Genomic DNA, 88,958 nt, shown 5'->3' with positions numbered 1-88,958 from the left:
ACATGAGCCAGTTCGGCGGCGGCGGACAGGGCGGCTTCGACATGAGCCAGTTCGGAGGCGGCGGACAGGGCGGCTTCGACATGAGCCAGTTCGGCGGCGGCGGTCAGGGCGGCTTCGACATGAGCCAGTTCGGAGGCGGCGGCCAGGGCGGCTTCGATATGAGCGGCTTCGCAGGCGGCTTCACCGGCGGCGGCGGAAATATCGGCAGCGATCCCGGCACCGGCGGAAACGCTACAAAGGGCCTCAACGCAAAGATAAAGGGCGATATGCCCACAACTGTTCCCGCAGGCGTTGAAAAGAGCGGTGCCTGCAAGGTAGAGCACAAGACATATAACTGTAAATTCACAGGCGGCACAAAGGGATGCAACGTAGTTCTTCCTCCCAATTACGATTCGAGCAAGAAGTACCCCGTAATGTATGTTCTCCACGGCATAGGCGGCGATGAGGAGAGCATGAAATCGGGCATGGGCGTTCAGGAGCTTATGGCAGGTCTTATTTCCAGCGGTCAGGCCGAGGAAATGATAATCGTTCTTCCCAGCCAGTACACAAGCAAAAACGCTCAGGGCGGCGGCTTCGCTATCAATCAGGAGGTTTGTGCAGCTTACGACAACTTCCTCTATGATATCGCCGACAGCCTTATCCCCTTCATTGAATCCAACTATCCCGTAAAGACGGGCAGAGAGAACAGAGCTATCACAGGTTTCTCAATGGGAGGCCGAGAAGCTATCTATATCGGTCTTATGCGTCCCGACCTCTTCGGTTATGTGGGCGGTGCCTGCCCTGCTCCCGGAATCACTCCCGGCAAGGATATGTTCATGGAGCACCCCGGCTGTATGCAGCCCAGCGAGATGAAGTTCAGGGACGTTGGTCCCGAGCCTGAGGTATTCATGATCACAGGCGGTACAAACGATCAGGTCGTTGGTACATTCCCCAAGGAGTACAGCGATATTCTCACAAATAACGGTGTTGAGCACGTTTATCAGTCAATCCCCGGCGGCGGTCACGGCGCAGAGTCCGTAAAGCCTCATCTCTATACATTCATGAGATACGCTTTCAAGTCAAATGAGGGCGGCACAACAACCAATCCCGGCACAACAACCAATCCCGGCACAACAACCAATCCCGGAACGACAACCAATCCCGGAACAACAACCAATCCCGGAACAACAACCAATCCCGGTACAACAACAGATCCCGGCTTCGGTACAATGGATCCCGGTCAGTTCAGCGGACAGGGCGGACAGGCAGGCGGTACTGTTGATCCCGGCACCGTAACACCCGGCAAGCTCACAAAGGCTGCCATAAACGCAAAGGTCTCCAAGTGGGGCGACTCCAACGGCGACAATGTTGTTGAGCTGGCTGACGCTATATTTGTAATGCAGTCACTTGCCAACCCCGATAAGTATAAGCTCACACAGCAGGGCAAGGACAATGCCGACGTAGTTGACGCAGGCGCAGGCATCACTTCCAGTGACGCACTTGCTATCCAGAAGTACCTCCTGGGAACATTATCTGCACTTCCCGAGAGCTACATGGACGGTATTTCGTGATCTGACCCTTCATAATTGTATATAACAGGAAACGCACCGGAACTCTGAGCTCGGTGCGTTTTCTTTTTTTGTGCCGAAAAGCAACACAGCCGCTCAACATATACTTCCTGTTTTTGTTGAAAACAAACATTAAAATCTTGATGTTTTAATGCGGTTTTTTGTAAAATGAAGACTGAAAATTAAGCACGATCCATTCCGGTCTGCTCTGTGCGTTGACATAAAGTACGCTCCTGTGCTAAAATTGTATCACAGATATAAATAAAGCTGTGGATATGACGCAGCTTAAATAATGTGTTGATACACATTCAGGGAGTTGGTAAGGAATGAAATCCGGACGAACCAGAAAGTTCATTTCGCTTTTTATCTCCGCCTGCATGGTGGTGCCCGCTGTAAACGGCGGCGTTCCGTTCAGGGGAATGAAAAGCACAGGCCTGACCGCAGAGGCTGCATATGCTCACGATGACGACCTCGTGCTGCGCTATGACAGTATGGCAGGCTACACAAGCACAGACAACGCATTCAACAATGACGAGTCCTTCTACCGCGCACTGCCCATAGGCAACGGCCGTATAGGCGCAATGGCCTACGGCAACTACCCCGACGAGATATTCGATATCAACGAATGTACCGTCTGGAGCTCGGGCCCAGGCAACAACAACAGGGACGGCGCTTCAAAGCGCCTCGGCGAGGTGCAGGAGCTGCTGAGGCAGGGCAAGTACACCGACGCGGATTATATCGTGGGTCACGAAATGATCGCGGGCGGTGAGGCAAAATACCAGAAGGTGGGTGCTCTAAAGCTCAGCTTCGGCCATGAGAAGGTGTCGGATTACTCGAGGGAGCTGGACATGAACGACGCAGTCGCAAGAAGCTCCTATACCTTCGGAGGAAAGCGGTATACCCGCGAGTCCTTCGTAAGTCACCCCGATCAGGTCATGGTAACAAGGATAACCTGCGACAGCCCTTCGTCAGTTTCACTTACGGCGGGCTATGACGGAGTCCTCAACGGTACGGTGACCACCGACGGCAGTGATACCCTCGTTGCAAACGGTCACGGTGACGAGGATCTCTGGATAAGAGGCGCGGTGTATTTCTCAACGCGGAGCAGGTTCGTGCCCGAGGGCGGTACTGTCAGCGCAGGAAACGGCAAGGTGACGGTATCGGGAGCGGATTCTCTGCTGATAATCACCTCCGTGCGCACAAATTATGTGGACTACAGGACCTGCAACGGCGACGAAAAGGGCGACGCAAAGGCTGATATAGAGCGCACTGAGGGTATGTCCTACGATCAGCTTTACGAAAACCACAAAAAGGACTATCAGGAGCTCTTCAAGCGCGTGGATATAGATATGGGCGGAGACAGCGAGGCTGCACGCACCATGACGGCGCCGCAGAGGATAGCCTCCTTCGGTTCCAGCGACGACCCGAAGATGGTAAAGACCCTTTTCCAGTACGGAAGATATCTTATGATAAGCGCCTCCCGTGACGCTCAGCCCATGAACCTTCAGGGCATATGGAACAAGTATTCGGCTCCTGCATGGGGCAGCAAGGCCACTACCAACATCAACTACGAGATGAACTACTGGCCTGCTTTCACCACAAATCTGGCAGAGTGCTTCACTCCCTTCGTGGAAAAGTCAAAGGGACTTGCTCAGGCAGGCAATGAGACCGCAAAAGTCCATTACGGCATTTCCGAGGGCTGGGTGCTCCACCACAATACCGACCTGTGGAACAGGACGGGGCCTATCGACGGCACCTGGGGACAGTGGCCCGTAGGCGGCGCGTGGGTGTCGAATATGCTCTATGACGCCTACCGCTTCAATCAGGACGAGGAGTACCTTGCGGACATATACCCCGTTATAAAGGGCAGCGCACAGTTCCTCAACCAGCTTATGACCACCGCCGATATAAACGGTCAGGAGTATATGGTCATAAGTCCCAGTACGTCCCCCGAGCTTAATCTGCCGCCGTACCGCGATACCTATGTGGCTCACAGCGTCACCATGGACAACGGCATAGCAAGAGAGCTCTTCAAGGACGTAAGCGAGGCCTCGGAGATACTGGGGCAGGACAGCTCCCTGAGGAAGGAGCTCAACGAAAAGCTCACACTCATACGTCCCGAGACTATTGGCAAATGGGGACAGATACAGGAATGGGCGGAGGACTGGGACAACTCCAATGAGAAGCACCGCCATATCTCCCATATGTACGCCCTTTATCCCGGTTTTGAGATCACTCCCGAGGACAATCCTACCACCGCAAAGGCGGCGGCCACTTCACTGAATGCCCGCGGCGACGACGGCACGGGCTGGTCGGAGGCGTGGAAGCTCAACTGCTGGGCAAGACTTGAGGACGGCGAACACGCATACAAGCTCATCAAGCTCCTCATCACTCCCGTGAGCAGGAGCGGACGGCTTTACGATAACCTGTGGGACGCTCATCCCCCCTTCCAGATAGACGGCAATTTCGGATTTACCTCCGGTGTGGCGGAAATGCTGCTCCAGAGCCAGAATGACGTTATAACTCTTCTTCCCGCTATACCGAAGCAGTGGTCCGAGGGCCACGCCAACGGTCTCTGCGCAAGAGGCAATTTTGAGGTAAAGGAAATGAGCTGGAAGAACGGCAGGCTGGAAAAGGCAACTATCCTTTCAAAATCAGGCGGCACCTGCACTGTCAGATATGGCGGTGCGGAGGTGAGCTTCGATACCGAAAAGGGCGGGGAGTATACTCTCGGCGCGGAGCTTCAGCTTGAGGGTACTGCCTCTGAGCTGAAAAACCTTGCGCTGGGCTGTGAAGTAACGGCCTCCGGCGGAAACAGCGGCGAGGACGCTTCCATGGCGGTGGACGGCGACAAGGGCACCAAATGGTGCCACGACGACGGTCTCGGCGGCGAATGGATACAGGCGGATCTGGGGCAGGTGTGCGATATACAGCGCTGGAGCGCGGATTTCGCAGGCGTAAAGGAGAATATCAGATTCAATCCCCGTGACTTCGTACTGAAGGCCAGCACCGACGGCGAGAGCTGGACGGTGATATCCGAGGTACATGGCAATACCAAGAGCTCCTGCGGACGTAATGTCAGCGGAGTTTCCGCAAGATATGTCCGTCTGGAGCTCCTGACCGCCACTCAGGACAACAGCGGCGGAGCAAGAGTTTACGAGCTGGAGATCTGGGGCGGCGACGGAAAGCCGCCTGCTGCCCGCACTGCGTATAAGAAGTACAGCGGAGGCGGCTACAGCTTCATGTACGGCGGCATACGCAAAGACGAGGAGGGCGGCCCCGAGATAGGCTATATCACCGACGGCTCCTATGTGGTGTTCCGCGGACTGGACTTTGAGAGCGGTGCTGAAAGCTTCCGCGTAAGTGCGGCAAGCGCCACCGACGGCGGAAAAATCGAGATACGCACGGGCTCCGCGGAGGGTACGCTCCTCGGCACCTGTGATATCGCCGGCACCGACGGCTGGGGAGAATACATTGAAAAGACCTGCGCTGTCAAGCAATGCGAGGGCGTGAACGACGTATACCTCGTGTTCCGCGGCGGTGACGGCTATCTGTTTAACGTCAGGGACTTCGGCTTCTACGGCATTGCAGGCGATGTGAACTGCGACAGACAGGTGGACGTATTTGACATGATACTCATGCGAAAGGCTCTCATAAATAATGCGGAGCTCAGCGGTCTGGGACTGTCCAATCTGGATATGAACCGCGACAGCGAAACGGGAGTTGCCGACGCTGTAATGCTCCAGAGGTACCTGCTGGGCAGGAGCTGACAGAAATACTTTAAAGCCACAGTATCCGATGAAATTGTCGGTATACTGTGGCTTTTCTATTGACAATCGCCCGGGTCAGGCATATAATGATTACCGGGATAAATGTGATGGACAGAGAAAAACGGTTCGGGACTCACTCAAAAAAATCGTAACAGGTGAGAGAAATGATATTTTGCTTCGTCTAATATACAGATAGACAAACGGGAAAGCGACAGAAAGCTGTTCCCGTTAAGGAGATGGTCTGAGGATGAGAAAGCATATGGATAAGATAATGCAGAGAATGCTGGCGCTGCTGTTTGCGGTGATGACAGCTGCCGCCGCAGCTGTTCCGCGGTATTCCTTCGCGGACAGCGAAAAGAAAGAGGACGAGGAGAACAAGCTTGTATACGAGAAGATACCCGTATCCGATCTTGAGGTCAGCGAGCTCTCCCCCGATACTGATGTGGCCTTTGACTATACCGACTGGTGGTACAGCGAGTGGGAGGACTGCCGCTATATCTTCCTGCCCTCAACTGCGGACAGGAGCAGTCTCAGGATAACCTATGAGGCAAAGGGTGAGCTTACTCTCAACGACGTTCCCGTAATATCAGGGGAGATGACCTCTGTGCTCAGTGAAGCGGACGAGTTTCAGGTAAAAGTCGGGAAGAAGGACTGCGGCACACTGAAGATCATGCAGTCTCAGCTGGGCTGCATATTCCTGACCACATCACATCTGGGACTTGGTGCGCTGGACAAGAACGGCCGCCTCACCGAAACAGGCGCGGCGGCAATGGTCAATGCCGAGGGCGGCACAGAATACATCGGCGATATCGAGAAGATCACCTCACACGGCAATTCCTCATGGGATTACAGCAAGAAGAAGTCATATAACCTGAAGCTGCCTCAGAAGGAGGACCTTTTCGGTATGGGCAGCGCCAAGAAGTGGGTGCTGCTGTCCAATTATCTGGATCATTCCATGCTCAGGAACAAGACCGCCGAGGAAATGGCAAAAGCTATAGGTATGGACTATGTTCTGGATTCGGTCTTCGTTGATCTCTATGCGGACGGCTCCTATCGCGGCACCTATCAGCTCAGCGAGAGGATGCAGATACAGAAGAACCGCGTGGATATACGGGATCTTGAGGAAAAGACAGAGAAGCTCAACGACAAGGCGCTGAAGGAATACCCTCATAAGGCCGAGGGAGCGGCAAAAGTCAGCGAGTACATTGAGAACAGCTATAAATACTATGATATTCCCAACGATCCCGATGATATCACGGGCGGATATCTTTTGCAGCTTCAGCAGTGGAACAGGTACGGCATCAAGTCAGACAGCGGCTTTGTCACCTCACGCGGACAGGCTGTTGAGATAGACGGCCCCGAGTACGCTTCAAAGGCGCAGGTGGAGTATATCCGCGCCTTCGTTCAGGATATGGAGGACGCTATATACTCCGAGGACGGTTATAACTCCAAGGGAAAGCACTACAGCGACTATATGGACGTGGATTCCCTTATAGACGCCTATCTTTTACAGGAGTTCAGCGAGAATATCGACGCTACCAATACCAGCTTCTATATGTGGAAGGAGTCCGACAAAAAGGGCGACGGCAGGATACATTTCGGCCCCGTATGGGATATGGATCTGACCTACGGCAATTTCAGGGCTGTGAAGTCCAATTCCGACGGCCTTTCGGCGTATTCCATGAATACCGATAACCTGTTCGTCATATGCTTCCCCATACACGGCTATAAGGAGAGCGGACGGGATACCCTCGGCGTAAGCTGGGTGGGACAGCTCTACAAGAACAAGAATTTTGCAAGACGTGCCGCAAGCGCCTATTTCGGGCGGCTCATGCCCTTCCTTGAAAGGCTCACCGATAAGGAAGACCCGTATATAAAGGAGCTTGCCGAGAGCATACAGTCCTCCGCGGAGATGAACAACGCACGCTGGCATACCTATGGAGGCCCCGATTACAGCGTTTTCGGCAATTCCAGCGGAAAGGACTTCATGGATTCAGTGGAGCTGGTAAGAGATTTTGCGGAGAGGCGCATGAACGGCCTTGTCAATCAGTGGAAGAAAAAGAGCTTCGTCCGCGGCGATGTGAATTCCGACGGAAAGTTCGACACAGCTGATCTGGTATCCATGCAGAAATGGCTGACAAAGGGCGGCGAGCCTCTCGACGACTGGCTGGCAGGCGACCTTTACCCCGATGACTGCATTGACGTATTCGACCTTTGCATAATGAGAAAAGAGCTGCCGGGCGGTTAAGCACGGCAGTTTTTTTCGTAAGGGTGAAATATGCGGCTTCGTATCTCGACTATATAGGCAAGAGGACCTCATGCCTCGTGAAAGGAGGCTTATTATATGGACGACGCGTCTATTATGGACTTGCTCCTGAAAAGAGATGAGAGCGCCATCGCGGAGCTCAGACGCAGCTACGAAAGACTGTGCTTCAGTATCGCAGGGAACCTGCTCTCCCCAGAGGACGCCGAGGAGTGCGTGAATACGGCGTTTTTCGATGTGTGGCGCAATATACCGCCCGAACGTCCCGACGACCTGAAGACATATCTGTGCCGTATAGTGAAAAACAAGGCCATAGACAGGCTGAAATACAACTCGGCGGAGAAAAGAAACCCGCAGCTCACAGTGTCGCTGGACGAGCTGGCGGAATGTGTGCCCGACAGGAACGGGGGCGATATCTCAGCGGAGAAGCTGGCGGGGCTCATAAGCAGCTTCCTCAGAACTCAGGACGAAAAGCACAGAAAGGTTTTCGTAAGGCGTTACTGGTACGGCGATTCGCTTGCAGCTGTTGCGGAGCTCTACGGCATGAACGAGAGGACTGTGGCTACATATCTTTTCAGGACAAGGAAAAAGCTGAAGGAATTCTTAACGAAAGAGGGGTATTATCATGGATAAGCTGGATATTTTTGAAGCCGTAAATATGATAGACGAAGATATCGTAAAGGAAGCGGCTGCTGATAATGCAAAGCCCGAAAACACATACCATAAGGATATCACCGTTTCGGGCGTGGAGAAGTACGGCGGTATCACATGGCAGAGGATAGCCGCCATAGCCTCTGCGGTGCTGCTTATTGCAGGCATAGGCGCAGGAGGTGCGCTGATGCTGAAAAGGCGTCCGCCTGTCCTTGTGGAGTCCGTTGATACCACGGCGGAGGACACCACGGATAATGACGGGCTGAAAGCAGGCGGCGGAAAAGAGAAAAGCAGCTCCGAAAATGCTGAGGCGACTACAGTCAGGACATCGGAGTCTGTAGAGAAAGTAACAAAGGAAAGAAATAATACAGAAGGGGAGAAGGACAGTAACGGGGATAACGCAGCCGTGGAAAACACCGAGGCTCCCCGCGAGGAGGACGATGCGGCGGTGACAACGGCCGTGCAGACCTCATTGCAGTGGAAGACCTCTCCGACTGCTGCGGAGACAAAACCTAAGCCGACCACCGTTACTACGGCAGAGGTGCATTATCCCAATGAAAAGATCACCCTGCCTTCAATGGATCCTTCAAAAAATCCCTACATTGAATGGCAGATAAGAAGTGATATTTACGCATTGACCTGTTCCCCGGAGGATACAGCATGGCTGAACGCTCTTCTCAGCAGCCTCAGCTATCAGCCCTGTACCTGCGACGGATTGCCGCAGGGAATTTTCAACGGCAGCGACGGTAATGTATATCAGCTGAATTTCTCAGAGGGATGGATATGGCGGAATGGCCGTGAGGAAGCTTCCATGCCTGATGAGATACGCCAGTATTTTATAGGTATCATGGAGTAAAAACAATATGAAGTATTGCACGGCGACTATATAAGCCGCCTGTACATGAAAAAATCTCCGCAGACCCTGTGCTGTCTGCGGAGATAGTTTTATTTATGCCATTTGCTGTTGAGGAAGTCTATCCTCTTGTTGAGCCAGTCGATAAGGAAGGCGCCTGCGTCAAGCTGGCTGCGGCATTCCTTTGCGGGCTCAGAGAGCTCGTCAATAAAAGGCCTGTTCTCGGTGAGATTCTTCCACTTGGAGTAGTTCTTGTCGAATTCATCTGCAAGCTGCTGGCTGTCATCGGCCACAAGCTGGCAGGTACGGGTGAACAGACCGCTGTCGTAGGCCTTTGTCCACTTTTCCTTTACGATGTCCTGATACCAGTCCTCATAGGCGAGGACAGCCAGCCACGGGTTTATGGTATCATAGCCGCCTACAGCCGATCCGCCGTTTACGTCGGGGACAATATTTGCCGCGTAGAAGCCCTTTCCGTCAAGGCAGCGATCCTTGTTGCCCATGGCGGAATCGAAGTCCCAGGGAGCTTCAAAGGTGAGCCTGCCGTCGCCCTCGGGGCCGAAATCAGCGTCCATGTAGAAGCTTGACCAGTAGATATCCGCATCACAGGTGAGCTCGCTTATGATGTAGGTATCCGCAAGGGAGTTTACGTTTACTACCTTTTCGACTGCCTGACGGGGAGTCATATCATCGGCGGGAGCAATGGAGGAATAGTCCGCGCTGAATGCGTAGGCCTTGTCATTGTAGGCTGCCTCATACATTATCCTGTAGACGTTGTTGACGTAGCTCTCTATGAAATCGTGCTGCTCCTTTGAGTTTATGGTGCTCTTTATAGTCATGCCGACTTCGTTCCTATGGGGCGTGGGGGACATGGTCCTGCCGCCGCCGTCCTTGCTGCCGTCATAGGGCGTCAGGGGAGCGTTGTCCGCAAAATCAAGGGAGAAGCCGTGAAGCTCGTCCTCATAGCTGTAATAGCCGTCATATTCCATGAAATAGCCGATATCCGTGCCTGTGTAATCCTTTTCGGGCTCGGTGATATCAACTCTGTGGGAGCTGACCTGCTGCATCTCGGAGAGCAGGTACACGCCGAAGTATTCGCCGTTTATCTTCACGGTTACCAGCTCGGAGTCGGCGGCGTAGAGACCGTCCTCCTCCATGAGTCCGCGTGCGGCGTAGAGGGCGGCCTTGTTGCGCAGCATGGAGCCGTCCTTGTATTCCGCAAGGAGCAGCCAGTTCTTCATGGCTTCGCCGTTATTGAGCCCCAGAAGGCTCTGCTTCTCGGTGAATTTTATCCTAAGCGGCTTTTTGTCGTAGGTGGTGGTCCAGTTTCCGCGGACCTTCACCTGTGCTTCGGCAGAGGCGAGCAGGGAAGTGCCGTCACTGCCGGTGAGAGTGACGGTGCAGTCCTCGTAGTAGGGCTCGGGAGGCATTTCGTAATTGGGAGTCCACGAGGCGATCTGCTCGGAAACGTGCTTTGCCACGGGTTTTCTTACGAATTCCATTACCTTTCTGTCGTCGCTGACTGTCTGGATCGACAGAACGGGGAGAGTTCTCTGTTCCTCGGCGGCCTTCAGTTCGGTGGAAACTTTGAACTGAGTTTTCTTTGAGGCAGAACAGCCTATAAACAGCACAGCCGAAAGGGCTGCGGCTATAAATGCAGATGATCTTTTCATTTGTTGCTGTACCTTTCATGTAAAATGTAAGTAAAGTATATCACAAACAGGAAAAAAATGCAACAGAAATCGTATATATCTCTTTGGCTGTTGCTTTTTTATGGGCTTTATGATATAATCAATATGTATATTCTGTAATGGATACAATGACAGCTGACGTCTCTGCGGGCTGCGGGGACAGCAAAACTGGAGGTCATAGGTTTGATAATCACCAAAACACCCTTCCGTATGTCGTTTTTCGGCGGCGGAACAGATATGGAGAGCTTTTTCAGAGAGCACGGCGGTGCGGTACTCTCCACCACCTTTGATAAATACTGCTATGTCAACGTCAGGCATCTGCCCAGGTTTTTCGACTACAGGTCGGAGTTTTCCTACTCAAAGACCGAGCGTGTCACAGATGTTGACTCCATAGCTCATCCTGCTATCAGGAATGCCATGAAAATGCTGGATATGCACGAGATAAGGCTCACCTATGAGGCTGATCTCCCTGCAAGATCGGGTCTTGGCACAAGTTCATCATTCGCTGTGGGTATGCTCAATGCCTTCTACGCCCTCAAGGGCAGATACGCCGACAAGAAAAAGCTGGCGGACGAGGCTATCCACCTTGAGAGAGTCCTCTGCGACGAGGCAGGCGGCTGGCAGGATCAGATCGCCGCTTCCTTCGGCGGCTTCAACAGGATAAACTTCAGCGCCGACGGCTATGAGGTGCTTCCCGTGATAATCAGTCCCGAGAGAAAGAAGCAGCTCAACGACAATCTTATGATGTTCTTCACGGGCTTTACCCGTTTCTCGGCAGCTGTACAGCAGGCGAACAATCTGGGCTCTGCCGACAAGACCGCTCAGCTCATGGAGATGTACAGCCTTGTGGACGACGCGGAAAGGATACTAACTGACAGGAATGCAGACCTTGACGACTTCGGCAGGCTCCTTGACCATACCTGGAGACTGAAAAGACAGACGGGCTCCGCAGTAAGCACCGACAGCATAGACGCTCTCTACGAGAGAGGCATAGCCGCAGGCGCTGTGGGCGGAAAGCTTCTTGGCGCAGGCGGAGGCGGCTTCCTGGTATTCTATGTGCGCCCCGACGACCGCAAAAGGGTAAGAGAGGCCATGAAGGATCTTATGTATATCCCCTTTGAGTTCGAGAACAGCGGCACACAGGTGATATACTATACTCCCGAGACCTACGAACCAAGGGAAGATGAATGATATGAAAACAGTTATCATGGCAGGAGGCAGGGGCACCAGAATAAGCTCCGTGGCCTCTGATATACCGAAACCGATGATAAGGATAGAGGGCAAGCCCGTTCTGGAGCACGAGATAGCGTGTCTCAGGGAGCAGGGCTTCACCGATATCATAATAACCGTTTCACACCTTGCGGAGCATATCATGAACTATTTTGGTGACGGAAGCTCCTTCGGCGTGAACATAGAATACTTCGTGGAGGAGCAGCCCCTTGGCAATGCGGGAGCTCTGCTGAAGCTCCGTCCGCAGCTCACCGAGGATTTCCTGCTGCTGAATGCAGACGCGGTATTCGATATAGACTTCAACCGCTTTGTGGCCTATCACAGGGAAAAAGGCGGCCTTGTCACCCTTTTCACCCACCCCAACAGCCACCCCTACGACAGCGGCCTTCTTATAGCCGATGACAGCGGTGCTGCGGAGAAATGGCTGACCAAGGAGGAATCGCGTCCGCAGTGGTACAGGAACAGAGTCAATGCGGGACTTCACGTTATATCGCCCCTTGCTCTTGATATGTGCGGCATCAGCGCCGACGAGGTTGGTACGGAAAGAGACGGAAAGACCGTAAAGGTGGACCTTGACAGGCAGATACTGAAGCCCCTCTGCGGCAGCGGAAAGATGTTCTGCTATGACAGTCCCGAGTATGTCAAGGATATGGGCACTCCCGACCGCTATGAGGCGGTGTGTGCGGATTTTGCCGCAGGCAGGGTAAGTGCGCGTAACCTGAAGCATAAGCAGAGGGCGGTTTTCCTCGACCGTGACGGCACAATAAACAAATATGTGGGCTTTCTGCGTGATATAGAGCAGTTTGAGCTTCTTGACGGAGCAGCAGAGGCAGTGCGCAGGATAAACACATCGGGCTTTCTTGCGGTGGTGGTCACCAATCAGCCGGTTATCGCAAGGGGAGAGGTCACCTTCGGGGAGCTCTCGGAGATACACAACAAAATGGAGACCCTTCTCGGACAGGAGGGGGCTTACCTTGACGGTATATACTACTGTCCCCACCACCCTCACAAGGGCTATGAGGGAGAGGTGCCCGAGCTGAAGACGGATTGCAGCTGCCGCAAGCCAAAGGCAGGTATGCTGCTCAAAGCGGCAGAGGAGCTGAATATAGACCTGTCCCGTTCATGGATGGCAGGCGACGGTGAAAACGATATCCTTGCAGGAAAGAATGCAGGGTGCAGGACGGCTCTTATCGGCAGTGAGGACTTAGGACAGGATATCACCGCAGACAGTCTGCTGGCAGCTGTTGAAAGGATACTGTCAGAGGAGCAGGAGGAGAATAAATGAACGAAAAGCTTATGAAACATATTGAGCTTCTTATTGAGAGATATCCCGTTCTTGAAGCGGCGAAGGATGACATCATAAACGCATATATTCTCATGGAGGAGAGCTACAGCAAGGGCGGAAAGCTGCTCATCTGCGGCAACGGAGGCTCAGCAGCAGACGCGGAACATATCGCGGGGGAGCTTATGAAGGGATTCAAGCTGCCGAGAAAGGTCATCGGTGACTTTGCGGAGAAGCTGACTGCCGTTGACGGAGAGCTGGGAAAGGTGCTGGCGGATAATCTTCAGGGAGCTCTCCCTGCAATAGCTCTGGACGGTCACCCTGCGCTGACGACTGCCTATATGAACGACTGCGAGCCTCTGCTCTGCTTTGCACAGCAGGTAAACGGCTACGGCAGGGAGGAAGATGTGCTGCTGGGCATATCCACCTCGGGAAACAGCAAAAACGTGCTCTATGCAGCGGTGGCTGCAAAGGCTAAGGGCATGAAGGTCATTGGCCTTACAGGCGCAAAGGACAGCCGCCTCTCAGATCTGGCGGACGTGTGCATAAAGGTTCCCCAGATCGAGACCTATATGATACAGGAACTGCATCTGCCCGTGTACCACTGCCTCTGCCTTATGCTGGAGGAGCGTTTTTTCGGATGATATTCTGATTATACAAGTACCCGTAAGCGGCACAGCGCCGTTTGCGGGTATTATTTTGTTTTGTCACTACTGTGGGGAGCAAAAACGCATTTCTCAACTAACGGTTGTAAAAAGTCAATAATAATTCGCTTGTATTCTACTTTAGGTTGTGATACAATATAAATGTAAAGTAAACGGAGAATAGGAGGTGTACCATGGACAGAAAAAGCGTTTTCAGAACAAATCTAGTAAAACGGAGAAAGGCTCTTGGTCTCACTCAGGAGCAGCTGGCGGTACGTCTCAATGTGTCGCCCCAGGCTGTTTCAAAGTGGGAGAATACCAGCTATCCCGACTGCGAGCTGCTGCCGCGTCTGGCAAAGGAGTTGAATACCTCCCTTGATTCGCTTTTTGGCGTTGATATAGTTGACAGCGAGAGGGATATAGAGCAGCTGGTCAACGATGAGATACGCTCAACGTCTCCCGAGCAGCTCTCTGAGAAGCTCATGCGCATAATGTATACTGCGCTGTGTGCCTGCAATCCCGGCAGCGATACGGTGGGAAGGCTCCATGACAGCTATGAGCATGAGACCTTCGCAGGACTGAAAACCGACCGCGAACTTGCAGTAGCCCGTATAAATCCCGATCTCAGGTACTTCTGCTTCCTTGAGATACCGGAAAACGGAGTCAACAGCTACTTCGGGGATACTACAAATATGATAAGGCTCTTCAATACCCTTGCGGACGCGGACGCTATAAGCATTATCAGCTACCTCGGCGCAAGCGTGCGCAACAAGATGTTCTCGGTGGAGATGATATCCGAAAAGCTTGGCATTGAACTTGAAAGGGTGCAGCACATAATCGACAGGCTGGACAGGTTCGGGCTTGTATGGAGGGTATCCGCGGATATAGCGGACAAGCCCGTGATACTCTACGGCTACACACATCAGATACCTCTTACTCTGATACTTGTGCTGGCAAAGAGCATAACCAATTATCTTCAGTACATGGATCCCAATGTGGAGCTGTGGATGCGCGGTGAATTCAGGCGTGAGGACGGCGTGCAGGACGAGGTGGTCCCCCAGGTCCCGTGGTGGGGAGAGGGTGAACTATAGGAAACAGCAGCTAAGGCTGTTGAGAATATCCGCCGACGGCATTACGGCGGAGCAGAAAACGGAGGAAAAAAACATGAAAAAAACAGCAGCATTCATTGCAGCCTGCGTAGTTTCGGGCTGCACCGTGACATCGCCCGTGAGCGGTATCCCTCATAATACCGCAAGTGCGGCAGGAGGCTATGACATGAACGTGACAGTTGACCTCAAGGGCACAAAAAAGGAGATATCTCCTCTTATCTACGGCGTGAATCAGTATACCGCCGACCTGAAGGACGTTAAGGCTACGGCTGTACGTCAGGGCGGCAACCGTATGACTGCCTACAACTGGGAGACCAACGCTTCCAATGCGGGCTCGGACTGGAAGCACAGCTCTGACAACAATCTTTCGGATTCCGACTCTCCTGCGGACTGCGTACAGGTACTCTCAAAGCAGGCGGCAAAGTACGGTGTCAACTACAAGCTGACTACTCTCCAGCTGGCGGGATATGTTTCCGCAGACAAGAACGGTCCCGTTTCCGAGGAGGAAAAGGCTCCCTCAGACCGCTGGAACAAGGTGGTCCTCACAAAGAACGCTCCCTTTGCGGATACTCCCGACCTGACGGACGGAGTTGTCTACATGGACGAGTATGTGAACTATATCATCAATAAGCTGGGCGATTCCCAGTCTCCCACAGGCATACAGGGCTACAGCCTGGATAACGAGCCCGTGCTCTGGAACGACACTCACAGCAGGATGCACCCCGAGCCCGTAACTATCGAGGAGCTGGGCAGCAAGTCCGTCGAAATGGCAAAGGCTGTTAAGAAGCTGGATCCCAAGGCTGAGGTGTTCGGACCAGCACTGTACGGTTATACCGCATTCGATCATCTGGACGATGACGACGCTCATACCGAGTGGGAGGAAATAAAGAAGGCCAACAATTACCACTGGTATCTGGACTGCTATCTGGATCAGATGCGCAAGGCCTCCGAGGAGAGCGGAACAAGACTTCTTGACGTTCTGGATATACACTATTATTCTGAGTCAGCAAGAAACGGTATCGACGACAGACTTCAGTCCGTCCGTACTCTTTATGAGCCGGGCTTCGTTGAGAATAGCTGGATAGGACAGTGGTGCATGGAGAACGTGCCTATTCTTCCGACTATAAAGAACTCCATAGACAAGTATTATCCCGGTACAAAGCTGGGTATCTCGGAGTATAATTTCGGAGGCGGCGACAATGCCTCCGGCACTATCGCTCAGGCAGAGGCTCTGGGCTGCTATGCGGATCAGGGCGTATACTTCGCAACATTATGGGGCGGCGAGCCCTTCATTCTGGCAGGTATCGACCTCTACACCAACTACGACGGCAAGGGCGGCTGCTTCGGCGATACCCTTATACCTGCGTCTACCGAGGACGTGTCAAAGTCCAGCACATATGCGGCTGTAAACGCTGATGACGACTCGAAGGTAACTGTAATGATCACCAATAAGGATCAGAAGTCTGCCGAAAATGCAGTCATCGACCTTAAAAATGCGGACAAGGAGTACAAGTCTGCTGCTGTATATGCCGTATTCGGCGACAGCGAGGAGATAAAGCTAATCAACATCATCAAGGACGTCAAGGATAACAAGGTCAATGCAGAGCTCCCTGCATTCTCCGCAGCTATGGTCGTAGTATCCGACAAGGCCGACGCCTTTGACGGACTCAAGACCTACGAGGAGACAAAGACCGAGGTCAGGACAGTGGAGTTCACGGATATAGAGTCCATGACAAACGACAAGGGCTTCGTGGTAGTTCCCATCGAGGACGCAGAGCACCTTTCAAAGATAGTGATGAACGGCTCCGTAACATCTCCCGAAGGCTCCGGCTGGGGTACGGCAGGCTGTGCGGTATGTATGAACGTAAAGGCCAAGGACGGCACAGGCTTCTGGACATACAAGAGCTACAGCATGGGACTGGGCAGCAAGTCCACCGCAACAGTGAAGTTTGACGGCATATTCACCAGAGAGACAGGCGAGGGCGAAGAAAAGGTCAAGGAGGACCTTGAGGCCACGATCATCGAGGGTAAGGTAGAGCTCCAGCAGTGGTGGGAAGCCTCGGAAAAGGAAGATCACCTTGATCTCAGATATACAAGCATACAGGTGGTATATGAGTACCCGCAGGGAGAGGCTCCCGCAGTTACCACCACCACTTCAACTACCACCACATCTTCCGCAACTACCACTACTACAACAGTACCTCCGGTAAAAATCGGCGGCAACGGCGATACCAACTGCGACGGCACAGTTGAGCTGGCAGACGCCATACTCATCATGCAGGCTCTGGCTAATCCCAATAAGTACGGTCTTAACGGCTCCTTCGACAAGCACCTTACGGAGCAGGGCAAGCTCAACGGCGATGTTGATCCCGAGACTGAGGGACTTACCTCAAATGACGCCCTCCGCATACAGGAGTACCTGCTGAAAAAGATAAGCAGCCTTCCCTATACGGGAAAATAATAATACCCTCTCAGGAAAGGGCTCCCGCAGGAGCCCTTTTCTCCTATGCAAACAGAAAAGCTCCCCTCGGGGAGCTTTTTTCAGTCTGTGTATTCCGTGTGGTTCTTGCCGTTGTTCTTGCCCTTGTACAGCCTTTTGTCGGCGTGGGTGATAACGGTGTCGATCTTGTCTGTTGGTATGCCCTCGCTTACGCCGAAGGTCATGGTGACGCCGAAGAGACAGTCGTCGATCTCAAAGGTATGGGCTCTGAGGGACTTGTGTAACTGATCGGTGAAGTCGAGCCCGTCCACTATCTGTGATTCGGGCAGCACGAAAAGGAATTCCTCTCCGCCCCAGCGTGCGGCATATCCGCCGTCGGGGATAAGGCTTATGAAAAGGTTTGCGACGTATACAAGCACCTTGTCGCCTGTATCGTGGCCGTAGGTATCGTTTATGCTCTTGAAGTTGTCGATATCGCCTATACCGATGACGTATCTGCTTCGGGGGGTAACGCTGTTCCTGCGTATTTCCCTTATCTTCTCGTTCATTGCGCGGCGGTTGAAGAGCTGGGTCAGCGGGTCTATGGAGGCCGCCTTCTTGAACTCTTCGCTCTGCGCTGTAAGCTTGTATTCCATATTCACACGCTTGAGCATATACACTGTAAGAATATATACCATAGCGAGTACGCCGACAACGGCGTTGAAAATATAAAGCGAACCGATTATCTTATTGCTCGTGAAATTGTACTTCAGCTCTGCGTTGCTGATCTTTCTGACTCTCAGCCAGATAAACATCCCCATTGAAAGTGCCGAGAATATGTACGGCACAAGAAGCCGTCCCTTCATCACAAGGAAGAGAACAGGTATGATTATGAGCAGGAGTATGCCGAAATCGGGCTCCCAGCCCATAAGGTATGTAGCGAGGGAGGCGTGGACTATGACTTCCGTCGCGGCAGAATAAACCAGTATATTCTGGCCTTTCCTCAGAATGAGAATGAGGATAGTGAGACTCAGGTAGAATACTACGCTGAATATATTGAAATACATCATTTCTCTTACGCGGAGAATGATGAACATTATAAGATACGTTGTGTGAGCAAGAAGGCAGAGAGCAAAACCGATAGCATAAATGAACCTCTCATTTGTCTCCTCAAACAGCTTCTGGTTATTGGCGACAAAATCACGGATCATCTCCGAGCTTCTGCTTGTACTCATAAAGGCTATCACTTCCCTTCGGGTGACGCATTTGTTTCAGGATAGGTGCTGATATTATTATATAGCATTTTAGTGAGAATTGCAATAAACAAAATGTAAAAATACGGTGCAGCGGTCATTTCTCCGCTGTGACAGGATGCTCCTCTATGTATCTGTCGAGTATCTCGGCAGCTGTCCGCACGAACTTCACGCAGGGGCGTACCTTATAATACTGCTCTGTGCGTCTTTCGGGCTCGGGAGTGCTTGTGACCTTCAGTCCCTTCAGCAGCTCGCTGCATATGATGGTATCGTGCTTTTCTCTGAAAAGAGCAGCCAGCTCCTGTATGCGGCGGTAGTGTTCTGCCTTTTCCTCGTGGGTGTAGCTGCCGCCAAGCCCGTACAGCACGCCTGCCACCATGAACATGGCGGAGCAGGTGCCGCAGACCTCTCTCATACGTCCCATACCGCCTCCGAATGAGGAGGAGAGACGCAGTGCGAGCTCCTCGTCCATACCTGTCACATCTGAGAATGCGGCAAATACAGACTGGGCACAGTTCAGCCCTCCCGCGAACAGAGCGCAGGCCTTTTCTGCATGATCTGATGCCATTGAGATCACTCCTTTATAAACAGTCAACGGAAATATTATATAACAAATCAGGCGAAAAATCAACAATAAATGCTTAAAAGATGACCGATTAAGTTAGAAAATGCTAACAAGTATAGTTCTTATTTTTACTGTTTTTTCTTGATTAACATTATGAAATGATGTATAATAAAAAAGTATGCAGGGCAGTGAATCCGCTGCCTAAAAACCGAAAGGAGTATTTATATGATTTATTCGCACGAAGTTGAAACAATGTGCCCTATCGCACAGGGCGTTGCTCACGGCGCTGCTCCGATCCCTGAGGAAGCTAAGTGGGTCAAGGCTAAGGAAATAAAGGACATTTCAGGCTTTACACACGGCATCGGCTGGTGTGCTCCTCAGCAGGGTACCTGCAAGCTCACACTCAATGTCAAGGAAGGCGTTATCCAGGAGGCACTTGTTGAGACTATCGGCTGCTCCGGTATGACTCATTCAGCTGCTATGGCTGCTGAGATCCTCCCCGGCAGAACTATACTTGAGGCTCTTAACACAGACCTGGTTTGTGACGCTATCAATACAGCTATGAGAGAGCTCTTCCTCCAGATCGTTTACGGACGTTCACAGTCTGCATTCTCCGAGGGCGGTCTTGTTATAGGTGCAGGTCTTGAGGACCTCGGTAAGGGCCTCCGTTCACAGATCGGTACTACATACGGTACACTGAAGAAGGGTCCCCGTTATCTGGAGCTCACAGACGGCTATATCACAGGTCTCGCTCTTAATGAGGACGACGAGATCATCGGCTATAAGTTCATCAACTTCGGTAAGATGATGGACTTCATCAAGGCAGGCGATGATGCTAATACTGCATTCGAGAAGGCTCAGGGCCAGTACGGCAGAGTTGCTGACGCAGTAAAGATCGTTGATCCCAGAAAAGAATAAGGAGGACTTGTAAAATGGCTTTATTTGAATCATATGAGAGACGTGAGAAGCAGATCCTCGACGTTCTCAAGAACTACGGCATCAGCTCTATCGAGGAGTGTGCTGATGTATGCAAGGCAAAGGGCCTCGACATCTACAAGCTCGTTGAGGGTATCCAGCCTATCTGTTTTGAAAATGCAAAGTGGGCTTACACAGTAGGCTGCGCTATCGCTATAAAGAAGGGCTGCACAAGAGCTGCTGACGCTGCTGCAGCTATCGGCGAAGGCCTCCAGGCTTTCTGCATCCCCGGTTCTGTTGCTGATCAGCGTAAGGTTGGTCTCGGCCACGGCAACCTGGGCAAGATGCTCCTTGAAGAGGACACAGAGTGCTTCGCATTCCTGGCAGGTCACGAGTCATTCGCTGCTGCTGAGGGTGCTATCGGTATCGCTGAGAAGGCAAACAAGGTTCGTCAGAAGCCCCTCCGCGTTATCCTCAACGGTCTCGGCAAGGACGCTGCTCAGATCATTGCTCGTATCAATGGCTTTACATACATTGAGACAGAGATGGACTACGCTACAGGCGAGGTTAAGGAAGTATTCCGCAAGGCATACTCCGACGGTCTCCGTGCAAAGGTTAACTGCTACGGCGCTAACGACGTAAGAGAAGGCGTTGCTATCATGTGGAAGGAGAACGTAGACGTTTCCATCACAGGTAACTCCACTAACCCCACACGTTTCCAGCACCCCGTTGCAGGTACTTACAAGAAGGAGCGCGTTGACGCTGGCAAGAAGTACTTCTCAGTAGCTTCAGGCGGCGGTACAGGACGTACACTCCACCCCGATAACATGGCTGCAGGTCCTGCTTCCTACGGTATGACAGATACTCTCGGCCGTATGCACTCTGACGCTCAGTTCGCAGGTTCATCTTCAGTTCCTGCTCACGTTGAGATGATGGGTCTTATCGGTATGGGCAACAACCCCATGGTTGGTGCAACAGTTGCCTGCGCAGTTGCTGTTGAAGAGGCTATGAAGTAATTTATTACTGAATATAACGAAAGAGCAGTCCGTATGGACTGCTCTTTTTTGATATCTATTCTTTATAGATGTTTTTTTATCTGATCGGGGTTATCGCCGAAATCTGTCTCGCGTTATAGCATTTCGGTGATCGGCTGTCTATTGACAAAAACCCATGATTTATGGTATAATCAGCCTATGGGAATGATCTCCGTCTGCGGAGAGAGATATACGAAAGCTGATCTGAAACGAGGAATATGAATGAAAACTGCGGTAATGACTGACACTAACAGCGGTATTACGATCACGGAGGGCAGCAGCAGCGGCATTTATGTGCTGCCGATGCCCGTTGTTATAGACGGAAAAGACTACATGGAGGAGCTCACCCTCACAAATGCGGAGCTTTACAAAGCTCTCGGTGAGGACAAGGACATCGTATCATCACAGCCCTCACCAGGGGCGCTTACGGAGATGTGGGAAAAGATATTTGCCGACGGCTACGACGAGCTGGTGTATATCCCCATGTCAAGCGGCCTCAGCGGTTCATGCAACACCGCAAAGGCGCTGTCGGCGGACTACGACGGCAGGGTCTGCGTAATAGATAACCACCGTATCTCCATAACGCTGCTTGATTCGGTATACGACGCAAAATATATGGCGGACAGCGGCTGCTCGGCGGAGGAGATAAGGGCTGCCCTTGAAAAGAGCGCCTACGATAACGATATATACATCACGCTTCACAGTCTGAAGCGCATAACCAGAACAGGACGCATAACCTCGGCAGGCGCAGCTATCGCGACTGTGCTGAATCTGAAGCCCATACTGAAGATACAGGGCGGAAAGCTGGACGCCTACGCAAAGGCAAGAGGCATGGCGGCAGCGGAGCAGAAGATGTTCGAGGCCGTCCATAAGGACCTTGAGGGCAAATATGCAGGCGTTGCAAAGGAGCATATCAGCATAGGCGCTGCAGGTACCATGGAGTCAGAGGAGACTGCAAGGCAGTGGGTGGAGAAGGTAAAGGCGGAGTTCCCGCAGTTCAGGGTGACATACCGTCCGCTTTCATGCTCCATAGCGAGCCATATCGGAACAGGCACTCAGGGAGTTGCCGTAGGTATAACGGCAAGGCCTCTCACAAAGGAATAATACAGGACTGAATGAGCGGATCTACCGCTCATTTTTTGTAATTCATTTTAAAATGTTAGCACTCTAAAACAGGTTTTTGCCCATATACAGCGGATCGTGGACATCTGTCAGGTTTCCTGTGTGCAACAAAGCAATATCCGTGTTGATTTTACAGAAATAACGTGGTATAATTGATAATGTGATAACAATGTCAAAGTCAAGGAATGAAAAGGGGGCTCCCATAATGCTCGAATTAAAGAATATATCATTCAGTGCGGACGACGGCGAGGTCGAGATAATCCGCGATATAAGCATGACCGTTGAGGACGATAAATTCGTTGTCATAACAGGTCCCAACGGCGGAGGCAAGTCCACACTTGCAAAGCTCATTGCTGGTATCGAGAAGAATACCGCAGGTCAGCTCATATTTGACGGTGTGGATATAACCGACAAGAACATAACCGAACGCGCCCGTATGGGTATAGGCTTTGCCTTTCAGCAGCCTGTGCGCTTCAAGGGCATGACTGTAGTTGACCTTCTCAGGATAGCCGCAGGAAAGAATCTGTCAGTTTCAGAGGCCTGCGAGTACCTCTCGGAGGTAGGACTCTGCGCAAAGGACTATATAGACCGTGAGATAAATGCTTCTCTTTCAGGCGGAGAGCTCAAGCGTATCGAGATAGCTACAGTGCTTGCCAGAAACGTGAAGCTTGCTCTTTTCGACGAGCCCGAGGCAGGTATAGACCTCTGGAGCTTCAATAACCTTATTCGCATATTTGAAAAGATGCGCAGCGAGTGCTGCGGAAGGTCCATCATCGTTATCTCTCACCAGGAGCGTATCCTCAATATCGCCGACGAGATCATCGTCATCGCCGACGGCAGGATCGCAAAGAGAGGCAGCAGGGATGAGGTTCTTCCCGAGATCACAGGCACGGAAAGCGCAATAAATATCTGTAGCAGGATAAAGTAAGGAGGCGGCATAATGGCTCAGATGGATGCAGTTCAGAAAAGACTTTTTCAGGAGGTCGCCGATCTCCATAATATCCCCGAGGGTGCTTACAATCTCCGCGCCAACGGTGAATCAATAGGCAGGAATACCACCGCAAACATCGACATACAGTCCAAGACGGACGTAAGCGGTATAGATATACGCATAAAGGACGGCACCAGAAACGAGAGCGTGCATATTCCCGTTGTGCTCAGTCAGAGCGGACTCAAGGAGGACGTATACAATGATTTCTTCGTGGGTCAGGACTGCGACGTGCTCATTGTTGCAGGCTGCGGAATAGATAACTGCGGCTCTCAGGATTCCGAGCATGACGGCATACATCGTTTCTATATAGGTAAGAATTCGAGAGTACGCTATGTGGAGAAGCATTACGGCTCAGGCGACGGCAGCGGCAAGCGCATACTCAATCCCGTTACCGAGGTCTATATGGAAGAGGGCAGCGTCATGGAGATGGAGATGGTCCAGATCAAAGGCGTTGACTCCACAAAGAGGACCACAGTCGCTGAGCTTGCAGCAGACGCAAAGCTGGTGGTACACGAAAGGCTCATGACGCACGGTCAGCAGGAGGCCGACAGTATATACAAGGTCTCCCTCAACGGCGACGGTTCAAGCGCCGACGTGGTATCCCGTTCCGTAGCCCGTGACAATTCCTATCAGAAGCTCGATCTCTGTATCGTGGGAAGCGCGGCCTGCAGCGGTCATACCGAGTGCGACTCTATCATTATGGACAATGGCCGTATCCTTGCGGTACCCTCACTGGAGGCGAACAATATCGACGCAGCCCTGGTTCACGAGGCTGCTATCGGAAAGATCGCAGGAGAGCAGCTCATCAAGCTCATGACTCTCGGACTTACAGAGGCCGAGGCAGAGGAGCAGATAATCAACGGCTTTCTTAAATAACAGCAAGTCCCGAAGCATTGCTTCGGGACTTGGTTTTTATCTGTGGTGCTGTATGGCCTTTTCCTGAAATAAGAAAGACCCCTCGGTCATAAGGGGGCCTTTCTTATCTATTATTCAGAGAGGTGGGGGTCAAGCAAAACTCAATAAGAAAGCACGGTGATGGTATATGTCCGGTGAAGCGGAGCCTCCTGCGCCTGACAGAGCTCCGTCTCGGTACGGACAATGGCTGTCTGAGGGTATTTTATGTCCTGTAACATAAGCGGAAAACAGACGGCCTCATGCTTTCTGAATACATTATATAATAATTCGCTGAGGTATACAAGACATTTATTGCCGATAAATCCATTTCTTTAGTCGTTTATTGCTCTTTATCGTGCGAAAGCGGCAGCGGATTTGACATTTTTGCCCGCCCCATATATAATAAAGGGTGATCGGTTACATAAAAGATACCTGTAGGATATAAAAAGGACACACCGGCGGTTTATAATACAGTTAAAGTAATAAGGAGCGCGTGACTTATGAAAAAAATACTGCTTATAGAGGACGATACCGAGATATGCGAGATAATCGCCGATTATTTCGGCAGTCTGGGCACTGATGTATTCTCCGTGAACAACGGGGGAGAGGCTCTGGATATCATAAAAGAGGGCACAGATGACTATGATCTGGTGCTCCTTGATGTGATGCTCCCAGGTGCCGACGGCTTTACACTGTGCAGGAAGCTGCGCATGAAAAGCGATATCCCCGTGATATTCATTACCGCCCGCGGACGGGAGGAGGATATCCTGGACGGCTACGAGCTGGGCTGCGACGACTATATCGTGAAGCCTTTCCTGCTGTCTGTGCTTTACAGCAAATGCGAGGCGCTTATGCGCCGTGCAAAGAGCTCCGATATGAAGCAGGTACTCACCTGCGGCAAGATAAGCCTTGATACAAGGACTCTCCGATGTTTTACGGCAGGTGCGGAGATAGAGTTGCCGCCGAAGGAATTTGCTATCCTGCGCTACCTTCTTGAGCATGAGAACTGGGTGGTCACAAGGGAGACTATCCTTAACAGCGTGTGGGGCTATGACTACTTCGGCAGCGACCGCGTGGTGGACAATCACATCAAGAAACTGAGAAAAGCCCTCGGCAGCGCAGGTACGCAGATAAAAACTCTTGTGGGACGGGGGTATAAGCTGACTAAGGAGTGAGCGGAATGAAAAGGAAGTCCTTCAGGAAGAAACCGAAACGCACCACATTTTTAAGAATATTCGCTAAAGCCATGATAATTCCCGTTGTACTGACGATCATGCTGGGAACAGCGGTATACAGCTTCGGAAGAGGATATATAAGGAGTCAGTCAGAAAAACAGAATGAAAGTGACTTCAATGGCTTCGTGCGAACAATAGAGCATGAATCAGAGCTCGAAAATATATGGAATAAGCCCATTGAATTCGGACTTTGTGTAAATGCGTCACGGGTCATATCTACGGAGGATATGATACACAATGATAACACAGGTTTTCTGATTGGCACTACCTACGATGATCCCTACGGTGCAAATGCAATGTGGAGCTTTGACGACAGCGGAAATATCATATTCTCAAACAGAGCCCGTATGTGGATAATAATAAGGTTCAGCGCCGATCCCGATGACAGATGTTATTGCAGTTTTGATCCTCTGGTCTTTGATATCCCTGAGATGAATAAGCTTTTTAAGCAGTATTTCGAGGACGTTGAGGAGAACGATCTGAATTACAGCTTTGAGCTGAGAAGTCTGTATCTCAACAGGGACAAAAATCAGATGATACCACATGAACTGGTAGTAAACAAGTACAAATGCAGCGCTTTTTTGCCAGATTCTTTTGATATGGATGATGACAGAGCTGTTGATACTGAAACGATCACCATAAACGCCGATGAGGAGGGCTTTGAGCTGGTGGAGTTTACTTATCCTCCGAAGCCCAATGCTTATCCGAAGGGCAGCTTCAACGCGATATGGGGCGTAAATCCCGTTAAATTCGATGAGATATACGATAAATACAAGCAGACGACTCTGTGTGAAATGTACAGAAAAGGAAAGAACTCCCTGAGTGCAGATGTAGAAGAATATTATGTAAAAAATGATCTTAACGAAAACAGATACGGTGCAAGTGGAGTTATAAGCGTAATGCGGATAGATACTATGAATAAACACGCTGTGGCTAAATACCGGCTGATAATCATAGCTTTTTTCGTGGTATCGACTCTTATTGCCCTTATGCTCTCACTTATCAGAAATGCAAGGAACAAGGCTCAGTACGCCTTTGAGGACTATCAGAGGGCGCTTACCAATAATCTTGCACATGATATAAAAACTCCTCTTGCGGTCATCGGCGGCTATGCGGAGAACCTTATGGAGCTCCGCAGGGACAGCGGCAGCGAAAAGGAGCTGAAATATCTCAGCTCCATAATGAACAATGTTGCCTATACCGACGAGATGATACGCAAGACGCTGAAGCTCAGCGAGACTGAGCAGATAAAGAAGCTGAACAGAACGAAAGTGGATATAAAGGCTCTTGCGGAGAGGTCTGCGGAAAAGTACCGCACCGCTCTGGAAGGAAGGGATATAGATATAAGGATCAGCGGCAGCTGCGAGGTAAGCGCCGACGAGGACACTATTATGACCGCTGTGGAGAATCTCGTCTCCAATGCGGTGAAATACGCCCGTGACGGGGGAGATATAAGCATTACCGCCGATAAGAAGCGCCTCTGCGTAGTCAACGACGTGGCCGAGGACGTGGACACGAAGGATCTGCTCATGCCATTTGTCAAGGGCGACAAGGCTCGCAGCGACAAGAGCAGCAGCGGTCTCGGACTTGCGATAGCAGAGGCGGCTGCGGCACAGAACTGCTTTGGTCTGAAGATAGACTGCAAAAACAGGAAATTCACTGCCATGATATTATTCTGAAATACATAAAGGCTGCAAGAGTTAAACCTTGCAGCCTTTTTTTCAGCTTACGGGGAGCTTGTCGATAGTTCCCATTATAAATCTTCTTACTGTGATCGCGTCGTTTGTGGTGAGGCCGTTGCCCTGCTCGAATACATCGGAGTTTATGAAGCCCTGACGGGTCAGGTGTCCCTCTGCCTTGCCGTTGACGCCGTATTCCGCAGGCATTACAATGGCATTGACAAGCAGATCAAAGTCGTCCATGTCTATTACGCCGTCGCAGTTTACGTCGCCGTAGAGGGTGTCCTCCTCGTGCTCGTTTTCGTCGGCGGTGTAGTAGTAGACAGGCTCGTCCGCCTCCTTGAAATATACGCGGAAGTAGTCCATTGAGCCGTTGAGGTAGTTGCCATCATCGCCCCTGCCTATGTAATAGGTGCTGCCGAGGCCGATGGTGTCTTCGGGGAGGGTATAGATGAGGTCCTCTCCAGCAAACTGTCCGTTTATATAGAGCTTGGCGTTATTTCCGTGTATAACAACGCGGAATACAGTCCATTCGTTCACATTCACGGGGATATCCGAGATTATGGTGGTTAGTCCTATGGTGAACTCCGCCTGTCCCTCGAAGTTTGAGGGAGTGAGGTACATCTTTTCGCTGCCGCCGAATTCAAAGATACGCTGATCCCTGTCTCCGCCGCGCCACAGCACTGCCGTGGATATCTCCATGTTCTTGTAGTCCGCAAGGGAGCGGTCGCAGATGATGTACTGATCCTCGCCGTTGAAGGTGACAACGCCGCCTGCACTGGTGCGCTCCTCCTCCCATAGAGGCTGATTGCGCATTATGCCGTTTGTGGCGCCGAAGGTATCGTAAGCGAATACATTGCTTTCACGGTCGAATTCATAGCCTGCGAAAAGTCCGTCTGTGTAGGGGAGGCTTGACGTATATTCGTCCGAGTCCTTCCATCCGAAGGCTGCGCCCTGTGATACGGAGCAGTTGTTGTAGAATTCGCCGTCAAGTATGGCCTGTCCCGAGGCCACGCCGTCGCCGTAGCAGTAGGCTGTGCCCTTTACCGTGGCGTCATCGGTGACGGAGTAGTTGTCCAGTATATAAGCATTGCCGAGGACGCGGGCGTTGCCTGAAACTGAGGCACCCGCCGTAACAACGGCTCTTTCGCCCACCTTTGCGTTGCCGCTGATAGTGGGAGAAGCCCACCAGAAGCCGTAAACGCAGGCAGCGTCGGTGATTCTTGCGCTGTCTGAAACGATCGCGTTGTTGACAACGGCCTTGCCTGTAATGACCGCATGGCCTGTTACCTCTGAGTTGCCCAGCACCATTGCATCCTTGCCAACATATACCGAATCCTCAACATAGGCTGTATCGGCAACGAAGCCGCCGCCGTAGGAATGTGCATGGCCTTCAACGTTCTCGGTGATGTTCCTGCACATGGGCGAAGCACCGTAAACTGAGAATTCGTAGGGATAGCGGCGCTTGTAGTCGGCGTTGGTATATGAGTACTCCTCGCCGTTCTCTGCCTTGAGGTACGCGTTGTTGGGGATTATCCTGTCGGGAGTAGCGGCAACTGTCAGATACAGAGCCGTCTCTGTGCCGTCCAGGTACATGGTCATTGTCTCCTGTCCGAAGAGGGGAGAATAACGCGTAACTCCGTCAGCGCCCTCCGCAACTATGCAGGCACGCCAGTCGGCGCCCTCTGCGTCGGAAATACCGTTGAGAGTGACCGTTACGGCGCTGCCCTCGATGTTAAGGGGGATAACATTGAGACCTGTCTGCATGGGAGCCTTTTCGGCAGGAACCATATAGTAGCCCCAGTGATCGGGTGAGGGCTGAGGCTGGGTGTATATCAGCTGCCACACGAAGGGATCGCTGAGAGCTGTGTCAAGATTCTGGAGGTAGAGGTCCTTGTGCTCGAAATCGAGAGTGGCCATTCTCTTTGCGAAGCTGCCTATGACAGCCTTCATATCGCAGCCTGTGATCCTCTCGATAGTATCGAAGGGGTACTCGTTGGGCTCTGACTCGGTCTGGAGCCTTGAGATGAAGTCCTGTCCGAAGCCGTCGAAGCCGTCGGGATTTTCGGAGAGGTACTGAAGGAGTATCCATGACTCGTAATACATTCTGCCGTGGGGGATAGTGAGGTTCATATTTCTGAGATAGGGCAGAAAGAAGTGAGTCGTGGGAGTTTCAAGGGTGCTGAGGTACTGCTCCTTGAACCAGTTGGCAACGCTCTCCCACCATGGGCCTGCGATCTCGTTGTCGTTCCAGCCGTCCTGATGATAGGTGAGTACGTGACCGTACTCATGGGCGAGAGAACCGGGGTTCGTACCGTCAAGCTGCACCATAGCGGCGGGATCGATAAAGATGTATGCGAAGCCCGTAAGAGGTTCATAGCTTGTATACGCCCAGCCGCTTTCAAAGTCGGGGAGGCCTGTGTTGGTCATGTAGATGTTGGTCTTGTAGTGCTGTCCGTCGGGTTCAAAAATGGATTGTGACGAGTCTCTCATTCCGAGTTCTGTGGTATAAAGAGTTCTGTATTGTTCAAGAGATTCCAGATTCAGCTGTACGAATTCGTCGTTGACGAGACCTGTCTGATCGTCGTTTCCCCAGAAGATCTGGAAGTGTTCTGATGTTGCAGTGTTGTAGTTGTCGATATAGTGCTGGTCGCCTGAAAAATCGCAGTAATCGCGGCAGAGGTATTCCTCCTCGCCTTCTGCTGCGGCGGTGTAGCCGGTCAGTGTCAGCGCTGAGAAAGAGAGTACAGCAGCTGAAACAGCAGCCAGCATTCGTTTGAAAAGCATATGAATTCCTCCTTTTTTGTAAAAACTGACGTAAATTCTCCGCTCGGTATATTTGATGATATGATTATAACATATATTTCTGAGAAATTCAAGACTTTTTGGATATTTTGTTTCGCTTTTTTTGCGAAAGTGTTAATTATCGCAATATTTGGTCAATTGCCAGAAAGCAACAGCGCTTGCCGCGGCTACATTCAGCGAGTCCACACCATGAGCCATGGGTATTTTGATTGTATAATCACAGGCGTCGATGGTGGAGTCCCTGAGACCGTCGCCCTCTGTGCCGAGTATCACCGCCAGCTTTTTTTCCGAGGTCAGCTGCGGATCGCGTATACTCACTGTGTTTTTTCTCAGTGCCATGGCAGCAGAGGCAAAGCCCAGCTCCCTGAGCTCTGAAATATAATCGGGGGAGCCTGAGCGAAGATATGTCCAGGGGATCTGAAAGACGGTACCCATACTTACGCGGACGGAGCGGCGGAAGAGGGGATCGCTGCATGAGGGGGTAAGAGCTATAGCATCAAGACCGAGAGCTGCTGCGGAGCGGAATATAGCGCCTATATTGGTCTGGTTGGTGATATCTTCAAGTACTGCGATACGTTCAGCGCTGGCCAGGACTTCCTCCGGGGCAGGGACAGGTCTGCGGCGCATAGCGCACAGTGCGCCCTGAGTAAGCCTGAAGCCTGTCAGTTCGGTGAGCAGCTGCGTATCGGCGGTATATACGGGGATATCTCCGCAGCGGTCGAGCAATTCCGTCTGTTTACTTATATATTTACGCTCCATCAGCAGAGAAATCGGGGTATACCCCGAAATTAAGGCAGTTGTGATGACCTTGGGACTCTCGGCTACGAAGATGCCGTCACCGCGGCCGAAGTAGCTGAGGAGTTTTTTCTCCGAGGTGTTGGTGTAAGGGATAAGCTCCTCAGCGGTGAGATCTGTGATTTCAATTATATGTGGCATATTTGCTCCTTTCGTAACTCATGGGCGGCCGTTTGCCTTTATAGGCGGGCTGTTGCAGGCATCAGCCGCTGCAAAATAACTGTAAACGGCGTCCCCAACAAATCATGATTTGTCGGTGATGATATCAAGGCATAGCTTCAGTGCGGGGGCAAGGGAGGCTTCGCCGAAGTCGCGCCTGTCGTAATTATCCGTGTCCGCAAGTGTATCTGCCGTAAATAGCAGCATACCGAAGTCAGTCCCGCGGAATTTTGCACAGGCTGCAAGAGCCGCACATTCCATCTCAACCGTGTCGCAGCCCTCATCGCGGCGGTATGCGACTATATCCGGCGTTTCGCGGAAAAGACCGTCTGTTGTCCATGTGGTGCATTTCTCATAGCTCATGCCCTTGCTGCCGAGACATCGGCATATCTGCTCCGTCATGGGCATATCCAGCTCCACGAAGCGCTGAGGCGGCAGATAATGATAAGAGCAGCCCTCGTCACGCAGCGCTCTTACAGGCACGAGGAAGCGGTTCTCGGGCATATCCCTGAGAACTCCGCAGGAGCCTGCCGCTATGATATGCTTCACGCCGTTATGGAGAAGTATCTCCATATTCTGCACCGCCGCAGGAGCTCCCATAGGAGCCTGAAGCAGGCATATCTCCTCGCCGTTGTGTCGGGTCACATATATAGGATAGTCGCGGGTGATTGTCTGTATGGTCTCGGCTACCCTTGCGCCGCAGGCCTGTGCGTATTCATCAATGCAGCTGCCGAGCAGGGCGTATACAGCCTTCTGCGGCAGCTGAGTCTCGACCTTGTGTGCGAAGACCGATCTCTCCGCAGGATCGTATTCAAGTATGGGAAAATCATTCTTTTTCATATTCCGTGAAATTCCTTTCATTCCGTTATATGTACGGTTATTAATGCTATTATTATAAACTATTTGTGTGAAAAAAACAATAATTTCACAAAATTTGGATTGAAATTGAAAAAAATATGTGATATAATGGTAATAATAACTTACGAGGAGCAATAATATCACAAGCTGTCCGACCTTTTAACAGTCGGACATAAGGTATGAACATAATTATTCGGGAGGTGCGACATGAAGGAGCTGCTGGAGACACTGTGCGATAAATATCTGCTGAATCTCGGGCTGTTCACCGACCTTTACCCCCTTGAAAGAGATATACTCTATCCTGTGTGCGCCAATGTTTTCTGCGCCGCGGACGCTGAGTTTGAGCTGGGTAAATTCAAGAACAGCATGGAGCTTATAAAGGATAACCCCAAAATGCTTTCCAGCTTCCGCAGCACGGTACGTCCTCTGATAGCCTCGTGGCTGTCGGTCAGCGACGACCCCAGAGGCGAGATGGAGAGGTACATGACCTGCTATGAGCAGCTGAGGAAGTATTTCACCAACTCCGAGCACCTTGCGCTTCTGTCCATACTCCTTGCAAGGCTTTCTCCTGCGGACAGGGCGGAGGAGCATATCAGAAGGGGAAGGCAGATATACGACAGGATGAAGAAGGAACACAGGATACTCACCACCAAGGAGGACGTTGCCTTTGCGGTGATGCTGGCCTTTTCGGAAAAGTCCGATGATGAGCTCATAGCCGACATGGAGGAGAGCTACAGGCTGCTGAAGCACAGCGCCGACAATAACAGCATACAGACAGTTTCCCATGTGCTGGCCATGGCCAAGGGAGCTCCTGCGGAAAAGTGCGGTAAGTTCAGCGAGCTGTACGACGCCATGCTGAAAAAGGGAAAAAAGTACGGCAAGCACTATGAGCTGGCAATGCTGGCGGCACTGTCCATAACAGGCTACAGCAATGCGGAGATAACAGGAGATATCAGCGATGTGGAGGCGTTCCTCACTCAGCATAAGGCTGTGTGGGATCTGTCGGAGTTCGGCAGCGGAGAGCCAGTCAGCCATGCGTTCATGCTGCTGACCACTGCCTATGCAAGCGATGAGAATATGAGCGGAGCCGCAGAAAAGGCTGCGCTTCTGGCGGCGCGTCAGACAGCACTGTATTCCGTGATGGTATACAGTATGATGACGGTGGCGCCTGTATTAGCGGAATAAACATATCAACAGCCATAAAATGAAACGGAGGTCAATCACATGAAAGCAGACAAGTACCTGATACGCGAGGGTAAAAAGACGGATATCAGGAAGCTCCCCACCAACAGCAGGGAGGACGGAGTTGACAAGGAAGAGATACTGAAGAAATATGAGGAGAACAAGCAGGAGCTCATAGCTTTGCAGGACAAGTTCTATGCCGACGCAAGGGAGGGCCTCATTGTTGTGATACAGGCTCTTGACGCTTCCGGCAAGGACTCTATCATAAAGTATGTATTCAGCGGCGTGAACCCCCAGGGAGTAAAGGTGCACTATTATAAGGCGCCCACTGCCGACGAGCTGGCTCACGACTATCTGTGGAGGATACATCAGAACGTTCCCCGCAGAGGCGAGATAGCTGTATTCAACAGGAGCCACTATGAGGATCTTGTCACTGTTCAGGCGGAGGATATCTGGAAGGGCTATCATATGTCCGACAGAGTGCTTGAGGACTCAAGGAAGAAGTTCTTCGACAAGCGCTACGATCAGGTGAACAACTTCGAGGAATACCTCTATGAGAACAGCTACCGCATGGTGAAGATCTTCCTCCATGTATCCAAGGAGGAGCAGACAGGCCAGCTTCTGGAGCGTATAGAGCTCCCCGAGAAGAACTGGAAGTTCCGTGCGGACGACCTGAAGGTGCGCGACAAGTACGACGCATACCTCAAATGCTTCAATGATGTGATAAACAGGACCTCCACAAAAAACAGCCCATGGTACGTTCTCCCGGGCGATCAGAGATGGTACACAAGATACCTTCTGACGGAGATACTCCTTGACGCCCTGAAGGCCTGCAAGCCCGATTATCCCGAGCTCCCTGCCGAGGAGAAGGAAAAGCTTCCCGAGTGCAGGAAGATACTCACCGAGGCTATGGCGGGATATGAGGCGGAAAAGAACGAAAAGAAGCCTGAAAAGAAGTCTGACGACTCAAAGAAGAAAGCAAAGAAAAAGAGCAAGAAGTAATGCTTTTGCCCCTGCTGTGAAACGGCAGGGGTTTTCTGCAAGGACGGTGAAAATTTCACTGAACTTTCATTGACTTGCGGAGAGATAAATGATATAATTTTAGTAAAATACTGACAGGAGGAAGCTATGGGTAACAGTGAATATCGCAAGACAATAGATTATATACTTGATCTTATCAGGGGCGGTATGCTCAAGGTGGGCGATAAGCTTCCTACAGAGCGGAGCATCTCGGAAAAGCTGGGCATAAGCCGCAATACCGTCCGCGAGGCTCTCAGGGGACTTGAGATACTGGGAATAGTCAACGGAAAGCAGGGCTCGGGAAATTACCTTACGGACAATATCTCGGAGTCTATCGCAAAAGCCATGGATATCATGCTGCTGATGAACAGGACCTCAAAGGAGGAGATATGCTCATTCAGAAGAAGCATGGAAAAGACGGTGTGCAGCTATCTTATCGCAAGGGGCTGCAGTCCCGACAACAAGCTGAAAATAGTAGCGGCTCTCAACAGGCTGAAGGAGTCCGAGGGCACCGATGACCGCACAGCAGCGGACAGGGATTTCCACTATTCTCTTATATACGCCACCGAAAACAGCTTCTGGATGACCTTCATGGACGCAGTTTCGGAGGTCTATATGCGCTGGATAGATGATTTTCTGATGACTGCCGATCAGGATGTAAGACTGAAGCTTCAGGACGCTCATGAGAAGATGGTGCAGGGCATACTGACAGGCGATGTTGATTTCTGCTTCAAGGCTATCGACGCACATTACGATCTTATAGACAACAGCTTTGAGAACTGAGAGGATATATATGTACAGTAAACGTATCATTGCCGTTCTTGCGGCGGTATCCTGCGCAGTCTGCGCCGTTTCATGCACCGGAAGGAGCGGAGGCGGCAAGGTCGGCAGCACTGATCCCGCTGCCGTGGAGACTTCTGTTCAGCAGGAGACGGAAACTGCGGCCGCTACAGAGGCTGCTTCAGCAGCAGAAAACGATATAAACGCATATGCCACCGTCAAGGAGGCCACTCCCGCAATGTGGAAGGTCACCGACGAAAATACGGGGCATGAACTGTATATGCTGGGAACTATGCACATGGTCACAGATGATACCTTTCCTCTGCCCGACTATATCATGGACGTATATGAGAACTGCGACGGCATAGCCGTCGAGTATGACGTAAACAGCGTTATGTCGGATTTCGAGCAGATGAAGGACTTCTATGCCAAGCTGATATATTCCGACGGCACCACCGTGAAGGATCATATCTCCAATGAGACCTACGAGAAGGCAAAGGCCTTTATGGCGGAAAATATGTTCTACAACAATATGATGGACAGCTACAATGCAGGCTTCTGGGAAACGGAGATAGAAGTGGCCGCCATGATGAAGATGAAGAATATCAACGAGAAGGGCGTTGACGCGGCGTTCCTGTCCCTTGCGGAAAAGGACGGCAAGAAGATCGTGAACGTGGAATCCCTTGATATACAGGCAAAGGCGCTGAATGCCGCCACCGACGATCTGGCGGATTATATGATAAAACAGGTCATCGACAGCACCGAGGATATGTCGGTATACACCGAGAGCTTCGCACGGCAGTACGACCTGTGGGCTTCGGGCGATATAGACGCTCTGGATCAGTCGAATGTTGAAAACGAGATCCCCAAGGAGCTTAATGACGATTATGCGGCTTATCTCGATGTGGTGCTCTACGGCCGCAACGAGAGAATGGCAGACAAGGCCGAGGAGTTCCTGAAAAACGGCGACAACTACTTCTTTATGGTGGGAGCCGCTCATTTTGCAGGCAGCAGGGGCGTTGACGACCTGCTTCAGCAGAGGGGCTACAAGGTGGAGAGAGTGGCCTGACGATAATAAAGAACAAAGTCTGCGGAGAACGATGTGTGTTCTTCGCAGACTTTTTTGCGCAAATACAAAAATATACAAAAAAAACACCCATTTTTTTCAAAATCAGGTGCTTTTGATAAATCTTTCCAAAGTCCCTTGACATGGGACGGAATCTGTATTATAATGTTATAATGTATCAATATGGAATAGTATCGCTATTTTGCAAGATATTATAGCATACATTGCACGGACTTGTCAATAGTTTCTGCAAAAATTTTTTCAGATGATACGATAACATAAAACAGCTCTGCCGCTTCCGTTACTGTGTGCGAAGGGCGGCAGCAATAAAATACAAGGAGGTTCCGCCTATGGTGAATGTTACACCTAAGCAGCTGGGAAAGAATGTCAGGATGAGCTTCGGTAAGATTACCGAGCCTCTCGAGATGCCGAACCTTATCGAGGTACAGAAGAACTCGTATAAGTGGTTCAAGGAGGAAGGTCTTCGTGAGGTATTCCGCGAGATGACCGCCATCACCGACTACAACGGCAATCTTGTCCTCAACTTCAAGGACTACAGATTTGACGACACTCCCAAGTATTCTCTCGCAGAATGTAAATCCAGAGGAGCTACCTATCAGGTCGCCATGAGAGCTACCGCTACCCTTGCAAACAAGGAGACCGGCGCTGTCAGTGAGAGCGAGATCTATATGGGTGACTTCCCCCTCATGACCGACAGCGGTACCTTCGTTATAAACGGTGCCGAGCGTGTTATCGTATCACAGCTCGTCCGTTCCCCCGGTGTTTACTACTCCTTCACCAAGGATAAGACGGGTAAGGACCTTTTCAGCTCACAGATCATCCCTAACCGCGGTGCGTGGCTGGAATACGAACAGGATTCAAACGACGTTGTTTACGTCCGTATAGATAAGAACAGAAAGATCCCGCTGACCACCTTCATCAGAGCTCTCGGCGAGGAGGGCACGGATGAGGAGATCTTCGAGATCTACGGCGAGGACGAGCGCCTCAGACAGACTATCCTCCAGAAGGATCAGACAAAGAACCGCTCCGACGCCCTCATCGACGTATACAAGAAGCTCCGCCCCGGCGAGCCTCCCACGGTGGAGAGCGCGGTCAGCCACCTCAACAACCTCTTCTTCGAGGCAAAGAGATATGACCTGTGCCGTTTCGGACGCTATAAGTACAACAAGAAGCTGGGCATAGCTTCACGTCTGGCAGGAAGGACTCTTGCACAGCCTATCATCAGCGAGATGACGGGAGAGATCCTTGCAGACGCAGGCGAGACCCTCACATACGAAAAGGCCTGTGAGATCGAGCAGGCAGGCGTTTACAGCGCATTCGTCACCGTTGAGGCAAAGGAATACTACACCGACGAGCGCGGCGAGACCAATATCCGCATGGTAGAAAAGACCGTAAAGGTCATCGGTAACGGCATGGTGGATATCAAGGGCTACGTTGACTTCGACGCCGAGAAGTACGGCATCAACGAGAAGGTGTCCTTCAACGTGCTCAAGGACATCCTCGACAATGCAGCAGACGCTGACGAGCTTGAGGAGACTGTAAAGAAGAAGGCAGACGAGCTCTCACCCAAGTACATCACTCTTGACGATATCAGAGCTTCAGTCAGCTACTTCCTCAACCTCTGCGAGGGCGTGGGTACGGTTGACGATATCGACCACCTGGGCAACAGACGTATCCGCAGCGTGGGCGAGCTCCTCCAGAACCAGTTCCGTATCGGTTATACCAGAATGGAGCGCGGTATCCGCGAGAGAATGAACCTCCAGACTCAGGACGTGAATACCCTTACTCCCCAGACTCTTATCAACATAAGACCTATTTCTTCGGCTATGAAGGAGTTCTTCTGCTCCTCACCTCTGTCACAGTTCATGGATCAGAACAACCCTCTTGCCGAGCTTACTCATAAGAGACGTCTTTCAGCTCTCGGACCCGGAGGTCTTTCAAGAGACCGTGCGGGATTCGAGGTCCGCGACGTTCACTACAGCCACTACGGAAGAATGTGTCCTATCGAGACACCTGAAGGTCCTAACATCGGACTTATCTCCTATCTGGCTACTTTCGCAAGGATCAACGAGTACGGCTTCATCGAGGCTCCCTACAGAAAGGTAGACAAGACTACAGGCGTCGTTACAGGCGAGGTAGTTTACATGACTGCCGATATGGAGGATAACTTCGTTGTTGCTCAGGCCAACGAGCCCCTCACAGAGGACGGAAAGCTGGCAAGACCCCGTGTAAACGCACGTCACCGCGATCAGATCCTTGAGATCGACCGCGATAAGGTTGACTACATGGACGTATCTCCTAAGATGGTCGTTTCTGTAGCTACTTCAATGATCCCCTTCCTCGAAAACGATGACGCTAACCGTGCTCTCATGGGCTCTAACATGCAGCGTCAGGCTGTACCGCTCCTCAAGACAGAGCGTCCCTTCGTCGGAACAGGTATGGAGTACAAAGCTGCCGTTGACTCGGGCGTATGCGTTGTTTCCGACTATGACGGAAAGATCACCTATGTTGACGCCGACAAGATCACACTTGTGGATACTGACGGTATCGAGCACAAGTATGAGCTCATCAAGTTCAAGCGCTCCAACCAGGGTACCTGCGTGAACCAGAGACCTATCGTCAAGGCAGGCGAGGAGATCAAAAAGGGTCAGGTACTGGCCGACGGTCCCGCTACCGCTGACGGAGAGATCTCACTTGGTAAGAATGCTCTCATCGGCTTCATGACATGGGAGGGCTACAACTACGAGGACGCCGTTCTCCTTAACGAGCGCCTTGTAAGAGAAGATGTATTCACATCAGTTCATATAGAAGAATACGAGATCGAGTGCCGCGACACCAAGCTGGGACCCGAGGAGATCACAAGAGATATCCCCAATGTGGGTGACGACGCTCTGGCAAACCTGGACGAGAACGGTATCATCCGTATCGGTTCCGAGGTAAATTCAGGCGATATCCTTGTCGGCAAGGTAACTCCCAAGGGAGAGACAGAGCTTACCGCCGAGGAGAGACTCCTCCGTGCTATCTTCGGTGAGAAGGCAAGAGAGGTCCGCGACAACTCACTGAAGGTTCCTCACGGCGAATCTGGCGTTATCGTTGACGTCAAGGTATTCACACGCGAGAACTGCGACGAGCTCTCGGCAGGCGTAAATATGCGCGTTGTCTGCTACATCGCACAGAAGCGTAAGATCACAGTCGGCGATAAGATGGCCGGCCGTCACGGTAACAAGGGCGTTGTATCGCGTATACTTCCCGAGGAGGATATGCCATTCCTTCCCGACGGAACTCCTCTCGATATCGTGCTGAACCCTCTGGGCGTTCCTTCACGAATGAATATCGGACAGGTACTTGAAGTCCACCTGGGTATGGCTTGTAAGGCTCTGGGCTGGCACATCATGACTCCCGTATTCGACGGCGCACACGAGGACGATATCCGTGAGTGCTTCAAGATGGCAAACGACCATGCAAACGAGCATAAGGACGATATGTTCGAGCTCAAGGCAATGGATAAGGTAATAAATCCCAATGCTCTGGAATTCACAGAGGATTGTAAGTTCACACTCTATGACGGACGTACAGGCGAGAAGTTCGATAACCGCGTAACGGTGGGCTATATGTACTACCTCAAGCTCCACCACCTCGTTGACGATAAGATCCATGCACGTTCCGTAGGTCCCTACGCTCTCGTTACACAGCAGCCTCTGGGCGGTAAGGCTCAGTTCGGCGGACAGCGTTTCGGTGAGATGGAAGTATGGGCTCTCGAGGCTTACGGCGCAGCTTATACCCTCCAGGAGATACTGACCGTCAAGTCCGATGATACCATAGGCCGTGTAAACACCTATGAGGCTATCGTAAAGGGTCAGAACGTTCCTACTCCGGGTATCCCCGAGTCCTTCAAGGTACTCATCAAGGAGATGCAGTCGCTCTGTCTCGACGTCAAGGTGCTTGACGAGAATCAGGAGGAGATCGACCTCACCCAGAACTTCGACGACGACGATCCCATGCCTTCGCGCGACTCATTCGCTGACGAGGAAACAGGCGATAACACCAGTTATTCCGACAGCGATCTGGGCGACAGCGGCTTCGGCTTTGAAGGTGAAGACGAGGACGGCGGAGACGACTTCGACAGCGTCGACAAGGACGACGAGTTCAGTTTCGACGAGGGCGAGGACGAAGATGACTTCGGCTTCGGCGACGATGATGAAGAGGAAGATATCTTCGACAGCTTCGACATCGACGATCCCTCTGACGAGGACTAATATATTCGGATATTAAATACGCGGGTCGCAGCCCTGTGGGCTGCGCACCGCTCTCAAATGTAAATTTGCAGGAGGTAGCATGGAATTTACAACTTTTGAATCGATAAAGATCGGTCTTGCTTCGCCTGAGCAGATCAGAAGCTGGTCTCACGGCGCAGTTGAAAGACCCGAGACTATAAACTACAGAACTCAGAAGCCCGAGCGCGACGGTCTTTTCTGTGAAAGGATCTTCGGACCTACAAAGGACTGGGAGTGTCACTGCGGAAAGTTCAAGAAGATACGCTTCAAGGGCAAGATCTGTGACCGCTGCGGCGTTGAGGTCACAAGGGCAAGAGTAAGAAGAGAGAGAATGGGTCACATCGAGCTGGCCGCTCCCGTATCTCATATCTGGTACTTCAAGGGCACACCTTCCAGAATAGGTCAGGTGCTTGAGGTATCCCAGAAGAGACTGGAGGAGGTCCTCTACTTCACAAAGTATATCGTAACAGACCCCGGCAACACCGAGCTCCTCAAGAAGCAGCTCCTCTCCGAGAAGGAGTATCTCTCGTACCTTGAAAAGTACGGCGACGACTTCAAGGCCGAGATGGGTGCTGAGGCTATAAGAAAGCTCCTCAACGAGTACGACCCCGAGAGATACGACACCCACAAGCAGAGACTCATCGAAATGGGCAAGATCTCACTGGGCGGCAAGAAGCTTGAGTGCTTCAACAAGCCCACAGACTGCGAGTGCGAGGAGTGCCAGAAGTTCAGGGAGCTGGAGGATATCGACTGGAGAAACAACCTCGAGATCGTTGCTGACGACCTGAAGGCAGAGCTGGTGGGACTCCCCAGCGGCCAGAAGAAGGTAAAGCTCCTGAAGAGACTCCAGATAATCGAGGCATTCCGCCTTTCCGGAAACAAGCCCGAGTGGATGATACTCAGCGTTGTTCCCGTTATACCGCCCGATATCCGTCCTATGATCATGCTGGACGGCGGACGCTATGCAACATCTGATCTTAACGATCTCTACAGAAGAGTTATCAACAGAAACAACCGTCTCAAGAGAATGCTGGAGCTGGACGCTCCCGACATCATCGTGAGAAACGAGAAGCGTATGCTTCAGGAAGCTGTTGACGCTCTCATAGACAACGGCAGACACGGCAGACCTGTTACAGGTCCCAGCAACCGTGCCCTCAAGTCACTTTCCGATATGCTCAAGGGTAAGCAGGGACGCTTCCGTCAGAACCTTCTCGGTAAGCGTGTTGACTACTCGGGACGTTCGGTTATCGTCGTAGGACCTGAGCTGAAGATGTACCAGTGCGGTCTCCCCAAGGAGATGGCTCTGGAGCTGTTCAAGCCCTTCGTACTCAAGAGACTTGTTGACAAGAAGGCTATCGCCAATATAAAGAGCGCAAGAAAGCTCATCGACCGCGCAGACAATAAGGTATGGGACGCTCTCGAGGATGTTATCAAGGATCATCCCGTTATGCTGAACCGTGCTCCTACGCTCCACCGTCTGGGTATCCAGGCATTCGAGCCTATCCTCGTTGAGGGTCGTGCTATCAAGCTTCACCCCCTGGTATGCTCTGCGTTCAACGCTGACTTCGACGGCGACCAGATGGCCGTTCACCTTCCTCTTTCCGCAGAGGCACAGGCTGAGGCACGTTTCCTCATGCTGGCAGCCAACAACCTGCTGAAGCCCTCTGACGGTAAGCCTGTTGCCGTTCCTTCACAGGATATGGTACTGGGTTCATACTACCTTACCATGGATAAGCCCGGCGAGCCCGGCGAGGGCAAGGTGTTCCGCGATGTGAACGAGGCTCTCATGGCATACAACGAGCACGATGTATCACTTCACGCTAATATCAAGGTAAAGATCACCAAGGATATCGGCGACAAGAAGGTATCAAAGATCATCGACGCTACAGTGGGCAGACTTATCTTCAACGAGAATATCCCCCAGAATCTGGGATATGTTGACAGAACAAACTCCGACAAGCAGTTCGACCTTGAGGTAGCATTCCTCGTAGGCAAGAAGCAGCTCTCCGATATCATCGAGCGCTGCATAAAGATACACGGTACAACAACTACCTCCGAGGTACTTGACCGTATCAAGGCTCTCGGATACAAATACTCCACAAGAGCAGCTCTTACCGTTGCTGTCTGCGACGCTACCATACCTCCTCAGAAGAAGACTATTCTTGCCGAGGCTGACAAGGAAGTTGCCGAGATCACAGCAGAGTACGAGTACGGCTATATCTCCGAGCAGGAGAAGTCCAAGAAGATCATCGCTCTCTGGACAGATACCAACGATCAGGTTACAGCTGCACTGAAGGCAAACTTCGACCGCTACAATCCAATCTGGATGATGGCTGACTCGGGCGCCCGTGGTTCGATATCACAGATCCGTCAGCTTGCAGGTATGCGTGGACTTATCGCCAATACCTCAGGTGCGGTAATCGAGATCCCGATCAGAGCTAACTACCGTGAAGGTCTTAACATCCTGGAATACTTCATCGCTTCCCGTGGTGCGAGAAAGGGACTTGCCGATACAGCTCTCCGTACCGCCGACTCAGGTTACCTTACACGTCGTCTCGTTGACGTTTCTCAGGACGTTATCATCCGTGAGGACGACTGCGGAACTACAGACGGTATCGAAGTATTCGAGATCAGGAACGGCAACGAGATCGTTGAGCCCTTCGACGAGCGTCTTGTGGGCAGATTCCTTGCAGAGGATCTCCGCGACGAATCAGGCGAGCTCATCGTATCACGCAATAAGCTCATAAATGACGCAGACGCAAAGAAGATCATCGACGCAGGCGTTGAGAGGATCAAGATCCGCTCAGTACTCACCTGTAAGTCAAGAACAGGCGTATGCGCTAAGTGCTACGGCGCTAACCTTGCATTCAACAATATCGTTTCAGTCGGTGAAGCTGTCGGCGTAATCGCTGCACAGTCCATCGGTGAGCCCGGTACACAGCTCACCATGAGAACCTTCCATACCGGAGGCGTTGCTTCCGCCGACGCTGAGGATATCACACAGGGTCTTCCCCGTGTTGAGGAGCTTTTCGAGAGCAGACGTCCCAAGGGCGCAGCTATCCTTTCAAGGATATCGGGCAAGATCCACATCGAGGAAGTCAAGACTACAAGAAATATCATTGTTACCAACGACGAGACAGGCGAGTCCGAGAACTACATGATTCCCTACAACCTGAAGATAAGAGTTCAGGAGGGCGAGGAGATCGAAAAGGGAACACGTCTTACAGAGGGTAACATCTATCCTGCCGATATTCTCAATATCCTTGGTATACAGGCCGTTCAGAACTACATCATCAATGAAGTCCAGAAGGTTTACCGTTTACAGGGTGTTGATATCAACGATAAGCACATCGAGGTAATCGTTCGTCAGATGCTCCGCAAGGTCAAGGTAGAGGAGTCAGGCAGCAGCTATCTGCTTCCCGGTACTCTTGTTGACAGCAAGAAGATCGACGAGATCAACGAGGATCTCCAGAAGCGTATCGACGCAGGCGAGTACGATGTACAGCTTGTACAGATCAGCCCTGTTCTCCAGGGTATCACAAAGGCTTCGTCCAATTCCGACAGCTTCATGTCGGCTGCTTCCTTCCAGGAGACCACAAAGGCACTTACTGACGCTGCTATCAGCGGCAAGAAGGACAGCCTCCTCGGTCTGAAGGAGAACGTTATCATCGGTAAGCTCATACCCGCAGGTACAGGTATGGAGTGCTACAGAAACGTTGAGGTAGTCAAGAACGAGGGCTACGGCGAGCATAACACAACTGCTCCCATTGCAAACCAGATATAAGCACAAAGCTCCCGGGGATCATTCTTCGGGAGCTCTTTTATTAGTTTGGAGTAGGGGGCGGATATTATCCGCCGGATAATCATTTGTTTTTGGGATGCCGAGGACGTCGTCCCCTACAGAAATAATCTTACAGGAGCAGATACTATGAGTATTACGCTGAAACGTATTGATATGAAGGACTGCGAAAAGCTCTGGAAAATGCAGGTAGAGGCCTTTTCGGAACTCCTTGAAAAGTATCGGGATTACGATATAAGTCCCGCAAACGAGCCTGTGAGCCGCGTGGAGGAGAGATTGAAGCAGCCCTTTACTTATTACTACTTCATTATGGACGGCGATACCGCCGTGGGAGCTGTCCGTGTAGTTGATATGAAGGACGGCAGCCGTAAGAGGATATCTCCCATATTTATCATGAGTGAGTTCCGCGGCAGGGGCTTCGCACAGGCTGCGATAAAAGCAGCTGAAGAACTGCACGGTACTCATAACTGGGGACTTGATACGATCATGCAGGAGGAGGGCAACTGTCACCTCTACGAAAAGCTGGGCTACCGCAGAACAGGGGAGTCCCATATCATAAACGACAGAATGACTATCATAATGTATGAAAAAAACTGAGCATATCATGTCCTTTCGCTGCATATAATGCAGTGAGGTGAGATGTATGAAAAAGATCATGGCAGCCGCCTGTGCGGCTGCTTTATTTGTATGCGCAGGCTGCTCGGCAGAGACAGGGGAGCGGTACAGCTCCGTATATATGACGGAGTCGGCAGCTGCGGATAAGGAGCAGGAATATGTTCCCCTGAATTACACCGAGCAGGTGGGGCTGTGGCTTCCCTATGTGGGATTTCCGGAGTATATGCAGAGCCGCAGCGAGGAGCAGTTCCGTACAGGAATACAGCATATACTGGAGGACGCGGCTGCCGACGGTGTAAACACGGTGTACTTCCATGTACACCCGAACGGCGACGCATATTACCGCTCGGATATCTACCCGCGGGGCATTTATCTGGACGGGGACTACGATCCCCTGGCAATAGTCATTGACGAGGCTCATAAGCGGGGCATATCCGTTCACGGCTGGATAAATCCGCTGAGAATGCAGACAGATGAGGAAATGAGGGCTCTGCCAGGGGACTTCATAGTGAAGAAATGGATAGCCTCGGGAAGTCCGTGTGTGAAAAACGTAAACGGGCGCTGGTACCTTGCTCCGTACTGCCGCGAGACTGTGGAGCTGCTGAAGGAGACCGTCTCTGAGATAATCGGTCGGTATGATGTGGACGGCATACATATAGACGATTATTTCTATCCCACCACAGATGAGGAGTTCGACCGCGAGGCCTTCGAGGAAAGCGGCAGCAGCGACCTTTCACAGTGGCGTATGGATAACGTCAGCAGGTTCGTTAAGGCCATTTATGATACGGTTAAGGCAGCCGACAGGAGACTGATTTTCGGTATAAGTCCCCAGGGAAATATAGATGCCGACTATGGCTCACAGTACGCCGACGTCCGTCTCTGGGGAGGTCAGCATGGCTACTGCGATTATATAGTTCCGCAGATATACTTCGGCTTTGAGAATGAGACCAGTCCTTTTCTTCCCACACTTGCGCAGTGGGAGGACCTGACAGAAGGCAGCGGAGTCTCCCTTATAATAGGTCTTGCCGCTTATAAGCTTGGCAGGGAGGACAAGTGGGCAGGCAGCTCCGCTGAGCTTGAATGGATCAACGATACCGATATCATAAATAAGCAGATAGAGGCGGTGAAGGAGTCCTCGGCAGACGGATATGCCCTCTATAGATGAAGCTTCGGCCGATCTCTGAAAAAAACGTCATCTGTACAAAAAAATTGTCAAAACCCTTGACAACCCGACAATAATGTGGTAAAATATTATCTGTTCGGGGCATTAGCGCAGCTGGGAGCGCATCACACTGGCAGTGTGGGGGTCAGGGGTTCGAATCCCCTATGCTCCACCAACGAAAAAAGGCCTATGTTTAGCCAAAAACATAGGCTTTATTTTTTGTTGTTATGCTTTGAGACAGTAGAAAACGGTAGATTTCCGTTATGATTTCCGTTATGGTGAACAAGGAAGCGTGCATCATAATCGAAAATGATGAACTGGCTGTATGACAAAAAATAAGGCTCTCTGTAAAGAGAGCCCCTTTTTATATGCTTTCATCTTCCTTGTGCTTATCAAGCTTTAGTTTATCCTCAAGAGCGTTTGATGCGATCTCGTCTGCGGACTGAATAGCGTGGATATAGATCTTACTTGTGGTAGCGATACTGGAGTGCCCCAGCCTTCGTGATACAGTAGGAATGCTTACTCCTTCAGCAATCAGAAGAGTTGCATGGGTATGTCTGAGGGAATGCGGCGTAAAGTATGGAAGATTGTTGCGCTTTACGAATTTTCGTACCCAATCGCTGACGCTGTATGGGTTCATAGGCGTTGAGTCGACCTTTGTGAACAAGCGGTCGTTGGGGACTGTTTGGGTACTGCCGTCTGCAAGAATGATCTGTATATTGTCCTGCCAGTAATCATCAAGCTCGGTTCTACGCTTCTGCCAGTACTGTTGGTATTCGCGAAGAAGATCCAACACTGTGTCAGACAGCTTGATAGTGCGGTATGAAGTATCATTTTTCGGAGACTTTGTAATTATTCCCATACGCTCTACTGCCTGGCTTGTCCGTCGGATAGATATGACCTTCTTCTCAAAACTTATATCTTTCCATTCAAGTCCGAGCAGTTCACCTCTGCGGATACCGCTGTAGATAAGCAGATACATAATAGTCTTCCATTTGATAGGCTCATTTTCAAGCAGCTCCAGAACGTGCCTTACCTGTTCATCGTCAAGAAACGCAGCTTCCTTGCGCTCCAGCTTCGGAGCTTTCATATGGTTCCTGTCGGCTATGTTGAAGGGGATAAGCCTGTCACGGGTCGCCTGTGCCAGTATTGTGCTTATGAACTTGTGATAGTGGAGTATGGTTTTGTCTGATAAGCCTCCCGTATCCTGATGTAGCTTAAACAGTTGCTGAACAGGGAGATTGAGCCCTTTTGCTATTTTCTCGGCTGATTTGATGCTGATATGTCCGTCAGGTTTGCAGACTGCGCAGATTGTTTTGGAGGATACTCCGCATATGGCGGCAAACTTATTCTTGGAGAGCTGCATTTGTTTTATTAGGTCATCTATCTTATCTGAGACAGCATAGGCTCCTGTTCGCTTGACGCCGTTTTCACGCAGATTACTGTAAAACATTTGCAAATGCCGGGATTGAAGTTTTACGAGCTTGATATCGCCCAGCGCTTCTTTTATATCCCGGAACATGCCTCGATAACACTCATATGTCTTGGGAGCAAGCTGTGGTGGACGGTTCATTTCAAGCCAGTCTTCGCCGTAGTCACCGAAACGTATGTTACTGTCGTAATATTGCCCTTCTTTAACGGCATCCTCAAACTTAACGACCTGCCTTTGCAGCTCTTTCTCAATCTGCTTATCGCTCATGCCGTCTGACGGTTTCCATGTCATAGACTTTTCGATTTGTTTACCATTGCAGTCGTATCCGTTATAGGTGCGTATGTAATAGGTGATTTGACCGCTTTTGGATATGTGCTTTTTAATGGTTGCCATATATTTTACCTCTTTCTATGAACATGGGGCGTTCCGTGAAACGCCCCATGTTTACTTTAAGCTGTTATTTTTCTGATCCTTGATACAGGCTCATCCTGAGTAAGCGTGTGGGTATCGAGATACGTCATCAGTCCATCCCAGTTTATGAGGACTGAGCGCCCTGCTCTAACACACGGAATAGCTCCGTCGTTGACGAGCGTAAGCAGTAATCTTCTGCTTATGCCGATATTGTGCTCCTTACAGAGCTTAAAGGTTTCGTTCAGACTGTTCATTTTTTTCATTTAGGTTCCTCCTCTTCTTTTCTGAGCCAGATACTTGCTTGGCTCTAACTTATGTGGTATAATGTTTATATATGAAGCGCCCCGAAGGGCGCAACCGCTACTCTATTTGAATTTGAACCTCTTAATCCTGAAAGACGGCTCATCAGTCATTATAGCCCTCGGTATTGGATGCTTATAAGTCCATCCAACAAGTGTAGTCTGCTTATTCTTTCCAGCTTCCTTGTTGTAAAGAAGACCATAGATAGCGCACTGCCCCTGCTGTAGACCTGCAAGAGTCTCTGCATCAATGCCTATGAGCTTAACGATGCTCGCAAGATCAACGTATTCCGGACGAAAGAATACTAGCGTTCTACAATTTCCGAACGTTTTACCAAGTTTTTCCTTAAGAGCTGAAAAATGCTGCGTAGCTATCAGCATACGGATACCATGCTTTGCACCCTTTCGCAGCAATACGTCAATTGCGCTACCAGTACTTGTATCCAGATCTTGCGCTTCATCAAGGATTATTGTGTTACGAGACTCAGGAAAATGCTGCTTGTATGAATAAAAGCTCGAAAGGATCATATCTGTCACATATGAACCTTTATCTACGCTATCCACATCAGTGGAAATTATAACTACCTTCTTCTGTATAGCGAAAAATTCTCTCCACGAAGCCTTTGGAGTTGGAAGTCCTTCAAAATCTTCAAGGATACCTTCAATTTTATCGCGTAATGCCTTCTGAACCTCATCTTTTTCATCAAGATAAGAAAGTATATCGCTTATATTTATATCGTCCTTCTTATCCTTTAGCATTGCACCTATGCGTTTGTATAGTACTTTCCCCTGTCTCTCACCAAGGCTTCTTGCCGTAGATGATAGCACACTAAATATGCGCTGTTTTTTCTCGGTAAGACTATCACAGTCGCTGACGTCAGCAAGATTAACTGGCAGTCCCTGTTTGGGGATGTTCCAGAAGGAAAAATACTTATCAACTATTCCCTCTGAAAGATGCTTCCTTACCTCACGCTCTGACCATGATTTATCATTATCCACGATCAAAACTTGCTCATCGTTTATAGCAGCTTCAGCAGCCTGCTCGCTTTCATACTTGGTTTTGCCGCTACGAGAATCTCCTGAAATCAACTGATGATAATTCAGATCCTGTTCCATATCCTGCCCGTATAAGCAAGTTCCTGCTCGATTAGTTATCAAAGGTCTAAGTTTTAAATTCGCTGCTTCAATCTTTGTGAATTGATAGCTCGAATACTTTAACTCTCTGACTTTTTCTAAATTGGACGGATATAGAATTATACTCGGTATACTAAAGACACTTATTGATCTTTGAATATTAGGAGCTATATCTACATTTATATTCCGCTTGTACTCTTTCTGTCTATGATTTTTTTCCATACATTTTTCGAGTGCTTTAAGAATCTTGTATTTTTTCTTACAGGTTCGCATGCTCATCAAAATATAATCCCAGAGTTCAGGCTCAAAATTCAGCCACAAACCGTCGTAAACGATTGTTTTACTCTGTAATTTATAATACGGGAAACCTTTCTGAGTAGTAATCTTAAAGATGCCAGTTGTTATAAGCTCATTCAATACTGCAATAAAATCGTTAACGATAGCCGTAACGGAGTCGTCGCGATTATCACTAGCCGATTTCATCCATGTAAGAATGCTCTTGGTTTCTTCTGTTGATATCAGACCATAAGCAAACATTATTGAAATCGCTACTCGTATCATCTTTTTCGAGTTGATGTTTTCAGAATTCTGAACAGTCGGAGTTTCAAGCTCAGCTGTCTTTAGAGCATTTTTGATGAATGCCAGCATATTTGTAGGATCGTTTACGATAGCCTGTATCAATGCGGAATCGAACTCACCTGATAGTCTCTGAAGCTTATCCGGATCTCCGATATTTAATTTTTCGCAGAGTTTTATATACATCGCCGGCGTATCTTCAGGGATTACGCACAGATTCTCGCATATAATCGCTGTCAAGTGTCTCGTTGGATCCTCAACACCATTTGTACTGTGCAGATCATCCACGACTACTCGAAGCAGCTCTTCGTGTCTTTTACCATTCTCAACACGGGCATCATCGTACAAAATGATCATACCATCGTTTGCATTACGAATTACCTCATTGAGTTGGCTTTTGGTTGACATCAGTGATGTTACAACTTGAGACTCGTAATTTTGAGTTTTTAATAACGCAATTGATATCCTCGCTGAAGAAGGACTTGCAGGCTCGACAATAAAAAGTTGATCTGGCCTGATTCCTTCCTTTGCAATGAAATATAGCAGTAAGCTTGCAATTCTAAGGGCAACAAGGAGCTTGAATTTCCAGCCGCTCGGCAAAGCCTTCGCGTACTCGCGCGCAATCTCCATAAGAGCCCGCTGTGTCTGCAACAGCTTTCGTTCTTGCACATCTGCTGGATAGCAAGACTGATACCGAGGATTCACTATTTCAGCCGAAGCGAAAAGCAAGTGACCCTCAATATCTTTGCTCCACCCAGAACGCTTAGGAGTAAACAGAAATTTTCGCTCTGTTATTTCCTGAACGGCAAGGTAGAATGCAATTTCAAGGTATTTTTCAGGACAATCCGGATTACGCCGAATAAACGAAAGATATGGTAGAACCTCTCTTTTCATGTATTGCCGCATAGTCAGTGTAATCGAATACACTTTCCCCTCATATTCAAGCTCGATGCAGATGCACTCATACTCACTGGGAGCTCTTGGATTTACTACAATTGCTTGCAAAATACGAAATTTTGCAATATTTCCTTCGTATCCGTTTCTTTCTTTAAATATCCACAGATAGCTGAGCTTATCCTGAAAAATCCGTCGAGGAGTTAATCCTCGCTTAGAGTAATTATCAAGATACGCCTTCGGCTCCAGCCAAGCGTTACCCGAAAAGATCTTATCCATAACTCCTATCGGAGTACCGTTCTTTCCAGCGGCAAAGCATTGCCTTGTAGGCCATGATGCCTGCTGTGATGGAATTGTCACAGACGGAACATCCGAACTTTGATTGTTTACTTCTTTCGCCTTATAATTTGCGAAAGCCCCAAAAGCGAAGCCCATAATCAAGCCCTCCTTATATAATATCTTTGAAGCTTTTTGGCCTCATTTATATTATATGACTTTGAAAAACCATTTTAAATTTATAACACGGGTAAAATATGGATTAAACTCAAGATAAATTACGTCAAAAATAACCTTTTTTTCAAAAGCGTTACCTTTTCAGGGTAGGAGTGATACGATGAAAAGAAAAGACATTTTAAATGAACTTTTATTTACTATATTTGAAAGAACTACTATTAAGCCAAGTGACGGTAAAATATACTGTAGCGGGAATTTATTCAGTTCTTGTCAGTTCAATAATGACGAGTATGAGAAATACGTAAAACTACTTAAAATAGCATTTGTTGATAATAGCCCTCAGATTCAAATGCCTTCATATGATCCAGAAAGTTTTGACCGAATTAATAGTCTTACACGATTTGAGTCTTATCTCAGATCATATGATGTAGATATAACTTTTGCTATTACAGAAAACAATGTCTCTTACACAAAGGCATATGATGCTGCGCTTGCATTACTTAAGGCTATCTTTTCACCAACTACTGCTTTTGATAAATTCATTATTGAGAATGAAGATATCAGTAAGGAGTTCAAAAGCGCACTTAATAAAATAAGAAATATGCAGATTGGCAGTAATATCAGCGGCTTTCTTGATTCTATTGATACCCTCTCCCAGCCCTGTTGCGTATATGATGCAGATTATACCTATGATAAGGCTCTCTATAACCGTAGTTTGCTTATCAATACAACAGAGGAAATGTTTTTGGATATTCCAATAATAAGGGAAATATCACTGAATATCTGGATAGATGGAAGCGGAAAGTATGATAGCAATAGTGAGTCCCTTTATAATAGTATAGCTTCAGCCTTCATGTGCTATAATGAAGGACAAGGCGTTACAATTAATAATAGTGGTAATAATAGTGAATATTTTATCAAGAAGCCATTGTCCTTAGTAAGCATAAAGAATAATTTCCCCGATATGTTTTATTTTGTGACTCATCTTGATCAGGAGACTGTTTTCAATAAATATCAGTGCACAAGTGAAGCAGACTTGTTAAGAATTATCACCAATAAAGGGCGAGAACAGTATTTTGAAGGCTTACAGGATACTCTAAGTCAGTATGAGATTTCTCTTGTAGACTACACCGACGATCTGATAAAAAGGGTATTAAGCCTTGATCTTCTATGGCTTTATGATAATAAACAGAGGCAAGTTGAAAAATGTAAAGAAGAGGTCAGAAAGATACTTATCGGATATGCTCATGTTTTCAGCTTGATTGATGTGTGTTCTGAAGAAATAGTAATTAAACAACTAATTGCTATTCTTCATCACGCCGTAACAGAGACCACTAAATTTATTGAAGGGAACGGAAGATTTATTGCCAAATGCGCTGTCAAGCATAACTGTGAAGGTCATATACAATACGTCAAAAACAAGCACTATGGGAAGAAATATAAGCAATACACTGCTTTATATGAAAAGCTGAAGCAATTACCTGATAATGAACCCCAAAGTCTATACGAAAGCTATTTCTATACATCAAGTAATGAACTTGATAGATTATTAAATGCAATAAGGGAATACAAAAATCACTTCAAAAAAGCCAAAAAATCTTCGTAATTACGTTTTTGAAATTAAAGCCATCCGAAAAAGATGCAAAAAGGGCCCTTTTTCATTCTTTTTTTGCAAGGCTTTTTCTGAAAAACGTAAATTCAAAAATTTTTTCAGTTTTTTATAATGATAATACAGTAGCTTCCATTAAGGAGGCTGCTTATATTATCACTTTATTTTGTACAGTATGTAATAGCAGATATGTAAGATTTCAAGCTTCTGTCTGCTCCTCGCCGAACCGATAAAACTATTTCAGATATTTTTGCCGTAATATTTATCGTAAAACTTGACATCGTATTTTGGGTGTTGTATAATATAAGTAGTAAAACTGAAGGGAGATGTTTTTATGCCGAATATAGTTCCGATTTCAGATCTCAGAAACTATTCCTCTGTGTTACAGGACGTTGCAGTTGGTTCTCCTGTTTACCTCACCAAAAACGGCAGAGGCTGCTATGCTATTGTCGATATAGCTGAACAGGAGGAATATGAGCGTACCAAAGCAGCGCTCAAGTTAATGTGCAAGCTTGACGAAGGTAGAAAATCCGGTGAACAGGAAGGCTGGATATCTTCTGACGATGTAAGAAAACATTTTGAGGCTAAGCGCACATGAATCAAGTAGTTTATTCACCGAAAGCTTTAGCTGACCTTGACGAGATATTTGCTTATATCTCAGACAAGCTTGCTAATCCTATTGCTGCAGAAAGCACTGTTAATGGCATACTTGATACTGCGGATATGCTTAAAGATCACTCCGAGATAGGCAAGCCACTCTACTTCTCTGATGATATTTTCAGTGGTTATCGTTATCTTGTCTATAAGAATTATCTTGTATTCTATCGCAGCAGTAAAGATACTGCTTATATTGATCGCGTCCTATACGGGAAGCGCGATTATATCAGCTTGTTCATCAAGGCCTTGACAGATGATAATTAACATTATTTCTAATGATGAGCCTCCGTTAGGAGGCTCATTCTTATTTATGATTATTCCATAATCTGTAATAACATGACCGAGAAATCCCAAGCTCTCGCATAGCCTCCGCAGGCTTTTTGTTTCCGCAACGAACATCCGCCAATACCTGCTCCCAGTTATCAGGGAGAGGCTTTGACGGACGTCCGAAGCGGACATTTTTCTTTTTAGCAGCTTCGATGCCTTCACGCTGACGGGCTCGTATCTTACGTCTTTCATTTTCAGCAATGCTACCGAGAACTTCTATAAGTATGCTGTTAATCATTTCAAGAATCCACGCCTGCTCCGGCGGAAAGTCTGTCAGCGTAGTTGGTATATCCAGTATCTTGACTCTGACGCCCATATCTTTGAACTCTTCCAATTCTCGCTTGATATCTGATTTGTTTCGGCTGAGCCTGTCCAGTTCTTTGATAATCAGTGTATCACCCTTGCGTAGTATCTGTCGTTTGAGGTATTGATAGCCCTCACGCTCGGTATCCTTGCCGGAAGCCTTATCAATGATAATGTTCTGCTCAGGAACTCCAAACTTGGTGAGGGCTTCGAGCTGTCGGTCTTCGTTCTGCTCACGGGTAGATACTCTTGCGTATCCATAGATCCTGTTGTCCATAATGCTCCTTTCCGTCCCAAAAAGTGGTGGCGATTTTCGGTACGTCTCAAAAGTCAAAACACCACTTTTTGGAACGCTTTTTTGGCTGTTTTTCATGTGTGTCAAAACCTATACTTTTGGGTACTCAGAAGACACCCCCATAGCAGCTCTCATAGATGTCTTCGCCATAGATGTATTTTACGTCTTTGAGGGCTTCACGGAGCAGGCTCTGGTCTGCGAGCATATCTTCTATCTCATCGCAAGTATAACCGTAATCAAGCAACAGTTCCACATCAGAGCTGTCCACGCCGTAGCAGCCGCAATATGATAATAGCAATTCTTCGTGAACGCCGTAATACGGAGATACATCGTAATCGAACCAGCTACTGTACCTGGAACGGTATATCTTAGGCTCGAAGTGTGATCTTGTGATCTTACCGTTCCTGTCAATGCACAGTATATCGCCGTCTTCAGTATCTACACGTTTACTCTCAAACTTATGAAGTCCCAGCTGTTTCAATGCCTTTTTCATGATAGTTTCTGTACTTGCATATACATACAGTCCTATGCTTTCAAAGTGCAACAGATACATCGGGTTGCTTCCTTTTATAATGTATAAGGAGTTGTACTGGTCAAGGACAGTGAAGGTGAAGTTACCCTCCACAGTCTCAGCCATATACTGTAAGCTGTCAAAATTGAGCTTGCCCTGTTTCTCAATCAGCTGAACACCGATATAGCTGTCTGTCTCGATGTGGGTATCAGGAATAAGCTTTTCCTTCCTCAGTTCCTTATCATTCCACAGGATTCCGTTATGAGCAAATGCAAAGCTTGTATCGCCGGCTATACCGGGGAAGGGATGATTATTGTAGTTATGCTTGCCGTCTCCCTGAGTAGTCATACGGGTATGTCCCATAACAGCCTTTGTACCGTCTGGAGTATTGAAGTGGAGTTTGTGAGCAGGCTTGGGCCTTTTGAACACTGTAACTTTGCCGTCTTTAATGTAACTGATACCAGCTGCATCAGTACCACGCTCTTCGGCAGCGTTAGCCAGCACTTGCGTAAGTTTTTTGAGTACTCTGTAAGGCACGATTCCCTTATAATCGAGCCAACCAAATAAAGCACACATATGTATTCCTCCCGTTATTTAAGATACTTGAGAACCTCGTCTGGATTCTCAAGTTTTTGAATACGCTTTAATACACGATTGATTTTTCCGCTCAAATGGCATGCAGCAAGTATAGTCACAAGTCTCAAAACTACCTGCGCATCAGAGTATTTGAACTCCGTAATCGGAAGCTTTGGTAATTTCTCTAAAATCTCGATCTTTTTCATTTTACATTTCCTCCTGATTATTTTCTATTAGTTCATTTACATATAGCTGTCTTTCCTTTAAATAATTAACAAGTTCTGGCTCAGTGATTTTGCTAACGAACTCACTCCAGCTCATATTTGATATCTCATCCTCTGTCATATCCTGTGCCACATCACAGATAGCGTCAACAAGTTCCAGTGCTGCAATAAGTGTATTATACTTCAAAGTGCCTCTGAACAGGCGGAACTCCACAGTGCTGTAATTCATCAGGTTTACGGCCGCATACCTTCCAAGATTGCCTTTCTTAGCCTTTTCGAGTATGTCCCTGCCAGTACGTTCGTACCCGTACCGCGCTGCCCATCTGTTTATGGAGTATTCGCTTCTGCGGCTGAACTTCAGCAGTTCCGCCCAATGTTTCTCGACAAAGAATAAAATGTGCGATATCACAAGTTCCTGCTCATCCTGCGTCTCGCCGAGACATGAGCGATTTACGTGAATATGGAGCCCACACGTCGAGGTTTGATGTGAGCGATATCCCATGCTGATTGCTTTGTTCATAATCTCCTGCCAACAGAATTGCTTATGGTATTCTAATGACATTGGGTGTGTCACAATCTCCAGACCATCGTCAAGAGAGCCGTCGCCCTTGATGTAGATATGCTCATTATCCTTGTTAGCAACAGCAAGTATCTCGTCGGCATTATCAGAGTCTTTACCTGCTCCGTCTATCTCCAGCTCTACGCCGAAATATCGAACAGAATCGTCTCCGTAAAATATGGGCTCCGGCTTCCACCCATATTCGTGGATACTGCGGCATTTGTCCACCTCGTCATGGTAACAGTCACTGCAATAATCGTAGCCGTCAAGGTGATAGGAATCATCTTAATGGAGCAGGGCATCACAGCAGCAGCACCTAACGTAGTGGTTATGGTAACATGATGAACAAAGCGCGGTATATTCGTCGCCGTAGCTATCGCTGGTCCAGATTATAGCGCCACATCTGTCACAAGTATTGGTATGGTTCTCAATGCAGTCCATACAGACAATCTCCCCGTTGACTGCCTCACAGTCTTCGTCGTCGCTTATAACTGCTCCGCAGTGGGAGCAGTACAATGTTTCTGTTTTGTTTTCTTCCATTGTTTAAAACCTCCGAAAATAGAAATAACCAGCCCCGAAGGGCTGGCATTTGTTTTAATATTCACTCGCAAGCAACATAGTGCTGTGGTCGCCGTCATCGATGACGTAAAGCTTCTGGGTAATCGGTGCAGCTGACGGTATCATGTACACCTTACGATATTCAGGCTCTTCAGAACTGTGAACAATGGACTGCATAGAGCCTGATGGGCTAAGCTCAAACACCTGTAAGTAGTCTTTAGGCTCAGGCAACTGGTAGACACACTCCCACAAGAACAGCTGAAGTTCCAAGGGGATTGAACTGTCTACACCGCAGGTAAGGTATCGTTCGTTATTAAACATAATTCTTCTCCTTTCATAATATTTGATTACCGAGTATATGGCATCAAAAAAATAATATATATTCAGTATTTCCGAAAAATAGGAAAATGAAATGTATATTATTAATATGAAAGAAGTTAACACGTTTTCAACCATACCTTGCAGTATTGAGGCATATATGATATAATTCGTTTATAAAGATTTAATATCGACCATAACAGATGGCGATGATAAGCATTATATCGATTCCAGTTGTTTTACGATGGTAGAAATTAGATAAGATCTATTATTCTGAATATGTAAAGATCCTCTCGATTATTCGGGAGGATTTTTTATTTTGAAATTTGTACTAATATGTAAATTCCGTATTACGGTTGTTCTATACTATATTCCTGTAATTAATATATTTAATATTAAGATGTATTCTTATTTGGTATAGTCCGAGAGTATAGAAACAACATCTACGGGATTAATACTATGTTAGGAGTAATCTAAATGAAAGAACAGAAACAAATCAAGAGAGAACCAAAAGATCCAATGGTGCCTTTACCACTGAAAGTACCGCAGTCTCTGTATAATGAGCTTAATGAGGAAGCTAAGGATAAAGGCATAACAATTTCAGAAGAAGCAAGAAATAGGCTCAAGCATTATCCGATTCCGCTTACTCCTGCTTTGATGTACCAGCTTGAAAACAACAAGAACCAAAAGTACGGCGATCTTAAACCCAATATGCCTCAGGAGGCATTAGACGTGTACGAGGAGGTCAGAAAACTATGGAATATATTAAAGTGATAAAGCACACTAATGGCGACGATAAGTGCTTGGAAAATGTCGTGAATTACCCCATTGGAAAGGATCAAGTCCTTAAAGAGGGATTTGGTGTAAATCCTGACGACTCTAAAGAAGCTTTGCAACAGTTTCAGTCAGTGGCTAAGTTCTGGGACAACCAAGACAAAACGCCTGTGTTTCACTACATGACAGCGTTCACAGGCGAAGCAGCTCCAACTGCTGAGAAAGCTATGGAACTCACGAAAGAAATATTCAAGGATATAATCGATTCTCACCTTGCTGCCACTGGTACCCACTTCAAAGACAGAGATTGGAATTGGTATCATAACCATACAGCAGTGAGTCCTACAAACATAAACGATGGATCGCTGTTGTACGCAGATAATAGCACCAATTTTGCATTAGCTCAGCGTATGGCTGATGTGACAGGTCAACCTACCAAACTTATCATTCGAAAAGAAGACGGAACCGAAGTCGAAATTGACAAGGTATTCGTTCCTAACGACTATGAGGATTGATTCTTAAACTGAAATTGCTATGCCTATTATAATCGCCCCGCACTATAGAACAGCTTGTATTATATACTTAACTTCCGGCCTTGTGCCGGGAGAGCTGTTCTGCTTTTTGATATACTTAGAAATAATAAAGATTTGGCTAAAAAAAGCAGGTGGATTGACTGCTTTTTCCACCTGCTTTTTATGTAGTATTATATTATCATGCTTTCAGACCATGCTCATTTAGTTTTCATGGTATCTGTTGGATCCTTTTTCAATTGTATTCTTTCGGGTAATTCTGAGCCGTTTTTCACAGAAATCACGTTATATCGATCTTTGTAGGAACAAGAATGCGATTGTCTTCACTTTCTATTCCAACACCACCGAGACTGTTATTGCCCCACATATATAATTCACCGTCTTTGGTCAATGCTCCGCTGTGCCCGTTTCCGAGACTTACGGCTTCAACGTTATCCATTATTTTTATGGGGACGCTTGAAAGAATTTTGTATCCGCTCTCTCCGTTTCCGAGCTGACCATCGCTGTTATTTCCCCACATATACAGGCTTCCGTCTTTGGTTATTGCTGCGCTGTGTTCTGCACCAAGACTGACATACTGAACGTTGTCCATGATCTTTACGGGTTCGGTTTGTATTTCATTCTCGCCGCTTTTTCCGTTTCCTACCTGCCCGGAATCATTACGTCCCCACATATAAAGACTTCCGTCTTCTGTGATAGCTGCGCTGTGTTCATCGCCAACACTGACATATTGAACGTTTTCCATGATCTTTACAGGTTCAGCTTCTATTTCAGACTCACCGCTTTTTCCGTTGCCAAGCTGCCCGTTTCTGTTACAGCCCCATGTATAAAGACTTCCGTCAGTTGTCACTGCTGCACTATGAAGAAAACCAAGACTTACACATATGACATTATCCATTATCTTTACGGGAGTATCTGAATATTCATACTTTCCGCTTTTCCCGTTGCCGAGCTCCCCCAGATAGTTATCGCCCCACATATACAGAGTGTTGTCATTTTTTATTACAGCTGTATGGTTTGATCCGAGACTGACTGAACTTACATTATCCATGATCTTTGTAGGAGAGCTTGGATTCATGAACAGTTCTTTTGCTTCGGCAGGATTAGGCTTGTGTTTTCCCCATATGTACAGACTCCCGTCTTTGGTTATAGCAGCACTGTTCTCAAAGCCGAAGTTTATTTTCTCCACATCATCCATTATTTTTATCGGATTATCAGCTATGGTATGCTCGCCGTTTCCAAGCTGGTATTCAAAGCCGCATCCCCACACATAAAGGCTGCTGTCTTCTTTCACAAATCCGGTATGGCAGCCGCCAAGGCTTAATCTGTCAATGCTATGGGGATCGAACTCAGCTACAGAAACTGTTGTCGATACGGTCTCATTTTCTGTCGGAGCAGGTTCGGAAGTTGTCTGTGTTGTGGTATTTATAGTAGTTTGTTCTATTGTATTTGTAGTAACAGCAGCTGTCGTTCTGGAGCCTTCAGCTGTCTGGGCTTTACTATCTGAACAGCTTGTCAAAGCAGCAGTGATAATGCAAAGTAGTGTGTTTATAATAAGCAGCTTTTTCATTGTATATATTCTCCTTTTTACGGCTCAGCGGAGCTTCTTTTTATCATTCTGACCCGGTCCGTCTCCCGAAAGGCGTGTCGGCAAAAGAGCCTGGAATCTGTACCTCTGCCTCATAGGGAGGTTCCATCATAGTTGAACTGCTGATGATCTGCTTGCTTGTATGTGTGCGCGTGATCTGCACGCCTGGCGGAAGAGAGACATTTGTCAGAGAAGTGCAGGACTTGAATGCACCGCTGTCGATCCGTTTCACGCTGGTCGGTATTTCGATCTGACGAAGCTGCCTGCATCCCTTGAAAGCGTCATACCGTATATAGATAAGCGATCTTGAGAGAGTGACATTTTTCAGTTCTGTGCAGAATTCAAATGCACTGCTTTCAATCTCGGTCACATTATCCGGCAGAACGATGCCTGTAAGTGAACGACAGTGGGAAAAAGCACTCTCCGGGATCACGGTTATACGGTCAGACAGAATCACGCTTTCTAATGCAGAACAGCCGTCAAATGCCTGTTTGCCGATTTCTGTTACAGTATCAGGTATGATGATCCTTTTCACAGTTGTGTTCCAGGCAAACGCTTTATCTGCGATCCGTGTCACGATAGAGGGGATAGTAACCTGCTCCTTTTCTCCTTTATATCGGGAGAGTTGCAGCTTTTTTCTGCAAAGCTGTATAATAAATCCTTCTTCACGCAGATCGTCTATCTGACGTTTTATTTCCTCTGATATCTGATCCTTAGGTGGAGGTGGCGCAGTAAATTCAATTTGCCCGCACCCATCAAAGGCATTTTCGCTGATTTCTGTTACACTGTGAGGGATTGTAAGCCGACTCAGGGATATGCAGTTGCGGAAGGCATTTTTTTCAATTTTAACCACTCCTCCGGGAATTCTGCAATCAGTCAGACATCGGCATTCGGCAAATGTCATCTCCTGAATGCAAAGCAAACCGCCGGCAAGTGAAACCTGACGCAGTTTATCACAGCCGAGAAACGCTGCTGAGCGTATCTCCTTTACGCTACCCGGCGTTTTGACGCTTCTTAGATTTGTACAGTATGCAAAAGCCCCTTTTCCGATGGAGCTTACAGTGTCAGGAATAACAACACTTATCATCGTTTCACAATGTGAAAAAGCCCGGTCTCCGATCTTTGTTACGCCTCTTGGGATCTGAACATTTGCTTCACTTCCATTGTAGGACTCCAGAATATGGTCTCTTATGATGAAATCCTCAAGCATTATTTCACACCCTTTGTTTCCGAATTTATACTTATTATACAGCAGAAATCCTGAAAAATCAATAGATTATCCGCGTATACGCCCTCCTATGTAGGAAGATACTGCTTCCATAAGAGGTGACAGTTGATCAGTTCCATGTAAATGAATTCAAAAATGGATTGTCGCCTTAGTGGCGACATTTCTATTATTTCCTTATTGATGAAACAATGTTGCCATACTATTTTGGTTGTAGGAAACAGCAGCTTCGTCATATAAAAAAGGAGTTCAGCTTCAAGTGTATTACTGCACAGGAAGCTAAATCTCATATTAACGATATAAAAGGAACTATAAAGGGAACAGATGATGATGACTTTATTTCTGCTGAAGACTTATATGACTGGGGAGATTCAATTCAAGGATATGAAGATTTCGGCGATGATGAAGACGATTTTGTTTTCAGTGATCCTGATGAAGAAGAATAAACTGAGGGGCGGTAAGCCCACTCAGACAGAAAGAAAGGGGGGATATATGATCATCAAGACCTGTATAATTTGCAAGGCCGCTTGTGATCGTTACATAGAATTATCGCTTTCTGCATACAGGAGGGCATGGAGCACCTTGAAAACTTAACAATTGCATGGTATAATGAATGAAAACACGATGGTTATTCTGCAGAAGGGAGATTGTACATGGAACTGACAACTGACGAACAGATCACAATGATAAACGGGCAGTCTTTTTTTGGCATGGGCGAACTGCCGCAGAAGGAAGTTCCGCATATTCAGATGCTTGACGGAGGAACGGGTCTTAACTTTGAGCAGCTGTTCGGTGATATAATGGAAAAAGCAGATCATCCCGAAAAAGGTACTGCTGTATTCAGAAAAGTACTTGAGAATTTCTATAAGCCTGATCTGCTTGATTCTCGGGAAGAAATCGACCTATACAACTGGCTGTGTGCACAGCTTCGGGCGATTATACCTGAAATGACAGCTCCGGGCTGTTATCCGCCGGGTATGCTGCTTGGAGCAACATGGGATCCTGAAACAGTATATCAGGTCGGTCTGGCACTTGGACATGAGGCTCGGGCCTACGGTGTTCATGTACTGCTTGGAACACCGAACATAAATCTTCATCGTGACCTCAGAGCAGGGCGGCTATTTGAGGGTTACTCCGAGGATCCTTTCCTTATTACGAAGCTTGCTCCCGAGCTTGTAAAAGGCGTACAGTCTCAGGGGGGTGCGGCAAATGTTAAGCATTTTGCTGCAAATAATCAGGAAACCAACCGTCAGGGAATAAATGAGATAATATCGGAACGTGCTCTTTACGAGCTTTATCTTCCGGGCTTTGAGGCCTGCGTTAAAGCAGGCTGTGCAACCGTAATGGCTGCATATAATCAGATAAACGGTGTACCGTGTACTGAAAACAAATGGCTGCTGACGGAGCTTCTCCGTGAAGACTGGGGCTTCGGGGGCCTTGTTATGAGCGATTGGGGAGCAGTGTATCACCCTGCCGCAGCAGTTAATGCAGGGTGCGATGTGAATATGCCTGGGCCTGTTTCGCCTGAACCTCTCAGAAAAGCACTGGCAGACGGAACACTTGACCCTGAAAAGCTAGCAGTATCAGCAGAACGTGCCATTGCTCTTGCCCGGAAATATGTATTGCCGCCAACGGGGCATATCAATATAGAAATGACCGACCATACCGCATATAAAGCTGCTGCAGAGGGGATCGTCATGCTGAAAAACTCTTTCTGCGCCACTGCCCCTGAACAAAAATGCTGTCCGCTGCCTGTTTCTTCCAAAATTGCACTTATGGGAACAATGGGCGGAGAACTGCTAACTTGCGGAGAGGGGAGCGCCTGCGTTCGCACTGATCGGAATACAGACTTATGTTCAGAATTACACAGGCATTTTGAGTGTGTTCGGACTGGTTTGTACGATGAAGCTGATACGGTAGTCTATGTGCTTAATGTTGCCGGACAGGAGGGCAACGACCGCAAAACGTTATCCGTTGATAATAATGAAATGGAACGTATAAGAGAGCTTTGCGGATATGCTAAGCGTAATAATATGCGCTCTGTTTTGATACTGAATATATCAGGTCCTGTTACAGGTGCAGTATTTGATTTGTTTGATGCTGTATTTTGGGTCTCACTGCCGGGAATGCAGGGAGCTGCTGCGATTGCTGATATTCTCTGCGGAAATGTAAATCCGTCAGGACGTCTGCCGCTGACCTTTCCGTACAGTGAGGATCATATGCCGACATACCTTAACTTTCCCGGTGATAGTATGACTGTTAACTACGGAGAAGGTATTTTTGTCGGCTACCGTTATTATGCGACACGCCGTCACCGTAATCCCGAAGCAGATTATGCCAGGTACTATTTGGGTTACGGACTTTCATATTCTACGTTTGAAGTTCGCAATCTTCGCGTTGAAAGCGGTAGTATCGAAAACGGAATTGAACTGACAGCAGATGTAGGAAACACAGGTGAAGCCGCGGGAAAGACGGTAGTACAGGTTTATGTGCATGATCCTGAATCAATGCTGACCAAGCCTGTCTGTGAACTCTGTGCATTTAAAAAGGTATACATAGAACCTCATCAGACAGTGACAGTACATCTTCACGTTGAAAGGCGTTCTTTTGAAAGTTGGGATCCTGATCTTCATGGATGGACACTTGAGGACGGTGAGTATGTGCTGAATGCGACAGTCGGGGATTCAAACACCATCGACTGGAGTGATCCTTCCGGTATAATTCTGAGATATAACGGTGAATCGCCATACAGCTGGGGCGAACATACAAGCATTAAGGAAATATATGAAAACCCAGAGCTGAAAGCTGCACTTTACAGTTTTTTTCAAACTCACGAGCTTTCATGGGAGAATGTACTCTCAACATATCAATACACAGCAAAAGACAGTATTGAGAAGGTTCTTAATAACTCGGGGTGTTCTGATGAAGCGTATGCTGAGTTTATCAATATCTTACGGCAGATGCGTTATTTGAAACGATGACCGTATTGCATTCTTATGATACATAGCTTCCTGTTGGAGTTACATTCAAATCAATTCGTAATAAACCAAAGCTCCCCGTTGAGGGTAATGTCATTAAGTTATCGACTTGCTCCGATCAATCAGACTGTTGTCGTAAATACTTTAACGCAAGTAAATCTTCCTAATATAATTATAATAGAGGCGGTACACATTGTACCGCCTTTATTTATCAATGCTGAAAGCGTAGAGTTTGCTGGATACAATAAGCCTTCAAATGACACAGAAGATGAAGCTGACAGAGACTTCCCAACAGAATTTGATGAGATTATATCTGAGAGGTCGCCATCATAAAGTTTATTTCTTTACTTCACAGTGGCGATATGATATAATTTGTCTAAAATATTTATTCTCTCAAGGAGAAATTAGATTATGCAAAAAGTAATCGCAGGAATTATTGCATTGACAGCCGTGATATGCACATTTATAGGCTGTGAAAAGAAAGTTGCCGATGATGTGGAGGATAAAGCAATTAGCGAAGTTTCTGCTATTTCCGAAGAAGAAGCGACCACACAAGAGGGGACAACTGAGAATGGAGAGTACATCACATGGCTTATGCAGGGACTATCCATAAAACAACCGAAACATCATGAAATAAATAAAAGAAAGAAGACCTAAAGCACTTTTTGTGATTTGTGGTTTTTTAAAGTAATCGCCTGTATTACGTCGCTTTTAGAGCAATTCATTTAAGTTCATTTTTACTGATTTTTGGTGTCTTTTTGCCACGCTAAGTAACAAATAATGGACAAATATTCTAATGTAGCGTACCTTTCCATACATATAAGCATATTCATTTTAGGCATGCTTTTTCACTCATTATGTTGACGGATATTCAGCGCGTATAATATTCACTGTACCACTGAGCGAACTTTCTCAGTCCCTCACGGATACCGATAGTCGGTCTGAAGCCGTAATCATCTTCAAGGCCCTTGCTGTCAGCATAGGTCACAGGCACATCTCCGGGCTGCATTCCTACAAGCTCTCTGTGTGCCTCGAAGTCATAGTCAGCAGGAAGAACGCCAGCAGTCACAAGCTCTTCTTGTAAAGTGCTGATATAATCGAGCAGGTTCTCAGGAGTACCGCCGCCGATATTGTATAATGCGTAAGGTGGTACAGGCAGACCGTCCTCACCGTTCTGCTTCTTAGGCGCACCCTGCATTACTCTGTACACGCCTTCAACAATATCATCAATGTACGTAAAATCTCGCTTACAGTTACCATAGTTGAATATCTTTATAGTACCATTATTGGCAAGTGTATTTGTTGCCGAGTAGTAGAACATATCAGGTCTGCCTGCTGGGCCGTAGACTGTGAAGAAACGTAAGCCTGTAGACGGTATATTGTAAAGCTTAGAATAAGAATGAGCAATAAGTTCGTCCGACTTCTTGGTTGCTGCATATAGCGATACAGGATTGTCAACCTTATCGTCTACGCTGAATGGCACCTTCTTGTTTCCACCATATACAGAGGAGCTGGATGCATATACCAGATGCTCAACAGGGTTATGACGGCAGGCTTCAAGGATATTATAGAAGCCGATAATGTTTGACTCTATGTATACATCAGGATGGTCAATTGAATAGCGAACTCCTGCCTGTGCTGCTAAATTGACCACTATATCAAAGTGATATTCCGCAAACAGCTTATCTATCAGCGCCTTGTCTCCAATCGAGCCTTTAACGAATATGTGATTGACAGGCGAAGTTATAGCAGCGTCTTTTATAATTGAAAGGCGATATTCTTTCAGTGACGGATCATAGTAGTCGTTCATGTTATCGAGGCTCACAACTGTGCCCGAAGACATTTCTTTCAGCAGTCTCAGCACAAGGTTTGCACCGATAAATCCAGGAGAGCCTGTCACAAGGATAGTCTTTTCGTTTAAATCAATTCGTGTTTTGTTCATATCTTAATCTCTTCGGAACAGATCTCTTGTATATACCTTTTCTTCAACATCATCGAGAACACTGTCATATCTGTTAGCCACGATACAACCGCACTTTTTCTTGAACTTCTTCAAATCATTCACAACGAGAGAACCGAAGAATGTGCTGCCGTTTTCAAGCGTCGGCTCATAGATGATAACTGTTGCACCCTTTGCTTTGATTCGCTTCATAACGCCCTGTATTGAGGACTGACGGAAGTTGTCTGAATTTGACTTCATTGTAAGTCTGTACACTCCTACAACAACTTCCTTCTGCTTGCTTTCCTGTTCAGCGGAATAATCAGCACTGTTGCCGTAAGTGCCTGCGATCTCCATGATACGGTCTGCGATGAAGTCCTTACGAGTACGATTGCTTTCAACGATTGCAGACATCATGTTCTGAGGAACATTCTGATAGTTTGCAAGAAGCTGCTTTGTGTCCTTCGGCAGGCAGTAGCCGCCATATCCGAAGGAAGGATTGTTGTAGTAGTCGCCCACACGGGGATCAAGGCAGATACCTTTGATAATATTGGCAGTTTTAAGCCCCTTTACCTCTGCATAGGTATCAAGTTCATTGAAGTAGCTTACACGAAGCGCAAGGTATGTATTTGCAAACAGTTTCACCGCCTCAGCCTCGGTTGTAGCCATAAAGAGAATGTCAATATTCGGCTTGATGGCGCCATGCTGTAAAAGGGCAGCGAACTCCTCAGCAGCCTTCCTGTTCTTTTCATCAGAGCCGACAATGATACGCGAGGGGTAAAGGTTATCATAGAGAGCTTTTGATTCTCTGAGAAACTCAGGGCTGAATATGATATTGTCCATGCCTAGCTTTTCACGAACCTGGGCTGTATATCCAACAGGAATAGTGGATTTGATTACTATAGTAGGCTTATTCTTCTTTTTGTTCGTAACCTTCTTGATAAGCTCAAGAACAGCCTCAACAGCTGAGCAGTCAAAGAAATTGGTCTTGGGATCATAGTTTGTAGGCGCAGCAACGATAATGAAATCAGCATCCTTATATGCAGATTCGCCGTCTGTTGTAGCTTTAAGAGACAATTTACGTTCCTCATGTTCTGCAAGATACTTTTCGATATAATCATCCTGAATAGGACTTGTCCAGTTGTTTAGCATCTTTACTTTCTCAGGTATGATATCCACAGCCGTTACATCGTTATGCTGTGAAAGCAGAACTGCAAGGGACAGTCCGACATAACCGGTACCCGCTACAGCAATCTTCTTGCGTTCAATCGGTGCTGCCTCTACTGCGTCATCTTCCAGAACATCAGCATTGTCAAAACCAAGGACCGTGCTGAGTGCAAGGAGCTGATCTACAGACGGTGTATAGTCTTCACTTTCCAGCCTGGAGATGATTGACCGGTTGATGCCTGTTTTTTCAGACAGGACGACCTGTGACATCTTGATTGCCTTTCTTCTGCTTACAACAGTCTCAGCAAGCAGTTTCAAAGATAAATGCTTCATAAGTACCTCCTATGCAAAGTGTTACTACCAGCAACACTAATAATTTCTTATACAATGATACTATTATAGCAGATGTTATGACAAAAGTCAATATGAATGTTGCCAAACATAAACTCATAAAAGCTGAATTGTTTATAGATTGTGACGCTTGTGTTACTGGTAGTAACACAGATAAAAGCGCCCTCTAAGCTGCTACCGATTTTTCGGCAGTTGCTCAGTGGGCAAGATGGTGGATAAGCCTACTTGATTATGATTCATTTAGAAAGGCTATGGCTTTTACTTTGCTGATTATCACTGCAACTATGGTAGTTTTTTCTTTTATGGAGATTTATCCCTTGTCGCTTCATGTGCAACACAGTTGCATATATCCTTTTGAATCACTTTTGACAGTTGTTACTCATAAAAAGGTTGTTATTTTGTTATTTTGAATTAAAAAAAGGATTCGCAATTAATGGGGAGTATCTATAATTAGGGCTGTATAACTAAAAGGAAAAATATGATTTTACTATGGCATTTTTAACTGTGATAGTATTGTGAAAGCGTTTTGTGAAATTTGAACAACAAATCCATTTTTGTAGTCGATTTCATACGTGAAAGTGTAAGTTTTGTCTAAAAATTAATTGTTAAAAAGAATTTATGATTTACACAATGTAATAATTAAATGTTGTAATACAGAGCGAAAACTGTTCTGAAAAAATAATATATAAAACTAGAATAAAAATGAGCTTTCATTTGTAAATAGCAAACAATGTTGATTTCCATATATTGACATGAAGTATTAAAATATGATATAATTTTACATATTAAAAAACATTATCTGTTAAGTGCAAGCAGCTGCATTTCATACGGAAAGCTATGTGCAATAAATGCCTTACTTCCCGTTTACAGAAAAATCATGAAAGTGGTTGCTGTAGTAAATCAGAAGGCCATAAAACAATCAGCTTTCAACGAACTAATTTATGGAGTGCCGATCCGTGGTTATGGGGCTACCAACGGAGGCGAATCGGTATCTTGCATTCGTAAACAGGTTCGATCAATGTTTTTTAAGGGGTGTTTATATGAGTACTATGCTTATTTCAGGAGCAGGACTGTATGTAGTGGCTTTATCTGAAAATATAGTAAAAGGCTTTAGATATGGGGAGAGTTGCGCTTATACGGGCAAGTTCTATTCTAAAGCCGGAATAGGGATAATATGCAGGCTTTTTGTGCCTGCTTTTGCTTTTTTCTGAGAATGGTATGGTTTAGGACTCATTTTTAGGTGAATACAAAGTTAGAGACATTATTCAGTTATTGGGTTTATTATGAAGAAGATGTTTTGAAAGAAGGAAGAAAAATGAAAATACCGTTTTCACCACCGGATATTTCTGAGGCAGAGATCAATGAGGTTGTTGAGGCATTAAAGTCAGGCTGGATTACAACAGGTCCGAGGGTTAAGCTTTTGGAGCGCCGTCTTGCGGCATACATAGAAACCGGAAAGAATGATATTGATTGTACTATAGAGGAGAATAAGAAAGCATACAGCAATCGTGTTGTATGTCTTAATTCAGCAACCGCTGCAGAAGAGATGAATCTTCGCATCTTTGGTATACAGCCGGGAGATGAAGTGATTGTTCCTGCGTATACATATACTGCATCTGCATCAGCTGCTGTTCACTGCGGTGCTAAGATAGTTTTTGTAGATATACAGAAGGATGGCGACAGGTATAGCCATGCTCCGGAGATGGATTATGATAAACTTGAAGCAGCTATAACCGAAAAGACTAAGGCTATAATCCCTGTTGATCTTGGTGGAATAGTAGTTGATTATGACAGGATCTTTGAGATAGTTGAGCGCAAGAAGGAGTTGTTCAAGCCTCTGGAGTCTGACGACTCTCCACTCGGCGATCTTTCCTCACGTATTCAACACGCTATAGGTAGAGTTACTGTTGTTGCTGACTGTGCTCACAGTCTCGGAGCAAGCCGTGTTGTTGGCGGAAAGGAACTGTACTGCGGTGCTATTGCTGATTTTTCTTCTTTTTCATTCCATGCAGTAAAGAACTTTACTACCGCAGAGGGCGGAGCTGCTACATGGAGACCAATTGAAGGCGTGGATAATGCGGAAATATACAAGTTCTATCAACTTCTGTCACTTCATGGTCAGAATAAGGACGCTCTGTCAAAGTCAAAGTGCGGTTGTTGGGAGTATGATATCATAGGTGCATGGTATAAGTGCAACATGACTGATATTATGGCTGCTATCGGTTTGAAGCAGTTAGATCGTTATGTTGGCCTGTTGGAGCGTAGAGCTGAGATAATAAACAGATATGATGCGCTTTGTGATGAACTCGGAGTAAGTCATCTTAATCATCATATTGATGGCATGGATAGTTCAAATCATCTCTATCTCATGCGTATTCCTAGTATCTCTGAAGAACAGCGTAATCAGCTGATCAAAGATATCGCAGAGCTGGGAGTATGCACTAATGTTCATTATAAGCCACTTCCAATGATGACGGCTTATGGTAAAGATTGCAGTGCATGTCCGAACAGCTATGATTATTATCACAATCTTATCTCGCTTCCTCTTCATACAAAGCTTACAGATGAAGAAGTGGCATATGTGTGTGAAGTGATGAAAGATGTTTTGAAGGAAATATGCGGAAGAGGGTAAGTTCAAGTAGTATTCGTATTATTGCTGCTGTTCTTTATATCTGTTTTATTTTTCGCATGACGTTATGGGATCGGTCAGTTTATCCATATCATATTTTTTATGGTTTGTTCTGGGAACTAAAGAATCAAATGTGGGGGGATATCCTCAAAAACATTGTTTTTTTCGTTCCGCTTGGTTTCATTATTGGCGGTCGAAAAGGAGTTGTTGTTGGCTTTCTTCTTTCGTGTGGAATTGAAACAGCGCAGTATTTCATTCGACTTGGGTACTGTGAAGTTGATGATGTTTTAAATAATACAATTGGCACGGCGATAGGCGTTTATATTAGAAATAAACTAAGGGTAGGTAATGGAGTGTTAAGACGTTGGGAAGAGTTGCCGGAGTTTATGAGAACACCGGAGGTAAGGCCTTATTGGGATAAATTGAATAAAAAACGTTTTCAGCTTGGGCTGAAAAGAGCGTTTGATTTGTGTGTTGCTATTATGGCTTTGATTGCTACTGTGATTCCTATGGCGATTATTGCTATATTAATAAAGATGGATTCTAAAGGACCTGTGTTTTATAAACAAGAACGAGTGACTACTTATGGAAAAAAGTTTAAGATTCATAAGTTCAGAACTATGGTGTCAAATGCTGATAAGATTGGTACATCAGTTACTGTAAGCAATGATAGTAGAGTGACAAAGGTAGGTGCTAAACTTCGGAATCTTCGCTTGGATGAGCTCCCACAGGTGTTTGATGTTATAAATGGTGACATGAGTTTTGTTGGGACAAGACCAGAAGTTACTAAATATGTAAAGAAGTACAAACCTGAATTCTATGCTACATTACTGATGCCGGCTGGAATAACGTCGGAGGCAAGTATTAGATATAAGGATGAATATTCGCTATTATCCGCCGCTGACGATGTAGATAAGGTTTATATAGAACAGGTACTACCAGCTAAGATGGTATGGAATTTAGAATCAGTAAGAAGGTTCAGATTTCTACGTGAGATTTTGACGATGTTTCGTACGGTAGCTGCGGTTTTAGGAAAGGATTATAACTGATGATTGATGGATTAGTTTCAATTATTATGCCATCGTGGAATACAGCAAATTTCATTGCAGAATCGATACAGTGTGTAATTGATCAAACCTATAAGAACTGGGAATTGCTCATTGTTGATGATTGCTCTACAGATAATACGGACGATGTGGTCAAGCCGTTTTTAGCTGATAAACGTATCAAGTATTTCAAAAACGAGAAGAACAGCGGAGCTGCATTAACACGAAATCGGGCAATGCGTGAGGCGCAAGGCGAATGGATTGCTTTCCTTGATTCAGATGATTTGTGGACACTGGACAAACTGATGACTCAGATTAAGTTCATGAAAAAGCGTGGCTTGGTGTTCTCTTATCATGAATATGAGAAGATAGATGAAGAAGACAAACCGCTGAACATATATGTTTCCGGTCCTAAAGTGGTCGATAAAAGAAGAATGTACAACTATGATTACATCGGTCAGTTGACTATGATGTATAGCGCAAAGCATTTCGGTTTGATTCAGATCAGGGATATTAAGAAGAATAATGACTATGCTATTCGACTGCAACTGTTTCATAAAGATCCTGATGCCAAGTGTTATCTTGTTAAGAAGAATCTTGCAAAGTACAGAGTGCGTAAGAAGAGCATAAGCCATGATAAACTGAGTAAGAAGCTTCGTAGCCATTATGATTTGTTTCATATGTGTGATGAGAAGCCGGGAGCGATTGCTCTTTGGTTCGCCTGCCGAAATATGTGGTATGGTTTACAGAAGAAGCGAAATTATGAGAAGACTATTTAAGAGGTGACTGTATTGAAACTTCAGCCATTTCAAAAAAGAACATGGGCAAATATAGATTTAGATGCGGCAGAACATAATTACAACATTATCCGTGAACAGTTAAAGCCAGAAACAAAGATTTGTTGTGTTGTGAAGGCAAATGGATATGGCCATGGATCAGTTCAGCTTTCTAGGTTTTATGAAAGCATGAAAGCGGATTATCTTGCTGTTTCAAATATCGAAGAAGCTATCCAATTGAGAAATGCAGACGTGACCATACCTATATTGATTCTCGGGTATACCGACCCACGCTGTGCAGCTCAACTTGCATATCAGAGAATCACTCAGTGTGGTTTTTCTTACGATTATGGTAAAACTCTTTCTGACAATGCAGTTGAGCAAGGTGTTGATGTTGTTATTCATCTAAAGATCGATTCTGGTATGGGGCGCATCGGTTTCCAATACGTCGATAGTGAACTGGATAAAGCAGCTGAGATATGTTATTTGTCTGGGTTGAAAGTAGAGGGAATCTTTACTCACTTTGCATCAGCTGACGAGGGAGAGGGAGGAAAAGAATATACTCTTTGCCAGTTTAACAGGTTTATGCATTCAATTAGCTATTTAGAAGCCAAAGGTATCAGCTTCACCATCCGACATTGCTCAAACAATGCTGGGATTTTCGATTACCCAGAGATGCATTTGAATATGGTGAGGGCAGGAATAGTTCTATATGGGCTACAACCATCCAATGCACTTCATAATCCAGGCAATCTTCGGCCCGTTTTAACGTTTAAAACCATTATAGACCATATAAAAACTGTCCACGCTGGAGACTGCATCAGTTATGGAAGAGAGTTTAAGGCGGATCGTGAAATGAAGGTGGCAACCATCCCCGTTGGGTATGCTGACGGATTGTGGAGATCTAATTATCGAAACCATATGGTTGTAGAAGTTGAAGGAAAGTTGGCTCCAATCATTGGCCGTGTATGCATGGATCAGTGTATGATTGACGTAACTGATATATATGATGTTGCAGTTAATAGTAAAGTTACCGTGTATGGAACAGAAGGTCAAACGTCTGTAGATCACATAGCATCTTCCAATCAAACAATCAATTACGAAATAGTTTGTGCGCTCGGTGAACGCGTACCAAGGGTCTACAAGCGTGATGGACAGACTGTTGCAATTACGGACAATATAGTTAGGAGAAATTAATAAGATGGAGAGAAACTCGATTATATATAAAATCCGTAGAAAAGGACAGATTTTTGCTCATTATATTCTTCCTGATGAAACAATGGCAAAATTATATTCCTATGTGATACTGAAGAAAAAGGTTGACCTCAAAACCCCTAAAACTTTTAACGAGAAAATTCAGTGGTTGAAGATACATGATTATCCAAATAATCCTTTGGTTATTCAAGGGGCAGACAAGTATGCCGTAAGGAAATATGTACAGAAAAAAGGATTAGGAAATACACTTGTACCGTTAATTGGGAAATGGAAAAAAGCAGAAGATATTGAATGGGAAAAGCTTCCTGACAAGTTTGTGCTGAAGTGCAATCATGGTTGCGCATATAACATTCTTTGTGCGGATAAAAGTAAATTTGATAAGGTTGCAGCCATAAAGCAACTCAACAAGTGGATGAAGGAAGATTTTGGTGCTTACAATATTGAACTTCATTACTCAAAAATAAAACCTCATATTATAACTTGTGAGGAATATCTTGGTGAAAAGATTATTGATTATAAATTTTTTTGCTTTAATGGTGAACCTAAATATATGTATGTTTCAAGTGACCTTGTTCATGATCGCCAAGCACAAATCGGTTTCTTCTACCTTAATGGAAAAAAGATGCCATTAATAAGAAATGATTATGCTCCAATGGATTTGAATGAACTGCCACCTTTTTTTGACGACATGAAGAAAGATGCAAGAATTCTTTGTAAGGATTTTCCTTTTGTACGAGTAGATTTTTTCTTGGCAAACAATACATATTACTTTGCTGAACTTACTTTCACCCCAAGTGGCGGAATGATGCCATTCAATCCAGATAAATATGACCTATTGTGGGGAAAGCAATTAGATATAAGTTGTCTTATTTCACAAAAAAAATAGAGGTATTACTATGATAAGCATTATCTTTTGCGGAGATATAAGATACTGCCCTTATCTTTCCAGATACACGGATAGATTGGATTTTTCACAATCGGAATATGAAGTTCTTTTTTGGAATCGAGCAGGACTTAAGTTAAATGTAAAATCAGAATATAAATATTATGACAGCCCGTCAGCAGAAGATTTGGGAAAGACAAAGAAACTGTTTGATTTCTTAGGCTTTCGCAATTGGGTAAAGAAACAACTATCGGTTTCAAAACCGGATGGAATAATTTTCTTATCTACGCTTAGCGGTGTCCTCCTGTGGGATGTGGCAAAGAAGCATAAAAAGAAATATATTTTTGATATACGAGATTATAGTTATGAAAATATAGGCTTCTTTAAAAAAGTGGAAACTAAAATTATTGGAGACAGCTTTTTCACTGCAGTATCATCGAAAGGATTTAAGACTTTCCTTCCTGAACACGAGTATGTGATTGCTCACAATTTCAATCGGAACGATATGGTAGAACCATATCGTTTTACAAAAAAGAGCGAACCGTATCAGATTGTTTGGAATGGAACAGTAAGATTTTTTGACTATCAAAAGGATTTCCTTAACATATTCAAAAATGATCCTCGGTTTGTTCTAGTCTATCATGGAGCAGGTACAGATTTAGAACTATATAAGAAATACTGTAGAGAAAACGGCATTACCAATGTGACTTTCACAGGAGCATATGATAACCGAGATAAGGCAAAGCTTATTCAGAACGCAGCTATCTTGAATAATTGCTATGGTGGTAGAAACGGAGACGAATTGAGATTTGCTATTTCAAATCGCTTCTATGATGGGCTCGTTTATCATATTCCTCAAATTGTTGAAGATGGTGGGTATAAAGCTGATGAGACACAGCGATTAAAAGTTGGATTAAGCGTTGAGCCAACATCAGATTTGCCAGATAGGTTATATCAATATTATACATCATTAAATCCAGAATTATTTAATCTGAGTTGCGAAACAGCTTTAACTGAAATCATTTCTGAAGACGATAATTACATTCAGAGAATTGATGAGTTTGTTAATAGATTTGGAAGGTGAAAAATGAAAACTATCAGTGCTCTTTTTGTCGGTATGTATCCAAATGCTGTGAATCCTTATAGGAATGTTTTTTTTCAGAATTTAATTTTTGCAATGGCAGATATGGGCGTTGACTGTACTGTCATTTCCCCTATTCCTTTAACCAAATATAGGAGCAGTGTTAAGAATATAAAATATAAAACAATTCACAAGACGGCAAATGGATCTAAAATAATCGTTTACTATCCTCGGTATATCTCTGCTTCTTCAAAGCAAATAGGAAGTTTTAATACGGAGAAACTGTCGGAAAAATGGTTTGAATATAGCGTAATGAAGACAGTCAAGAAAATCAATAAGAAGTTTGATTTTGTATATGGTCACTTCTTCCTATATGGTGGATTGGCCGCAGTTCGTGTGGGTAAGTATTTGGGGATTCCTTCCTTCATAGCCTATGGGGAATGTGATTTCGAGACACAGGTAAGGCAAACGTACGGATACCCCAAAGAAGAGCAGCTTAAATGGCTGACTGGTATTATCTCTGTGTCCAGCAAGAATACTAAGGAACTTCGTGATCTTGGGATTGCAAAGGGTGTGCCAATTATCACGGCACCAAACTCAACGGATTTGAAGCTGTTCTATAAAAAGAATATGTCTGAATGCAGGAAGATACTTGGATTGCCACAAGACAAGTTTATTGTTGGATTTGTTGGAGGATTTATCGAACGTAAAGGCGACAAGAGACTCCTTGAAGCAGTAAACCAAATAGATGGAGCATATGTTGCTTTTGCCGGTAGAGGCAATAATCCACCTGCAGGCGAAAAAGTCTTGTTCTGTAAAGCGCTAAATCATGAAGTTGTAAGTGATTTTTTGAATGCAATAGATGTATTTTGTCTCCCAACATTAAGCGAAGGATCTTGTAATGCAATTGTTGAAGCTATGGCTTGTGGTTGCCCTATTATTTCATCAGACCTTCCATTTAATGATGATGCTTTAGATGATACTAATTCAATACGGATTGATCCAAATTCTGTAGAAGATATCAAACATGCAATTGAGAAGCTGAAGGAACACTCAGAAATAAGAGAAGAATTAAGTAAGCAATCTTTAGAAAAAGCAAAAGAATTTGAGATTGGCCAGAGAGCTGATAGAATACTTAACTTCATAAAGGATTATGGAAAAATATGATACAGACAAAGCAAGATTTGAATTACTATCTTGAATGCGATCGAATAGCTATGAGCAAAAAAGGAAAAGCAAAACCATGGGATATCACATACTGGTTTCTCCATTGCTTGAGACATTATGAATTTTGGTATAATCAAACCGGAATCATGAAAAGAATAATGAGTCCATTATGGCACATCCGTTTCAAAAGAATTTCTGAGAAATGCGGGTTTACCATTCCAATTAATAAAATAGGACCGGGTCTCTGCCTTCCTCATTACGGCACATTAATTATTTCGAGTAATGCTATTATCGGAGAGAACTGCAAGATTCATGCCGGAGTCAATATCGGAGCAAGTAGCGGAAACCCAGATGCTAAACAAATAGGAAACAATGTTTACATTGGCCCCGGTGCTAAAATTATCGGTGGCGGTTATATTGCAAATAACGTTGTTGTTGGAGCTAATGCTGTTGTTATAGGTAATGTTGAAGAATCAGGAATTACAGTCGGTGGTATACCAGCCAAAAAAATAAGTGATAAGGATTCCAGTTTACATCTGATTAGAGCCACAGAAATCTATGCAAAGGATCATAATTCAAGGAGTAACTAATCAATGACAAATGAAAGTAATAGAAATAAGGTCGGCATTAGTCATTTAAAACTCCCATCATTATGGGAAATTTCAATAGTTCTCTTGCTGATGTACGCCTTTTTTTTTCAATATAGTGTAATAACTATAAATAGCGCAATGCTGGTATTAAATACCATTTGTATTTTATTTGGTATTGTACACTTGATTTCCGGTGTTATAAAAGGGAAAAAGACATTCTATTCTTGGATAATAGCTTTTGTATTTATCTCAGTTTTATTCAGTATATCGTTTGGCGTTTCTATTAGTACAAGCATTGATATCGGAATTAGAATGATCGAATACTGTTTGACAGGATTATCTATTCTCTTGTTTTGCATCTCAAGAGACAACAGATTTAAAAAGGTTCTATTCATCACTTGGCTTTCTATTGTTCTTTTGGCAATTAATGTTCTTCTACACGGAACAGTTGTAGATTACCTTGGCGCAATCGGTTTAGGATCATTAAACACAAATGAAATGTCAAGTTTCTTTATATTAGTTGTCTTCTGCGCGTTTTACATATATGGGAACACAGACAATAGGATTCAAAAACTAATTATCTGGATATCATTGCTTCTTGTATTTATCATACAAATACAATCTGCATCACGTCGTGGATTTATCGTTATGGTTTTTATGATTGTAATGAATATCATTTATGGGGTAATACCATATAGCAATCAAAAAAACACAAGGAGAAGGCTTGTTGCTTATTCGATTATCATAATTGCTGGGGCTGCCGCATTCGTTGAACTTAGAATCTACATCTTGAATAATACAATACTTGGTGAAAGATTGGTTGGCACTATGACAGGCGGAGACGCTGCAAGAGCACGTTATCATGCATTTGCACTAGAACAGTTCAAAAAAAATCCAGTTTTTGGCGTAGGTATTGGCGGAATCACTTATTTGCAAGGTGTATACTCTCATTCCCTTTTTTATGAAACAATTTCATGTACTGGCATCATTGGTGCTTTGATAATGATTATTGGATTGGTTAAAGCAACAAAGGAGTTAATAGTAAGACTAATAAATAATCGTTCCGAAGTGCAGTTGAATAATCGCGAACTGTACTTGGATAAAGTGGTACTGATTTATCTTCTAGGTTTGTTTGTTTCTGGATTTGCTGTTGTAATGATTTACGATTTCTACTTCTATCTAAGCCTTTCTTTTATTGCAACAGCTATTTTACTAAATAGAACCAAATTGCAAAATGAGTTGATGCGAGAGGATGCAATATGAAAATAATAAAAAAATATATAGGCATTATTCTGTTCTATGGAATTGGAAGATACCTTCCTTCGCATGTTTGCCCTATTAGATTTCTGGGAAAAATCTCTACAAAGTTTAGGTATATGTGCGGTAAACTAATTCTTACAGAATGCGGATCAAACGTAAATATCTGCAAAGGAAGCAAGTTTTCCTCGAAAGTTTGTATCGGCAATAATTCCGGGATTGGAATAAGAGCTGAGATTTCTGGTGAATGTCATATTGGTGACTATGTCATAATGGGGCCAGATTGCCAGATTTGGACAGTAAATCATAATTATTCAGATCTAACAAAACCTATAAAATATCAAGGGAACACTGATGAGAAACCAGTTTATATCGGAAACGATGTTTGGATAGGCAGTCGAGTAATGATCCTTCCAGGTGTGCATATTGGTAATGGTGTTGTTATTGGTGGAAGTACAGTAGTATCCAAAGACGTCCCAGACTATGCGATTGTAGTAGGAAACCCAGGAAGAGTAGTAAAATTTAGAAATGGTAAAGAGGTATAATTTGATGGAACAAAAGAAACTTGGCCTAATTCTCGCTTATCGTGGTGTCAATTATGGAATGCTTTTACAAGCTTATGCCACTCAGAAATTTATCGAAAGGCAAGGCTTTAAGACAGAGATTCTTGAGTACACAAGGACGAGTTATAAACACATTCGATTTACCCCATGGCTCCCTGTTTATGCAGCGGATGAGATCTTGAAGAGAATAAAGAAGAAAAAGCAGAATAAGGCTGAAATCTTAGACGAAGTGCACAAAAATAATATTTCAGATCGAAAAAAAGTTTCTAATAAGTTTATAGAATCCAGTCTTACTAACCGTAGAGTTATAAATGGGATTGCGGCTCTTGAAGAAGCCGGGAAAGAATATGATGGTGTGCTAATTGGAAGCGACCAAATCTGGCCCCCTGATGCTGCATTTGGCAATTTCACTACATTAAGATTCGTTCCAGATTCAACTAATAAGATTTCATATGCAACTAGTTTGGGAGTCTCATCGTATCCTTTCTATTGCAGAAGTAGCGCAGCACAGTTCTGGAAAAGAATCAATTATCTAAGTGTGAGAGAAGAACAGGGAAAAAGAATAATTCAGGACATCTGCAATATTCCGGTTGAAGTTGTAGTTGATCCGACTTATTTGTTTACAGGGGATGAATGGAAAGAATTTATTCCAGAGCAGCAAATTGTAGCTGGTGATTACATCCTATGTTATTTTCTTGGAGCAACAAAAAGGCATAAAGAGTTGGCTAGAGATTTTGCAAATAAACAAGGGCTGAAACTAGTATCTATTCTTAGTACAGAAAGTGTATCGGATATTGACCTCAGTTATGCAGATGAAATAATAACTGGTAAAGGGCCTAATGACTTTATTAATCTTATCCGAAACGCCAAATATATACTTACTGACTCTTTCCATGGAGTGGCTTTTTCAGTAATAAACAATAAACAGTTCTACGTTTTTTACAGAACAAAGATTGGAAGCAAAAATTCTAGGAATTCTCGGATAGATAATATACTCAATATGTGGGAACTTCAAGATCGGCTTGTTCGAAACGATGCTACTGTGGATGAGTTCTCTTTGTCAGACATCAATTACGAACACGTTAACAAATTGGTTGCCAGCAAAAGGGATCATTCCATTTCATTTTTGATTAATGCTTTAGGTGAATGCTAATGATATTGCAAGAGGTTTTATTTCAAGATAGATCTGAATGCTGTGGATGCAGTGCATGTGTTGATATTTGTCCAAAGTCGGTTTTGATCATGCAAGAAGATGCATCCGGATTTCTGTATCCTCGAATTAAGGAACATGCTGAATGCATTGATTGCAAAAGGTGCTTAAAAGTTTGTCCTGAGAAGAATCTGCTTCAGATTGACTCTGAATTCAAGTCCTTTTACGCAGGATATTTTAAGGATAATAAAGAACTAATTTCGTGCGCTTCTGGTGGACTTGCTACAGCTATTTCTAAGAAGTTCATTCAATCTCATGGAATTGTATATGGATGTGCATATTCTGACGATTGGAATACAATCGAATATAAAAGGGTTACAGATATTCTAGATTTAGAAAAACTGAAGACTTCAAAGTATTCTCAGTCTATAAAGGAGGGCATATATAAAAAGGTAATCGCAGATTTACAAGGAGGTTCAAAAGTTCTCTTTATTGGATTGCCCTGCGATGTGCTTGCAGTAAAGAGTATTGTACCTACGAAGTATCATTCTGCGCTATACCTATTAGAATTGATATGCCATGGTCCTACATCTCTAAAAGTTCATAGGCAATTCATTACTGAACTTGAAAAAAAAGGCAGAATGATCTTCTTTTCTACGAGAGCAAAAAAGAATGGTGCCTGGAAACCTTTTTACATACATGCCAAATATGAGAACGGCACAGAGCATTATGAAGAGTTTCATAAGTCTGCATATGGAGCTGCTTTTAGATATATGAAGAGACCCTCGTGTTATACCTGTAAAATAAAAGGAAATCATCTAGTTGGTGATCTCATGATTGGTGATTACCATTATGTTGAAAAAGGAATGAATGGATACAATGAACACGGTGTTTCTTCTGCCTTAGTTCATAACGAAAAAGGCGAACAGCTTCTTGCGGAATTGGATAGTGTGGGGTTTTATATTATTGAAATCCCTAGAAGAAATGCCATCGGAAACGGTGCAATTACAAGAGCGATTCCTGCGCCAGCAAAACATGAAGAATTTGAAAAGTTTTTTGTTGAGAAAGGCTTAATATCTGCATCAAGGCTGCGCTTTGTTATTAAATCGAACATTGAACGGAGTATTAAAGCATCCATGTTGAAATTTGCAGTAAAGGTTAAAAGGTTTTTTTTACCTTCTACAAGACCACATGATTAGTAATAATTGTTCTTTTTTGATTACACAGGCACAAAAAGAGTGAGGGAGAATAATGAGGAGTAAGAGAGCGCTAATAAATACTATATATGGTCTACTCTATGAAGCTGTAGCATTAGCATGTGGTATGATTCTACCACGATTAATTTTGGGTGCTTTCGGTTCGGATTATAATGGAATTACGAATTCAATATCCCAATTCCTTAGTGCAGTGTCACTTTTACGAGCAGGAATTGGAGGAGTCACAAAAGCTGCACTTTATAAACCACTTGCGGAAGGAGACACTGTTCAAGTTAGCAGAGTTGTCAAAGCCACTGAGAAATTCTTGCATAAGGTGGCTTTGATTTTCTTGGTAGCATTAGTTGCGTTTGCATGTGTATATCCTGCATTTGTAAATAAAGAATTTAAATGGTTCTTTTCTTTCTCTCTGGTTATTATAATTGGATTATCTACATTCGCTCAATATCAGTTTGGACTCACATATCATTTGCTGCTACTTGCCGCTCAAAGAAATGGCGTTGTTTCTTTAATCCAGATATTTACAACCATATTAAATACAATAGTGGCTTCCATTTTGATTTATGCTGGAGCTGGAATTCATGTTGTGAAGTTAGGAAGTGCATTAATATTTGCTCTCAATCCTATAGCTATAAATCTGTACGCAAAGCACAAATTCCGTATTGTCAAAAATGTTGAACCAGATAATGACGCAATCTCACAAAGGTGGGATGCATTTGCTCACCAAGTAGCTTTTTTTGTGAACACAAACACAGATATAATGGTTCTGACTTGGTTTGCAACATTGAAAGATGTTTCAATCTATTCTGTATATTATTTAGTAATTAATGGTATTACTATCGTTGTTAAAAATTCAATACAGAGTGTTGCTGCTGCATTTGGAGATATGATTGCCAAAAAGGAGGGACGGTTACTTCAGGAAAACTTTGATGCCTTTGAAACTATGACCGCTTCTGTATCAACAATTCTTTTCGGTACTACATTGATAATGATCGTTCCTTTCATTTCATTATATACTAAAGGAGTTACTGATGCTAGCTATATTCAACCTTTTTTTGCTGTGTTGATTACTATTGCTGGATTCTTTAATTGCATTCGTATTCCTTATCAGAACCTTGTTGAGGCAGCAGGTCACTTTAAACAAACAAAGGTTGGAGCATACTTCGAAGCAGGTATGAATGTATTAATATCTGTCGTGTGTGTGTTTAAGTTTGGCCTGATTGGTGTGGCAATAGGTACATTGTTCGCCACATTGTTTAGAACCATACAGTTTTCGATATATATGTGCCAGCATATTGTAAAAAGGTCTTGGTTCAAAGTTGTAAAAAGCATCGGAAGTTCAGGAATAATAATATTACTCACAGTTTTTATTCACAATGTGTTACCTTCTGTTAAGTATTCCAATTATTTAGATTGGATTCTGATTTCTATAAGGACAGTTATAATTCTTGCTGTTTTGGTAAGCATAAATGATATTGTGTTCTTTAGAGGCGCAACAATGACTGTTTTAAATAAAGCAAGAGGAATACTATCAAAACGCACAAACGCTTGATTCCAGCTATTATTAAATAATCGTTGATAGACTCATATGTAGGTGAAAGGTAGGAACTTATGAAAAAAATAATGACCGTATTCGGTACCCGTCCAGAAGCAATCAAGATATGCCCGTTGGTCAACGAAATGAAAAAGAGGGATGGACTGGAAGTCGTTGTTTGCGTCACAGCCCAGCATCGTCAGATGCTTGATCAGGTTCTTTCTACTTTCAACGTCGTTCCAGATTATGACCTAAATATTATGAAGGACAGACAAACGCTGTTTGACATCACAACTAATATTCTCAACAGTATTAAAGCGGTTCTGGAGAAGGAGAAGCCAGATGTGGTTCTCGTCCACGGTGATACTTCAACAACATTCGTAACAGCTCTCGCATGTTTTTACTTACAGATTCCTGTTGGTCATGTGGAAGCAGGACTTCGTACATATAATATATATTCTCCTTATCCGGAAGAGTTTAATCGTCAGGCTGTTGGAATAGTAAGTCAGTATAACTTTGCGCCCACCCAGCTTGCAGCAGATAATTTACTTGCAGAAGGTAAAAATCCTGAAAGTATCTATATAACTGGTAATACGGTTATTGATGCTATGCAACATACTGTTAAAGAAGAATACACACATCCAGAACTTGAGTGGGTTGGTGATTCAAAGCTCATTTTCATCACTGCTCATAGAAGAGAAAACCTCGGAGAGCCGATGCATCATATGTTTAGAGCCATCAGAAGAGTTCTTGATGAACATCCTGATTGTAAGGCGGTGTATCCGATTCATATGAATCCTGTGGTTCGTCAAGCTGCTAATGAAGAGCTAGGTGACTGTGATAGAATTCATATCATCGAGCCTATAGAGGTTTTTGATTGTCATAACTTTGAGGCAAGGAGTTTCCTTTGTTTAACTGATTCTGGCGGAGTTCAGGAAGAATGTCCTTCTTACGGTGTCCCTGTTTTGGTTATGAGAGATACAACTGAAAGACCAGAGGGTGTTGATGCCGGTACTTTACGGCTTGTTGGAACTGACGAAGAAGTTATCTATAAGGCATTTAAAGAGCTTCTTGAAAACGAAGAAGCATATAACAAAATGTCACATGCTTGTAATCCTTATGGCGATGGACATGCTTGTGAGCGAATCGCAGATGTTCTTGAAGAAAAAGAATATTGTCCTTGGAGTGCAATGTGATGATACTGCTATTCGCGTTACAATATCAGAATTTTAATAGTGTTGCGGATAATTGAATTGTGTTATTTGGTTTTTCTTGATTCATTCTTTGAGAAGGTGTAATTATTAGTTTTAATGTGACTTTAAATCAAATTGTTTTTAAACCATTGATAAGCATTATAATTCCTGTTTATAATGTTGCATCATATTTGTGCGAGTGTTTAGACAGTGTGGTTAATCAAACCTATAAGAATTTAGAGATAATTATAGTTGATGATGGTTCAACTGATGATTCAGGTCAGATATGTGATGCATATAAAAAAAAAGATCAAAGAATACGAGTAATACATCAGGTGAATGGCGGGTTAAGTGCTGCACGTAATGCGGGGTTAGATATTATGAGTGGTGATATTGTAGCTTTCCTTGATTCTGATGACGCCCTTAAATTAGATTTCTTTCAAATAATGGTTCAAGCTATGATAAAAGATGGCGTAGATATTGTGGTGTGTGAATATTATACCTGTTATACAACGAAAAGGATGAGTGGTAATTGTAAGAAGGACATCTATCGATTAGAAAACGGCATTTATACTTCGAGCGAGGCATTGCAGAGAATAGCAGATCATAAGATAAACCATTCTGTATGGAATAAAATATATAAGTCAGATCTATTTAATGATTTACGTTTTCCTGTAGGCATTAACTACGAAGACGCAATTCTCATTCCTGTTGTATTTGAAAAGTCTAATTCGATTATGACGATTAAACGTCCATTATTGTATTATCGAAAACGCCCATTAAGCATTACCACAACACCAACGAAAAAAAACATCTCCGATTTTTTATATTCAAGAGTTGTTAGAGCCGATTTTATATCAAAACACATTCCTGGTGTGTTTACGACCAACCAAATAATCAGGTTTAAAGATGAGTGCTTAATGTCATATATCTCAATGTATTTAGATGTTCTTTTTAATAGAGATAGTAAGAAAGTCAAATTACTTTTAAATCATGAAATTAATAAAGGTGGTACATATATTAAGAGATGTACGTTGAAAACAAAAGTATTATATTATTCGTTCAAGATAAATCCGATCGTTTGTTTTTCTATACTTAAATGTTATTGGCCTATAGGGGCATTAATTAGAACAATTAAGAAGCATAATGTTCATGACGGCATAGGTGATCGCCATGAATAATAACGAATCTAGAATTCATAATACAAAGCGCAACCTTCTTAGTAGTTCACTCAACTTATTTATTACTACTATTCTTCCTTTCATAAACAGAACCATCATCATCTACACTCTTGGTTCAGAATTCACTGGCTTATCTGGTCTATTTGGATCGATCCTTCAAGTGCTGAGCCTAGCTGAGTTTGGTTTTAATATGGTGATAGTCTATTACCTCTATGAACCTATAGCCCAGAACAATACTGACGTAATCAACCAAATCTTGGCATGGATGCGCAAGGTCTATCATATAGTTGGCAGCGTGATAATATGTGGTGGGTTAATGGCTACGCCGTTCCTCACGCACCTTATCCATGGCAGCTATCCAGACATCATTAACATCTACATTCTATTTCTGATATATCTCTTAAACTCTGGTATCAGCTATTTCCTGTTTGCTTACAAGGAAGTGTTGTTGATAGCGGATCAAAGAAAGGATATAATATCTAATGTCAATACTGGTATCAAGATAGCTATCAACATATTGCAATTCTTGGCGCTCCTGATATTCAAGAACTACTATTTCTATGTGATAGTTCTAGTCTTGGGAACTGTGACTACAAATCTGTTGGTGAACCGAGCTGTTCAGAAACGGTATCCTTATCTTCAGAATGTCAAGCATACTACCAAGCTGCCAAGCTCAATGAAGAAAGAGCTGACGGGGGTAATGATCAATCGCTTATCTAATGTCAGCCGCAATGCTTTTGATAATCTTATAATCAGTAGTACGTTGGGCTTAGTAGCAACAGCTATCTATGGCAACTACTTTATGATATATACCGCTGTCTTTTCAATTACAGGTGTTTTCAGTAGTTCCATGCAAGCAAGTGTGGGCAACAGCATAGCTGTTAGAAGTGAGGAAGATAACTACGAGAATCTGTTGGATTTCTCTTTCCTATATTCCTGGATCTTCGGCTGGTGTGCAGTAGCGTTGGCTTGTCTCTATCAGCCTTTCATGAAGTTGTGGGTTGGACAAGATCTGATGTTAAATGAACGTGATATGTTACTGTTTGTTGTCTACTTCTACTTCATCAATATGACTCATATGCGAAATCAGTATATCCTCGGAAATGCATTCTGGTGGAAACTGAAGTGGGCATATTTAATTGAGGCAATTGGAAATCTGGCTCTTAACATAGTACTTGGTAAATTTTTCGGAATTTCAGGCGTGTTAATTGCTACGATTCTGACCATTTTCTTCTGTAACTACTTGATTTGTAATTCAGTGCTTTTCAAGAACTATTTTAAGAACGAGAGCATAATGCAGTTTTACAAGCAGCAATTCTATTATCTTTTAGTAGCTGGTGTAGTTACAACTGCTTCTTATATGATTTGCCGAGCAATTGATAACATCTTCATTAAGGCATTAATCTGTATTATCATACCAAATATCATGTTCTACATTCTATATCTACCATGTAGCCGTTGGAAGAACAGTATGGCGATAGTAAGACGAATAGTGAAAAGTCATTAAAGGAGAATGATAGCTATGTCTATAAAACAGCATATACCCAAGCCTATGATGACAGTTCTCCTCAAAGGCTATACGCTGTATGCAAAGTGCAAGAAATCTTTGAAAATCAAGAAATGTCTGATAGATGCTAAACTGAACCCATCTAAGGCAGTATGCTATTGCCCTTGTTGTGATAATCGGCTTCGGAGTTTTGAATCAGGATACTTTACAAGGATGCCAAACGTCTACAATCCTAAACGCTACAAAGGAATCAAGCAGGAAGTAGTATGCCCAATCTGCGGTGCAATCCCAAGGCACCGTATCCTCGCTACATATTTCAATAAGCACAAAGGCGAACTGAAAAACAAGAGGATTCTCTACTTTGCATGTGAGTCAGGGTTATGGACGTGGATGAAGCGGAATCGGATTAGTATTACCACTGCTGACTTCTTTGCTACCGCCAATTTAAAACTTGACTTATGTAATATAGTTCAGCCTGATAATTCATGGGACTGGATAATCTGTAATCATGTTCTGGAGCATGTTGATGAGTATAAACAAGCTCTTAACGAGCTCTATCGCATTTTGAAACCGGGGGGGAAGCTTATCATCTCGTTCCCAATTCTAGCTTCTCTTCAAACTATTATTGAGGAAACTGAACACACAGAAAAGAATAAGAAGAAACGGCTTGAGCTATACGGACAAGCTGATCATTTGCGAATCTTCGGTGCAGATAGCAAGGATGTCCTCATACAAGCTGGGTTTAATGTAGACATAATCGATGGAAGTCGAATGGACAAGCGTATCATGCCTGTGGTCGGCCCTGCTGACTACGATGTGAATTATCTGTTTCTGTGTAAGAAACAGAAGGGTGGGTGAGAATTAATAATGAGACATTACCTGATATTCATGATAAAAGGGGGGAATAACTTTTGATAGATCGTTCACAACAGGTTCTTCTCGAAGCAATTAAGGCATCATTATTTAATTTTAAACCAACCTACCCAGATGATACTGATTGGGACTCCGTGATAAAAGAAGCTAAAGCTCAAGCAGTTATAGGCTTGATTAGCCCAGTGATACCTGTGCATGATGAAAGCAGTGATCAAGGTATAGCCTACTATATGCGACTTTTGCATGAACAAGATAAGCTTCTGAAACTCCTTGAAGCAAATAATATTTCATGTGTTATTCTTAAAGGCTGTACAGCAGCAATGTATTACCCAAAGCCATATTTGAGATCCATGGGTGATGTGGATTTTTTGGTTCGACAAGACCAATTTGACGATGCAATTGGACTTATGGAATCAAACGGATATGTATGCATTGAAGGAAAAGGTGAAGATGGACGACTAAAAAAAGGTGATCGCCATCTAGGTTATTCCAAAAACGGGATTGAGTTTGAATTACATCATCATTTTAGTTCAGCTGGTTTTGATATTGATGATATCCTTGAAAAAGCAATTGACAAGAGAGAATGCAGAAAGTTAAATGGCTATAGTTTTCCTGTACTACCCGAAGTAGAAAATGGTTTAGTACTTCTGGGACATATTAATCAACATTTAAAAAGAGATAATCTTGGATTACGACAGATTATAGACTGGGAGATGTATTGTTACTCTGTAATGAGGAAAGAAGAGAGTAAGATAGAATTTATATCCATTGCAAAGGAAATTGGATTATTAAAGCTTGCTGTCAATGTTACAAGAATGTGCGAGAAGTATTTGGGACTTTCTGAATCATTAATATCGACTGGAGCAATTAGAAAAAATAAACGAAATGATTCTGCTGAAGAAGAAATTGTTGATAAATTGTTAGAAAACCTTTTAACATATGGTAACTTTGGAATAAAGCAAGTATCTTCTTCAGAAAAATCGGGGGATAGCATCAGATCAGTAATTGGAAACATAAAACATCAGGGATTCTACACATGCTTTCAAGAGTATGGTATGGACACATGGAAGCTAAGCAAAAAATACCCTGTGTTAAAGCCTTTTGCATTTATATATGGGGTGTTTAGGATAGTGGTCAGAGGGATAGTCAGTATTATAAAAACAGGTGAATTTAAAGAACAGATAAGATATGTTAAAGACAACAATAAATATGATAGAGAACTAGGGATTAGAACAAAAGATAATAAACAATAGAATCATACTATGAAGTTGTTTGATTGTATACAGATACCAGCCTTCTGCATGGTACTGAGTACAGAAGATCATCGACTTTTCTATCTACAGCATAGTAGAAACTGCCATGGCTAATAGTCTTGATGTTTTCAAGTATTTTGGTTGCTTATAACTATATTGCCAAGCATAAAGTTCCTGACAAATCCGGATATACTTGAAGAGCTTCTGTCCTGGAATGAATCTGTGCAGAAAATCTGTAAAGCATTATGAGTAATAGTAATCCGAGTCTATCCTAAAATTTGTGTAAACCTCTGAAGTAGTGTATAATAGAAGAGACACTACTTCGGAGGTTTTAATGTAAGGTAAGCGTCAAATAAACGTAAGCGTCAAATAAACCGCGTCCCATAAGATATAAAAATATCCTCGCCGATGGCGAGGATAAGTAAGCGTCAAATAAACCGCGTCCCATAGGATACAAAAATGCCCTCGCCGATGG

The 88,958-nt window shown here is 45.6% G+C and carries 72 protein-coding genes, 1 tRNA gene and 1 pseudogene; 55 read left to right on the top strand and 19 right to left on the bottom strand.

Annotated features, from left to right (window positions below):
- From Q0Y65_RS12735 to Q0Y65_RS12715, 5 genes are all read left to right on the top strand, one after another.
- The coding region (locus tag Q0Y65_RS12735) for an alpha/beta hydrolase-fold protein (protein WP_297960410.1) at window positions 1–1,550 on the top strand (1,550 nt) is incomplete at its 5' end.
- Window positions 1,551–1,873: 323 nt separating this feature from the next.
- Window positions 1,874–5,317 carry a glycosyl hydrolase family 95 catalytic domain-containing protein gene (locus tag Q0Y65_RS12730; protein WP_297960407.1) on the top strand — a complete coding sequence of 1,148 codons (3,444 nt, stop codon included), beginning with the start codon at window positions 1,874–1,876 and terminating at the stop codon, window positions 5,315–5,317.
- A gap of 259 nt (window positions 5,318–5,576) precedes the next feature.
- On the top strand, window positions 5,577–7,565 hold the full coding sequence (locus tag Q0Y65_RS12725) for a CotH kinase family protein (protein ID WP_297960404.1): 1,989 nt from the start codon (window positions 5,577–5,579) through the stop codon (window positions 7,563–7,565).
- 96 nt (window positions 7,566–7,661) lie between these two features.
- On the top strand, window positions 7,662–8,213 hold the full coding sequence (locus Q0Y65_RS12720; protein WP_297960402.1) for an RNA polymerase sigma factor: 552 nt from the start codon (window positions 7,662–7,664) through the stop codon (window positions 8,211–8,213).
- Window positions 8,206–9,087 carry a hypothetical protein gene (locus Q0Y65_RS12715; RefSeq protein WP_297960399.1) on the top strand — a complete coding sequence of 294 codons (882 nt, stop codon included), beginning with the start codon at window positions 8,206–8,208 and terminating at the stop codon, window positions 9,085–9,087. Before Q0Y65_RS12720 ends, Q0Y65_RS12715 begins: the two co-directional genes overlap by 8 nt.
- Window positions 9,088–9,176: 89 nt before the next feature.
- Here the strand turns inward: Q0Y65_RS12715 and Q0Y65_RS12710 are convergent, their stop codons facing one another.
- The gene (locus Q0Y65_RS12710; RefSeq protein ID WP_297960396.1) at window positions 9,177–10,757 is read right to left on the bottom strand and encodes a CotH kinase family protein; all 1,581 of its coding nucleotides are present in this window, start codon (window positions 10,755–10,757) and stop codon (window positions 9,177–9,179) included.
- A 201-nt stretch (window positions 10,758–10,958) separates the two neighbouring features.
- Between Q0Y65_RS12710 and Q0Y65_RS12705 the strand changes: the two genes are divergently transcribed.
- From Q0Y65_RS12705 to Q0Y65_RS12685, 5 genes are all read left to right on the top strand, one after another.
- Window positions 10,959–11,966 (top strand): kinase, encoded by a 1,008-nt coding sequence (locus Q0Y65_RS12705; protein ID WP_297960393.1) that lies wholly within the window; start codon window positions 10,959–10,961, stop codon window positions 11,964–11,966.
- A gap of 1 nt (window position 11,967) precedes the next feature.
- Entirely contained in the window at window positions 11,968–13,290 is a 1,323-nt protein-coding gene (locus Q0Y65_RS12700; RefSeq protein WP_297960390.1) for an HAD-IIIA family hydrolase, read from the top strand.
- A complete protein-coding gene (locus tag Q0Y65_RS12695) occupies window positions 13,287–13,931 on the top strand; it encodes an SIS domain-containing protein (RefSeq protein ID WP_297960387.1) in 645 nt (214 codons plus the stop codon). The genes Q0Y65_RS12700 and Q0Y65_RS12695 overlap by 4 nt, the downstream gene beginning before the upstream one ends.
- A 194-nt stretch (window positions 13,932–14,125) precedes the next feature.
- Window positions 14,126–15,022, top strand: coding sequence for a helix-turn-helix domain-containing protein (locus tag Q0Y65_RS12690; protein ID WP_297960385.1), 897 nt, complete (start codon window positions 14,126–14,128; stop codon window positions 15,020–15,022).
- Between the two features lie 73 nt (window positions 15,023–15,095).
- On the top strand, window positions 15,096–17,501 hold the full coding sequence (locus tag Q0Y65_RS12685) for a glycoside hydrolase family 44 protein (RefSeq protein ID WP_297960381.1): 2,406 nt from the start codon (window positions 15,096–15,098) through the stop codon (window positions 17,499–17,501).
- Window positions 17,502–17,581: 80 nt separating this feature from the next.
- Here Q0Y65_RS12685 and Q0Y65_RS12680 read toward each other — a convergent pair whose 3' ends face one another.
- Both Q0Y65_RS12680 and Q0Y65_RS12675 read right to left on the bottom strand, forming a co-directional pair.
- Window positions 17,582–18,694, bottom strand: a complete 1,113-nt coding sequence (locus Q0Y65_RS12680) for a GGDEF domain-containing protein (protein ID WP_297960378.1) — start codon at window positions 18,692–18,694, stop codon at window positions 17,582–17,584.
- Between the two features lie 115 nt (window positions 18,695–18,809).
- Window positions 18,810–19,280, bottom strand: a complete 471-nt coding sequence (locus tag Q0Y65_RS12675) for a C-GCAxxG-C-C family protein (protein ID WP_297960376.1) — start codon at window positions 19,278–19,280, stop codon at window positions 18,810–18,812.
- A 222-nt stretch (window positions 19,281–19,502) separates the two neighbouring features.
- On the opposite strand from Q0Y65_RS12675, the gene Q0Y65_RS12670 reads away from it, so the two are divergent.
- The 7 genes from Q0Y65_RS12670 to Q0Y65_RS12640 all read left to right on the top strand — a co-directional run bounded on the left by Q0Y65_RS12670 (window position 19,503) and on the right by Q0Y65_RS12640 (window position 27,147).
- The gene (locus Q0Y65_RS12670) at window positions 19,503–20,195 is read left to right on the top strand and encodes an iron-sulfur cluster assembly scaffold protein (RefSeq protein WP_028519850.1); all 693 of its coding nucleotides are present in this window, start codon (window positions 19,503–19,505) and stop codon (window positions 20,193–20,195) included.
- 14 nt (window positions 20,196–20,209) lie between these two features.
- Window positions 20,210–21,208 carry a GGGtGRT protein gene (locus Q0Y65_RS12665; RefSeq protein ID WP_028519851.1) on the top strand — a complete coding sequence of 333 codons (999 nt, stop codon included), beginning with the start codon at window positions 20,210–20,212 and terminating at the stop codon, window positions 21,206–21,208.
- Window positions 21,209–21,448: 240 nt separating this feature from the next.
- Window positions 21,449–22,330: a DegV family protein gene (locus Q0Y65_RS12660; protein ID WP_297960371.1), complete on the top strand. Its 882-nt coding sequence runs from the start codon at window positions 21,449–21,451 to the stop codon at window positions 22,328–22,330.
- 223 nt (window positions 22,331–22,553) lie between these two features.
- Complete coding sequence (locus Q0Y65_RS12655; protein ID WP_297960368.1) at window positions 22,554–23,276, top strand: ABC transporter ATP-binding protein; 723 nt, start codon at window positions 22,554–22,556, stop codon at window positions 23,274–23,276.
- A gap of 12 nt (window positions 23,277–23,288) precedes the next feature.
- Window positions 23,289–24,215: a SufD family Fe-S cluster assembly protein gene (locus Q0Y65_RS12650; protein WP_297960365.1), complete on the top strand. Its 927-nt coding sequence runs from the start codon at window positions 23,289–23,291 to the stop codon at window positions 24,213–24,215.
- 518 nt (window positions 24,216–24,733) lie between these two features.
- On the top strand, window positions 24,734–25,408 hold the full coding sequence (locus Q0Y65_RS12645; RefSeq protein WP_297960362.1) for a response regulator transcription factor: 675 nt from the start codon (window positions 24,734–24,736) through the stop codon (window positions 25,406–25,408).
- A gap of 5 nt (window positions 25,409–25,413) precedes the next feature.
- The gene (locus tag Q0Y65_RS12640) at window positions 25,414–27,147 is read left to right on the top strand and encodes a sensor histidine kinase KdpD (protein ID WP_297960359.1); all 1,734 of its coding nucleotides are present in this window, start codon (window positions 25,414–25,416) and stop codon (window positions 27,145–27,147) included.
- Window positions 27,148–27,189: 42 nt separating this feature from the next.
- Here Q0Y65_RS12640 and Q0Y65_RS12635 read toward each other — a convergent pair whose 3' ends face one another.
- The 3 genes from Q0Y65_RS12635 to Q0Y65_RS12625 all read right to left on the bottom strand — a co-directional run bounded on the left by Q0Y65_RS12635 (window position 27,190) and on the right by Q0Y65_RS12625 (window position 31,746).
- Window positions 27,190–29,934, bottom strand: a complete 2,745-nt coding sequence (locus Q0Y65_RS12635) for a DUF6055 domain-containing protein (protein ID WP_297960356.1) — start codon at window positions 29,932–29,934, stop codon at window positions 27,190–27,192.
- 132 nt (window positions 29,935–30,066) lie between these two features.
- Window positions 30,067–30,888: an RNA methyltransferase gene (locus Q0Y65_RS12630; RefSeq protein WP_297960353.1), complete on the bottom strand. Its 822-nt coding sequence runs from the start codon at window positions 30,886–30,888 to the stop codon at window positions 30,067–30,069.
- 102 nt (window positions 30,889–30,990) lie between these two features.
- The gene (locus Q0Y65_RS12625) at window positions 30,991–31,746 is read right to left on the bottom strand and encodes a nucleoside phosphorylase (protein ID WP_297960350.1); all 756 of its coding nucleotides are present in this window, start codon (window positions 31,744–31,746) and stop codon (window positions 30,991–30,993) included.
- 225 nt (window positions 31,747–31,971) lie between these two features.
- Between Q0Y65_RS12625 and Q0Y65_RS12620 the strand changes: the two genes are divergently transcribed.
- The 9 genes from Q0Y65_RS12620 (at window position 31,972) to Q0Y65_RS12580 (ending at window position 45,858) form a co-directional block, all read left to right on the top strand.
- On the top strand, window positions 31,972–32,949 hold the full coding sequence (locus tag Q0Y65_RS12620) for a DUF4003 family protein (RefSeq protein ID WP_297960347.1): 978 nt from the start codon (window positions 31,972–31,974) through the stop codon (window positions 32,947–32,949).
- A 39-nt stretch (window positions 32,950–32,988) separates the two neighbouring features.
- Window positions 32,989–33,948: a PPK2 family polyphosphate kinase gene (locus tag Q0Y65_RS12615; RefSeq protein WP_297960344.1), complete on the top strand. Its 960-nt coding sequence runs from the start codon at window positions 32,989–32,991 to the stop codon at window positions 33,946–33,948.
- Window positions 33,949–34,074: 126 nt separating this feature from the next.
- The gene (locus Q0Y65_RS12610) at window positions 34,075–34,749 is read left to right on the top strand and encodes a FadR/GntR family transcriptional regulator (protein ID WP_297960341.1); all 675 of its coding nucleotides are present in this window, start codon (window positions 34,075–34,077) and stop codon (window positions 34,747–34,749) included.
- Window positions 34,750–34,759: 10 nt separating this feature from the next.
- Window positions 34,760–35,815, top strand: a complete 1,056-nt coding sequence (locus Q0Y65_RS12605) for a TraB/GumN family protein (protein WP_297960338.1) — start codon at window positions 34,760–34,762, stop codon at window positions 35,813–35,815.
- 347 nt (window positions 35,816–36,162) lie between these two features.
- Entirely contained in the window at window positions 36,163–40,089 is a 3,927-nt protein-coding gene (rpoB, locus tag Q0Y65_RS12600) for a DNA-directed RNA polymerase subunit beta (protein ID WP_297960335.1), read from the top strand.
- A gap of 79 nt (window positions 40,090–40,168) precedes the next feature.
- Window positions 40,169–43,891, top strand: coding sequence for a DNA-directed RNA polymerase subunit beta' (gene rpoC / locus Q0Y65_RS12595; protein WP_297960332.1), 3,723 nt, complete (start codon window positions 40,169–40,171; stop codon window positions 43,889–43,891).
- Window positions 43,892–44,035: 144 nt separating this feature from the next.
- Window positions 44,036–44,503, top strand: coding sequence for a GNAT family N-acetyltransferase (locus Q0Y65_RS12590; RefSeq protein ID WP_297960329.1), 468 nt, complete (start codon window positions 44,036–44,038; stop codon window positions 44,501–44,503).
- Between the two features lie 46 nt (window positions 44,504–44,549).
- A complete protein-coding gene (locus Q0Y65_RS12585; RefSeq protein WP_297960326.1) occupies window positions 44,550–45,686 on the top strand; it encodes a glycoside hydrolase family 10 protein in 1,137 nt (378 codons plus the stop codon).
- Between the two features lie 96 nt (window positions 45,687–45,782).
- Window positions 45,783–45,858: transfer RNA gene (locus Q0Y65_RS12580), tRNA-Ala, on the top strand.
- A 189-nt stretch (window positions 45,859–46,047) separates the two neighbouring features.
- Here the strand turns inward: Q0Y65_RS12580 and Q0Y65_RS12575 are convergent.
- The 3 genes from Q0Y65_RS12575 to Q0Y65_RS12565 all read right to left on the bottom strand — a co-directional run bounded on the left by Q0Y65_RS12575 (window position 46,048) and on the right by Q0Y65_RS12565 (window position 50,864).
- Window positions 46,048–47,508: a site-specific integrase gene (locus Q0Y65_RS12575; RefSeq protein ID WP_297960323.1), complete on the bottom strand. Its 1,461-nt coding sequence runs from the start codon at window positions 47,506–47,508 to the stop codon at window positions 46,048–46,050.
- A 56-nt stretch (window positions 47,509–47,564) separates the two neighbouring features.
- Window positions 47,565–47,789 carry a hypothetical protein gene (locus tag Q0Y65_RS12570; protein ID WP_297960320.1) on the bottom strand — a complete coding sequence of 75 codons (225 nt, stop codon included), beginning with the start codon at window positions 47,787–47,789 and terminating at the stop codon, window positions 47,565–47,567.
- Between the two features lie 102 nt (window positions 47,790–47,891).
- A complete protein-coding gene (locus Q0Y65_RS12565) occupies window positions 47,892–50,864 on the bottom strand; it encodes a hypothetical protein (protein ID WP_297960316.1) in 2,973 nt (990 codons plus the stop codon).
- 178 nt (window positions 50,865–51,042) lie between these two features.
- Here Q0Y65_RS12565 and Q0Y65_RS12560 point away from each other — a divergent pair, with 178 nt between their 5' ends.
- From Q0Y65_RS12560 to Q0Y65_RS12550, 3 genes are all read left to right on the top strand, one after another.
- Complete coding sequence (locus Q0Y65_RS12560) at window positions 51,043–52,488, top strand: hypothetical protein (RefSeq protein ID WP_297960313.1); 1,446 nt, start codon at window positions 51,043–51,045, stop codon at window positions 52,486–52,488.
- A gap of 337 nt (window positions 52,489–52,825) precedes the next feature.
- On the top strand, window positions 52,826–53,089 hold the full coding sequence (locus tag Q0Y65_RS12555) for a type II toxin-antitoxin system prevent-host-death family antitoxin (protein WP_297960310.1): 264 nt from the start codon (window positions 52,826–52,828) through the stop codon (window positions 53,087–53,089).
- On the top strand, window positions 53,086–53,412 hold the full coding sequence (locus tag Q0Y65_RS12550; RefSeq protein ID WP_297960307.1) for a type II toxin-antitoxin system RelE/ParE family toxin: 327 nt from the start codon (window positions 53,086–53,088) through the stop codon (window positions 53,410–53,412). The genes Q0Y65_RS12555 and Q0Y65_RS12550 overlap by 4 nt, the downstream gene beginning before the upstream one ends.
- Before the next feature lie 40 nt (window positions 53,413–53,452).
- On the opposite strand, the gene Q0Y65_RS12545 is transcribed toward Q0Y65_RS12550, so the two are convergent.
- The 4 genes from Q0Y65_RS12545 to Q0Y65_RS15800 form a co-directional block, all read right to left on the bottom strand.
- The gene (locus tag Q0Y65_RS12545; RefSeq protein WP_297960304.1) at window positions 53,453–54,055 is read right to left on the bottom strand and encodes a recombinase family protein; all 603 of its coding nucleotides are present in this window, start codon (window positions 54,053–54,055) and stop codon (window positions 53,453–53,455) included.
- A gap of 124 nt (window positions 54,056–54,179) precedes the next feature.
- Window positions 54,180–55,160, bottom strand: coding sequence for a class II glutamine amidotransferase (locus Q0Y65_RS12540; protein WP_297960301.1), 981 nt, complete (start codon window positions 55,158–55,160; stop codon window positions 54,180–54,182).
- 14 nt (window positions 55,161–55,174) lie between these two features.
- Window positions 55,175–55,366, bottom strand: coding sequence for a hypothetical protein (locus tag Q0Y65_RS12535; protein WP_297960299.1), 192 nt, complete (start codon window positions 55,364–55,366; stop codon window positions 55,175–55,177).
- 1 nt (window position 55,367) lies between these two features.
- Window positions 55,368–55,958: an amidoligase family protein gene (locus tag Q0Y65_RS15800; protein ID WP_363293560.1), complete on the bottom strand. Its 591-nt coding sequence runs from the start codon at window positions 55,956–55,958 to the stop codon at window positions 55,368–55,370.
- A 45-nt stretch (window positions 55,959–56,003) separates the two neighbouring features.
- Here Q0Y65_RS15800 and Q0Y65_RS15795 point away from each other — a divergent pair, with 45 nt between their 5' ends.
- Window positions 56,004–56,285, top strand: coding sequence for a hypothetical protein (locus Q0Y65_RS15795; protein WP_363293561.1), 282 nt, complete (start codon window positions 56,004–56,006; stop codon window positions 56,283–56,285).
- On the opposite strand, the gene Q0Y65_RS15790 is transcribed toward Q0Y65_RS15795, so the two are convergent.
- Together Q0Y65_RS15790 and Q0Y65_RS12525 are read right to left on the bottom strand one after the other, a co-directional pair.
- Window positions 56,229–56,483, bottom strand: a complete 255-nt coding sequence (locus Q0Y65_RS15790; RefSeq protein WP_363293558.1) for a hypothetical protein — start codon at window positions 56,481–56,483, stop codon at window positions 56,229–56,231. The two genes, Q0Y65_RS15795 and Q0Y65_RS15790, sit on opposite strands and share 57 nt — an antisense overlap.
- Before the next feature lie 54 nt (window positions 56,484–56,537).
- A complete protein-coding gene (locus tag Q0Y65_RS12525) occupies window positions 56,538–56,822 on the bottom strand; it encodes a DUF960 domain-containing protein (protein ID WP_297960296.1) in 285 nt (94 codons plus the stop codon).
- 474 nt (window positions 56,823–57,296) lie between these two features.
- Here Q0Y65_RS12525 and Q0Y65_RS12520 point away from each other — a divergent pair, with 474 nt between their 5' ends.
- Together Q0Y65_RS12520 and Q0Y65_RS12515 are read left to right on the top strand one after the other, a co-directional pair.
- On the top strand, window positions 57,297–57,593 hold the full coding sequence (locus tag Q0Y65_RS12520; RefSeq protein WP_297960293.1) for a hypothetical protein: 297 nt from the start codon (window positions 57,297–57,299) through the stop codon (window positions 57,591–57,593).
- On the top strand, window positions 57,575–58,108 hold the full coding sequence (locus tag Q0Y65_RS12515; protein WP_297960289.1) for a relaxase/mobilization nuclease domain-containing protein: 534 nt from the start codon (window positions 57,575–57,577) through the stop codon (window positions 58,106–58,108). Before Q0Y65_RS12520 ends, Q0Y65_RS12515 begins: the two co-directional genes overlap by 19 nt.
- A 295-nt stretch (window positions 58,109–58,403) precedes the next feature.
- Here Q0Y65_RS12515 and Q0Y65_RS12510 read toward each other — a convergent pair whose 3' ends face one another.
- Window positions 58,404–59,693, bottom strand: coding sequence for a hypothetical protein (locus Q0Y65_RS12510; protein WP_297960286.1), 1,290 nt, complete (start codon window positions 59,691–59,693; stop codon window positions 58,404–58,406).
- A 43-nt stretch (window positions 59,694–59,736) separates the two neighbouring features.
- The gene (locus Q0Y65_RS12505) at window positions 59,737–60,921 is read right to left on the bottom strand and encodes a leucine-rich repeat domain-containing protein (RefSeq protein WP_297960283.1); all 1,185 of its coding nucleotides are present in this window, start codon (window positions 60,919–60,921) and stop codon (window positions 59,737–59,739) included.
- A gap of 206 nt (window positions 60,922–61,127) precedes the next feature.
- Here Q0Y65_RS12505 and Q0Y65_RS12500 point away from each other — a divergent pair, with 206 nt between their 5' ends.
- From Q0Y65_RS12500 to Q0Y65_RS12490, 3 genes are all read left to right on the top strand, one after another.
- Window positions 61,128–61,382 carry a hypothetical protein gene (locus Q0Y65_RS12500; protein WP_297960280.1) on the top strand — a complete coding sequence of 85 codons (255 nt, stop codon included), beginning with the start codon at window positions 61,128–61,130 and terminating at the stop codon, window positions 61,380–61,382.
- A gap of 207 nt (window positions 61,383–61,589) precedes the next feature.
- On the top strand, window positions 61,590–63,917 hold the full coding sequence (locus tag Q0Y65_RS12495) for a glycoside hydrolase family 3 N-terminal domain-containing protein (protein ID WP_297960419.1): 2,328 nt from the start codon (window positions 61,590–61,592) through the stop codon (window positions 63,915–63,917).
- A 408-nt stretch (window positions 63,918–64,325) separates the two neighbouring features.
- Window positions 64,326–64,571 carry a hypothetical protein gene (locus Q0Y65_RS12490; protein WP_297960277.1) on the top strand — a complete coding sequence of 82 codons (246 nt, stop codon included), beginning with the start codon at window positions 64,326–64,328 and terminating at the stop codon, window positions 64,569–64,571.
- A gap of 214 nt (window positions 64,572–64,785) precedes the next feature.
- Here Q0Y65_RS12490 and Q0Y65_RS12485 read toward each other — a convergent pair whose 3' ends face one another.
- Together Q0Y65_RS12485 and Q0Y65_RS12480 are read right to left on the bottom strand one after the other, a co-directional pair.
- Complete coding sequence (locus Q0Y65_RS12485; RefSeq protein ID WP_297960274.1) at window positions 64,786–65,856, bottom strand: NAD-dependent epimerase/dehydratase family protein; 1,071 nt, start codon at window positions 65,854–65,856, stop codon at window positions 64,786–64,788.
- 3 nt (window positions 65,857–65,859) lie between these two features.
- Complete coding sequence (locus tag Q0Y65_RS12480) at window positions 65,860–67,353, bottom strand: nucleotide sugar dehydrogenase (protein ID WP_297960271.1); 1,494 nt, start codon at window positions 67,351–67,353, stop codon at window positions 65,860–65,862.
- A 1,058-nt stretch (window positions 67,354–68,411) separates the two neighbouring features.
- Between Q0Y65_RS12480 and Q0Y65_RS12475 the strand changes: the two genes are divergently transcribed.
- The 20 genes and pseudogenes from Q0Y65_RS12475 (at window position 68,412) to Q0Y65_RS12380 (ending at window position 88,483) form a co-directional block, all read left to right on the top strand.
- The gene (locus tag Q0Y65_RS12475; RefSeq protein ID WP_297960268.1) at window positions 68,412–68,582 is read left to right on the top strand and encodes a hypothetical protein; all 171 of its coding nucleotides are present in this window, start codon (window positions 68,412–68,414) and stop codon (window positions 68,580–68,582) included.
- A 29-nt stretch (window positions 68,583–68,611) separates the two neighbouring features.
- Complete coding sequence (locus Q0Y65_RS12470; protein ID WP_363293556.1) at window positions 68,612–70,003, top strand: DegT/DnrJ/EryC1/StrS family aminotransferase; 1,392 nt, start codon at window positions 68,612–68,614, stop codon at window positions 70,001–70,003.
- A pseudogene (locus Q0Y65_RS12465) lies at window positions 69,988–70,314 on the top strand (VanZ family protein); the annotation flags it as partial. The gene Q0Y65_RS12470 and the pseudogene Q0Y65_RS12465, both read left to right, overlap by 16 nt.
- A gap of 72 nt (window positions 70,315–70,386) precedes the next feature.
- Window positions 70,387–71,049, top strand: a complete 663-nt coding sequence (locus tag Q0Y65_RS12460) for a sugar transferase (protein WP_297960413.1) — start codon at window positions 70,387–70,389, stop codon at window positions 71,047–71,049.
- On the top strand, window positions 71,049–71,825 hold the full coding sequence (locus tag Q0Y65_RS12455) for a glycosyltransferase family 2 protein (RefSeq protein WP_297960266.1): 777 nt from the start codon (window positions 71,049–71,051) through the stop codon (window positions 71,823–71,825). The genes Q0Y65_RS12460 and Q0Y65_RS12455 overlap by 1 nt, the downstream gene beginning before the upstream one ends.
- A 12-nt stretch (window positions 71,826–71,837) precedes the next feature.
- The gene (alr, locus tag Q0Y65_RS12450; RefSeq protein ID WP_297960263.1) at window positions 71,838–73,019 is read left to right on the top strand and encodes an alanine racemase; all 1,182 of its coding nucleotides are present in this window, start codon (window positions 71,838–71,840) and stop codon (window positions 73,017–73,019) included.
- A 4-nt stretch (window positions 73,020–73,023) separates the two neighbouring features.
- Window positions 73,024–73,923, top strand: coding sequence for an ATP-grasp fold amidoligase family protein (locus tag Q0Y65_RS12445; RefSeq protein ID WP_297960261.1), 900 nt, complete (start codon window positions 73,024–73,026; stop codon window positions 73,921–73,923).
- Window positions 73,924–73,933: 10 nt separating this feature from the next.
- Complete coding sequence (locus Q0Y65_RS12440; protein WP_297960258.1) at window positions 73,934–75,004, top strand: hypothetical protein; 1,071 nt, start codon at window positions 73,934–73,936, stop codon at window positions 75,002–75,004.
- Window positions 75,005–75,007: 3 nt separating this feature from the next.
- Complete coding sequence (locus Q0Y65_RS12435; protein ID WP_297960256.1) at window positions 75,008–76,168, top strand: glycosyltransferase family 4 protein; 1,161 nt, start codon at window positions 75,008–75,010, stop codon at window positions 76,166–76,168.
- Entirely contained in the window at window positions 76,165–76,758 is a 594-nt protein-coding gene (locus tag Q0Y65_RS12430; protein WP_297960254.1) for a serine acetyltransferase, read from the top strand. The genes Q0Y65_RS12435 and Q0Y65_RS12430 overlap by 4 nt, the downstream gene beginning before the upstream one ends.
- Before the next feature lie 3 nt (window positions 76,759–76,761).
- On the top strand, window positions 76,762–78,021 hold the full coding sequence (locus Q0Y65_RS12425) for a hypothetical protein (RefSeq protein ID WP_297960253.1): 1,260 nt from the start codon (window positions 76,762–76,764) through the stop codon (window positions 78,019–78,021).
- The gene (locus tag Q0Y65_RS12420) at window positions 78,018–78,560 is read left to right on the top strand and encodes an acyltransferase (protein WP_297960251.1); all 543 of its coding nucleotides are present in this window, start codon (window positions 78,018–78,020) and stop codon (window positions 78,558–78,560) included. Before Q0Y65_RS12425 ends, Q0Y65_RS12420 begins: the two co-directional genes overlap by 4 nt.
- Window positions 78,561–78,564: 4 nt before the next feature.
- Window positions 78,565–79,731 carry a polysaccharide pyruvyl transferase family protein gene (locus tag Q0Y65_RS12415; RefSeq protein WP_297960249.1) on the top strand — a complete coding sequence of 389 codons (1,167 nt, stop codon included), beginning with the start codon at window positions 78,565–78,567 and terminating at the stop codon, window positions 79,729–79,731.
- Window positions 79,731–80,927, top strand: coding sequence for a Coenzyme F420 hydrogenase/dehydrogenase, beta subunit C-terminal domain (locus Q0Y65_RS12410; RefSeq protein WP_297960247.1), 1,197 nt, complete (start codon window positions 79,731–79,733; stop codon window positions 80,925–80,927). Before Q0Y65_RS12415 ends, Q0Y65_RS12410 begins: the two co-directional genes overlap by 1 nt.
- A 52-nt stretch (window positions 80,928–80,979) precedes the next feature.
- On the top strand, window positions 80,980–82,494 hold the full coding sequence (locus tag Q0Y65_RS12405; RefSeq protein WP_297960245.1) for a lipopolysaccharide biosynthesis protein: 1,515 nt from the start codon (window positions 80,980–80,982) through the stop codon (window positions 82,492–82,494).
- Window positions 82,495–82,553: 59 nt separating this feature from the next.
- Window positions 82,554–83,672, top strand: coding sequence for a non-hydrolyzing UDP-N-acetylglucosamine 2-epimerase (gene wecB, locus Q0Y65_RS12400; protein WP_297960243.1), 1,119 nt, complete (start codon window positions 82,554–82,556; stop codon window positions 83,670–83,672).
- Between the two features lie 116 nt (window positions 83,673–83,788).
- Window positions 83,789–84,850: a glycosyltransferase gene (locus Q0Y65_RS12395; RefSeq protein WP_297960241.1), complete on the top strand. Its 1,062-nt coding sequence runs from the start codon at window positions 83,789–83,791 to the stop codon at window positions 84,848–84,850.
- Window positions 84,843–86,357, top strand: a complete 1,515-nt coding sequence (locus tag Q0Y65_RS12390) for a lipopolysaccharide biosynthesis protein (protein ID WP_297960239.1) — start codon at window positions 84,843–84,845, stop codon at window positions 86,355–86,357. The genes Q0Y65_RS12395 and Q0Y65_RS12390 overlap by 8 nt, the downstream gene beginning before the upstream one ends.
- A 15-nt stretch (window positions 86,358–86,372) precedes the next feature.
- Window positions 86,373–87,215 (top strand): class I SAM-dependent methyltransferase, encoded by an 843-nt coding sequence (locus Q0Y65_RS12385; protein WP_297960238.1) that lies wholly within the window; start codon window positions 86,373–86,375, stop codon window positions 87,213–87,215.
- Between the two features lie 53 nt (window positions 87,216–87,268).
- Window positions 87,269–88,483 carry a nucleotidyltransferase family protein gene (locus Q0Y65_RS12380; RefSeq protein ID WP_297960236.1) on the top strand — a complete coding sequence of 405 codons (1,215 nt, stop codon included), beginning with the start codon at window positions 87,269–87,271 and terminating at the stop codon, window positions 88,481–88,483.
- Window positions 88,484–88,958: the final 475 nt, after the last annotated feature.

It is taken from the genome of uncultured Ruminococcus sp. (assembly GCF_947301925.1).
Taxonomy (GTDB): Bacteria; Bacillota; Clostridia; order Oscillospirales; family Ruminococcaceae; genus Ruminococcus.
Note: the sequence above shows the minus strand (reverse complement) of the source record. Positions and strands in the feature narration are given on the sequence as shown.

Bases quoted from the DNA above. Each gene is read 5' to 3' on its own strand.
- Q0Y65_RS12730 (WP_297960407.1), top strand. From the start codon at position 1,874: ATGAAATCCGGACGAACCAGAAAGTTCATTTCGCTTTTTATCTCCGCC.
- Q0Y65_RS12725 (WP_297960404.1), top strand. From the start codon at position 5,577: ATGGATAAGATAATGCAGAGAATGCTGGCGCTGCTGTTTGCGGTGATG.
- Q0Y65_RS12720 (WP_297960402.1), top strand. From the start codon at position 7,662: ATGGACGACGCGTCTATTATGGACTTGCTCCTGAAAAGAGATGAGAGC.
- Q0Y65_RS12715 (WP_297960399.1), top strand. From the start codon at position 8,206: ATGGATAAGCTGGATATTTTTGAAGCCGTAAATATGATAGACGAAGAT.
- Q0Y65_RS12710 (WP_297960396.1), bottom strand. From the start codon at position 10,757: ATGAAAAGATCATCTGCATTTATAGCCGCAGCCCTTTCGGCTGTGCTG.
- Q0Y65_RS12700 (WP_297960390.1), top strand. From the start codon at position 11,968: ATGAAAACAGTTATCATGGCAGGAGGCAGGGGCACCAGAATAAGCTCC.
- Q0Y65_RS12695 (WP_297960387.1), top strand. From the start codon at position 13,287: ATGAACGAAAAGCTTATGAAACATATTGAGCTTCTTATTGAGAGATAT.
- Q0Y65_RS12690 (WP_297960385.1), top strand. From the start codon at position 14,126: ATGGACAGAAAAAGCGTTTTCAGAACAAATCTAGTAAAACGGAGAAAG.
- Q0Y65_RS12685 (WP_297960381.1), top strand. From the start codon at position 15,096: ATGAAAAAAACAGCAGCATTCATTGCAGCCTGCGTAGTTTCGGGCTGC.
- Q0Y65_RS12680 (WP_297960378.1), bottom strand. From the start codon at position 18,694: ATGAGTACAAGCAGAAGCTCGGAGATGATCCGTGATTTTGTCGCCAAT.
- Q0Y65_RS12675 (WP_297960376.1), bottom strand. From the start codon at position 19,280: ATGGCATCAGATCATGCAGAAAAGGCCTGCGCTCTGTTCGCGGGAGGG.
- Q0Y65_RS12670 (WP_028519850.1), top strand. From the start codon at position 19,503: ATGATTTATTCGCACGAAGTTGAAACAATGTGCCCTATCGCACAGGGC.
- Q0Y65_RS12665 (WP_028519851.1), top strand. From the start codon at position 20,210: ATGGCTTTATTTGAATCATATGAGAGACGTGAGAAGCAGATCCTCGAC.
- Q0Y65_RS12660 (WP_297960371.1), top strand. From the start codon at position 21,449: ATGAAAACTGCGGTAATGACTGACACTAACAGCGGTATTACGATCACG.
- Q0Y65_RS12655 (WP_297960368.1), top strand. From the start codon at position 22,554: ATGCTCGAATTAAAGAATATATCATTCAGTGCGGACGACGGCGAGGTC.
- Q0Y65_RS12650 (WP_297960365.1), top strand. From the start codon at position 23,289: ATGGCTCAGATGGATGCAGTTCAGAAAAGACTTTTTCAGGAGGTCGCC.
- Q0Y65_RS12645 (WP_297960362.1), top strand. From the start codon at position 24,734: ATGAAAAAAATACTGCTTATAGAGGACGATACCGAGATATGCGAGATA.
- Q0Y65_RS12640 (WP_297960359.1), top strand. From the start codon at position 25,414: ATGAAAAGGAAGTCCTTCAGGAAGAAACCGAAACGCACCACATTTTTA.
- Q0Y65_RS12635 (WP_297960356.1), bottom strand. From the start codon at position 29,934: ATGCTTTTCAAACGAATGCTGGCTGCTGTTTCAGCTGCTGTACTCTCT.
- Q0Y65_RS12630 (WP_297960353.1), bottom strand. From the start codon at position 30,888: ATGCCACATATAATTGAAATCACAGATCTCACCGCTGAGGAGCTTATC.
- Q0Y65_RS12625 (WP_297960350.1), bottom strand. From the start codon at position 31,746: ATGAAAAAGAATGATTTTCCCATACTTGAATACGATCCTGCGGAGAGA.
- Q0Y65_RS12620 (WP_297960347.1), top strand. From the start codon at position 31,972: ATGAAGGAGCTGCTGGAGACACTGTGCGATAAATATCTGCTGAATCTC.
- Q0Y65_RS12615 (WP_297960344.1), top strand. From the start codon at position 32,989: ATGAAAGCAGACAAGTACCTGATACGCGAGGGTAAAAAGACGGATATC.
- Q0Y65_RS12610 (WP_297960341.1), top strand. From the start codon at position 34,075: ATGGGTAACAGTGAATATCGCAAGACAATAGATTATATACTTGATCTT.
- Q0Y65_RS12605 (WP_297960338.1), top strand. From the start codon at position 34,760: ATGTACAGTAAACGTATCATTGCCGTTCTTGCGGCGGTATCCTGCGCA.
- rpoB (WP_297960335.1), top strand. From the start codon at position 36,163: ATGGTGAATGTTACACCTAAGCAGCTGGGAAAGAATGTCAGGATGAGC.
- rpoC (WP_297960332.1), top strand. From the start codon at position 40,169: ATGGAATTTACAACTTTTGAATCGATAAAGATCGGTCTTGCTTCGCCT.
- Q0Y65_RS12590 (WP_297960329.1), top strand. From the start codon at position 44,036: ATGAGTATTACGCTGAAACGTATTGATATGAAGGACTGCGAAAAGCTC.
- Q0Y65_RS12585 (WP_297960326.1), top strand. From the start codon at position 44,550: ATGAAAAAGATCATGGCAGCCGCCTGTGCGGCTGCTTTATTTGTATGC.
- Q0Y65_RS12575 (WP_297960323.1), bottom strand. From the start codon at position 47,508: ATGGCAACCATTAAAAAGCACATATCCAAAAGCGGTCAAATCACCTAT.
- Q0Y65_RS12570 (WP_297960320.1), bottom strand. From the start codon at position 47,789: ATGAAAAAAATGAACAGTCTGAACGAAACCTTTAAGCTCTGTAAGGAG.
- Q0Y65_RS12565 (WP_297960316.1), bottom strand. From the start codon at position 50,864: ATGGGCTTCGCTTTTGGGGCTTTCGCAAATTATAAGGCGAAAGAAGTA.
- Q0Y65_RS12560 (WP_297960313.1), top strand. From the start codon at position 51,043: ATGAAAAGAAAAGACATTTTAAATGAACTTTTATTTACTATATTTGAA.
- Q0Y65_RS12555 (WP_297960310.1), top strand. From the start codon at position 52,826: ATGCCGAATATAGTTCCGATTTCAGATCTCAGAAACTATTCCTCTGTG.
- Q0Y65_RS12550 (WP_297960307.1), top strand. From the start codon at position 53,086: ATGAATCAAGTAGTTTATTCACCGAAAGCTTTAGCTGACCTTGACGAG.
- Q0Y65_RS12545 (WP_297960304.1), bottom strand. From the start codon at position 54,055: ATGGACAACAGGATCTATGGATACGCAAGAGTATCTACCCGTGAGCAG.
- Q0Y65_RS12540 (WP_297960301.1), bottom strand. From the start codon at position 55,160: ATGTGTGCTTTATTTGGTTGGCTCGATTATAAGGGAATCGTGCCTTAC.
- Q0Y65_RS12535 (WP_297960299.1), bottom strand. From the start codon at position 55,366: ATGAAAAAGATCGAGATTTTAGAGAAATTACCAAAGCTTCCGATTACG.
- Q0Y65_RS15795 (WP_363293561.1), top strand. From the start codon at position 56,004: ATGCTCATTATCCTTGTTAGCAACAGCAAGTATCTCGTCGGCATTATC.
- Q0Y65_RS15790 (WP_363293558.1), bottom strand. From the start codon at position 56,483: ATGGAAGAAAACAAAACAGAAACATTGTACTGCTCCCACTGCGGAGCA.
- Q0Y65_RS12525 (WP_297960296.1), bottom strand. From the start codon at position 56,822: ATGTTTAATAACGAACGATACCTTACCTGCGGTGTAGACAGTTCAATC.
- Q0Y65_RS12520 (WP_297960293.1), top strand. From the start codon at position 57,297: ATGAAAGAACAGAAACAAATCAAGAGAGAACCAAAAGATCCAATGGTG.
- Q0Y65_RS12515 (WP_297960289.1), top strand. From the start codon at position 57,575: ATGGAATATATTAAAGTGATAAAGCACACTAATGGCGACGATAAGTGC.
- Q0Y65_RS12510 (WP_297960286.1), bottom strand. From the start codon at position 59,693: ATGAAAAAGCTGCTTATTATAAACACACTACTTTGCATTATCACTGCT.
- Q0Y65_RS12505 (WP_297960283.1), bottom strand. From the start codon at position 60,921: ATGCTTGAGGATTTCATCATAAGAGACCATATTCTGGAGTCCTACAAT.
- Q0Y65_RS12500 (WP_297960280.1), top strand. From the start codon at position 61,128: ATGTTGCCATACTATTTTGGTTGTAGGAAACAGCAGCTTCGTCATATA.
- Q0Y65_RS12495 (WP_297960419.1), top strand. From the start codon at position 61,590: ATGGAACTGACAACTGACGAACAGATCACAATGATAAACGGGCAGTCT.
- Q0Y65_RS12490 (WP_297960277.1), top strand. From the start codon at position 64,326: ATGCAAAAAGTAATCGCAGGAATTATTGCATTGACAGCCGTGATATGC.
- Q0Y65_RS12485 (WP_297960274.1), bottom strand. From the start codon at position 65,856: ATGAACAAAACACGAATTGATTTAAACGAAAAGACTATCCTTGTGACA.
- Q0Y65_RS12480 (WP_297960271.1), bottom strand. From the start codon at position 67,353: ATGAAGCATTTATCTTTGAAACTGCTTGCTGAGACTGTTGTAAGCAGA.
- Q0Y65_RS12475 (WP_297960268.1), top strand. From the start codon at position 68,412: ATGAGTACTATGCTTATTTCAGGAGCAGGACTGTATGTAGTGGCTTTA.
- Q0Y65_RS12460 (WP_297960413.1), top strand. From the start codon at position 70,387: ATGAGAACACCGGAGGTAAGGCCTTATTGGGATAAATTGAATAAAAAA.
- Q0Y65_RS12455 (WP_297960266.1), top strand. From the start codon at position 71,049: ATGATTGATGGATTAGTTTCAATTATTATGCCATCGTGGAATACAGCA.
- Q0Y65_RS12445 (WP_297960261.1), top strand. From the start codon at position 73,024: ATGGAGAGAAACTCGATTATATATAAAATCCGTAGAAAAGGACAGATT.
- Q0Y65_RS12440 (WP_297960258.1), top strand. From the start codon at position 73,934: ATGATAAGCATTATCTTTTGCGGAGATATAAGATACTGCCCTTATCTT.
- Q0Y65_RS12435 (WP_297960256.1), top strand. From the start codon at position 75,008: ATGAAAACTATCAGTGCTCTTTTTGTCGGTATGTATCCAAATGCTGTG.
- Q0Y65_RS12430 (WP_297960254.1), top strand. From the start codon at position 76,165: ATGATACAGACAAAGCAAGATTTGAATTACTATCTTGAATGCGATCGA.
- Q0Y65_RS12425 (WP_297960253.1), top strand. From the start codon at position 76,762: ATGACAAATGAAAGTAATAGAAATAAGGTCGGCATTAGTCATTTAAAA.
- Q0Y65_RS12420 (WP_297960251.1), top strand. From the start codon at position 78,018: ATGAAAATAATAAAAAAATATATAGGCATTATTCTGTTCTATGGAATT.
- Q0Y65_RS12415 (WP_297960249.1), top strand. From the start codon at position 78,565: ATGGAACAAAAGAAACTTGGCCTAATTCTCGCTTATCGTGGTGTCAAT.
- Q0Y65_RS12410 (WP_297960247.1), top strand. From the start codon at position 79,731: ATGATATTGCAAGAGGTTTTATTTCAAGATAGATCTGAATGCTGTGGA.
- Q0Y65_RS12405 (WP_297960245.1), top strand. From the start codon at position 80,980: ATGAGGAGTAAGAGAGCGCTAATAAATACTATATATGGTCTACTCTAT.
- wecB (WP_297960243.1), top strand. From the start codon at position 82,554: ATGAAAAAAATAATGACCGTATTCGGTACCCGTCCAGAAGCAATCAAG.
- Q0Y65_RS12390 (WP_297960239.1), top strand. From the start codon at position 84,843: ATGAATAATAACGAATCTAGAATTCATAATACAAAGCGCAACCTTCTT.
- Q0Y65_RS12385 (WP_297960238.1), top strand. From the start codon at position 86,373: ATGTCTATAAAACAGCATATACCCAAGCCTATGATGACAGTTCTCCTC.